Raw genomic sequence first — 115343 nt, 5'->3', positions numbered from 1 at the left:
ATCGCGTTCTCCGAACTCGTCGTGCTGATGCTCCTGTGGGCCGCAGTCGTCCTCCTCGCGCTCATGGCCCGCCCCGTCATCGCTGACGTCGCGACGCGGTTCACGCGCGACACCTCCGCCGCCGAGTCCTGATCGCCCCGCTGCGGGACCGGGTCAGTTGTCGACCCGCGTGACCTCTGCGTGCGGCATCCGCGCCTTCATGACGCGCACCGCCTCGGGGTTGTCGTCGACGAGCACGGCGTCGCGCCCGAGCGCCGACGCGACGGCGCCCGCGGTGCCAGAGCCCGCGAACAGGTCGAGGACGCGATCGCCGGGGCGGCTCGATGCCGCGACTATCCGGCGCAGGATCCCCTCGGGCTTCTGCGTCGGGTAGCCCGTCTTCTCCCGCCCTGTGGTCGGGACGATCGTGTGCCACCAGACGTCGGTGGGCAGCTTGCCACGTGCCGCCTTCTCGGGCGTGACGAGTCCCGGGGCCATGTACGGCTCCCGATCGACGTCGTCGGAGTTGAACACGTACGTCCGCGGGTTCTTGACGTACACGAGAATCGTGTCGTGCTTGGTCGGCCAGCGGCGGCGCGACTTCGCTCCGTAGTCGTACGCCCAGATCAGCTCGTTCAGGAACGAGTCGCGGCCGAACACCGCGTCGAGCATGACCTTGGCGTAATGCGCCTCGCGATAGTCGAGGTGCAGGTACAGCGTGCCGTCGTCGGCGAGCAGCCGCCAGGCCTCCTCGAGACGGGGCATCAGGAAGTCGCCGTAGTCGTCGAAGCGGTCGTCGTAGGTGCGAAGCATTCCGCGCACGCGTTCGTACCGGTGGCCGTGGAAACCGTGACGGACCTCCCCCTGAGCAGGGTCCGCAGCCGGCTCGATGTCGGCATCCGCCTCATCGTCCGCGGCCATCCGCCGTGCGGTGACGACCTGTCGTTCGCGCGCGCGGCCCGTGTTGAAGGGCGGGTCGAGGTAGATCAGCGTGAACGACTCGGCGGGCAGGGCTGCCGCGACCGAGAGGTTGTCGCCCTCGATGATCGTGACCGCGCCGCGCTCGGCGTCCCCGCTCACGAAGCTCTGCGCTCAGGGGACGCTGTGCAGTTAGGGAACACGGTGCAGCCACGCGTCTGTGGCGAACTTCGACTCGACGAGGGCTTCCGCATCGGCGTACTCCTCGGCCGAGATCGTGCCGTCTTCAGCCGAGGTCAGCGAGCGGAACGTGTCGATGAACCGGTCGATGATCTCCGCACGGGAGAGTCCGGTCTGACTGCGGAGCGGGTCGACCCTCTTCGCTGCGGAAGCGGTGCCCTTGTCGCTGAGCTTCTCCCGTCCGATCCGCAGCACCTCGGTCATCGTCTGGCCGTCGATGTCGTACGACAGCGTCGCGTGGTGCAGCACGCCGCCGTTCGCGAGACGCTTCTGCGCGGCGCCGCCGATCTTGCCGCTCGACGACGCGATGTCGTTGAGCGGCTGATACACGGCGTCGATGCCGAGCGAGCGCAGCGCCTGCAGCACCCAGTCGTCGAGGAACGCGTAGGAATCGGCGAAGGTCATCCCTGCCACGAGAGATGCCGGAACGTACAGCGAGTAGGTGATGATCTGCCCGGCGGCCATCAGCATCGCTCCTCCGCCAGAGATGCGTCGCACGACGTCGAAGCCGTGGCTGGCCGCGCCCTCGGGGTCGACCTCGTTGCGGTAGGACTGGAAAGAGCCGATCACGACGGCCGACTGGTCCCATTCCCAGATGCGCAGGGTCGGGCGGCGGCGGCCCTCTCCGACGCGCGAGGTGAGCACCTCGTCGAGCGCGAGGTTCATGCGAGGCGAGACCGCCTTCTCGTGCACGATCTCCCAGTCGAAGTCCCGCCAGCCGGGAGCCGTGACCAAGGCTCGGCGGACCGCGGTGCCGACGGCCTCCGGAGTGAACCCCAGCAGCTGCGCGCCCTCGGGCAGAGCCGAACGGACCGCGGCTGCGATGGCTGTCGCATCCGTCTCCTCGGGGAGCCCGTTCACCGCCGCGTTGATGTCGTCGAGGGCCGTGTCGGGCTCGAGGAAGAAGTCGCCGGCGAGGCGGAAGTCAGCGAGCTTGCCGTCGACCACCTCGAGGTCTACGACGACGAGCTTTCCACCAGGGACCTTGAATTCACCGTGCACGGTTCCAGCTTAAGGCGCGGCCGAGGTCAGCGGCCGAGGATCACCGCCCGCTCCCCCGCCCTGATCGAGGACGTGTAGGTGTTCTCGTCGAGCGGGAGGGGGCAGAGGAACTGGTCCGAGAAGGCGCACGGGGGCAGATAGGCGCGGTTGAAGTCGATCCACGCGCTGCCGTCGTCCGCCGGCTCCTCGACGACGAGGAACCGGAACCGGTAGGTCTCGATGCCGTTGGTCCCGTCGGCGAAGACCGCAGTGAGGTCGCCATGCGCGTTGCGTGTCACGGTGAGAGTCCGCGGGATGCCGTCGAGTTCGAACCTCAGGCGCCCGGCGACCGCGGATTCATGCTGCTGCCCGTCGACGGCCGTGACCGTGATGTGCTCGCCGGGTGTCGACTCGAACACGGCGGGGAGACGCCAGCCCTTCCTCGGCGGATACGCGTCGATCGCGCTGAACCTCTCGCGCTGAGGGCGCCGCGGATTGAACACCCGCAGAGCCACCGCGCCGTTCCGATCGAACACCCGCAACTCGCGGCGCCCGAATCTGATCGTCTCGCCGCCGCGGAGCGTCACGATCGATCCCGCGGTGCCGAGCTCGCTGCCGCGGATTCCGCCGTCGCCCGTGAGCGCCCAGAGCCCGGGCACCCCCTCGACGGCCGCCGGCTCCGTGATGAGCCAGTTCGTCGACTCCAGCGCGGCGGGGCCGTACTCCGCTCCCGCGTAGCTCTCGCGCACCCGGTGCCACTCGCGCCACTCGTCCTCGAAGCTCATCAGCACCTTCCTCTCGCCGCGAATCTATGGCGAGAGGAAGCGCTGCGGTGCGGGTGCCGTCATGGAGGATCACCCGGCGTAATGCCGGGACTCTGGACGAAATGTTTCAGCGTCGGGGAATGCGCGCGTCGAGCCATGCGAGCAGATCGGCGCGCACCTCCGCCTGCTGCAGCTCCTGGAAGATCTCGTGACGTGCATCGGGGTAGACGAGGGTCGTGACATCGGTGAGGCCCGACCGCGTGCGGTACTCGTCGGCGAGCTTGTGCACGCTGCGGGGTCCACCGACCGGGTCGTCCCTGCCGACCATGAGCAGCATCGGGATGTCGCGCCCCAGGTCTTTGCGAGGCCGTCCGTACAGCCGGGCGGCCTCGATCGGTCCGAACAGCTTCAGCAGCGGCACATCGGTCGTCAGCGGATCCTCGTCGAACTCCTTCCACACGGCGGGGTCGCGGCTGAGCCACTCGAGACCCGTGGCGTCCTGACCCTTCCACCGCGCGTTGAGCGGTGCGGCGTTCAGCGAGGTCGGCGTGCGCAGAGCGGAGCCGGAGAGCACCACGGCGTCCCAGGCCTCCGGGTGGTCGTTCACGAGCATCTGCGCGAGGAACGACCCCCACGAGTGTCCGAGCAGCACGAGCGGAAGGTCGGGCTGCTCAGCGCGGATGATGCCGGTGAGCTGCCAGATGGCCTCTTCGGTCGCGCGGATGCCTCCCTTGCCGAGACGACCCAGCTTGGCCGGATCGTTGTGCTGACGAATGCCCGTGCGCCCGTGACCGCGATGATCGTCGGCGTACACGGTGAAACCGCCATCGGTGAGGGCGGCGATCACCGCACCGTAGCGGCCCGCGTGCTCGCCGACTCCGTGCAGCAGCTGCACGACCCCTCGCGCCTCACCCGCTGCCGGGTGCACGTCGTAGACGATGGCGATGCCGTGGGAATCCGTGAACTCTCTGGTCTCCGTCACCCACCCACCATACTCACGGCTCGGGTGTCACGCAGAGAGCGTCGCGACGAGGGCCTGGGCGGTCTCGAGATCGGTGACCTCGTAGCCGCCGACTCCGTCCGCCGCCGACCCCATCCGCACACCGCCGACTTCGCGGACCATGCGCTTGGCCGAGAAGTGCAGGGCGTCGACCCCGGTGTCGGCGAGGAGCCGAGCGGATGCCGCGTCCACTCCGCTGCCGGCCATGATCTCGATCTCGCCGGCTGCCGCCGAGACCATCCGACGGATCATGTCGATTCCGTCGATCGCGGCCGATGCGCCGCCCGATGTGAGGACCCGCCGCAGCCCGAGAGCGCGCGCGACCTCGAGGGCGCCCAGCGGATCGACGGAGACGTCGATCGCCCGGTGCAGGGTGACGGATGCTGCGCCTGCGGCGTCGCGCAGACGCTCCATCGCGTCGGTGTCGAGGGCACCCGCCGCATCCAGGGCGCCGATGACGACGCCGTGCGCTCCGGCGTCGACCGCTCGGCGCACGTCGAGCTCGGACACCGCGATCTCGTCGGCGTCGTAGTGGAATCCGCCGGCACGCGGACGCACCAGCACGTGCACCTCGACGCCCGTCTCCCGTGCGGCGGAGAGACACCACTCGAGCGTCGCGGGCGAGGGCGTGAGGCCTCCGAGCGCCAGGGCTTGAGCGAGCTCGACCCTCGCTGCTCCCACGGCGCCGGCGACGCGCACGCCGGCCTGGTCCTGCACGGCGATCTCCACGGCGACGTTCTGGGGCATCCCACCATTGTCGCGCGTGTGCCCGGCATCCGCTCTTCCCCGCGGGGGAATTGATACTTAGACTGTCTAAGTAATGTCTGCACCTGATGGCCTCCTCCCCCTCACCGCCGCAGACCTGCGCATGGCCACCTTCCGGCTTGCCCGGCGCCTGCGATGCGTCCGCGTCGCCGACGCGATGAGCGATGCGCAGCTCGCGGTCCTGATGACCCTGCGCCTGCAAGGCCGCCGCACCATCACCGCCCTCGCCGAGCGCGAGCGGGTCACGGCGCCGTCGATGACGAGCCTCATCAATGGCCTCGAGGAGCAGGGGCTCGTCACCCGCACCCCCGACGACGAGGACCGCCGGCGCGTGCAGGTCGACGTCACGGATGCCGGCATCGACATCGTCGAGCGGACCATGACGCGACGCGACGAGCTGCTCGTCGACGCGATGCGCGAACTGGAGCTCAGCGCCGACGAGGTGCGGACACTGCGCGACGCCGCCGCCCTGATGCGGAAGCTGGCCGAGCGATGAGCGCGATGTTCCGGTCGTTCGCGAACGTCAACTACCGCATCTGGTTCGCAGGGGCCCTGGTGTCGAACATCGGCGGATGGATGCAGTCGACCGCCCAGGACTGGGTCGTCCTCACAGAGCTGACGAACAACGACGCCGCGGCGATGGGCGCCACGATGGCTCTGCAGTTCGGCCCTCCGCTGGTCCTGGTGAGCCTCACCGGCTGGGCCGCCGACCGGTTCGACCGCCGTCGCATCCTGCTCGTCACACAGAGCCTGCTTCTGCTCCTCGCGGTGGCCGTCGGCGTGCTGCTGCTCATCGACGTGATGACGCTGCCGATGATGTTCTGCTTCGCCGCGGGCTTCGGCGTCGTGAACGCTTTCGACGCCCCGGCCCGCCAAGCCTTCGTCTCCGACGTGGTGTCGACCGGCGACACCTCGAACGCGGTCGCCCTGAACTCCGCGTCCTTCAACATGGCCCGCATGATCGGCCCCGCCGTCGGCGGCCTCCTGATCGTCGCGATCGGGTCGGGCTGGGTGTTCATCGCCAACGCGGCCACCTTCCTGGCGATGCTCGTCGCGCTGCTCGTCATGCGGCGCAGTCAGCTGGCACCGCGCCTGAAGAACCGCAGTCGCGGCGGACTGGCCGCCGGATTCCGTTACGTCTGGGCGCGCAGCGACCTGCGGGTGGTGTTCGTGACGGTGTTCCTCATCGGCGCGTTCGGCATGAACTTCCCGATCTTCGCCTCGACCATGGCTCTCGAGTTCGGCGCCGGCGCCGACGGCTACGGGGTGCTCAGCTCGATCCTCGCGATCGGCTCGCTCACCGGAGCACTGCTCGCCGCTCGCCGTGACCGAGCGCGCGTGCGGGTGGTGGTGCTCGCAGCCGGCGGGTTCGGGGTGTTCGCGTTCGTCTCGGCATCCATGCCCACCTACCCGGCCTATGCCGTGACCCTGATGTTCACTGGCTTCACGATCGTCACTCTGCTCACGACCGCGAACGGCTATGTGCAGACGACCACCGACCCCGCGCTGCGCGGACGCGTGCTCGCGCTGTACATGGCCGTGATCATGGGGTCGACGCCCGTCGGCGCCCCCATCGCCGGATGGGTGGCGGATGCCTTCGGCCCCCGCACCGCGATCATGCTCGGCGGCGCGGCCGGACTCGTCGCCTGCGCGATCGGGGTCATGTGGATGCTCACCAGCGGTCGCCTGCACCGCGACGAGAACCGGCGCTTTTTGATGACGATCGACGAGACGCGACCGATCGACGTCATCGACCCGGTCGAGTTCAGCGACGAGGCCGCGGCCACCACACCGATCCGCACCGCGAAGAAGGACTGAGCCGGGCTGGATCGTCGGAAGGTCGTGTCAGCGGCTCACGGTGTGGGCCACTCGTCGTATGCGTAGGTGCGGGCGAACGCGTCGTCGAGACCGTAGCCGAGCTCGTCGGAGATATCCCAGGAATCGCCCCACCACGAGGGAGAGAGCAGCGACACCCTGAGGCCGTTCTCGTTCGAGAAGATCTCGACGACGTTCCCGTGCGGGTCGACGAGGGCGCCCTTCTCATCCTTCATCCACCCCTGTCCGATGAGCTCGCCCTCGATCGCCTCCACGTCGACGGGCCCCTCTGCCAGGGGTTCGTGATGGAAGCGCAGGTCGAAGCCGTAGCTGTCGACCGCTTCGGTGAAGCTCGTGCGTCTGTCGATGCCGCGCTGCGAGATCCCCCAGCCGTCGTCCGCGATCATCCCGCGCACCAGCGAGAGCTGCCCCTGCGCCTGCTCGTGCCGTTCGAGGGCCCGCTCCGCCTGCACGCTCAGGGCGAGCGCCTGCACCTCTGCGACGGTCTCTCCCGCAGCATCGCGCTGCTGGGCGGTTACCGCCCCGCCGAGCCAGATCATCGCCACGAACAGCACCGGGAGCATCACGGCGGCGATCCATGCGATGAGCGTCCCCCGCTTCGATGCGGCAGGCGGAGACGTCTTCGTACGCAGCACGATCGCCAGGACGAGAACGGCGATCCAGCACATGACGGCGATCCCGGAGCCTCCGAGCATCACCGCCTGCAGGAAGCCGCCCGAGATCGGGGCGGGCGAGAGCCCTTGCATGACGGCGGGGATCGGGCTGCCGTCGGTCGCCCCCGGTGGCGTGATCATCGCCGCGACCCAGGCCCACCACTGCACGAACAGCAATGCGGTGATCGAAGCCGGCGTGGTCGTGATCCCCGACTTGCGAAGGAGGAACCGCGGGAGTGATCCGAGCAGACCGAGCACCGGGACCAGGACCGGCGAGATCACCAGGAGCATCAGCAGGGCCCAGCCGCCGTTGCCCACCGTGATGATGGCGACCAGGGGCAGTCCCCAGTTCATCCAGGGCCAGATGCCCCAGGCGAACGAGTGGATGTCGCTGCGGCCGCTCCCGGGCGACCTCCACACGGGCTCGTTCCTGATCTTCAGCAGCCACGTCTGATCTGTCATGACACCCCCGAGCACACACTACCGTCACGGTTCCGATGGCGATCCGAACGGTGTCAACCCCCTCACCCGAGCGGTGCCGGAGGCGTACCGTCGCCGCATGGACGAGAACATGGAACGCACACCGCACCCCGAGGATCCGGCAGAGGGAGCGCCCGATGTCGACGGCGCGACGCATCGCGGCGATCCCGCAGGCATCCCCGAGCACAATTCGGCTCCAGACGGGTATACCGAACAAGACCGCGCCCGAGACGAATCGACCGGTGGGGCAATCCAGGGCGACAGCTCCGACGGCGGAACCGGCGGGGCCGTCCAGGGCGACGCGAACCCCGAGCGCAGGACCTCGCTCGGAGGTGACGCGACCACAGAGGGCCAGCTCGACGCCGACAACGAGGTCGAGGAGGACAGCCTGAAGACGCTCGACCCCGACGATCCGCCGGCCTGAGCCACTCGTCGAGCGGACGGATGAGCCCTGGACGCGCTTGGACTCAGCGCCCCAGCACGAGCCGCAGCTGCTCCACCGCCCAGTCGAGTTCGGTCGCGCGCACCACGATCGGCGGTGCGATGCGGATCGTCTGGCCGTGCGTGTCCTTCACGAGCACTCCGCGCTCGAGCAGCTTCTCGGCGATCTCGCGTCCGGTTCCGAGCGCCGGATCGATGTCGACGCCGGCCCAGAGGCCCGCGATCCGGACCGCGGTGACGCCATGGCCGATCAGCGCGTCCAGCGAGGCCGCGAGGTGCTCGCCGAGCGCGCGGGCGCGCTCCTGGACCTCGCCCGTCTCGAGCATCTCGACCACGCGCAGGCCCACGGCGGCCGCGAGCGGGTTGCCGCCGAACGTGGAGCCGTGCTCGCCGGGCTGGATGACTCCGAGCACATCGCTGTTCCCGACGACCGCCGACACCGGCAGGATGCCTCCGCCGAGGGCCTTGCCCAGCAGGTAGAGATCGGGCACGACGCCTTCCCGATCGCACGCGAAGGTCTCGCCGACACGGCCGAGACCCGACTGGATCTCGTCCGCGATGAACAGCACGTTCTTCTCGTCGCAGATCTCGCGGATGCGGCGCAGGTAGCCATCCGGCGGGATGATCACGCCGCCCTCGCCCTGGATCGGCTCGATCAGCACGGCGGCGGTGTCATCCGTGATCGCGGCGGCGACGGCATCCGCGTCTCCATAGGCGACCACGTCGAAGCCCGGCGTGTACGGTCCGAATCCGTCGCGCGCCTGCTCGTCGTCGCTGAAGCTCACGATCGTGGTGGTGCGGCCGTGGAAATTACCCGCCGCGACGATGATGCGCGCCTGTCCGTCGGCGATTCCCTTGACCCGGTAGCCCCACGCACGGGCCACCTTGATGCCGGTCTCGACGGCTTCGGCCCCCGTGTTCATCGGCAGGACCATGTCTTTGCCGCACAGCGTCGCCAGCGCGGCGGCGAACGGTTCGAGGCGGTCGCTCATGAAGGCACGGCTGGTCAGCGTGACCCGGCCGAGCTGCTCGGTGAGCGCGGCGACGAGGGCCGGATGCCGGTGGCCGAAGTTCACGGCCGAATATGCGGCGAGCAGATCGAGATACCTCTTGCCTTCGACGTCGGTCACCCACGCGCCCTCACCGCGGGCGATCGTGACGGGCAGCGGGTGGTAGTTGTGCGCGACGTGCGGCTCGACCTGGGTCGCGGCGCCCGTCGACGCGCCCTCCACGGACTCGACCACGACCGGCTCGACCGCGGTCATTTCGCACCACGCAGTTCGAGGGTGCAGCACTTGATCCCGCCGCCGCCGAGCAGCAGCTCGGACAGATCGATGAGGATCGGGTTGTAGCCTCGCTCGCGCAGCTGTGCTTCGAACCCCTTCGCTCGCGGCGAGATGATCACGTTGTATCCGTCGCTCGCCGAGTTCAGCCCGAACACCGAGCCGTCCTCGTCCGAGACGAGGATCGCATCGGGGAAGCGCTCCTCGAGGATCGCGCGGCTGGCGTCGTCGAAGGCGCCGGGCAGGTAGGCGATGTTGGCGCGCTCGGGGCCGCCGTTCTCGGCGCCCTGCACCGGGTCGAGCACCGCGATCGCGGTGTCGAGGTGATAGAAACGCGGGTCGACCAGGTTCAGCGACACGACCTCGCGACCGAACACCTCGCCGACCTCGCGGTGGCTGTCTCCGGTGGAGCGGAATCCGGTGCCGGCGAGGACGATGTCGCCGACGAGCAGGAAGTCGCCCTCGCCCTCGTTGACCTCTTCGGGGATGACCGTGTCGTAGCCCGCTGCGCGGAACCACTCCGCGAACGCCGGGGCCTCGCCCTGACGCTCCACGAAACGGAACTTCGGCACGTAGGCGCGGCCGTCGATGAGGAAGCCACCGTTGGCCGTGTAGACCATGTCGGGGTAGCCGGCGAGCGGCTCGATGAGTTCGACCTCGTGGCCGAGCTCGAGGTACAGGTCGTACAGCTTCTGCCACTGCGCGACGGCCTTCGCGGTGTCGGTCGGTTTGGCCGGCTCCATCCACGGGTTGATGGAGTAGTTCACCGTGAAGAACTCCGGCTTGCACATCAGATAGCGGCGGTGATGCGCGGTGCGGGTGGACGTGACGGCAGCCTCGGGCGTCGACATGGTGCTCCTTGAGAGACAGGTGCGGCGGACGCTGTCCAGGGGCCCGGCGGTCCTTCGACCCGTACGACTAGGCCCTTCGACAAGCTCAGGGACCCAGTAGCGAGGAAGATGCGACTCGGGCACGCCAGCGTCCATTCTGTCACCCGCCCCCTGGACGCCGCCAGAGCGCGCGAGTTCAGCCCACCCGCACGATGAGCTTGCCCGCGACATGGCCCTCCTCGATGCGGGCGAGCGCGGCATCCGCCTCACGGAAGGGGTACTCGTGCTCGATGACGGGCGCGAAGCGCCTCGCGGCGAGCAGTTCGAGCATCTTGGTGATCACCTCCGGTCGGTTCGTCGCGGCGAGCGAGCGGATGCCGGGACCTGCACCGACCGACAGGAGTGCCGCTCTCAGCATCCGCGGGATCGGCCCGAGAACGTGCCCGCCGGCGCCGGTCGCGAGAACGATCGTGCCGTCGTCCGTGACGAGCCGCTGCAGATCACGCAGGCCGATGTCGCCCGCGATGTCGATCACGGCGTCGAAATGCCCCCCGGGGATGGCCGAGAGCGGCTCGCGCCGGTGATCGAGCGTGCGCACGGCGCCGAGCCCTTCGACAAGAGCGCGGTTGCGCTCGGCGCAGCTCGCCCACACCTCGGCGCCGCGCAGAGCGGCGAACTGCACCGCGAACGTTCCCACTCCTCCGGAGGCGCCGATGACGAGCACCCGCTCCGCGCGCGAGCGGAGTCCCACTCGGGCGAGATCGAGCGCTTGCCAGGCCGTGCCGCCGGCGATCGGCAGCGTCGCCGCCTCACCTTCATCGATGCCGGGCGGCAGCGGCTGCACACGTGAAGCGGGAACCGCGACGTATTCGCCGAGCCCGCCCCCGCTCTGCAGCTCGCCGACCACGACATCGCCGACCTCGACTCCGATCACGTTCGGGCCCGCCTGCACGACCTCGCCGACCGCATCCATCCCCCGGATCGGGAACTTCGGACGGGTCATGCCGAACATCGGCCGCACGAGCAGGGGGTCGCCTTGCATGAGCCGCACGTCTCCCGCATTCAGCGCGGTGACGCGCATGCGCAGGAGCACCTCGCCCGTCCGCGGTACCGGGATCGGCACCTGGTCGAGCGCCACGTCCGCGGCGCGGCCGTACGCCTCGTTCCGCCACGCCTTCATCGATTCCGTCATCTCGACACCTCCGGGTACTGGAACAGGTCGTCGATCCCGACCCCGAACGCCCGCGCGATCTGGAAGGCCAGTTCGAGTGTGGGCGAGTACCGCTGCTGTTCGATGGCGATCAGGGTCTGCCTGGTCACCCCGATCGTGCGGGCGAGCTCGGCCTGGGTGAGACCGGCAGCCTCACGGTGGGAGCGGATGCTGTTCGAGACGAGCGTCGGCTTGACCATCACACGAGACCCCGACGATACGCGATCACGCGGGCGACGAGTCCCGTCCACGCATTGCGCTCCTCGTAGACCATGACACACCCCTGTCAAACATTATTGACACGAGAGTACGCCCCGACATCCGTGCATGTAAAGAATTCTTTACACTCAAGTTGACCGGCCACCTCGAGTGGCGGCTCTCGACGGAAAGCGAGCCGAGTTCCGGCAACAGACGCCACCCGAACGCGTGTGCGGGGCGTGTTTCTCAGCGCGGACCAGGCGTCTCGGGCGCCGCACGGTTCGGCAGCGCAGGCCACACGACCAGCAGGAAGGCGGAGATCGGCCCGAGGAACATCGTGAGCAGGAACCAGACCCACCCCGAACGATTCCGGCTTCGCGCGAAACCGGCGGCGAGCAGCGCCACGGTGAGCCACATGGCGGAGACGGTTGTCGAGAGTGCAGCGACGTCAGACATGCGCTCGAGCCTATGTTCGAACGCTCGCCCGCCCCGCGGCGACGCGCTCAGATGACCTCGCTGCTCCAGTCGTCGGGAACGCCGCCGCGGTGCGCGGTGATCGAGATCGACTGCTCCCGCACGAAGCACAGCAGCTCGATGCGGCCCGCGGAGGTGACCTCTCCATCGTGGACCGATATGTCCGCACCCACCCCCAGCGTCTCGATCAACGTCGCACGCAGTCCCGCCACCGCATCCGCACCGCCCACCAGGCGCACGCGACCGGCGCTCGGCTGGCCGGCGAGCTCGCCGTCGCCCTCCGAGGCCCCGAATCGCAGTCCGCGCTGGAGCCATTCCGCGTCGCTCTCGAGATAGACCGTGGCCCGCAGCTCCGCGAGCGCGTGCCGCACTCCGGCCGGAAGGCCCTCGGCGAGCGACAGCACGAACGGCGACCCGGCGCGCACCGCCGCGATCGCGACGCGCAGGAGATCCTGCAGCCGCGCGTCCGCTGCCACCCGCACCTCGACCGGCACCGGCCGATACCGCAGCAGATTGCGCTCGACGCCGAGCTTCGACACGTCGCGCACCTGCCCGAACTCGCGATCCCAGGCCAGAGCGTCCGAGAGCGCAGCCCTTCGCAGCCACTCGAACTCTTCGTAGCCGAGAGACGGCTGCGCCGCTTCGATCAGAGCCGTGATGCGCGAGTCGAGGCCGCGCAGATGCAGGGTGCTCGACAGCGTGGTCGACCGCTGCGCATGCCACGATCCGAACCCGATCAGACGGTTCGGTCCCCCGCTCTTCGCACCCGGGCCTGTCGACGATCGCGCCCAGCCGCCGTCGGGCTGCCGCTGCACCTTCGTGCCGACGGTGCAGCGATTGACGAACAGGCTGCCCGCCTCGACCGCATCGAGCCACGTCGCGAGCTGCTCGGGGTCGCGCGTGTGCAGGCCCGCCGCGATGCCCACGGCGACTTCATCGTGCAGCTCGATGGCCTTCTCGAGCGTGGGCGCATGCATGATGCCGACGACGGGGACGGCATGGTCCTCGGCGAGGAACCGCGAACCAGGGCGCACTCCGATGCGGATGCCGGGACTCCAGAGCCGACCGGACGGATCGGCTGTCTCGAGCCGAGGCTGCACGAGCCACTGCTCATCGTCGTCGAGCTCGGTGAGTGCCCGCTCCGCCGCACCCTGCGGCTTCTCGATCATCGGGCCGACCTGAGTACGCGGGTCGTCCGGCTGGCCGACGCGTAGAGACCTGGTGGCATCGGCCAGCTGCCTCGCGAACCTCTTCGAGCGTCCGGCCGATCCGACGAGGATCACGACCTTCACCGCTCCGCTCGCCTGGCCGGCGCGCGCGAAAGCGCTGCGCACGACGTCCGAGGCCGCCAGGTCGAGATCCGCCGAGGCGGTCACGATCATGGCGCCCGCCCCCTCGGCCTCGGCGAGAACCGGAAGCCCAGGGCGCCAGGTTCGCACGCGATCGACGACTTCTCGCGAACCGTGCAGCACGACAAGATCCACCGCCTCGTGCGCGACCAGATCTTGGTGGAGTCCACCGTCGGCGATGACCAGGGCGTCGCGCGGCACGCCCACCTGCCACAGCGTTTCGGCGACCGCCTCTGCCGAGCGACGTGCGCGCGGATCGGCCGCCAGGACGACGGTCGAGCCCGCGGCGAGAGCGGCGAGCACGCCGTCGGCGGGTTCGGCGAGGGGTGCACGCCACGACGACGCGACGACGACCACGTCTGACGGCACGAAGGCGGCGCCCGAGATGGCATCCAGCTCCCGAGCGGTCGCCGCGTAGTAGCGGGCACAGTCGACGGCTCTGCTCACGTCGGCGTCGGCGTCGGCGAAGAGCAGGCCTGTCTCGGATGCCGCGACCTCGATCAGGGACCCGCGGCCCCCGTCGAGAGCCGCAGCGGCTCTGAGCAGGATCTCTGCCCGCTCGGATGCCGGTCGGGATGCCCATCCGGCGTGCCCGTCGCGCGCACGACCGAGGAGGGCGTCGACGTCCGCTGTCGACTGCGGCGCTGGGGTTGCGTCCGCCGACGCCGCAGTGATCCGCGGGAAGATCCCTTGCGCCCACTCGCGGTTGGCCGGCAGCGCGGGATCGCTGTCAGGGGTGTTCTCGAACCCCGGTGCGCCCCCGGCGCCGGCCTCGATCTCGAGCGCCGAGTACACGGCCGTCTCGAAGAACGACTCGTCGTCGGAGCCTCTGATGATGCCGAGCACAGCCTGGGTCAGCTGCTCTTCGGGCCGTGGCGTCTGCACGACTGGGCGTACGGATTCGTGCACGGGCGCCAGCCGATCCTGCGTGCGGCGGGCGCCGATGCGCAGCGACGGCTCGCTCGAGCGCCGCATAGCAGCGCGCAGGACGTCGGCCGCGGCATCCGATGGCGCTTCCTCGTCGAGCAGGCGGAGGATGCTTCCGATCGCGACGTCGAAATCGGCGGGCGCGACCACAGCCACCCGCCTCATCACGTTCCCGGTCTCGCGCGCGAGCGCCCGGATCCGTCCCGCCTGATATCCGTGCACCATGTCGAACTGCACGGCTGCGGTCACATCGCGATCCTGCGCGAGCAGCCAGGCATAGGCGGCGACACCGAGGTCGTCACCGCTGACACCGATCCGCACCGCCGCCGTGTGCTCGGGGCGCAGTGCCCAGTCCAGACAGCGGAGCCGGTTGGCGTCGGCGTCGAGCGGCGAGTCGTAGGACGCGGGGATCCATCCGTGCAGGGCGGAGTCGGCCCGCTCGAGGGCGAGGTTCGCGCCCTTCGTCAGGCGCACCGTGATCGGCGCCCCTCCGTGTGCGACGCGGTCCTGCGCCCATGCAGTGAGTTCCTGCAGTGCCGGCAGCGCATCGGGGAGCGATGAGGGCAGGGCGATCCCGGCGGCGAGACCGGTCAGCCGCGGGTCCTCCAGAAGACGCGTGAACACCGCGATCGTCAGGTCGAGCTCCCGGTGCTCCTGCACCTCGAGGGTGATCGCCGTGTTCCCGGCGGATGCGGCCTCGTACAGCGGCAGGAGCCGATCGGCGGATTGCGCGACGAGCGCGTCGAACGCCCACTCCGACGCCTGTCCGATCACCGCCGACACCGAGAGCGAGACGTGCTCGACGTCATCGCGGAGGATCAGATCGCGGACGCCCTCGAGCCGCCGCGTCGCCTCGGCGTCGCCGAGAACCTTCGCACCGAGCAGGCTGAGGTTCAGGCTCACGCCGGGGGCCGCGAGCCGCTCGAGCTCGGCTCCGAGTTTCGCCGGACGGCCGTCGGCGACGAGGGGGCGGAGCACCTCTCGCAGCATCCGTCGAGCGATCGGCACGATCGGAGCCGGGAGGATGGGAGCAGCACCGCCACCCCATCGCACAGCTCCGCGCACGTACCACGGCAGCGCGGAGGGCACGACCGGCGCCGAACGCCGCAGCTGGACCGCCGCAGCCGCCAGACTCTCGGGTCGCATCACGCCGTCGGCGATGTCGAGGGCGAACCGCCGGCCGCTCGGATCGTGCAGCAGCTCAGCGAGCCGGGTCTCTTCTGCTTTCGTCTCCGCGCTCGCCGCTTCTGCTGCCCACCGCTCGGCGAGCTGCACCGCCCGCTCGACGAGCGGAGCGAGTGCGGAGGGCGACGGCTCTGACATGGTTTCAGCCTAGGTGCGTCGGACGCCTTTGACCGGGAGCGTCGCACGCGTCGAGTGCACGCTCCCTGGAGCGTCGCGGAGCGCCGCTCTAAGCTGTGAACGTGGGGGAGATCGACGCATCCGACGACGCCGCCGCGCCTGCCGGCGCGGCCGTTCGACGGCGGCTGTCCCGCGGCTGGATCATCACGATCGCAACAACCGCCGTTCTCGGCCTCTGCGTCGGCGTCATCGCGGCGACCGGCGGCTTCCGTTCGGTGGCCGGTACCGGCCCTGCCGCCTATCGCCTCGGTGACGAGATCTCCAGCGCGGAGGCGACCCTGGTCGTCGAACGCGTGGCCGTCATGGACGAGCTGTGGGGATATGGATCCTCGCCTGATGACACGAAGGGCGAGAGGGTGCTCGCCGTGCTGGTCGACGTGACCAACCTCGACGACGAGCCGCGTCTCGCCTCCAGCAGCGGCAGTCTCGCCGACATCCGCCTCCAGCATCGCCCCGACGACCGCCCGACCGTGTCTATCTACGCGGACGACGATTTCAGCGTCGTCACCCTGCAGCCGGACGTGCCTGCACGCGTGCTGCTGACCTGGGTGGTGGAGGAGGACGAGATCGTCGACGGCGACCCCGTGCGGCTCGTGATCCCCGACGCCGAGAAGAACGACAGCACGATCTTCAGCGGGGAGACCCTCTGGAACCCTCTCGACCCAGCCGGTGTCGTCTCCGTCCGTCCGGAAGATCTCGGTCCCGGCAGCGAGGACGGACGACTGTGAAGACCGCCATGACATGGCTGCTCGCGATCGCCCTGCTCGGCGGCGCGTGGGCGGTGACTCTTCTCGCACCTTCGGACGATGCCGGGCGCGACGCCTTCGTCACCGAGGTGGCCCCCGGCGAGCGCGGTGTCGGGCGCAACATCGCCGCCACCGTCACCGACGTGAGGGCGGCGAGCAGCATCACCGCGGAGAGCGGATGGCACGCGGAGGGCGACTGGCTGGTCGTGGATCTGACGGCCGAGGCCACGGCGAGCCAGTCCTCCGGCATCCTCGGCGCCGCCACGCTGCGCATCGGCGACCGCACCTTCAGCGCGACCGAACGCGGCCCCGATGAGATGACCCTCTACCGCACGCAGCTCGTTCCGGGTGTGCCCCAGCACGGGAGCCTGCTGTTCGAGCTGCCCGACACGGCACTGCACGGCATCGGCGTCCTGCGACTGTCGACGGGATACGGAGACCCGTGGGGAGACTCCGTCCTCGAGATCCCGATCGACCTCGACGCTGTGGAGCATGCGGGAGCGGTCACCGTGGACGACAAGGGTTGGGCGAAGCCGTGAGCCGCCGCCGGTGGCCTCGCAACGCGGCAGCTCTCGTCGCGCTCGCCGTGCTCGTTCCCGCCTCGGCCGCCGCGATCGGCTGGCGGGAATGGGTCGGCGCGTACGACACCAGCGGCCAGCACGTGTACGCGGTGCTGCCCGCGGGCGACGAAGACACGGTCGATCTGGATGACACGACCTGGGGCCCGGTGCGCGCGGGAGTGTTCACCGCGGCCGACGGCCTTCCCGTTCCCGATGGAGCCAAGGTGATCGCGGTCAAGATCACGGTCGACAATCACGACCTCGACGAACCGTCGGGATGCGGTTCGCCGGTGCTGGTCGAGCAGAGCAGCGGTCGTCAATGGAGCGAGATGTCGCTCGCTCTCGACCTCCCCTACGACCCCGACTCGCCGACGCTGTGCTCGACCGACACCTCCGCCGATTACGGGGTGTCGGGGCCGTACGAGATGCTCGTGCAGTTCATCGTCCCCGAGGATGCCGAGGGACCGTTCTGGTTCGACGTCGCCCCGTACGACACCGAACCCTCGTTCGCACGGTTCTCGATCGCGCCCTGATCGATCGCACCCTGATCCATCGCTCCCTGATCGCGCGGGACCATCTCGACGAATCCGGCATCCACCGCGACCGAACGGAGGGCCGTGTCGTACGCCCCCGCGATCAGGCTCACCCTGAGCGGCTCGACGAGGAGGACCGTGATGAGGGCGATCACGACAGAGGTCGCCTCCCAGAACACTCCCTCGTGCGGGCCGAGCAGGCGCACCAGGCCGAATCCGATCACCGGTTCGAGAGCTTTCACCACGGCGTACAGCAGCAGATACGAGGCGATCAGCAGGGGGCCCGACCGCCACAGCAGTGCGAGGGTCCGCCCGATCGCCTGCAGCTGCGAGGTCAGCTCTCCGGTCAATCCGGCGACACGCGTGCGGAGCACCTCGGGCACGCGGCCGGTCCGGGCCGCCACGCGCTGGAGCAGTCGGTTCTCGACGCGCAACCTCTCGGCGGCGACGGCCTGACCGTAGATCACGCCCGCGACCACCAGCCAGGCGATCGGTTCGATGATGATGCGTCCCGCGTCGGCGATCACGAGCTCGACACCGCTGACGACCCAGTCGAGAGGGACGAGCTGGTCGGCGATCCACGCCCGAAGATCGGTCAGCCAGGCGGTCGCCGCGCGAGTCTCGATCCATGCGACCGCGCCGTCGAGGACCTGCCCGAACAACAGCAGCGAGAAGAAGACCCACACCACTTCGAGATACAGCGCGAGCAGCGCCAGCATCCGTGGCAGCCGATCTCCCCACCGCTTCCACGCCCATCTGCCCGCGACGGCGAGCACGATGATGAGGATCGTCCAGACGTTGAACGTGAGGTTGAGCACCGCCTCGTTGCTCCCTGGCTCTTCCGGCTGGCCGACCCGCGAGAGGATCTGCGCCGTGCTCACCTCCAGCGCGCGCTGCGCATACTCGATCACATCGCCCTGAAGCTCCCTCTGCGCGGTGTACACGGCGAAGAAGGGAAGCACGCTCGCGAGAAGCGCGGCGACGAAGTCCTGCCGTCGCTCCCTGGCCGTGGCCGGGAGCGGGGCGATGGCCTGAAGACTGCGCAGACCGTCGCGGATCACGAGGAACATGCCGACAAAGCCGATCAGGCGTGCGAGCACGGCGAGCGGCAGGATCAGCAGACCGCCCGTGGCCGTGTAGCCGCCGACGAAGCCGGCCAGCTCGATGAGCAGGTGCCGCACCAGCATCCCGCCGAGCAACCACGCGAGAAGGGCCGGCCAGTGCCTCCACAGCACACGGCCGGTCGACCTCAGGATCTCCCGCACGCCCCCAAACTACTACCGGGCCGGTCAGCTCCAGACGCTGGGCGCACTCTTTCGCACGGGTGGAAGAGTGGACGCCGCGGCCCACTCGTGCACCCACTCGTCGATCTCGGGCACGCCGTCGGGACGCCCGACCGCGGCGAACAGCTCTTCATTGCTGACCGTGCCGCCGGTGCGGCGCAGCATCCGCGCCCTCACGATGGCCCGCGCGTAGATCTCGCCGTCGACGACCGCACGATGCTCCATGAACACGGCCTTGTCGTCGTGTCCGATGAACCTCGACTGCACCTCGAACCGCTGCCACAGCTGCAGCGACTTGCGGAACGTGATGGTCTCGCTCGAGACGACGGCGTACCAGCCGCGCTCCTTCATCGCATCGAACAGACCCGTGCGGATGAGCTGGTCCCATCGGCCGAGGTCGAACAGCGACAGATAGCGGCCGTTGTTCATGTGGCGCAGGATGTCGATGTCGGTGGGCAGGGTGGTCAGCCGGATGGTGCCGACCGCGGCCGGTTCGAGGGTCTTTCCCCGGCGGACGCGGCGTCGAGCGCCGAGGATCACGAGCAGGGTGCGCCAGATCACATTCACGAGCACTGATCGTAGCCTCACGCTCACGAAACGCGAACATCGTTGTGTGCATCCTCCATCCCGGCAGAACGGGTCGTGCACGGCATCCGCTCGATTTCCTCTTCGCGCGAGCCGCGCGTAGAGTCGCGGCATGAGCGCCGAAGCCCACTCTCAGATCACCGTCCGCCCGGTCCGCGACGTGGATGCGGAAGCCCTAGGTCGCGTGCATGCGCAGTGCTGGCACGAGACCTACGATCACCTGATCAGCAAGGCGGCACTCGAGAAGATCTCGCCGCGTCGCATGGCCGAGCTGTGGACGCACTGGGCCTCCCAGGGCGAGGAGTTCAAGATGAGCGCCGCGCTGGTCGACGGCGAGATCGTCGGCTTCGTCGGCTCGGGCCCCGCCCGCGACAAGGACGCCCCCGCGTTCCGCGAGCTCTACTTCATCTACCTGCTCGACGCGTACCACGGTACGGGTATCGGCCAGAAGCTCTTCGACGCCGCCGTCGAGAAGGACGAGCCTCTCTACCTCTGGGTCGCCGAGGACAACCCTCGCGCGCACCGGTTCTACACGCGCAACGGCTTCTCGCTCGACGGCGCCAGCCACACCGAGCCCTTCCTCGGCGAGACGCTGACCGAGGTGCGCTTCACCCGCTGAGCTGTTCCGGCGCGCGCCGCCCTCCGCGGTGCCGAGACCCCCGCCTGTTGCCGAGACCCCCACGTATCGACGTGAATACGTGGGGGTCTCGGCGCTATGTGGGGGTCTCGGTGAGGGACGGTGAACGCGTCAGCGCCCGGAGACCGTGCCGAACACCTTGGCGATCGGGGCGATCACCAGCGGTCGGGCGGCGGCCCAGCCGGCGGCGATGGCCACGAGCGCGGCGATGAACACCCAGAATCCGGTCCAGCTCACGGCGTCGGACGACGCGAACATGTGGTTCAGGTTCGCGAGGAACCCGGTGAGGAACACGAGCGCGACGTGCGCGATGATGAACAGCACGAAGTAGAGCATGACCGGGAAGTGCACCCTGCGCGCCCACTCGATCGGATAGGCCTTCGACAGCTTCTCGGCCTTCTTCGGCCACAGCCCCGACATCCGGAACCCCGTGACGGCGGCGAGAGGCGCGGCGAGGAACACCGTGACGAAGTAGGCGAGCTGCTGAAGGCTGTTGTAGTTGTTCCAGCCGTTCTCGGTCGGCCAGTCGAACGAGATGTACTGCAGCGCCGCCGACAGCGCGTTGGGCAGCACCTCCCAGCTGGTCGGCACGATCCGCACCCAGTGCCCGGTGACGAACAGCAGCACGAGGAAGATCACGCCGTTCGTCAGCCACAGGATGTCGAGAGCCTGGTGGAACCAGATCGTCAGGCTCACCTTGCCCTTGGGGTTGTTCTTCGGAGTCCAGAAGGCGGTCGGCCGTTTCTCCCGCCGGATCGTGAGTCCCGAGCGGATGATCAGCACCATCAGGAACATGTTGAAGAAGTGCTGCCAGCCGATCCACGGCGCGAAACCGGGCTCTACGGCGATCGAGGGCTCGTAGTGGCCGGGGAACGCGGCGAGGAAGTCCTGCAGGGCGCCGAGGCTGAGCAGCGTTCGCGCGAACGCGACGGCCGCCGCGGCCAGCACGCCGAGACCTGCAGCAGCGAAGAGGACGGCGATCGCCTGCGGCCAGGTCGGGCGCGGACGAGCGGATGCCGGCGCCTCGGGGATGTGCCGGGGAGCCCGTCCGTCCCACACCGTGCGCCGGAATGGGATCGGACCGAGTTCGGCCGCGGGGAGGATGGCGGCAGATGCCGGGGGCAGGACTGCCGTGGCCGACGAGGTCGCGACAGCTGCTGTGACCGCGGTGCCTGCGGCCGATGCCGCCGATACGAGCCCCTCGTCGCCCTTGTCTTCGACGGCCGGAGTCGAGATGCGTGTGACGACGCCTGCGGGCGGCCACCGATCTCCCCCGGCCGTTCGCGGCAGGCCGCGGCGGAGCCGAGTGCCCTCTGCGGGTTCCACTTCGATGGCCGACACGCCACTTCGGGGGACCGATTCGCGATTCCGTCCGATATCTGGCGCGTCGTCCCCCGATGTGGCCGGGGCGGAGACAAACGTGGCACGATCCGTCGCCATCGGCGCTTCGCGCTGGACCGCGGCCGGCGCAGCGGCGCCGGCGGTCGGGGCAGTCTCCGCGGGGGGCCAGGGCTCGCCGCCGGGAGTGCGAGGGAGTCCGCGGCGGAGGGTCGTCGAATGCGGGAACGAACCGACCGGGACCGCTTCATCGAGGGCGGCTTGCGACGTTTCGTCTCGCTCCGCTCGCTCAACGACCGGCGAGGAGAAATCCACTCGCTCGGCGACCGGGGACGCATCCGCTCGCTCAACGACCGGGGGCAAGGAATCGACCGGGGAGGGCGCATCCGCTCGCTCGATGACGGCAGGCGCGCCCGTCGTGCCGGTGACATCCTCGCCCGGCACGTCGACGACCGCCTCGGCCGGAGGCCAGGGCTCGCCGCCGGGCACGCGCGGCAGCCCGCGCCTGAGCATCCGCGTGGCCATGCCTACTTCTTCCGCGCCTCGAGTGCGGCGATGATCTGCGGGACGACCGTGAACAGATCGCCGACGATGCCGAAGTCGGCGACGTCGAAGATCGGCGCGTCGGCGTCCTTGTTGATCGCGACGATCGTCTTCGAAGTCTGCATGCCCGCACGGTGCTGGATCGCGCCCGAGATGCCGAGAGCGACGTACAGCTGCGGAGACACCGAGACGCCGGTCTGCCCGACCTGGTGCGACTGCGGGATGTATCCCGCATCGACCGCGGCGCGAGAGGCGCCGACCGCGGCGCCGAGCGCATCGGCGAGCTCCTCGACGAGCACGAACTTCTCCTTCGAGGCCAGCCCGCGTCCACCCGACACGACCGTGGTCGCTCCGCGCAGATCGGGGCGCGACGACGCCTGCTCGACGGCTTCGATGGCGCCGGCGGTCGCTGCGACCGCATCGGATGCCGCGACCACGAGATCTTCGACGGCGGGAGCCGCCACAGCCTCTGCTCGAGCGTCGACGGCTCCCTGCCTGACCGTGATGACCGGGGCTCCGAACGTCGGCGCCGAGTCCGTGAGATAGGCCCCGCCGTAGACGGAGTGGTGCGCGACGATGCCCTCGTCGTCGCGTGAGACGCCGACGGCGTCGACCAGGAGCGCGAGCTTCGCGCGCACGGCGAAGCGGCCGGCGACGTCACGGCCGACGATCGAGTTCGACAGGAGCACGGCGTCCGGCTGCACCCGCTCGAACGCCGACTGCAGCGCGTCGACGATCGGCACCGTGAGCGCGGCGTCGTCGCCCGCAGCGGTCAGCACGACCTGCGCACCTGCGGCCGCCGCGGCATCCGTCGCCGCCGGCGTTCCGCCGACGATGAGCGCGACGGGTGTTCCGATGGTCGATGCGGCGCCGATCAGGCCGGCGGTGCTCGATGCCGCCTCACCGGACGGGGTGACGTCGACGACGACGAGGATCGGGTTCTCGGGATAGCTCATCATCACACCAGCCTGTTCTGCACGAGGTACTCCACCAGCTTGTCTGCGGCGTCGCCCTCATCGACGATCTTCACGCCGGCCGCGCGCGGCGGCTTCTCCGCCACAGCGGTCATGATCGCCCGGGGTGCGAGCGACGGATCGACTGAGACGTCGAGGTCTGCGAGAGAGAGCACCTCGAGCGGCTTCTTCTTCGCCGCCATGATGCCCTTGAAGTTCGGGAACCGCGCGTCCGGCAGGGCCTCTGTGATCGAGATGACTGCGGGCAGGGACGCCGAGACCTCCTGCGAACCGGCATCCGCACCTCGCGTGCCCTTCACGCCGTCGGCGCTGATCTCCACCGTCGTGAGCGCGGTCGCCTGCGCCCATCCCAGGTGCTCGGCGAGCATCGCGGGGAGCACGCCTCCGGAGCCGTCGGTCGACAGGTTGCCCGTGATCACCAGGTCGGGCTCGCCGCGTCGGACGGCCGCTGCCAGCACCTCGGCGGTGAGGGTCAGATCCGCGCCGGCGAGCTGCTCGTCGGCGATGTGGACGGCGGATCCCGCCCCGATCGCGAGAGCCCGGCGCAGGGATGCGGTCGAGCCGGCGGGCGCCATCGAGAGCGCCACGACCTCGGTGCCCTCATTCTTGTCGGCATGGCTCAAGGCCACCTCGAGGGCGCGCTCGGTGATCTCGTCGAGCACCACGTCGCCGGCTGCCCGATCGGCCAGCCCTGTCTCGAGATTCAGCTTGCGATCGCCATAGGTGTCCGGCACCTCTTTGACCAGGACGAAGATCTTCATCGATTGCTCCTCACGACTGCATCGATTCTAGTCCCTTGAAACTCAGTGTCATTCGGAATGCAACTGAGACTCAAGGCATCCGATGCCCTAGCGTAGAACCGTGGTCCAGCCCCGCCCCTTGCCCGTGGATCCGCTCGCCGAGGCGAAGCGGCAATGGGTCGCGCACGGATGGACGGATGCCGCCGACGGCATGACCGTCGTGACCTCGGTGATGCGCGCACAGCAGCTGCTTCTCGCAAGGGTCGACGCCACCCTGAAGCCCTTCGCGCTGAGCTTCGCCCGCTACGAGGTGCTGCGCCTGCTGGCTTTCAGCCGGTCAGGGCGCCTGCCGCTGTCGAGCGTGGTGGCGCGCCTGCAGGTGCATGCGACGACGATCACCAGCACCGCCGAGCGGCTGGTGCGCGACGGTCTCGTGATCCGCGAGCCGCACCCGCACGACGGCCGGGCCGCGCTGCTGTCCCTCACCCCCGCTGGCCGCGAGCTCGTCGATCGAGCCACGACCGCACTCAACGCCGAGGTGTTCGCGGATCCGGGCATCAGCACGGAGGACGCCGCCGAACTCGTCGCGATCGTCGCGCGCATGCGCAAGGCCGCGGGCGACTTCGCGGATCCGCGCCCGCAACCCGAACCGCTCTGATGGCCGAGTTCGTTCTCGAGACCGTGATCGCGGCGGCGCCCGAGGCAGTGTTCGCCGCATCCCTCGACCCGGCCCTTCATGTGCGCTCCATGGCACAGTACGGCGAGACGATGGTCGAGGCGCCGGCCGGCGGCGCCTTCGCCGAAGGATCGACCGTGACCTGGCGCGCGAAGCACTTCGGCATCCCGTTCCGGCTGCGCTCCGTCGTCTTCGACATCCATCCGCCGCACCGGTTCTGCGACCGCCAGCTGTCGGGACCGTTCGGGGCGTTCCTGCACGAGCACGTGTTCGAGGAGCATCCGCGGGGCACGCTGATGCGCGACACGATCACGTTCCGCTCACCCGCGGGCCCCATCGGCCGCCTCGTCGATCGGCTGTTCATGCGCGAGTACATGCGGCGCCTGATCGCCGAGCGCAACGAGACGCTGGCGGCGGAGATCGAGGGGCGTAGCCTGTCGGCATGACCGAACTCCGGCTTCACACCGTTCTCTGGGGATCCGGGCCTGCGGCCGCGATCGTGCTCACCGACGAGCAGGTCGAGTCCTTCGGGGCCGGCAAGGCGTTCCCCGTGTCCGTGACCATCGGCGACCGCACCGCCCGATTGCGTCTCTCCCGCATGGGCGGCAAGAACCTGATCGGCTTCAGCAAGGCGGTGCGCACCGAACTCGGGGTCGAGCCCGACCAGGAGGTCGACGCCGTGATCACGGTCGATACCGGCGAACGCACGGTCGACGTCCCGTCGGCGCTGGCGGAGGCCCTCGACGCCGACCCCGCGCTGCGCGCGGCGTTCGACGCCCTGTCGTACACGAACCGCAAGGAGCACGCGCGAGCGGTCGCCGAGGCCAAGCAGGAGGCGACCCGAGAGCGCCGCCTCGCCAAGATCGTCGAGGCGCTGCGCGGCTGAATCAGCGGTTCTGGAAGTCGGGGGAACGCTTCTCCCGGAACGCGGCCATGCCCTCCTTCTGGTCGGCCGTGTCGAACAGCGCGGCGAACGCCTGCTTCTCGTGGGCCAGACCTTCGGCGAGGGTGGTCTCCATGGCCGCGTCGAGCGCGGCCTTGGCCGCGTACACCGACGGCAGCGACTTCGACGCGATCGTCACGGCCAGCTTCTCGGCCTCGGCGAGGAGATCGGATGCCGGCACGACGCGCGACACGAGGCCTGAGCGCTCCGCCTCCTCGGCGCCCATGAAGCGGCCGGAGAGCACGAGCTCGGCCGCCTTGTAGTAGCCGACTGCGCGGATGAGTCGCTGCGTGCCGCCCATGCCGGGAATGACACCGAGGTTGATCTCGGGCTGCCCGAACTTCGCGGTGTCGGCGGCGAGGATGATGTCGCACATCATCGCCAGCTCGCAGCCGCCGCCGAGCGCGAAGCCCGAGACCGCGGCGATCACCGGGGTGTGCACTGCGGCGAAGTCGCGCCAGATGCCGAAGTGATCGGTCGCGATCATCTCGGCGGCCGACATCGTCTCCATCTCCTTGATGTCGGCTCCGGCTGCGAACGCCTTCTCCGACCCGGTCACGACGATCGCGCCCACACCGTCGTCGGCGTCGAAGGCGACGGCCGCCGCGGTGACCTCTTCGGCCACGCGCCCGTTCAGCGCGTTCAACGCCTCGGGGCGGTTCAGGGTGATCCATCCCACGCGCCCGCGCTGCTCGACCAGGATCGTCTCGTACTCGGTCATCGTGAAGGCCCTCTCCGTTGTGGTCTTCCCAGTATGTCCCGCGCCCTCAGACCAGATCCTCGCGGATGTCGGTGATGATGCCCGAGAAGTCTCGGGTCGCGCCGGGCCCCTCGGCGTACGCCGCGTAGAGCTCCTGCGCGAGTCGCCCCATCCTGGCATCCGTCGAGGTCTGCTCGATCGCCTGCAGCGCGAGGCCGAGGTCCTTCGCCATCAGGGCGCCGGCGAAGCCCGGCTGGTAGTCGCGATTGGCGGGACTGGTCGGCACAGGCCCCGGAACCGGGCAGTTGGTCGTGATCGACCAGCACTGGCCGGATGCCTGCGACACCACATCGAACAGTGCCTGATGCTCGAGACCCAGCCGCTCCCCCAGCACGAAAGCCTCAGCGACCGCGATCTGCGAGACTGCGAGGATCATGTTGTTGCACACCTTGGCGGCCTGACCGAGCCCCGGGCCGCCGCAGTGCACGATGCGCTTTCCCATCGCCTCGAGCAGCGGCAGCGCCGCGGCAAAGTCCTCATCCGTGCCGCCGACCATGAACGCGAGAGTGCCGTTCTCCGCTCCCACCACACCGCCCGAGACGGGCGCGTCGATGTTGCGGTGCCCGGCGGCGACCGCGAGCTCGTGGGCGGTGCGCGCCTCGTCGACGGCGATCGTGGAGGATTCGATGAACAGCGTGCCGGGCTCGGCCGCGGCCAGCAGACCGTCCTGGTATGCGGAGATCACGTGCCTGCCGGCGGGGAACATCGTGATCACGACCTCGGCGCCGGAGACCGCGTCGATTCCGAATTCGGTCACCGGCACGCCCGCTGCCTTGGCCGCCTCCACCGCGGCGTCCATGAGGTCGAATCCACGCACCTCATGCCCCGCGGCGATGAGGTTCTTCGCCATCGGCAGCCCCATGTGACCGAGGCCCAGGAACGCGACCCTGCTCATGATGAGGCCCGCATCGAAGCAGAGCCGGCAGGGCGCAGCATCTCTCGTCCGACGATGAGTCGCATGATCTCGTTCGTCCCTTCCAGGATCTGATGCACGCGCAGATCACGCACGACCCGCTCGATCCCGTAGTCCTGAAGGTACCCGTAGCCGCCGTGCAGCTGAAGGGCCTTGTTGGCCACGTCGAACCCGGCGTCCGTGGCGAAGCGCTTGGCCATCGCGCAGCGCATGGTCGCGTCGGGGGCCTTCTCGTCGACGGCCTGCGCGCCGTCGCGCACCATCAGCCTTGCCGCCTGCAGGTCGGTGCGCATGTCGGCGATCGCGAACATGATCGACTGCTTCTCGGCCAGCGGCTCGCCGAATGCGACGCGCTCGTGCACGTACTGCACTGCACGATCGAGCGCCCACTGCGCTCCGCCGATCGAGCAGGCGGCGATGTTGAGGCGTCCGCCGTTGAGCGCCGACATCGCGATCGCGAAGCCCTTGCCCTCGTCTCCGAGCATGGCGGATGCCGGTACGCGCACGCCGTCGAAGATGACCTGGCGAGTGGGCTGGGCGTGCCAGCCCATCTTCTTCTCGGGAGCGCCGAAGCCGAGGTTCTCCGAGTCGCCCGGCACGAGGAAGGCGCTGATGCCACGCGCACCTGCCTCTCCCGTGCGGGCCATGACGACGTAGACGGCGGCCTCGCCTGCCCCCGAGATGAACTGCTTCATGCCGGTGAGCACGTAGTGGTCGCCGTCGCGAACCGCGCTGGTGGAGATGTTGGCGGCATCCGACCCCGCGCCGGGCTCGGTGAGGCAGTACCCGCCGAACTCCTCCATCGCGGTCAGCTTCGGCAGCCATTCGCCGCGCTGTCTGTCATCGCCGTAGGTGTCGATCATCCAGACGACCATGTTGTGGATCGAGATGTAGGCGGCGACGGCGGTGTCTCCCTTGGCCAGCTCCTCGAAGATGGCGACGGTGTCGGCGCGGCTCAGCCCGCTGCCGCCGAAGTCCTCGCGCACGTAGATGCCGCCGAGGCCGAGCTCGCCCGCTCGGTTCAGCGATTCCCGCGGGAAGAGATGGTTCTCGTCGCGCTCCGCAGCGTAGGGCGCGAGCTCGGTGTCGGCGAAGTCGCGGACGGCCTCGAGGATCGCCTCGCGTTCCTCGGCGGTGGTGGTGACGGTGGTCATTGTCATCGTGGTTCCTTGTGGGCGAGCAGGATCAGTGCATGGTGGGGATGACGAAGCTGGCGCCGTCGCGGATGCCCGACGGCCAGCGGCTGGTCACGGTCTTGGTCTTCGTGTAGAAGCGGAAGGCGTCGGCGCCGTGCTGGTTGAGGTCGCCGAAACCCGATCTCTTCCAGCCCCCGAAGGTGAAGTACGCGATCGGCACCGGGATCGGCACGTTGACGCCGACCATCCCGACCTCGACGCGGGCGGCGAAGTCGCGGGCCGCATCGCCGTCGCGCGTGAAGATCGCGACGCCGTTGCCGTACTCGTGCTCGTTCGCCATCCGCAGCGCCTGCTCGTAGTCGGCGGCGCGAGCGATCACGAGCACCGGGCCGAAGATCTCCTCACGGTAGATCGCCATGTCTGTGGTGACGTGATCGAACAGCGTCGGGCCGAGGTAGAAGCCCTCCTCGTGTCCGGGCACCGTGAAACCACGTCCGTCGGCGAGCAGTGTCGCTCCCTCGTCGATGCCCTGCTGGATGTAACCCTCCACCCGCTCGACAGCGGCGCGGGTGACGAGCGGTCCGTAGTCGACGTCTGCGGCGAGCGACGGCCCGACGCGCAGCCGCGCGACTCGCTCCACCAGCTTGGCGGCGAGAGCATCCGCCGTCTCCTGCCCCACGGGCACCGCGACGGAGATCGCCATGCAGCGCTCCCCCGCCGAGCCGTACCCGGCGCCGATCAGCGCATCTACGGCTTGGTCCAGATCGGCATCCGGCATCACGATCATGTGGTTCTTCGCACCGCCGAAGCACTGGGCGCGCTTTCCGTGGGCCGCCGCGGTGGAGTAGATGTACTCGGCGATCGGCGTGGACCCGACGAAGCCGACGGCGCGGATGCGGTCGTCGGTCAGCAGCGCGTCGACGGCTTCCTTGTCGCCGTGCACGACGTTGAGGACACCCGCGGGCAACCCCGCCTCGAGGAAGAGCTCGGCGAGACGCACCGGCACCGAAGGGTCGCGTTCGCTCGGCTTCAGGACCACCGCGTTGCCCGCGGCGAGCGCCGGGCCGGCCTTCCACAGCGGGATCATGGCCGGGAAGTTGAACGGGGTGATCGCCGCGACCACTCCGAGAGGCTGCCGCATGGAGTACACATCGATGCCGGCGCCCGCGCCGGTGGAGTACTCGCCCTTGAGCAGGTGCGGGGCGCCGGCGGCGAACTCGATGACCTCGAGGCCGCGCTGGATGTCGCCCTTCGCGTCATCGACCGTCTTGCCGTGCTCGCTCGCGAGCATCTCGGCGAGCGTCTGCATCTCGCGCTGGACCAGATCGAGGAAGCGCAGCAGCACACGGGCGCGCTTCTGCGGGTTCGTCGCCGCCCAGCCGACCTGCGCCGCCTCGGCGTTGTCGATCGCTTCGCGGACCTCGCCTGTAGAGGCCAGTGGTACGCGTGCCTGCACGGCGCCGTTGCTGGGGTCGAAGACGTCCGCGAAGCGTCCTTCTTCGGGCGTGAGAAGCGATCCGCCCACGAAATGCGGAATTGTGCGAGTCATTGTGTGACATCCCTTCATGCCGTCGTTGGCACAATGCGATGCTACTCCGAGGGCCGAACATTTACTAGGACGTCCTTGTATACCGGAATGATCATGGAGGCGAACCGCGTCCATCTCGCGCACCCTCTTCCCTTGCACGACAGGAGCACGGTAGACCTTTATCCGTGCGCCTGATCGGCGCACACCCGATCGCATCGTGGCGATGACCTTTCGCACCGATGCGCGCGAAAAGGAGAAACATGTCTCAACGGACGGCTCAAGCACGACGGCGTGCTTTGGCGACGACGACGGCGCTCGCACTGGCGACCACCGGATTCGTGGCCCTCGGCTCCGGCGCGGCCACCGCGGCCCCGCCGAATGCGGATGCCCCTCAGGCTCCGGCAGTGATCGGCGACGACGAGTACTACATGAACTACGTGGCACCGCGGGCGGAAGGCGCATTCGACTCATCCGACGACTCGCTGATCACGAGCGGCAGCGCCAGAGGCCCGTATGGCGGCAGCCCCATCGAACGGGCGAACAAGAACGACGAGAAGTTCGCGCAGGGCAACCCGGTGGCGGCGAGGCAGCTCGCGAAGACCGAGGCTCAATCGATCAAGACCGGCAAGAGCCCCAAGGCGCTGAAGCACTCGAAGACCACGCAGCAGGCGAAGCTGCTCACGATCCTGGTCGAGTTCGACGGCACCGACGACTTCTCCGACCTCTACGTCCCCACCGAGTTCGGCGCCACGACCTGCATGCCGGGCAGTCAGCAGGGTCCGACCCTGCACAACAACATCCCGAACCCCGCAGATGCGGCACAGCCCGACAACAACAGCATGTGGGTGTCGGACTTCTCCTCCGAGCACTACAACAAGATGCTGTTCTCCGAGGACGGCATCACCGAGCGGGTGCGCACCGATCTGACGGGGCCCGACGGACAGCCCGGATTCGACATCTCGGGTTACACGATGAAGAACATGTACGAGGAGATGTCGCGCGGCGCATACTCCCTCACGGGCGAAGCGACGGCGTGGGTCTCTGTGCCGCATTCCGAGGGATACTACGGCGCGACGGTCTGCCATCTGAACGACGAGGGCGTGTACGAGGCCGGCCCGATGCAGGACCAGCAGGGCCACCCTGACAACCCGCTCGGACCCGGCCAGCTGCCGATCGATGCTGTCGCAGCCGTCGCCGCGGCCGACCCGGACTTCCCCTGGGCCGAATACGACATCGAGGACCAGGGCGACCGTGACGGCGACGGCAACGTCAACGAACCCGACGGCGTGATCGACCACGTCGTGCTCGTGCACGCAGGCGAGGACAAGTCGGGCGGCGGCGGCAAGGAGGGCACCTACGCGATCTGGGCGCATTCCTCGGCTGTGGCCGGCGGCGCCACGATCCCCGGCACCGACTTCAAGATCTCGAACTACATCATCCAGCCGGAGGACTCGGGCGTCGGCGTGTTCGCTCACGAGTACGGTCACGACCTCGGTCTGCCCGACCTGTACGACACGTCGAACAACGGCAACTCCGACGTCGACTTCTGGGATCTGATGAGCTCGGGATCGCACTCGGGCCCGATCTTCCAGTCGATGCCGACGCACATGGGCATCTGGGACAAATGGGTGCTCGGCTGGGTGGACCCGCAGGTCGTGAACCCCGGTGACGACCCGACGACGATCAAGGTCGGTCAGTCGTCACGCCCGAAGAAGGGCACGAAGGACGGCATCAAGATCAATCTCCCCGACAAGGAGATCGTGTTCACCACGCCGCACAGCGGCGCGGAGGCGTGGTACTCGGGCGCCGATCAGAGCTGGGCGGATGCACGCCTGACCCGCACGATCGACTCCGTGCCCGCCGACGCGCGTTTCTGGATGTGGAACGACTACGTGATCGAGGAGGACTGGGACTACGGCTTCATCGAGGTCTCGACCGACGGCGGAAGCACCTGGACCGAGCAGAAGGTCTACGACGAGTCCGGGGCGCTGGTGTCCACAGATGACGGCTACAACGACCCGAACGGGCGCATGGCCGACTTCGGCGGCAAGAAGTACGGCCTCACCGGGTCGTCCGGCGGCTGGCGCCACGACTACGTCGATCTGACGGCGTTCGCCGGGCAGAGCATCCAGCTCCGCCTTCGTCAGGCGACGGATGCCGGCTTCGAGGAGCGCGGCTGGTTCTCCGACGACTTCGCGCTGACGAGCGCCGGCGCCGAGGTCTGGACCGACGACGTCGAGTCGGGCGACAACGGCTGGACCGCAACGGATGTCAGCTGGACCGACACGAGTGGCGCCGGCTGGCACCGCGACAGCGGCACGCAGATCAAGGCGCAGTTCTACATGGTCGAGTGGCGCAACTACGACGGATTCGACGAAGGCCTGAAGTACGGATACACCACGGTGTACTCCGCAGAGGGCTGGAAGGTCGAGAAGGTGCCGTACAACGCTCCCGGCGCGCTCGTCTGGTACCGCGACACCGCCTATGGTGATGCGAACGATGTGGTGAACCACGTCGCCGACAACCTGACGAACCTGCCGAGCTACGGAGCCAAGGGCGGTCTGCTGCTCGTCGACAGTCACTTCGATCCGCTGCGCCGCACCGGAGCCGAAGCAGCTCTCGACCCGTCGACGCTGAAGAACGTCTCGACCCGCGCACAGTCGTCGAACGCCGCGTTCGGCCTCGTGCCGACCACGTCGTTCAAGGACTGCCTGGTCGACGCGAACCTCGCCAACGAGGCATGCACGACGTTCGCTCCGCAGGCGCCGGTGAGCACCTTCACGGACGACCAGGGTTGGGTCGCCGGCATCGAGGTGCGGGACGGTCAGCTGCTGAACCGTCTGCGTGACGCCTCGGTCGTCGTGCCCTCGGTGAACGGGGCGCCCTACTCGACGCGAGTGGTGAACCCCGACGGCACCCCGGCGACCGACGCGTACGGTCTCGACCTCGGGTTCACGGTGCTCGGCACCGGCAACCCCGCGGACGCGGGCGTGGGCTACGGCACGGTGGTCACGGTCAAGAAGTCGATGCAGGGCGACACCGCCGCCCTCATCACGGTGACCGCGCCGCGCGCGGGCTGATTCCGAGCAATCGACCGAGAGGCGCCGGCTCTGACATGCGTCAGGGCCGGCGCTTCTGCGCGTGCGATGGATTCACGGTCATGTGATGTCGTCGAGCTGCAGTGCGCGCACGCCCCTGTTGTGCAGCACGAACTGGGCGCGAAGCGGCACATCGAGGGCGGTCGCCGCATCGAGCATCGCACGCGACCACTCCCGGTCCTCGACGCCGACCACGCTGGAGCCGAGACGCTCCCACACGAGCACGACCGCGGCGTTGCCGGTCATCTCGCGCAGCATGCCGATGCGGTGCATCAGCAGCGTCGCCTGATCGACGTCGCCCAGGTCGTCGGTGCGGGTGATCACGGTCGGATCGTCGGGGTAGTCGTCCATCGGCATCAGCGGGTCGCCCAGGCAGCCACGATCGTCGATGAACAGCAGCCACATCTGGCGCCGATTGGCACGGTCGAGCAGCAGCTCGATCAGCGAGCGCAGGTCTTCGCTGCTCTCGAGCGGTCGATCTTTCAGCGGGGTGGTCGTGTCTGTCATGCCCCGATTCTGCGGCATCCGCGGGATCGTGCTCCGCGGAATTCCGCGGGCTGGGGACAAGTTCCCCGCATCCGCCCTCCGGTGCAGGAAGAGTCGACGCGTTTCGTCACTTCGACTCGCTTCGCTCGCTCAGTACGGCGCTCGGTCGTTGAGCGAGCGACGGTCGTTGAGCGAGCGAAGCGAGACGAAACGCAGAGACGAAACGCAGAGAGCTCTCAGTACGCGAGCAGCGGCAGCGGGATCCGCGACCGCGATGCCGTGTACGGCTCAGCGCCCGCGAACGTCGCGGTCACGAGGTGCAGACCCCGCGTCAGCCTCGGCAAGGCGATGGCGACCTTTCCGCGATCGGCGGCGGTGATGTCGACCGTCGCGACGACCTTGCCTCGGTCGAGTACTGTGACCGTACCCGCCGGAGCGCTGTCGTCGTCGGCTGACACCCGAACGGTGACGGTCGTGCTCCTGCCCGCCTTGACGAACACGTCGGACGCCGAGAGCCGCAGAGAGGTTCCGACCGGCTGCGCCTGGTCGTCCACGAGCACGGCCACCGAGCGGGCGGGAACCGAGACCGTGCCGGTCGCGGCATCCCACGTCGTCGTCTTCACGACGGCATCCGCCCCGTCGGCCTGAGCCGGCGTCAGCGCGAACGAGCGGCCGGCGAGTTCCGCCACGGTCTGCGAAGCCTGCGACGGCGAGGCGTTGAACACGACCAGCGCGCCGTCGAGCTCGGGATCGACGTCGGACCCCACGAGATCGTCGATCTGCATCACGATCACGCCCGGCGCGGCATCCGCTCCCCCGTTCGGGAACGTGACCTTCTGCTCGATGAGGTCGGCCGAGCCCAGACGCAGCAGGTCGACCTCGTCGCGCACGCGGAGCAGATCGAGAGCGGATGCCTCGGCCGTCGCCATGTCGGCGGCCGCCGGCTTGAGCGCCGGGTTCTCTAGCAGCGGTGCCATGAGGGGCCACTTCTCCTGGTTGTCGGCCGCGGTGGGCAGGCCCGAGCCGAAGGTCGACTCCTGACCGGTCCAGTCGATGCGGTTGAACCAGTCGCCGGAGTTGTAGCTGTTGCGGTCGAGCGACTTCGAGCGCAGCAGCTCGGTGCCGGCGTGCCAGAACGAGGGCGATTGCGACAGCGTCACGGTCGCGAGCTCGAGCGTGTTCATGCGCACCCGGTCGGCCATCGAGGTGCCGACCGGCAGCTTGAACACCGAGAGGTCGTACAGCGTCTCGTTGTCGTGCGCATCGACGTAGTTGATGACTTCGCCCGGTTCCTCGGCGTAGCCGGCAGCCGAGCCGCGATAGTCGATGTCCTCGCCGGCGGTGACCTGCCCATCGCTGGTGACGAACGTGAAGTCGCGCAGGTTGCCTGCGAGCCCCAGCTTCACGAGATCGGTCTCGTGGCCGAGGTCGGCCAGAGCCTGCTCGGTCGAGCCGTTGATCGGGTCGCCGTTCGGGTCGGTGCCGAGGCCGGTGCCGAATCCCTGCCGGAACGTCGATGTGCCGTCGACAGGGCTGCCCCCGTGCACGGCGTCGCGCAGCCGGTCGTTGAAGGTGCCGATGCCCGTGCCGCCGAGCTGCCCCTGCGTGGCCTGCTCGAACAGCGCGTTGTTCGCGACCTCGCCGAAGTTCCAGCCCTCGCCGTACAGGTAGATCGCCTTGCCGTCGACGCCGTCCTTCTTCACGGTGAGCGCGTCGAGCGCGTCGCGGATCGCCTGCATGTTCGTCGTCGAGTGGTGCCCCATCAGGTCGAATCGGAACCCGTCGACCTTGTAGTCGCGCGCCCAGGTGACGATCGAGTCGACCATGAGCTTCTGCGCCGCGAGGTGCTCGGTGGCCACGTTCTGGCAGCAGGTGGAGGTCTCCACCGCACCCGCCGCGTTCAGACGGTGGTAGTAGCCGGGAACGACCTGATCGAGTACCGAGGTGTCGGCCTCGCCCGACGCTGCGGTGTGGTTGAACACCTGATCGAGCACGACCTGCAGTCCGATCTCGTGCAGCGAGCCGACCATCGAGCGGAACTCGCTGACCCGCGCTCCGCCGTTCGCGTCGACCGCGTACGAGCCCTCCGGCGTGGAGAAATGGTACGGGTCGTAGCCCCAGTTGAAACCGTCCTGATCGGCCACGGCCTGCACGCAGGCCTGCTGCTGATCGGATGCCGGACCGAACGACGCGAGGTCGCAGTCGGGAGTCGCCTGGGCAGCCCGGTCCTCCTCGATCGTGGCGAGATCGAACGACGGGAGCAGATGCACGGTGTTGATGCCGGCGTCCGCCAGCTCGCGCAGGTGATCCGTGCCCGCGCTCTTCTCGGTGAAGGCGAGGTAGGTGCCGCGCTCTTCTGCGGGCACTGTCTCGTCGCCGATCGAGAAGTCGCGGATGTGCAGCTCGTAGATGGCCCGGTCGACCGACTTGTCGACCGAGGGCGACTTCGTCTTCTGCCATGCCTTGGGCTGCCACGCCTTGTCGTCGAGATCGATCGCGACCGAGCGCTCGGAGTTCAGCGTGAGGGCTGCCGAGTACGGATCGGTCACCTGATTGGTCTCGATCGTGCCGGTGCTCGGGGCATAGACGACGACCTCCCAGAGGTACTCGGCGCCCTTGAGGCTCTTCTCGCCCTTGACCGTCCAGGAACCGGATGCCGCATCCCACGTCGCGTCATGACGCTGCGGGTCGCCGGTGGCGCCGGTGGCGCCGGGGTTCCAGGTGAGCAGGGCGGCGCTCTGCGCGGTCGGCGCCCACAGACGGAACGTCGGCTTCTTGCCGCTGAACGTCACGCCCAGGTCGACCCCGTCGAGCGCGGTGGCGTAGAGATCGTCGAGCACTCCGGGGATCTGCACCGCGGTGAAGGCGGTGAGCGCCCCGGCGGCGTCGCGCTGGGCGACGGCCAGCTGGCCGCGCACGAGGGCTGCAGCATCCGAGTCGTCGACCTTGAGGGCGAGGTAGCCCTTCAGCGCCGGGAAGCGGGCGAGCTGCGCCTCGGTCAGTCCGCCGTCGATCACCGTCAGGGTGATCGGGTCGCCGCCGGCGACCTCGCCGTCGGCCACCGTCAGCGAGGCGTCCACCGAGGAGTACAGCTGGTAGGCCGCCTTGTCCGTCGCACCGAGGTTCGCGGGCCAGGCGATCGTCGTGGCGTCGATCCAGTGCGCGCGGGATTCTCCCGTGCCGGGGAGCGGCGGGTCGGTGCTCACGATCTCGAGCACGTGCGTCGCGAGCGTGTAGCGGAACGTCGTGACCTTGCCCTCGGTCGCGCTGAACGAGATGTTCGCTCCCCCGGGGGCGCCGTCGGCGCCGTAGTTCTCGGTCCAGCTGAGTCCGTGTGCGACCTTCAACTCGTACGCTCCGGTCGGCAGCTCGTCGGTGGCGAACTCGTACACGCCGTCCCGATCGCCATCAGCCATGAGCGTGGCGAGGCAGTCGGGAGACCAGTCGGCCGCGCAGCCGAGCTCTGACTGCTCGGATCCAGGCAGGGTCACGATGGGTCCCTCGGCAGTCGACTGCATGATGTTCGTGCGCGGATCGAAGTAGAACGTGATCGGGCCGCCCGCATGGTGGATGGCGATGTTCGAGCCGTCGGGCACGCCGTTCGCCCCGTAGTTGATGGCCCAGCTGCCGTTCACGGCCGCCTTGTACTCGTAGTCGCCGGCGGGGAGGTCGAAGGTTCCGGCCCACACACCGTCGGGGCGGAGCGCCAGCTTCGCCTTCTCGCACGCCGGGTCCCAATCGCCCGCGCAGCCGATCTCGGAGTCGAGGCTGCCGGCCACCGTGACCATGTCGATCGGCGACTCGGGCTCTTCGGGCGCCTCGAGGGTCACCGCGTTGCCGACGGAGGCGTATGTCGATGCTGCGGAGTGGTGGCCGGCGGCATCCGTCGTCACCGCGCGGTACTCGACCAGCGTGCCCTTCTTGAGACCCGCGATGTCGTGGAACACCCGGGGGTCGGTGTCCTCCGCGGTGCCCAGCGCGTGCCATTCGTCGTCGCCTGCGACGCGGTACGCGAAGCTCGTCTGCGTCCACTGGTCGGCGATGCTCGCCTGCACGGCCGACTGGCCGGTGACGCCGGCGCCTGCGGCGGGGACGCTCACGGTGACGGGGGCGGCCTCGGCCGGCGCGGTGACCGTCTTGTCGGCCTTCCAGACGACGGCCGACAGTGCAGGCACCGTGATGCTGGTGGCGGCACCGGCATCCGTCGTCAGAGCCGCGCCGTCGCCGTAGATCACGCTGTAGCCGGCATCCGAGGTCAAGGTCTTCAGGTCGACGGTCTGGGTGCTCGTGGCGTTGTTGACCGCGACCAGGTACTCGACCTTGTCGGAGGCGTCGACCCGCGAGAAGGCGTAGACGCCGGCTCCGGATGCCGAGTAGCGCTCGATCTGCGCACCGTCGACGAGCGCGGGGTTCGCCTCGCGAAGGTCCGAGAGACCGGCGATGTGCTGATACAGCTCGCCGTCGGTGCTGTAGCGGTCGGCGGACCCCGCCAGCTCGCCGGTGATGAGCTTCTGGTTCGCGTACTCGGCGACCTGCGTCGCGAACAGGGTCTGCCGGGCGTCCTTGTCACCGCCGGGACCCGCGAAGCCCTGCTCATCGCCGTAGTACACCACCGGCTGGCCCCGGGTGAGGAACATCAGATCATGCGCGAGCTCATCGCGCTGCACCGCATGGTCGGTGTTCTGCAGGAAGGAGCCGACCCGGCCCATGTCGTGGTTGCCGAGGAAGGTCGGCAGTGCGGTCGCACTCGTGTCGGCGGTCGTGTACCGGTCGTCGCCCGCGAAGAGGCTCTGCAGGCCCTTGGCCGAGTTGCCGGAGGAGTAGCTCACGGCGGACGACTGGAACGTGAAGTCGAGAACGGAGTTCATGTCGGTGTCACGCACGTACGGGGCGAGCTTCACCGGGTCGGCGTCGTATACCTCGCCGAACATGAAGAAGTCGTCGTTGCCCTTCGCGTGGGCGTAGTCGAGCACCTCGGTCGTGAACTGCTCCCAGAACTCGAAGTTCACGTGCTTGACGGTGTCGATCCGGAAGCCGTCGATGCCGAGGTCGACCCACTGATCGTAGACCTGCACGAAGCCGTTCACGACGGTCGGGCTCTCGGTCATGAGGTCGTCCAGGCCGCTGAAGTCGCCGTAGGTCACGGACTCCCCCGACCAGGTCGAGTCTCCACGGTTGTGATAGAGCGTGGGGTCGTTGAGCCAGGCCGGGGTCTTCGCCTCGGGGTCAGTGACGACAGGCGTGTACGGGAAGCTCGTGGCCGCATCGAGCGTCGGGAAATCGCCGGTGCCCGCGTAGTCGGCAGGGTCGAAGGCAGTGCCGTTCGCGTCCTTGTAAGGGCTTGTCGCCTGGTCGATGTAGTCGTACTTCTTCTGCGTGTAGTCGATGACGTCGGCGGTGTGATTGGTGATGATGTCGAAGTAGACCTTGATGCCACGGGCGTGCGCATCGGCGATCAGCGCCTGCAGCTCCTCGTTCGTGCCGAGGTGCGGGTCGATGCGAGTGAAGTCGGTGACCCAGTAGCCGTGATACCCCGCGCTGGCGTCGGCCGCCTCGCCCTGCACCGGCTTGTTCGCGAAGCTCGGTGTCAGCCAGATCGCGCTCGTGCCGAGGCCTTCGATGTAGTCGAGGTTGTCGCGGATGCCGGCGATGTCGCCGCCCTGGTAGAAGCCCTTGTCGGCCGGGTCGAAGCCGGTCGTCAGGCGGTCGCCCTCGAGGCCGCCGGTGTCGTTGGAGGTGTCGCCGTTCGCGAAGCGATCGGTCATCACGAAGTAGAACTGCTCGCCTGCTCCCGCCTGGCGCACGGGCGGCGCGATGAGCGCGTCGTCTTCGCTCGCGTAACCGCCGCGGAGATCCTCCACCGCGACGCCCACACGGTGAACGTTGTCGTCGTACGTGAAGCGCAGCGTCGCGGGGCCGGCGATCGTGAGGGGGATGTTGTCGCCGCCGCCGTCGAGTCCGTAGGCCTCGTCCCAGCTGTCGTTCAGCGCCACTTTGTACTCGTAGGTGCCGGCCGGCACCTCGAAGGCCGCGCTGTAGATGCCGGCGGCGCCGGTCGGAGTGAGCTCGGTCGCGGCGCAATCGGACGCCCAGTCGGCGGCGCAGCCCAGCTCGGACTGCAGGTCACCGACGAGGGCGGCCGTTCGGTCGGCGGCGGATGCCGGAGGTGCCGCCACGACCGCGAGACCTGCGGCGATGAGCGTGCTGACGGCGAGGAGGGCGGTACGGCGTGCGGCGGCTGTCGTCTTCGACACTTCTGCTCCCTGGAGGGTGGGAGGGCACGGCGGCGTGCCCGGATGCTGTGGTGCGAAGCTACCAGCTATCCGTCGAGGACTGCAAGCGCTTCCAGTAGTCTTTCCGGGCAGTCAGGCGAAGCGGAATGCCTGGATGTGCCGCAAACGCAAGCGCTTTCAGTCGCGTGCGAGCACCGCGACGGCGCGCGCGAACTCCTCGCCGCCGGGCAGGGACTCCGGATTCATCAGCCACATGATGCCCAGGCTCTGCACGAGGGCGAAGTCGAGCTTTGCGACCGCCACGACCTCGTCTTCGCCGAGTTCCGGATGCGCGTCGCGCAACTGCTCGGCCACGCCGAGATACCCCTGCTCCACAGCCTCCCCCAGCGCCTTCGCGCCGTCGGCGTCGCGCAGGACGCGGACCGTGTTCTCCAGGCTCGCGAGCAGCGCCTCGCGATTGCGCTCGAAGACTTCCGGCATGCGATCCCACAACCGCGCGAAACCGTCGAGCAGCGGCAGCGCGGCCGTCTCGCCGACGATGGCCTCCATGCCGTCGCCGATGCCGTCGCCGACTGACTCCAGCAGGGCGGCGGTCACGAGCTCATCCTTCGAACCGAAGTGATAGCCGATCGCGGCGAGGCTGACCCCCGCTTCGGCGGCGATGTCGCGGGCTGTCACCTTGGCGACGCCCCGTTCGAGGATCGCGCGGCGAGCCCCCGCGAGCAGGTCTTCACGATTTCCCATGGCATGAGCCTAACCGATTTCAGACAAATGTATTAGACATGCGTACCAAACCGTGTTAGACAGATGTTTGAGACATATGTCTAACTTCTCGATCAAGGAGAATCCGATGAACGCCACCGCTCCCACCACCCACATCCTCGTCTCCGGTGCCGGCATCGCCGGACTCGCCCTGGCTCTGCAATTGGTGCGCGCCGGCATCCGCACCACCGTCGTCGAACGCGCCGACGGCCCGCGACCCGGCGGCCAGGCCGTCGATCTGCGCGGCGCCAGCCGGGAGGTCGCCGAACGCATGGGCCTTCTGGAGAAGATCGAGCCCTACCGCGTCGACGAGAAGGGGCTCGCCTACGTCGACGCCCGCGGCCGCGTGTTCGGGCGCATGTCAATGGAAGTCTTCGACGGCAAGGGCGCCGTGGCGGAGATCGAGATCGCCCGCGGAGATCTCAGCGAGGTGCTGCGCCGCGAGCTCGCGGCTGGCCCCTCCGGCCTGCTCGACCTGCGCTACGGCGACCGGATCACCTCGGTGATGCAGGATGCGAGCGGGGTCGACGTCGCGTTCGCGAGCGCGGCCACCGCCCGCTACGACATCGTCGTCGCCACCGACGGCGTGCACTCCTCTACGCGGCGGCTCGTCTTCGGCCCAGAGGAGTCGTTCCGCACCTATCTCGGCGGATATGCCGCCTTCTTCACCCTGCCCACGCCGGCCGACGTCGAGGAGGGCTGGTTCTCGATGCGGTTCACGCCCGGGGCCACCTTCGGCATCCGTCCCGATCTCGACCCGAGGACGTCGAAGGCGATGCTGACGCTGCGCGTCGATCGGGACCCGTCGCTGCGCGGCGACCTCGACGCGCAGAAGTCGTTGATCAGGCGGATGCTGGCGGGGGCCGGCTGGCACGCCGAGACGATCCTCGCGGCCATGGAGACCGCCGACGATTTCTACTTCGACGAGCTCATGCGCCTCGAGGTGCCGAACCCCGTGCGAGGGCGGGTGGCGCTGCTGGGTGATGCCGCATCGAGCGGCTCGCCGATGTCGGGCATGGGCACCGCCACCGCGCTGATCGGCGCCTACCTCCTCGCGGCGAGGATCGCCGACGGCGGCCGTGACGCCCTGCCCGATGCGCTCGCCCGGTACGCCGAGCAGATCAGTCCGTTCGCCGCACAGGGAATGACGCTGATGGGAGGAGGCGTCGAGCGGATGGTGCCGGCCAGCAGGCTGCAGGCGGCGATCATGCGGGCGGCCATGGGCGTGATGCTGTCGCGTCCGTTCCGCCCGATCGTGCGCCGGATGTTCGCCGCCTCGCAGCAGGATCTCCCGCTGCCGGAGTGAACGGCGAGTTCTTTCCCCGTTCACCGTCCGGACACGTTCGCCGACTACAACTGCTTCTGCGCGGACGAAGGCTTGGACCGGATCGGGTAGTCACGGCATCCGCGCTCTGCGGCCCTTCTTCACGGGCCCGCATACAAGACCCCCGCCGAATCGGGTCGGCGGGGGTCTTCTCCTGCCCCGTCGCGCAGCGCCAGCGCCAGCGCCAGCGCCAGCGCCGGCGCCGGACATTCGCGCTTGGGAAGGAAGGATCGCGGCGCAGCATCCGTCTGAAGTGCGGTTCGCCTTCCGAGGAGAGACCGGGGAGAGACGGAGGAGGGGCGGATGCTCCGCTACAGGCGCTCCAGGATCAGGGCGTTCGCCATGCCGCCGCCCTCGCACATCGTCTGCAGGCCGTAGCGGCCGCCGGTCGCCTCCAGATGACTCAGCAGCGTTCCGAGCAGGCGCGTGCCGGAGGAGCCGAGCGCATGACCGAGGGCGATCGCGCCGCCGCGCGGATTGAGCCGATCGGGATCCGCGTCGAGCTCTGCCGCCCAGGCGAGCGGCACCGAGGCGAAGGCCTCGTTCACCTCGTAGGCGTCGATGTCGTCGATCGAGAGCCCTGCACGCTCGAGCACCCGCCGCGTGGCCGGGATAGGCCCGGTGAGCATCATCAGCGGATCGTCGCCGACCACGTCGAAGGCGCGGAAGCGGGCGCGTGGCGTCAGCCCGAGCTGTTCCGCGCGCTCCGCACTCATGAGCAGAGCGGCTGATGCGCCGTCGGTGAGGGGCGACGAGTTGCCCGGGGTGATGCTCCAGTCGAGGTCGGGGAATCGCGCGGCGAGGGCGTCGGTGCGGAAGGACGCTGGCAGCCCCGCAAGCTTCTCGACGGTGGTGCCGTCGCGCACGGTCTCGTCGGTCGCGGCATCCGGCGCCTCGGGAACCGCGATCACGGTGCGGTCGAAGAAGCCGTCCTGCCACGCGCGGACGGCTCGCGCATGCGATTCGGCGGCGAAGGCATCGAGGTCGTCGCGTCCCAGTCCCCACTTCTGCGCGATGAGCTCGGCGCTCACGCCCTGGTTCACGAGCCCTTCCGGGTAGCGGTCGCGCAGACGCTGCGACATCGGCGATCCTCCTGTCGCCGACGATCCGAGTGGCACCCGGCTCATCGACTCGACTCCCCCGACGAGCACGACGTCGTTGTGCCCTGCCGCGATGCCGGCCGCCGCGAAGTGCACGGCCTGCTGGCTCGAGCCGCACTGCCGATCGATCGTCGTCGCGGGCACCGACTCGTCGAATCCGGCTGCCAGCACGGCCTGACGCGCGATGTTCATCGACTGGTCGCCGACCTGGCTCACGCAGCCGAGCATGACGTCGTCGACCTGCGCGGATTCCAGGCCGTTGCGCTCGAGGACCGCCGCGAGCACTCCAGCGGCGAGATCCACCGGGTGAACGTCCGACAGCGCGCCTCCCGGCTTGCCTCGGCCCACCGGGGTGCGGACGACATCGATCAGGACGGCTTCGCTGCGCGTGCTCATACGTCCATTCTCGCCCCGGTTGCTCGGCTCCGCGCCGCGGCATCCGAATTAGAATCGACCGTGCGCCGCAACCCTGGCGCCGACCGTCTCGACGCGCCCGCGACCCGGGCCGCCCGTTCACCGAGGACCCACCATGTCCAGCGAACCCATCACCGTGTCCATCCGCCGCGAGGTCGACCCCGAGCGAATCGCCGAGGCGACCGCCTGGGTGCAGACCGGCGTGAACCTCGCGCACCGCTATCCCGGCTTCCTCGGCTCGGGCTGGGTGCGCGACGGCGAGGACTCGAACGTCTGGCACATGCTCTACCGCTTCGCAGACGAGAAGACGCTGCTCGCGTGGGAGCAATCAGGCGAGCGCGAGTGGTGGCGGGCGACGGGCGACGGCTTCGTGCGCAGCGAGCGGGCGCGGCGCCGCTCGGGCATCGAGGGCTGGTTCGACGAGCCCACCACCGACACCATCACGATCCCACGCGGCGACGGCACCACGACGACCATGTCGGTCGTGCGCACCCCGCCGCGCTGGAAGCAGGCGATCTCGATCTGGCTCGGCTTCTTCCCCCTCAACGTGGCCTTCACCTATGCGACCAGTCCGATCCCCGGCTGGAGCGAGCTGCCGATCTGGCTGAGGGTTCTCGGGACGACCGTCGTGCTCACCCCGATCATGACCTACTGGGTGCTGCCGTGGGTGACCCGTTTGCTGCGAAACTGGCTGGCCCGCTGAGCCGCCCGCGGGTCAGAACTTCGCGACGGCGGCGCGCAGCGCGGTGTCGATCACGTCGATCCCCGTGACCGGCGGACCGGGCCGCCGCACCAGATACAGCGTGTTGATCGGCGGATCATCGGTCGGATGCAGCACGACGAGGCGCCCGTCGGCGAGCTCATCGGCGATCAGATAGGTCGGCAGCACGGTGACGCCCGCTCCTGCGACGGCCGCCGCGGCCACGGCGCGCAGATCGGCGATCACGAGGTCGGGCTCGCGTTCGAGACGCTCACCGAACACGTGGCGCCAGTATCGGCGCAGGATCGGCAGGTCACGCGCGTAGGCGAGCAACGGATGCTCGAGGCGCGGGCGCTCGGCCGGGTCGATGCCGAGCGAGGGCGCGGCCACGAGCGCGAACTCCTCGTCGCACAGCGCGGATGCCGGCAGCGTCCTGCCGCGGGGACGAACGGCCGAGATCACGAGATCGAGGCTGCCGACACGCAGCTGCTCGAGCAGGTCGTCGGCGAGACCGGGTACGACGGTGAGCCGCAGCCCTGCGGCGATCGCCGGGCCCAGAGCCGGCATCGCGACGCGCTCGAGGAACTCAGCGGCCCCGCCGAGCCTCACCGGGGAGGCCGGGGCCGCCGCGCCGGCGACGAGGGCCAGCTGGTCCATGGGACCGGCGAGCCGCGCCGCGAGATCGTCGGCCCGCGGCGTGGGGCGGATGCCGCGCGCGTGGCGTTCGAACAGCGGCTCGCCCATGTGCCGCTCCAGCGTCTGCAGTTGAGCGGTCACCGAGGACTGTGCCAGCCCGAGCATCCGCGCCGCCGCCGAGACCGAACCCGAGCGATGGGCCGCGAGAAAGGTGCGCCACAGCGAGACATCGCGCAGCCCATCGATATTCCGATCGCTCATATCGGCAATCTATCGGAATCGCGAACCGTCGGCGCCCGTTCTCCCTGAGACACCCTCACCGAACTGGAGCTCCGAAATGTCTCACGTCCTCTTCGTCGTCACCGCCGCCCGCACCTGGACGCTCTCCGACGGCACCGCACACCCCACCGGCTACTGGGCCGAGGAGCTGCTCACCCCTTACGAGCAGCTCACCACCGCCGGTCACGAGGTGTCGTTCGCGACGCCCGGCGGCATCGCCCCGGTCGCCGACGCCGGAAGCCTGCGCGACGGCGACGCCGAGGCGATCGCCGCGATCGATGAGCTCGCCTCCCCGCTCGTGCTCGCCGACGTCGACCCGGCGGCCTACGACGCGGTGTACTACCCGGGCGGACACGGCCCGATGCAGGATCTCGCGACGGATGCCGACTCGGCCGCCCTGATCGCCGCCACGATCGGCGGCGGCCGTCTGCTCGCCGCCGTCTGCCACGGCCTCGCCGCGCTGCTTCCTGCGCGCGATGCCTCCGGGCAGCCGATCGTCGCCGGGCGCACGATCACCGGCTTCTCGGACGAGGAGGAGCGCATCGGCGGCCTCGCCGACCGCGCGCCGTTCCTGCTCGAGTCCTCGCTGCGCGAGCTCGGAGCCGAGGTCGAGGTGGCGGAGCCGTGGAGCGACCACACCGTGGTCGACGGCCGGCTCATCACGGGACAGAACCCGCAGTCGTCGGCATCCGCTGCCGCCGCGCTGGTCGCCGCTCTCAGCTGAGCGCTCCCGCACCTCCGCCCGCCGGAACCGACGCTCGCGTTCCGGTCGCGATTCGTGTCGCCCGCTCCGAGCGCAGGCGGCACGAGTCGCGACCGGAATGGCCTCAGCCGCAGGTCGCTGCGGGGTACCCGACCGTCAGCGTCTGTTCACGGGCCGTGACCGTCACCTCTCCCGCGGAGATGTCCGCCGAGCGTGTCGCGGCGGTCGCCGAGCGGCTGGCGTCGGCGACGATCGACGAGATCGTCTTCGTGCCGTAGGCGGTCGCGATGTCGGCATCCGTCGCCTCCTCCCCCGAGTTCTGCACGGTCGTGACGAGCTGCACCTTGCCTGCCACGCACCGCGTGGTGATCGCTGCCGACACCTCGAGCGTGGTCTCGCCCACCGCCAGCACCGGGATCTTCAGATATGAGCCCGGGGTCGCGAAGATGAGGCGCACGGCCGATGCGAGCACCGGCTCGAACACGACCGATGTGGGCTTTCCGTTCGCGCTCGGCACGACGTTCTGCGCGCCGGTCGCGTGCCAGGCGCCCTTCTCGTCCCGGTACTCGACGCTGATGCCCGCGATCACGCCCTCGATGTTGGTGAATCCGATGCGGTCGACCACGTGCGCCTGAGCGGGCTGCACCGTGAAGGTCGCCGACGGCCGCACCGTCGACGCCCAGGTAGACCACGCGGTCGCCGCACTGCCGTCGCAGGCGTTCGCGGCTGGCAGGGACGCGTACTCGGTCTGGTGGAAGGTCGCAGACACGGTGGTTCCGGCGGCCGAGCAGATGTCCTGGCTGCTGTCGGCGCCCCAGATCTGCACTTCCGAGATCGACTGCCAGGTGCTCGTCGCCGTGGTCAGCTGCACGCGGATGCCGTTCGTCTGCGGAAGGGTCGACAGATCGAGGGTCGCCACGGGAGCGGATGCTGCGGCATCCTGCGCCAGGTCGACCGACACATCGGCCGACACCCAGTCGCCTGCGGCATCGAGGTATTCGGCTGCGACCGTCGAGGGCCAGGTCGCGCCGGCTCCGTCCTTGTAGGTGTGCACCACGACCTGATCGACATCCTGCGCGAACGGCCACGAGAACGAGAGCCAGCTCGACTTCGGGTACGCGCCGCCGGCCACCCAGTCGTCCCAGCCTTTGCCCTTGACGCTGCCGTCGACCAGCGTGCCGCTGAGCTCCGGACGGCTCGACACCGCGACCGCCGACCGCGCAGCGAGGTTCACGATGCCTTCGGTGGCCACCTCGATCGTGCGTGTGAACGCGCGACCTGCACCGAACCGGTCGTCACCCGACAGGGTTCCGGTGATCGTCTGGGCGCCGCGCTCGGCGAACGACGTCGCACTCCAGGTCACCGGCGTCGCCGCGGTCACACCGCCCGCGGCCACAGGCACGGTGGCCGGCAGCGCATCTGCGAAGTCCTCCCCCGGTGCAACGGTCTTCGGCAGCCCGTCGTCGACGACGCTCCAGATCTCCTCGCCTGCGCCCTTGTCGTCCCAGTAGGAGGCGTCCCATCCGCTCGCCCACCGCGTCGGATCCTCGACGGCCGGGTTGCGCATCTCGGCGCGGCCGTTCTCGCCGATCGTGATCGGGAGCCACACGTACGTGGAGTCGGCGGCGCCCGCATTCCAGCGGTCGCCCATGTAGACGAAGCGGCCGCCGCCGAGATCGAGCACGTTGGTCGACTGCGAGCCGAACGTGGTGCGGCGGGTGTCGCCGACCGACAGCAGTCCGTCGCCGCCCTCGGGGATCGAGCTGTACGAGACGTTCTCGTTCGCATCGCCGCCCTCCACTCCGCGGATCCAGGATCCGAGGATGCTGTCGGCGGTGTAGTAGGTCTGCGGATTCGGGCCCCAGCCGGTGGCTCCGGACGCGACGGCGTAGTACCTGCCGCCGTGCTGGAACAGTGCGGGCGCCTCGAGCATGCCGCACTCCTTGACGATCTGGAAGTCCTCGCCGCGCACGGGCGCATCAGCGGAGCCGTCGGCGAACAGGTAGGGGTAGCGTCCGTCTTCCGAGAACTGGTGCGCGTTCGCCATATCGGTCGACGTGGTGTGCGTGACGTTGGTGTACGAGTCGTCGAGCTCGGCGACGTACAGCGAGCGGTTCTCCTCCGAGGAGTACACGATGTACGCGGTGCCGTCGTCATCCTGGAAGACGGTCAGGTCCCGGGCCTGACCGGGAACGGCAGCGGATGTGCAGGCCTTGTAGTCGGTGCGGTTCGGCATCCGGTACACCCCGGTGAGCCGGAACGGACCCGTCGGGCTGTCGGACACGGCGACCCCGGCCATGGACCGCGCGTACATGCTGCCGCCCGGCGTCGTCTGCCCGTCTGAGTGCCACCACAGCACCCATTTGCCGGTGCTCTCGTTGTAGAGCGCTTTCGGGCGCTCGAAGATCGTCGTGAGGTCGGCGGCGTCGTTCGTGTCGAGATGGTAGGCCAGCTCGGCGATGCGGTCGGCCCGTGGCTGGCCGTCGTCGTCGACGGTGTCGTAGAGCGCGTCGAAGTAGTCGGATTCCAGCTCGGATGCGGCGGAGACCGACCTCATCACGACGCCCTGGTCCTGCCAGTTGAGGGTGTCATAGGACTTGTAGGCGTGCACTCCGGGGCTGCCGTAGTAGCCGTTGCTGCGGTCTTCGCCGTACCAGTAGTACACCGTGCGCCCGTCTTCGGACCCGGTGACCACGCCGCCGCCGTCGACGCCGAGTTCCTGCGCCGACACGATCGCCCCGCCGTGCGCCTGGATGTGCGAACCGTTGTCGTCGAACCAGAAGGGGGCGAAATAGCCTGCCGCGGTCGCACCGGGATCCTGAATAGCGGGATACGCCGTGTACGTCGTCGGGTCGCCTGCAGGGACCTCGGCCTGCGCGGACGCCGCGGCCACCATGCTCAGTGCGACCGTGAGACAGGTCGCCGCGGCGACCGTCCTGATTCTCTTCATGCCACTCCCTCGTGATCGGAGCGTCGTCGCCCCGCATGTTGACGTCAACTGAGTTGACGTCAACACACATACAACCAGAAGGTTCGAGAGGCACGCAAGGAGACGACCCGTTCCCGAGGGAACAGGTCATCTCAGATCAGAGCGCCCGGATCCGCCAGTCGGCCGAGTGCTCGGCGCCGGGCTCGAGCACCACGAGATCGGTGCCGGAGTTGAAGGCGTCGGGCGGGCACGTCATCGGCTCGACCGCGAGGCCGATGCGATGGATGTCGTCGAAGCCGGGGTTGTCAGCCGTGTGGATCTGCACCCACGGGCAGCGCTCATCCCAGGTCATCGCGACACCGGTGCCGGCATCCGTCACCAGGCGCACCTCGGCGATGCCGTCGGTGCGCGAGAGTCCGGTGAAGGCGTGATCGATGAACACGTCGCCGATCGGCCGCGACGTCTGGAAGTCCCATTCCGGATGCTCGGAGACCGGCTCCACGGCGACGGGGCTCAGCCGGTCAGGCGTGACGGTGAGCACCGCGGATGCCGGGAGCAGCAGAGTCCACTCGTCGACCGGAGGGCTTTGGGTCCCTGAGCCTGTCGAGGGGCCGGCCACGAGATACGGGTGCGGGCCCGTGCCCCAGGGGGCGGCATCCGTCCCGAGATTGCGAGCGGTGACCGTCTGCTGCAGGCCGTTCTCGTCGAGCCGATACTCGGTCTCGACCTCGACCCGGAACGGGTAGCCCGTCTGCGGCTCGATGACGGCGACCAGCACGACACGGTCGTCTTCGATCACGCGGTCGGCGTACTCGGCCCACGACAGCAGCCCGTGCAGCGCCTGACCGCGCGCCGGCTCGGTGAGGGCGAGCTGATGCTCGACGCCGTCGAACTCGTAGCGTCCGTCGACGATGCGGTTGGGCCAGGGCGCGAGCGTGGTGCCCCGATAGCCCGGGCGCACCTCGTCGGCCGCGAAGGGCACGACCAGGTCGCGGCCCTCGTGGGTCAGCGAGCGCAGTGAAGCGCCGACGCTCGCGATGACCGCCTCGTAGCCGTGCGCCGCGATCCGCAGCTGACGGCCGGAACGGGGCGTCATCAGAGCCCCTGGGCCAGGCGGTAGTACGCCTGGTTCCAGCGGACCTGCTTCTGGAACTCGATGAGCGTCGTCTCCTCGTCGATCACGAGCAGCTCGACCTCGGCCATCTCGGCGAAGTCGCGGAACGCCTCGATGCCGAGGGCCGTCGACATCACGGTGTGGTGCGCGGCGCCCGCCGTCAGCCAGGCCGCGGCAGAGGTGTTGAAGTCGGGAGCCGGCTTCCAGACGGCACGGCCGACCGGGAGCTTCGGCAGCGAGGCGCGCGGCTCGACGTTCTCGACGACGTTCGCGGTGAGACGGAAGCGGTCGCGCATGTCGCTGAGCGCGACGACCACGGCGGGACCCGAGTCGGCCGTGAAGACCAGGCGCACCGGGTCGTCCTTGCCGCCGATGCCGAGCGGGTGGATCTCGAGCGTGGGCTTCGCGGTCGTGAGCGAGGGCGAGACCTCGAGCATGTGCGCGCCGAGGATGAGCTCGTCACCAGGGGTCATGTCGTAGGTGTAGTCCTCCATGAGGCTCGCGCCACCGGGGAGCCCTGCGCCCATGACGTTCGCGATGCGCACGAGGATCGCGGTCTTCCAGTCGCCTTCGGCGCCGAAGCCGTAGCCCTCGGCCATCAGGCGCTGCACAGCGAGCCCCGGCAGCTGCTTGAGGGACCCGAGGTCCTCGAACGAGGTGGTGAAGGCGCCGAAGCCGCCCTCCTCGAGGAACGAGCGCAGGCCGATCTCGATCGCGGCGCCGTCGCGCAGCGACTGGTGCCGCTCGCCGCCCTTGCGGAGCTCGGGCACGACCTCGTACAGCTCTTCGTATTCGGCGACGAGCGCGTCGACGTCCGACTCGGATGCGGCGGCGACGGCATCCGCCAGCTCGTTCACGCCCCACGTGTTCACCTGCACGCCGAAGCGCAGCTCGGCCTCGGTCTTGTCGCCCTCGGTGACGGCGACGAAGCGCATGTTGTCGCCGAAGCGGGCGAGCTTCAGATCACGGCTCGCGGCGAGACCGGCCGCGGCGCGCTGCCAGATGCCGATCTCGCGCTGCACGCGCGGGTCGGATGCGTGGCCGACGATCGTCTTGCGCGGCACCCCGAGGCGCGTCTGGATGTAGCCGAACTCGCGGTCGCCGTGTGCGGCCTGGTTGAGGTTCATGAAGTCGAAGTCGATGTCGGCCCAGGGCAGCTCGACGTTGGCCTGCGTGTGCAGGTGGGCGAGCGGCTTCTGCAGCGCATCGAGACCCGCGATCCACATCTTCGCGGGGCTGAAGGTGTGCATCCAGGCGACGAGTCCGATGACGTTCTCTGCCGCGTTCGCCTCGAGCGCCGTGCGCTTGATGGCGGCGGAGTCGGTGAGAACCGGCTTCCAGACGATCTTCACCGGCACGTCGCCCGCCTCGTCGAGCAGGCGGGCGATCTCCTGCGACTGCTCGGCGACCTGCGCGAGCGTCTCGGGGCCGTACAGGTGCTGGCTGCCGGTGAGGAACCAGACCTCGTACTGGTCGAGGGAGGTGGTGAGCTTCGGCATGGTGCGTCCTTAGAGTGCGGTGGTGGCGGCGGCCTCGATGGCGAGGCCGGCGCGGTAACGGTCGAGGTAGGCGGTGAATCCGGTCACGTCGGCCGGGTCGGGGTCGACGACGGAGACGGATGCCGTGGCGAACACGGTCTCGTCGAGATATGCGGCCAGGGGCTCTGCACGACCGAGGTAGGAGGCGAGCACGGCGATGCCCCACGCGCCGCCTTCGGAGGCGAGCTCTCCCACCGCGACGGGTGCGCCGAGTGCTCCCGCGAGGAACCGCTGGGCGACGCCGGCCGTGCGGAACATCCCGCCGTGCGCGAACATCCGGTCGAGTCCGACGCCTTCGGCGGTGAGCACCTGCATGCCCAGCGCGAGGGTTCCGAACACGCCGTACAGCTGGGCGCGCATGAAGTTCGCGAGCGTGAAGGCGCTGTCGGGCGTGCGCACGAACAGCGGGCGGCCTTCGTCGAGCCCGGCGATGGGCTCGCCTGCGAGGTGGTTGTAGGCGATCAGGCCACCGGCATCCGCTTCTCCCGCGAGCGCCTCGCGGAAGAGAGCGTCGAAGGCGGCGTCGTCGCTCACCGGGTTCCCCGCCGCGGCGGCGAATCGGGTGAACAGCCCCGCCCAGGCCGCGAGCTCTGACGCGCCGTTGTTGCAGTGCACCATGGCGACCGCGTCGCCGGCGGGCGTGGTCACGAGGTCGAGTTCGTGGTGCACCTCGCCGAGCGGACGCTCGAGGACCACCATCGCGAAGATGCTGGTGCCGGCCGAGACGTTGCCGGTGCGGGGTGCGACCGAGTTCGTCGCGACCATGCCCGTGCCGGCGTCGCCCTCGGGCGGGCACAGCGAGATGCCCGCGGGCGTCGCCCCGGTGGGGTCGAGCAGCAGGGCGCCCTCGGCGGTCAGCGATCCGGCCGCCGCACCTGCGGGCAGCACGGCGGGGAACAGGGCGGTGAGCGGCGCGGGGAGGCGATCGGCGGCGAGCGCGTCGTACGCCTGCAGCATCCGCTCGTCGTATCCGCCGGTCGTCGAGTCGATCGGGAACATCCCCGAGGCGTCGCCCACGCCGAGAATCCGCTCTCCCGTGAGCTTCCAGTGCACGTAGCCGGCGAGGGTGGTCACGAAGTCGAGCTGCGGCACGTGGGCCTCGGCGTCGACGACGGCCTGGTGCAGGTGCGCGATCGACCAGCGCAGGGGGATGTTCACACCGAACAGCTCGGTGAGCTCGGCGGATGCTGCGCCCGTGTTGGTGTTGCGCCAGGTGCGGAACGGCACGAGAAGCTCGCCTTCGGCGTCGAACGCGAGGTAGCCGTGCATCATCGCGGAGATGCCGATCGCGCCGAAGGTCGCAGGCCTCACGCCGTAGCGATCGTGGGCGTCGGCGACGAGATCGGCGACCGCCGACTGCAGGCCCGCCCACACCTCGTCGAGTCCGTAGGTCCACAGGCCCTCTTCGAGCCTGTTCTCCCACGAGAACGAGCCGGTGGCGAGCACCTCGGTGGCGTCGGAGCCGATCAGGCAGGCCTTGATGCGGGTCGAGCCGAATTCGATGCCGAGGCTCGTGCGGCCGGCGACGATGTCTTCGCGGCCGCTCATCGGCGGGCGTCCGCGTTCTGGCCGTACACGTTCTGATACCGGTTGAAGAGGCTGTCGATCGCCTCCTGCGGGATCGGGATGAGCGGCCCCGCCTCGCGGGCGAGGTGCACGGTGCGTGCGACGTCCTCGACCATGACGGCGGCCTTCACCGCGTCTTTCGCGTCCACGCCGATCGTGAACGGTCCGTGGTTCTGCATGAGCACCGCACGGCTGCGGTGCCCACGCAGGGTCTCGACGATCCCGCGGCCGATCGAGTCGTCGCCGATGATGGCGAAGGGGCCGACCGGAATCGGTCCGCCGAACTCGTCCGCCATGGCGGTGATCACGCAGGGGATCTCCTCGCCGCGCGCAGCCCAGGCCACCGCGTAGTCGGAGTGGGTGTGCACAACGCCGCCGACCTCTGGCATGTTGCGGTACACGTAGGCGTGCGCCGCCGTGTCGCTCGACGGGCTGCGTTCGCTGCCGGCGGTGCCGGGGACGACGTTGCCATCGAGATCGCACAGGATCATGTTCGAGGCGTCGAGGTCGTCGTAGCTCACACCGGAAGGCTTGATCACGAACAGTTCAGCGCCGGGGACACGGCCGGAGACATTGCCGCCGGTCCAGACGATGAGGTTGTAGCGCACCAGTTCGCCGTGCAGGCGGGCGACGTCCTCCCGGACGGTCTGGATGGCTGCTTCGACCTCGGGGGTGAAGGCGGGGGCTTCGCTGCTCACGGGTACCTCTTCGGTGCTGTCGACGGCCACTGTGACCGGTCACAGAAGTGTGACACGGGGCGGGGCAAGGCGTCAAGGTCGACACGTCGCCGGCCTCGGCGACGCCGGTCACGCACGCGGCGGCGCGACGGATTCGCGCTCGACCAGTACGGGGGCGACCGGGGCGAGGTCGGATGCCGCGGAATCCGACTCGCCCACCAGCGCGGCGACAGCCCTGCGGGCCAGCTCGTCGAAGTCCTGACGCACCGTCGTCAGCTTCGGCCAGTAGTACGCGGCGTCCGGGATGTCGTCGAAGCCGACGACGCTGATGTCAGCGGGCACCGAGAGGCCGGCCTCGTGCAGCCCGCTCAGCAGCCCGAGCGCCATCTGGTCGTTCGCGGCGAACACCGCCGTGACGCCGGACTCGCGCACGGCCGCGGCGGCGGCGTACCCGGAGCCCGCCGACCAGTCCCCCACGATCACGGGTCCACCCCGCAGTCCGCGAGAGGCGAGCTCTGCGGCGCATCCGTCCGCACGCGACTCGGCCTCGAGCCAGTCGGCGGGCCCCGCGAGGTGCGCGATCCGCGTGTGGCCGGCGTCGGCCAGCGCGGCGACCGCGAGCCGGGCGCCTGCGGCCTGGTCGACCGAGAGACCGCGCGATCCGCGGCCGGCCGAGTGCAGGGTGACCACGGGGACGTTCACGTGCAGGGCGTCGAGAGCGGCCAGGGTGCGCGCATGCGGCGCGACGACGACGATGCCCTCGACGCCCTGGGTGATCAGGTGGTCGACGGCCGCGACCACCGCGGCGGCGTCTCCGGCATCCGCGAAGGCCGCACTGACCCAGTAGCCCGCCTCGCGGGCGGATGCCTCGATCGCGGCGATGCTGCGGGAGGGGCCGTACTGCAGGGCGTCGGAGGCGAGGATGCCGATGGTCCGCGAGCGACGCGTGCCCAGGGCGCGAGCCGCGTTGTTCATGCGGTAGCCGAGCTCGGCCATCGCGGCCAGCACGCGCTCCTTGGTGTCGGCCGCGACCTCGGGATGGTCGTTCAGCACCCGCGACACGGTCTGCCGCGAGACGCCGGCCAGCGCCGCGACATCGCGCACGCCGGCCGTGCGGCCGGGGGCGCTGCTGGACTCACTCACGCGGATGAGTGTACGGCGTCGGGCGCCCCGGCTCTCGCCGTCGTGCCAGGCTGGTGGTATGCGCATCGCTCTCACCGGTTCATCGGGCAAGCTCGGCCGCGTCGTCGCACGCGAGCTGCGGTCTCACGGATACGAGGTCATCGGGATGGACCTCGACGGTCCCCGCGGCGCGGGATTCGTACAGGTGGACCTGACCGACTACGGTCAGGTCGTCGACGCCTTCACCGGTGTCGGCGATCGTCACGACGGCATCGACGCGGTGGTGCATCTCGGTGCGATCCCCGCACCCGGCATCCGCAGCGACGTGGCGACCTTCCACAACAACATGCCCGCGACGTTCAACGTGTTCTGGGCGGCGGTGCGCCTCGGCATCCGCCGCATCGTCTACGCGTCCAGCGAGACGGTGCTCGGCCTTCCGTTCGACGTGCCTCCGCCCTACATCCCCGTCGACGAGGAATACCCCGCGCGCCCCGAGTCGGTGTACTCGCTCGTGAAAACGCTGGAGGAGCAGCTCGCCACCGAGCTCGTGCGCTGGCATCCCGAACTGTCGATCACCGCTCTGCGCTTTTCGAACGTGATGGACCCCGAGGACTACGCCGCCTTCCCCTCCTTCGATCACGACGCCCTCCAGCGCAAGTGGAACCTGTGGGGATACATCGATGCGCGCGACGGAGCGCAGGCGATCCAGCGCGCGCTCGAGGTCGCGGAGCCAGGGTTCGACCGGTTCATCATCGCCGCGGCGGACACCGTGATGTCGCGCCCGAACGCCGAGCTGATCGCCGAAGTGTTCCCCGGCGTACCGGTCACCCGTGACATCGGCCCGAACGAGACGCTCCTGTCGATCGACAGGGCGCGGCGCGTGCTCGGCTTCGAGCCGCAGCATTCCTGGCGCGACGAGGTCTGAGCCGGCCCGGCGCCTGACGATCGGATCGCGCACAGGGGTGACGCCGCTCTCGGCGGACCCGTGTCAGGAGGGCTCGAGAGCCAGTGCACCACGTGCGATGAGCGCTGTCCGATAGGCGTCGATCTTGCCGCCGATCACGGCTCGGCTTGCCATCAGCGCCTGGATCTGCTCGTCGAGGGCGGCGGCGTGCGCCTCCATCAGTGCGATGCGTTCGGGCTCGTTCCCCTCGCCGGCGCGCACCAGGGCCGAGTAATTCGCCATCTCGGCGACAGGCATGCCCGACTCGCGAAGCCGGGCGATCAGGGTGAGCCAGCCGACCGTCTCGGGACCATAGGCGCGGCGCCCGCCGCTGGTCCGCGGTACATCGCGCGGGAAGAGTCCGCGGGACTCGTACCAGCGGAGGGTGTGAACGCTGAGACCGGTGATGTCGGCGAGTTCGCCGATGCTGTAGACCTGATCGGCGTCGGGAGGTGTGTGGGTGATGCGTGCTCCTTGACTTCGAGTCGACTCTAGGTCATATGGTGACGAACATGACTACGAAGATCGACATGCTCGCCCGCCAACAGCCGATGACGTCGCATTTCGGCTACCGATCGACCGCCGCAGAGGCCATCGCCGGCATCGAGCTCCAGGGGAAGACCGCGATCGTGACCGGCGGATACTCCGGGCTCGGCCTCGAGACGGTCAAGGCCCTGGCGGATGCCGGTGTACACGTCATCGTTCCAGCCCGTCGCCCAGACGCGGCCAGCGCCGCCCTCTCCGATGTGTCGGGCGTGCGTGTGAGCGCGATGGACCTCGGCGACCTCGACTCGGTCGCGGCGTTCACCGAACGGGTGCGCGCCGATGCGACACCCATCGACCTCATGATCAACGTCGCCGGCATCATGGCATCACCTTTCCAGCTCACCCCGCAGGGATGGGAGTCGCAGTTCGGCACGAACCATCTCGGGCACTTCGCGCTCGTCGGCGGCGTGGCCGACCTGCTGACGAGCGGTGCGCGCGTGATCGCGTACTCCTCGGGGGCGCATTTTCGATCCCCTGTGCTGTTCGACGATGTCAACTTCGCCGGGACCGCCTACGACCCGTGGGGGGCATACGGTCAGTCGAAGACGGCTGACGCGCTCTTCGCCGTCGGCCTGGATGCTCGGGCTGCGGGCCGAGGCATCCACGCCTACTCGGTGCACCCCGGCGGAATCCTCACCGACCTGCAGCGCCACATGCCGCGAGAGGAGCTGATCGAGCGCCGGTGGATGGATGCCGACGGCACGCCCAACCCCCGGTTCAAGACACCCGCGCAGGGCGCCTCGACCGGCCTGTGGGCCGCGACCGCACCCGAACTCGTGGACCGGGGCGGCGTGTATTGCGAGGACTGTTCCATCAAGGGCGTCGTTCCGGCCGACTTCACCGACATGACCGCCGGCGGAGTCAAGGAATGGGCGATCGATCCCGAGGCCGCCGATCGCCTGTGGGCGCTCTCGGTCGAGGCGACCGGCGTCGACCCCTTCCGCGCCTGACCGTCGAGCGACCGGGGATCGGCTGACGAGCGGGAGAGGGCGTCTGCACGCAGGACGCCCTCTCCCGCTCGGTGGCGCGTCGGCTAGTCCCGCTTGCGGGTGACGGCGCGCTGCAGGAGCACGAACACGAGCAGGATGCCGCCCGTGATGATGGTCGTCATCTCCGGAGGGATGCCGCCGTCGCGCGTGATCAGGACGGTCATGAGTCCGAGCACGAGGGCGCCGACGACCGAGCCGAGCACGTACCCGTACGCCCCCGTGAGCACTGTTCCGCCGATCACCGCGGCGGCGATCGCGTCGAGCTCCCAGCCGATGCCGGTGATGTTCTGCGCCGTGCCGAGGCGCGAGGTGTACAGCACGGCCGCGAGTCCGGCGAGCGACCCGCTGATCACGTACACGAGGACCTTCGTGCGGTGCACGGGAAGGCCCATCAGCAGAGCCGAGTTCTCCGATCCGCCGATCGCGTAGACGGTGCGACCCGTGCGCGTGCGGTGCAGGACGAAGAACGCGGCGAGCACGACGACGATCGCGATGATCACGGCCGGGGTGATGACGAGGTCGTTCACCTTGGGTCCGTCGACGATCTTGATCTTGTCGGAGAGCGCACGGATAGGCGATTCGCTGGGCAGCTGCTCCGGCTTGGTGCTCAGAAGCGAGGCGAGACCGCGGCCGAGGAACATCATGGCCAGGGTCGCGATGAAGGGCTGCACGTTGAAGTACCTGATCAGCACGCCCGACACGAGGCCGAACAGCGCTCCGATCGCGATCATCGTGACGATCACCGCGAGCGGATTCCACCCGGAGTTCGACAGCATGACGCCGGCGACCGAGGAGACCGCGATGACAGAGCCGACCGACAGGTCGATGCCACCCGTGATGATGACGAAGGTGAGGGCGACCGCCAGCACGATCACGTGCGCGTTGTTGATCAGCAGGTTCGACAGGGTGCTCGCCTGCACGATACGGCCGTAGGCGACCTCTCCGTAGACGATCATGCCGACGAAGATGACGACCGAGGCGATGGTGGGCACCACCGACGGGTTCGACGTGATGAGGCGGCGCACGCGGTCTGCGAGACCCTCCTCCTTGCCCTGCACTGGTGCCGCTGCGATGGCGCTCATGCCGCAGCCTCCTCTTTCACGATCTCGACTCGGGGTGCGGGCGCCACGGTCTTCTTGCGGCGCTGGAACCAGCTGCGCACCCGGTCGGACTGCAGCAGGCAGATGGCGACGATCACGATCGCCTTGAAGGCAGGGGTCGCCGAGGAGGAGACCCCGAGATACAGCACGGTCTTGTCGAGGGTCGCGATCAGCAGAGCGCCCACGAAGGCGCCGCTGAGGGAGAACTTGCCGCCGGCGAGCGAAGCGCCGCCGATCACGACCGCGAGGATCGCGTCGAGCTCGAGCTGGTAGCCGGTGCGGGAGATGTCGACCGTCATGACGCTGCCGACCGACATGACTCCGGCGATGCCGGCGAGGATGCCGCTGAGGACGTACGCGGTCAGCAGCAGCCCCTTGGGCTTGATGCCGGCCATCCGGCTCGCCTTCGGGTTGATGCCGATGGCCTCGATCATGAGGCCCAGCGCGCTGCGGCGCACGACCCAGGCCACCAGGACGACGATGAGCACCGCGAGGATGAACACGACGGGGATGCCGATCACGAAGCCGTTCGCGATCCACCGGAACGGGTCGCTCGAGGCCGCCGTGTTCTGGCCGCCCGTGATCACCTTCGCGACGCCGCGACCCGCGAGCATCAGCACGAGAGTCGCGATGAAGGGCTGAAGGCCCACATAGGCGACGAGGACGCCGTTGACGGCGCCCAGGATGCCGGTGATGAGCAGCGACAGTCCGACCGCGGCGAGCGCGACGCCGATCGAGGTCGAATCGCCGGCGGCGGCGAGGAACTCCATCGAGACGGCGCCGGAGACGGCCATGAGAGAACCGACCGAGAGGTCGATGCCGCCGGTCGCGATCACGAGAGACATGCCGATCGCGATCATCATGACGGGCGCGGCCTGACGCAGGATGTCGATCAGGTTGCCGACCAGGTTGCCGTTGTTCGGGTTGATCGAGATCGCGAGATAGGTCGGGTCCTTGATCACGTTGAGCGCGAGCAGCGCGACGATCGCGACGATGCCCCAGAAGAACGGCTTGTGGATCAGATCGCGCCACAGGGACGCGCGGGTGGGGGCGCTCATCGGATCTCCTCCTCGAGAGTCTCGGACGCGGGTTCCGCATCGTTCACGACGTTCGCTGCGAGCTCCTCTTCGAGAGTCTCGGCCGCCGCCTCGACGCCGTGGGCGGCGATCACGTCGACGATCTCCTGCGCGGTCACGTCGGGGCCGTTCTGGATCTCGCCGATCTTGCTGTGGTCCTTGAGCACGACGATGCGCTCGGAGAGGCGGACCACCTCCTCCAGCTCGGACGAGACGAACACGACCGCGACACCCGTGTCGGCGAGCTCGGCCACCGCCTCCTGGATCTCGGCCTTCGCGCCCACGTCGATGCCGCGGGTCGGCTCGTCGAGGATGAGAAGCTCGGGCTCGGTGGCGAGCCAACGTCCGAGCAGCACCTTCTGCTGGTTGCCGCCGGACAGGTTCTTGATCATCCGCTCGGGGTCCGCGGGGCGGACGTTGAGCTCGGCGATGTACTTGTCGACGATCGCGTCCTGCTCCTTGCGCGGCATCGGCCGCGCCCAGCCGCGCTTCGCCTGCACGGCGAGGATGATGTTCTCGCGGATCGTCAGGTCGCCGATGATCCCCTCGTCGCGCCGGTTCTCGGTCGAGAACGCGATGCGCTGCGAGAGTGCGGCGGAAGGAGACGTGAGGTCGACCTTGCGACCCTTGACCGTGATCTGGCCGGATTCCGAGCGGTCGGCGCCGTAGAGCAGGCGCGCGAGTTCGGTGCGACCGGAGCCGAGCAGACCCGCGAAGCCGACGACCTCGCCGGGACGGATGTCGAGATCGGTGGCGTTCACAGCCCCGGTGCGGGAGATGCCGGATGCCGACAGGAAAGATTCTTCATCGGCGTCGCGCGGCGTGGTGCGGCGGTTGCCGCCCAGCGACTTCAGCGCGTCGAGGTCCTTGCCGATCATCTTCGAGATGAGGGCGTGCCGGTCGAGTTCGCGGGTGAGGTACTCGCCCACGTACTGTCCGTTGCGCAGCACCGTGAGCCGGTCGCTGATCGCGTAGATCTGGTCGAGGAAGTGCGAGACGAAGAGGATCGCGACGCCCTGGTCCCGAAGCGTGCGTATGACGGCGAAGAGGCCCTCGACCTCGGCGGCGTCCAGGCTCGAGGTCGGCTCATCGAGGATGAGCACCTTCGCCTTGATCGCCATGGCGCGGCTGATGGCGACGAGCTGCTGCATCGCGATCGAGAGCGTCGAGAGCGGCTTGCGGGTGTCGAGGTAGTCGAGCCCCAGTCGGGCGAGGGCGTCGGTGGCGGCCTTGTGGGTGGCCCTCCAGTTCACGCCGAACGGACCGCGGATCTCGTGCCCGAGCATCACGTTCTCGCCGATCGTGAGGTTGGGCGCGAGGTTCACCTCCTGGTACACGGTGGAGATCCCGGCGGCCTGCGCGTCGCCCGTGCCGGCGAAGCTGCGCTCCTGACCCGCCACGACGATCGAGCCGGAGTCGATCCGGTAGACGCCGGTGAGCGCCTTGATCAGGGTCGACTTGCCGGCGCCGTTCTCGCCCATGAGCGCGTGCACCTCGCCCTGGAAGAGGCGGAAGTCGACACCGTCGAGCGCCTTCACTCCGGGGAACTCGATGGTGATCCCGCGCATCTCGACGATGGGCAGTTCTTCGTTCATCGCTGTCTCTCAGTCTGTTCCGGCCCTGGAAGCGGCGCGCGGTGCGCACCGCCTCCAGGTCACGGGGTCTTGCTCAGTACTTGCGGTCCGCGAGGACGGCCTTGGCCGCCTCAGCCGAGTCGAACGCCTCGCTCGGCACGACGATGTACGACTCAACCTTGTCGCCGTCGAGAGCCTTCTTGACGACGTCGAGAGCGGTCTCGCCGAACAGCGGGTTGTACTCGTGCACGTAGCTGAGCTGACCGTCGGCGAGCGCCTGCATGGCGTTCTTGGTGCCGTCGATCGTGGCGATCTTCACGTCGGTGCCGATCACGAGGCCGGCTTCCTCAGCCGCCTGCGCTGCGCCGAGGCCCATCTCGTCGTTCTGGGCGAAGACGAACTGGATGTTGTTGTTGTTGGCCTTGAGCATGGTCTCGAAGACGCTCTTGCCCTCTTCAGCGGACCAGTTGGCGGTCTGCGCGTCGAGCTTCACGAGCGACGAGTCGCCGAGACCGGCTTCGAAGCCCTCGTTGCGCTCGTTGACGACGCCGACGCCGGCCGGGCCCTCGAGGACGACGTAGTTGCCGCCGTCGGGGAACTCTGCCGCAGCCCAGGTGCCGACCTCCTTGGCGACCTCGACGTTGTCGGGCGCGATGCGGGTGACGTACAGGCTCGTGTCGTCGGGCTCGATGCCGCGGTCGAGCAGGATGACCGGGATCTCGGCCTCCTGAGCGAGCTTCAGCGAGTCCTCCCAGCCGCTGGCCTCGGTGGCCGACAGCAGGATGACGTCGACGCCCTCGTCGACGAACGACGTGAACGCGTCGATCTGCGACTTCTGGTCGAGGTTGGTGGCGGGAGCGTACTTGAGCTCGAAGCCGGCATCCTCGGTGAACGTGTCCTGGATGTTCTGCTCGTTGGCTTCGCGCCATGCTCCCTCAGGGCCGACGGCCACGAAGCCGACGGTCGTGAGATCGCCCGAGTCTCCGCTGCCACCGTCGCCACCGGCGTCGCCGCCGCCGCTCGAGCACGCCGCCAGGCCGAATGCGAGCGCGCCGACAGCGGCGAGCCCCAGAACGGTACGAGTGCGCTTCATTGCAGACATTGATCTCCTCCTCGAGATTCCGGGTCGATCCCCGGGTTGGACCTGACCCGGTCCGGTGTGTGATTACAGAACGACGTGGGTGCGTCGTCTGGTTGATGTTACCGGGAACAATTTCTGGAACACAAGCATCTTCGGAAAACTCGCGCGCTTCGTGACCAATTCGTTGTTACCGGACACACCTCAGACGTCGGAAGGGCCCAGTTCCGCGGCGATCATCTCCACGATGCTGTCGACCGTGACGCCCGGTCCGTTGCTGAGCTCGCCGATCTTGTCGCGGTCCTTGAGCACCACGATCCGGTCGCTGAGGCGCACGACCTCCTCGAGCTCGGCGGAGATGAACACCACACCCACGCCGTCGCCCGCCAGCTGGCTCACCCGCCGCTGGATGTCGAGCTTCGCCGCGATGTCGATGCCGCGCGTCGGCTCGTCGAGGATCAGCACGTGCGGTCTGACCGCGAGCGCGCGCGCCAGCAGCAGCTTCTGCTGTGTGCCGCCGGAGAGGAGCTTCGCGGGCCGGGCGAGATCGGCAGGATCGAGATGCAGCGTCTCGATGTAGGTCTCGGCCAGCGCGGCGGTCTCGGCGGGCGACAGCGGTCTGGTCCATCCGCGCAGAGCCTGCAGCGACAGCACGATGTTCTCGCGGGCCGTGAGATCGCCGATGATCCCGTCCGCGCGACGGTTCTCCGCCGACATGGCGATCCGGCTGCGCAGAGCGGCTGACGGACTCCGCAGCTGCACGTGGTCCCCGTCCACGACGATCTCTCCGCTGTCGGCGCGCAGCGACCCGCTCAGGAGCGAGGCCAGCTCGGTGCGCCCCGACCCGCGGAGACCCGCGAGTCCGACGATCTCACCGCGGTGCACGTCGATGTCGATCGGGTCGAGCTCTCCCCTGCGTCCGACCGCCGTGGCGCGCAGCGCCGGCTCGCCGTCGGCCGCGTAGTGATGTGCCTTGCGTTCGGATCCCAGAGCCCGCAGCGCCTCGAGATCCTTGCCGAGCATCTGCGAGATCAGATCTGCCCGCTCCAGCTCGCGCGTCGGGGTCTCGGCGATCCTCCGGCCGCCGCGGAGCACCGTCATCCGGTCGCTGATCGCGAAGGCCTGCTCGAGGAAGTGCGAGACGAACAGGATCGCCACCCCGCGGTCGCGAAGCCCTCTGATCACGCGCATCAGCACGTCGACATCGGCCTGGTCGAGGCTCGAGGTCGGCTCGTCGAGCACGAGGATGCGCGGGTCGTCCACGACCGAGCGGGCGAGCGCGACGAGCTGCTTCTGCGCCGGCGACAGCATCGTCATCGGCGTCTTCGGGTCCATGTCGTCGAGCCCGAGGCGTGCGAGGGCGTCTGCGGCATCCGCTCTCGTGCGACGCCAGTCGATGCCGAAGCGCCCTCGCCGCTCGCGGCCGAGCATGACGTTCTCGGCGACGCTGAGAGTCGGGCCGAGCTGCGTCTCCTGGAACACCGTGGCGATGCCCGCCGCTCTGGCGTCGGCGACGCCGGAGAACCGGCGCTCCTCCCCCGCGACGATCACGCTGCCCGCCACCGGGGTGCAGGTGCCGGTGAGCACGCCGATCAGCGTCGACTTGCCCGCGCCGTTCTCGCCCATCAGGGCGTGCACTTCACCGGGGAAGAGCCGGAAGTCGACGTCGTCGAGTGCGACGACGTCGGGGAATTCCACGCGGATGCCGGTGAGTTCGACGATCGGGACGACCATCAGCGCACCTCCCGCGGCACGGCATCGAACGTTCGGGCGACCCGTCCGACCGAGAACCGGATGAGCACGACCATCAGCGCACCCCCCGCGGCGCCGCGCTGGATCCGCGGGCGACGAGTTCGGTGGGGATGCGGGTCAGCTGCGGCAGCTCGCGCTCTTCGAGCGCGGCGCGCAGCATCTCGACGACCGCGCCGCCGAGGGCTGTGAAGTCCTGCCGGACGGTGGTCAGCGGCGGAAGGAAGTGGCGGGCGAGCGGCACGTCGTCGAATCCGACCACGCTGAGATCCTTCGGAACCTCGAAGCCCTTGTCGTGGAGGCCGTGGATGAGGCCGATCGCCATGTCGTCGTTCGCGACGAACACGGCAGTGTAGTCGGGCAGCCGATTCAGCCCCTTCGCGAAGTCGTAGGCGAAGTCGGCGGTCCAGTCGCCCACGACGATGGGGCGTTCGCGGATGCCCCACGACTTGGCCCTGGCGTGGAAGGCGCGCTCGCGCGCGCGGGCGTCGAGCCAGTCGAGAGGGCCCGCGATGTGGAGGATGTCACGATGCCCCAGCGCCACCAGGTGATCGACGACGAGCCCCGTCCCGGCCTGCTGGTCGATCGAGACGGTAAGGAAGGTGGGGTCGGCATCGGCCTTCACGACGAGCATCGGCACGTTCAGCGAGATGCGGCGCAGCGCCGCCACGGACGACGAGCGCGGGGCGATCACGCACAGCGCGTCGACGCCCTGTGCCGTGAGGTTGTCGACCGCGTCCTGCGGCGAGAGCGTGTCGCCCTCGTGCAGGGCCACCGCCGTGACCGAATAGCCCGAGGTGCGCGCGGCCATCTCGACCGCACGGAGGATGCTGGTCGGCCCGAACGACACCGCGCTCTCGATGATCACGCCGATGCGCCGGGTGCGCTGGGTCGCGAGCGCCCTGGCGACCATGTTCGGCCGGTAGTCGAGCTCCTCGATGGCCTCGAGCACCCGCCGACGCGTGTCGGGTTTGATGTTGGGGTGATCGTTCAGCACCCGAGAGACGGTCATGTGCGAGACGCCGGCGAGGTCCGCCACGTGGCGGATGCCGGGTTTGTCCGAACCGAGGCTGGCCATGCGCACCTCCGTCGGTCTCGCCTGGAGAGATGTTACCGAGAACAGGCAGGGCGGTGCAATCCGATGGGCGGATGCCGCCCCCACGGGGTGCGCGTCGTGGTCGTCTTCTCACGCGATGGCGACCACAACGCGCACCCGGTGCTCAGCTGATCACCGGCACGCCCCCGCGAGGTACGCGAACTGCAGGTTCTCCGTGATGCGGGTGCCGCCGGCATCCGCTCCCAGCTCCACCTGCGCGGCACCGGCCGGGAAGGCCGTGAGCCTGGTGGCCTGGGCGATCGAGGAGCGGGCGTCCGGCCGCACATCCGACAGCGTCTTGCTGCCGTAGGGCGTGGTCACCGTGATGTCTGTCGCGACATCTCCCGTGTTCGTCACGGTCAGCACCAGCTGCGCCTTGCCGGCGACGCAGCGCACCGAGGTCGACACCGCAGCATCGAGATCGGGCACAGCCGCGGCCGTGAAGGCGAGCGTGTAGGTGCGCACGGCCCCCGACGGTGCGGTGACCACGATGCGCGCCTGGCCGGCGGCATCCGCCTGTGCGACCTCGACGGTCGCGTCGCGGTCGACGCCGACGGCACGCACCGTCGGATACTCCGCACCCTGCCACGGCACCTCGTACGCGGTGACGTCGGAGGAGAACCCGGCGAGCGGCGCGCCGTCGAGGGTGATCGCGGCGAGGGCGTCGACGGTCGAGGGGCTGGGCGCGGCGGCGTACAGCTCGACCTCCGACACGATCATGTGCGTCGCGGCGCGAGCGGTCATGACCACGCGTACGGCATCCGCCTGCACGCCGTTCATCGGCACCTCGACGATCGGCGCAGTGCCGTCCGCCGGCACCGGCACGTCCACCGTGCCGAGCGAGGTCCACGCCCCCGATCCGATGCGGTGCTCGACCGACAGCGATTGCGGCCAGCTGTTCGACGAGCCGTCCTTGTAGAAGAAGAGCTTCGCGCTCTGCATGGTCGATCCGTGCGCGAGCGTGTAGGTCAGCGTGTCCTGCGTGTTCTTCGTGCCGGACCTCCAGTTCGACCAGCCCTTGTCGGTGGTGAGACCGTTCTTGGTGCGATCGACGCCGTAGCTCGAGCTCTCGGTGAAGGTGGCGGACGCCGTGCTCTGCGGCGCGATGTTCGCCGCCGACGGCGCGGTCACGACGACCGACAGCTTCGCGACGAGGTCCGCGCCACCAGGGGCCTTCGCGGTTCCGGCGACCGTGACGACTCCGGTGTCCGCGAACGAGGCGTCGGAGACGCCCGACCAGTCCCACACGACCGGCACGTCGACCCGCTGGTCGGTCGCGCCGACGATCGCCGGAACCGTGGCGGGCGCCGCGGCCTTCACCGTCGATGCCGGAGCCCCGGCGTACGTGGTGAGCGACACCGGATCCGTGAGCGAGACGGACCCGACCTCGACGACGGCGGTCGCCTCGAAGGCGACCCCGAACAGGTCGGTGCCGGAGCCTGCGATCGTCTGGGTCCCAGCGACGTTCCAGTCGGCTCCCGCGGTGTTCCAGGTGACGGGCGCCGTGCGCTCCACGCCTCCGCGATACACGAGCGTGGCGTTCGCCGGCAGGGCAGGGGCCGTGCCTGTGGCGGTGCCGACGGCGACCTGCTCGACCGACACCAGGCCCGTGTCGGCGAGCGTCCACAGCTGGTTCGCACCGTCGTTCGACGTCCACAGGCCCACCCCTGCTCCATCGGCCGAGCTCTGCCCGTTCACGTCGAGCACGCGCTCGTTCGAGACGCTGAGGATCGAGAACCTCGTGCCGTCGGTGGTCGACGAGATCCACTGCAGGGCCGGATCGCTCGCCGCCTGCTCGAGCGTCGCAGTCGCCATCGTGACTGCACCCCCGGACTCGGCGAGGTAGCGGCCGTCTCCCGACTGCAGCGCGAAGCGGTGACGATCCGTGCCTTCGCCCGCGAGGGTGCGCACGGTCCAGGTCTGGGCGGTAGCGGCATCCGTCGTCGTCGCCGAGGTGCGGATGACGGCGGCCGAGCCCGACGCGGCGAGCGCCTTGCCGCTCTGCACGCCGAACAGCTGGTAGCTGTGCCCGTCGCGCAGCGCGGTCGCCTCATCCGACACACCGGAGACGCCGGAGACCACGAGCGTGACGACCGACTTGCCAGGCACCGTGAGGGTGGCCGAGCGGGTCGCCGCGTTCACCGGCACCGGAGCGCCCTCGACCAGAGCATTGGAGGTCGGGTCGGCCTCGGTGGACTGCGTGGTGACGATCGGGGTGACCGTCGCCCCTGGGGAGATCGTGCCGAAGCGCGACAGATCGATCGTCAGCTCGCGAGCCGAGGCCTCGGTGTTGACGTGCACGAGGGTCGCGCCGTCGCCGGCGGCCGACACGGCAGCAGTGGTCTGGGCATTGCCCGAGGGGATCAGCGCATCGCCCGGGTGGATGTAGTGCGTGAAGTTGCGCACCGTGTTGTATTTCGCGTTCGTCTTGACCTGGCAGCTCGGGTCGGCATCGCCGTCGGCGATGCGCCGCTCGGAGTCGCCCTCGGCGTTGCAGTCGAAGTCCACCAGGACCGATCCCCAGTTCAGGTCCTCGACCTTCTCCATGTTGTAGGCGTCTTCGACGGGCTGCCAGAACACCCAGGCGCTCGGCTCGAGCTCGCGCAGGTCGTCGACGATGCGGCCCGCCATGCCCAGACCGTTCTCGATGTTCGTGAGGTTGTGCCCTGTGCCGTCCCAGTCGCCTTCGACTTCGCTCATCCAGAGCGGCTTGTCAGCGCTCTTGGCGATGTCGCGCACGACGAGGCGTCCTGAGGTGCCGTAGGTGTGCACGTTCAGCTGGTCGACCTCGGCCTTCGACGAATCGCTCCAGGCGTTCCAGTTCGTGGCGAAGATCGACGGGTTGGTCTCGTCCATCGCGGAGATCGGCACGTCGGTCGTGGTGCCGGGTTCGGCGAGGCGAGCGGCCAGCGCCTGGATCATCTGATCCTGTGCCGCCGGGCCGACGTGCGCGCCCTCCTGACGGCTGGCTGAGGTCGGCCAGCCGTCGCCGCCGAGGGTCGTCGACCAGTAGTTCGTGTTCGGCTCGTTGAACGGATCGAGGCTGTCGAACTGGATGCCGTGCTCTTGCTCGATGTGCTCGACGACCGTGACGAGGTAGTCGGCGAAGGCGTCCATGTCGGCGGCGGACAGCTGCTCGGTGCTGCCGTTGCCGATGCCGCCCGAGACGTAGCCGCTCTGGGTGAGGAAGTACGGCGGGGAGTTGCTGAACGCCTCCCAGTGCGTGATCTTGCCCTTCAGCGCATCGATCCACCAGCGCTGGGTCGCGTCGGCGTCGAAGTCGTAGCTCGCCGGGTCGTCTCCGTCCCAGGCCGCGCGGTACGCCGCACGGTCGGCGTAGGTGGAGCTCGCGAGATCGGGGTTCCACCAGCCGTCCACCGCGCCGCCTGGGCGCAGGTAGTCGGGAACGTCGGTGGCGTTGCCGCCGCCGATGTTGTAGCGCGCGATGTTGAGGTTCAGCCCGTCTTCTCCGAAGACCTTGTCGAGCAGATCCTGACGCACATCGTCGGGATAGCCGCCGGTCGCGTTGGCGAACCAGACCAGGCTCGTGCCCCACCCTTCGAAGGGGTCGGATGCGTATCCGGGGTTGGGGGTGATCGTGACCGGGATCGCGGCGGCGGATGCCGCGGGCGCTCCGGCCACCAGCAGGCCGGCGCCGATGGCGCAGATGCCGAGCGCTGCGATGGACTTCTTCGACTTCATCGTCTGTTCCTCAAAATGTGTTGACGTCAACAGTGAGCGGTAACAGAAGCCTAGAGAAGCCGCGGTCCCCCGTCAACAGCGTCTCCCGCCGCGGCCGCCCCTCGTCGAGTTCACGTGCACTCGTCGAGCGCACGACGTATCGACGCGTCGAAACCGTGCACTCGGCGACAAGCCGTCCACTCGGCGAGGCTCCGGGGCCGGGGCGCCTCGCGGCTCAGGCGCGCGGGGCGGCCGTCGAAGCGCGGACCCGCAGCTCGGGCTGGATCAGCTCGCGGGCCTCGGTCTCGGCGCCCTCGATCGCCGCGAGCAGCTCGCCGATCACGACCCTGCCCAGCAGCGTGAAGTCCTGGCGGACGGTCGTGAGCGGAGGCAGGTAATGCCGGGCGTCGGGCGCATCGTCGAAGCCCACGACACTGACGTCATCGGGAACGCGGATGCCGCGCTCAGCGAACCCGTGCATGAGCCCGAGAGCCATCTGGTCGTTCGCGACGAACACGGCGGTCGCGTCGCCGAGGTCGAGCGTCTGGCCGAACACGTAGCCGGAGTCGGACGACCAGTCGCCGATCACGGGGGGCACGACGGGCAGGCCGGCATCTTCGAGGGCTGCACGCCAGGCCTCGGTGCGGGCTTTCGCGTCGAACCAGTCGGGGGGTCCTGCGACATGCAGGATCTTGCGGTGGCCGAGGTCGATGAGGTGCCGTACGGCGGCGGTCGCGCCGGCCCGCTGATCGACGGATGCCGTGTGCATCTGCTCGTCCGGCTCTTCCTTGACGACGAGCGTCGGCAGCCCGATCGCCTGCTGGCGGAGCAGATCGAGCGACGAGGCGCGCGGCGCGATCACGCACAGCGCGTCGACCCCCTGCGTGAGGAGTTCCAAGACCCCCGCGTCGACGCGGCGGTCCTTCCCCTCCCCCGCCGAGAAGCTGCTGAGGGCGTAGCCGTTCTCGCGAGCGGCGACCTCGATCGCCCTGAGCACGCTGTTCGGACCGAAGAATCCGGGGTTGTCCACGATGGCGCCGATGCGCATGGTGCGATTGGTGGCGAGAGCACGGGCGATCGAGCTGCGCGTGTAGCTCATCTCGTCGATGGCCTTCATCACCTTGTCCCGGGTGGAGGCGCGGATGTTGGGATGCCCGTTGAGCACGCGCGACACCGTCATGTGCGAGACGCCGGCGCGATCCGCGACGTCGTAGATGCTGGGTTTGCGGGGTCCGCCCACGGGGGCGGCGGAGTCGGTGGTCATGAAAGCCCCCTCCGCGCTACGACCGTGAACGGTACAACGATAGTGCGCTCGGGACTTCTCGTCTGGATGCCGGCCGCGAACCGTGTCCGCGGCCGGCATCCCTTCGGCTCAGCCGCAGGTGCGGGCGTCGTAGAACGTGCTCCCCGAGTACGAGGCGTCGCTGGCTGTGCCGTCGACGGCGACGGATGCCGCGGCGATGGCCGCCTGCCTGGTCGTCACGGTCTGCGTCACCGTCTTGCCCGGCTGCACCGCCTTGACGGTCTTGTCGCCGAACGGCGTCGTGATGACGACATCGGACGCCCGGGTGTCCGCGTTCGTGACCGAGACGGCGAGAGCGACCTTGCCTGCCACGCAGCGCGTCGTGACGGCCGAGCTCAGCCTCAGGTCGGGGTCTGTGCCGACGCCGGCGAAGTGGAACATCACGCGCTGGTACTCTTCCGCGGTGATCGGGACGATGCCGCCGTGGCGCTTCTTGATCGCGCCGAGGTTGATGTCGGTCGCCTTGCTCCACACCGAGCTCGAGGTCGAGTCGATGTCGGTCGTGCGGAAGGGAACGTAGCCGCGGCCCGTCGCGTACTGGTCGGCGAGCAGCCCGTAGAGCTGCTGCGCGCCGGCGCGGTCGTCGTCGTTGTACTGGAAGAACTCCGGACCTTCGAGGCAGGCTCCGGTGTAGTTCGTACCGGCGGCGCACGTGCCGCTGCCCGCCAGGATCGACTGCAGCGTGCCGACGAGAACCCACTGCTGGTCGGTGCCGGTGGCGGCTGGCAGGGCGGACGCGGTGGTCGCAGCGAGGTTCTTCGACTTCTCGATCGTGATCTCGCCGTCGCCCGATGCGCGGTAGTACCAGTCGCCCACCTTGATCACGGTGGTGTCGATGATGGAGTGCTCGCGGTCGATCCACTTCACCGGGGTCGAGAAGGTCTGGAAGTCGCGCGTGGTCGACAGGTAGACGTCGACGCTGTCGCCGAACGCGGTGTTCCCGTCGGCGCGGGTGGCCCAGTACACGTAGTACTGACCCGTCACGTCGTCCCAGATCGCCTCGGGCGCCCAGGCCATGCCCGCGTTCGGGATCTCGCTCGCGACGTCGGCGAGCCGCGGCTCGCTCCAGTTCACGAGATCGGTGGATTCCCAGATCACGAGCTCGGTCGAGCCGTCTTCCGTGGCGTGCGCGTTGCCCCAGCCCCCGCGGTAGTAGATGCTCAGATCGGTTGCGATCAGGAAGAACCGGTCGCCCTCCGGCGAGCGCACGAGGAACGGGTCGCGCACGCCGCCTTCGCCCTCGCCCGCGTTCCGGGCTGTGGAGAGCACGGGAGATCCCGCAGGACGGGTGTCGATGAAGGTCTTGGCATCGCGGCTGGTGGCGAAGTAGATCTGCTCGTCGGTCGCCGATCCCTCGGTGCCCGTGAAGTGCGTGAAGAGGTAGTCGGTCGTCGCAGGCATGTCGTAGGCCTGACGCACGACGAGGGGGATCTCGCGCGCGGCCGTTCCGCCGTCGATCGTCGCGGTGACCGTGAGCGTCACCTTGGCGTCTCCGCCCTCAGGACGGCTGACGATTCCGGGAGCGGTCTGCGCCGTGCCGGTCACGTCGACGATCGCCGGGTCGGAGCTCTGCCAGGTCAGGGTGGAGCCGTATCGGGCGCCGGATGCCGGCAGCGCGATGTTCGAGCGGACGTCGTCGGCATCGGAGATGCTGATCGCGTCGAGGTCGCGTTGCGCTTTGTCGGCCGCGGCGGGGTCCTTGAGCACCGTGACGGAGAAGCTGCGCGGAGTGCTCTGCACGCCTCGCACGGTCGACACGGCGATGAGGGTGACGACCGTGTCGGATGCCGGTTGGGTGACGGTGCCGTCGGAGTCGACGATCCCGGGCTGCGAGGAGGCCCACGTGACTCCGCCCGCGGTGGGCAGCGTGAGGTCGGTCTCCACCGCATCGAGGCTCTGCGTGTTCGCAGCGGCGAGGTCGAGCGCGGCGACCGTCTCGGTCGCCGCGGCTGCGGCGTCGGTCGCGGCGATGTCCGCCAGAGTCGCTGCCGGGAGCGCCTCCTCGTACACGCGGAACGTCGAGACCTTGCCCTGGTACAGGCTGTCGGCCGCGTAGGCGCTCTTGCCGATGTAGTTCATCGTGTGCGTGAGCAGGTCGGTGAGATTCACGGTCGAGTCGGTCTTCACCGCCACCTGGGCGCCGTTGATGAACAGGCGAAGCGTCGACGTGGTGCCGCCGGCGTTCTTCTCGATGGTCGCGGCGACCGACTGCCACTGCCCCTCGACGAGCCTGGTCGCCGAGGTGACGCTCTGCTCTCCCGACCAGTTCGTCTTGGTGATCGCGACACGGGGTGCGACGGGTTGGATGAAGAACTGACCCTGGCCGCTCGTCGAGCTGCTCGAGCCGCCGATGTTCCACAGGAACTTCGCGCCGGTGAGGGCCTGCGGCGAGGTCTCGATCACGACCGTCGCCGCACTGCGGCCTGCGAGCAGATCGTTCGGCATCTGCACGTAGTTGGCACCGGTGAACTGCATGTACCCGGCCTTCCACGCGTCACCGCCGAGCACCGTGGCGTCGTTCCCGTGCGCGCTCGCGTCGTGCACGAGCGTGCCGCTGGTCTCCGAGAAGTCGTACAGCGCCAGCAGCGACGACGGCTCCGCTGCGTCTGCGGCCTGGGGCGTGAATGCCGCCAGCCCCGCAACCAGTACTGCTCCTGTGACTGCGGCGACCGATCTGCGGCCCCGTGCTCTTCCGCGCATGCGACTCTCCTGTCGTTCCTGGTGGTGGGTGATGGTGGCGCGAGTCACTGGCATGACCGCGCACTGTAGGTCTGTTCGACGGCGGTGCCGCCGACGGTGACGGTCACGGTTCCTGCGGAGACCGACGCGCTGCGAGTGCTGAACGTCGCCGAGGTGCTGCGCTCGTCGGCCAGCGCCATGATCGTCTTGGTTCCGAAGGCGCTGGAGACGACGGCATCCATCGCCTCCCCCGTCTCGTTCGCGACGGTCGCGACGACCGCGGCCCTGCCCGCCACGCACCGGGTCTGCACCGACAACCGCACGTCGATTCCGGCATCGGGTATCGCCAGAGCCGCCGTGGTGAGCGGGTGGGTGCGAGCGGGAGCGGTGCTGTCGTTGTTCCGCACGCCGGTCGCGGATTCGCCGATGCCGCGTGCCGAGATCTCATGCCCGGCATCCGCTGCGGTCACGACGTAGTGCGCGGCGTCGGCGCCGACGATCGGCTCTCCATCGCGCAGCCACGACCACGAGCTCGCGGTCCACCCGTCGCCGAACGCCGCCGTCAGGGTCGAACCGACCGCGGCCGCGCCCTCGACCGAGACCGTCGGCGTGGTCTCCGGCAGGACTCCCTCGTAGGTGACCGGAATGCGCTGGATGAGTGGCACTGCGCCCGCAGCGATCTCTGCCGCCGAAGGCTGCGTGTAGGTGAGCCGGGAGATGCGGGTCTCGCGTTTGTTGCCGGTGGCGATCTGCTTTCCGTTGGTCAAATCGACCAGCCGCGGGCGCATCTCGTCGGTGAGGAACGCGTGGTACGCGACGTACCAGTCGTCGGTGCCGGGGATCTGCAGCACCGAATGATGCGCGGTGCCGAGGATGCCCTTGGCGACGTCCTTGTTCAGGATCTCGCCGCGATACGTCCACGGGCCCGCCATGCTCGTCGCGGTGGCGTAGGCGACCCGGTAGTCCGGCGAGTTCGTGTCGTCGACCGAGTAGGTGTAGTAGTAGGTCCACCGTCCGAGGTACTCGCGGGCGGTGATGTACGAACCCTCCCGATAGCCGGTGATGGGCTGCTGCACGCGGGTCGCCGGGTCGAAGCTTCGCATGTCGGCGTTCAGCGCGGCGTAGTTGATGCCGCTCTGACCCCAGGCGATGTACCACGTTCCGGTCTGCGGATCGCGGAAGGTCGCCGGATCGATGCTGTCGGCGACGACGCTGTCCGTGAGCTCGAACCCGCCGTCCGGCCGGTCTGACACGGCGACGTTCGTCTGCCCGTCGCCGGAGAAGTAGAGGTAGTACTTCCCGTCGCGCTTCGCCATGGCCGGCGCCCAGGCCTTCTTGGTGCGATTCGGCAGGATGCCGCTGTCGGGCGTGCCGTCGAGATTCTGATCCTGCAGGTTCACGACGACGCCCTTGTCGGTCCAGTTCACCAGGTCGGTCGACTCGAACGCGTGGATGGTCCAGCCGCCCCACTCCGAGTAGCCGTCGGTAGTCGGATAGATGTAGTACTTCCCGCCATCGGCGAAGATCTCCGGGTCGGCGAAGAACTTCATGCCCGTCGCCCCGGTCGCGTCGGTCTGGCCGGGGATGCGGATCGGCGTCACGAGCGTGTGCACGCGCACCTCATAGGGGACCGTGGTGCCGTCAGCCTTCGTCAGTGTGAGCCGCACCGGCTCGCTGTAGTCGGACATCTCGGATGCCGGGCTGCCGTCTGCCGCTGTCAGCGTCTCGCCGGTGTGCGTGAGGAAGTCGAATCGCACGTCAGCGGCATCGCTGAGCTCACCCGTGGCGCCGCCGCCGGATGCCCAATGGTCGAGCGTGATGTCGAGGATGCTCGTTCCGCCGTCGGCGCTCACCCGCTGAGTGAGGATCTGCTCGGTGTCCACCGCCTCCGCCACGCCGGAGCCGAGGAGGTCGGCCCGATCGAGCGCCCGGTCCCAGACGGTGATGTCGTCGAACGCCCCGTTGAAGTAGGGATCCGCTGCGTACAGCGAACGGCCGAGATACGCCTGAAGGTTCGTGCCGAGCTCGCTGATGCTGGTCTTCACGTCGGAGTTCGTCGCGACGGGCCGGCCGTTGTAGTAGACGACGATCTCGGTCGGCGACACCGTGAGTGTGACGTTGCCCCAGATGCCCTGGACCGAGCTGTCGAGGGATGCCGTCGCTCCGGACTCCTGCTGCCATGACGCCTTCGTGATCCCCGCGTAGAGATCCTGATAGCGAGTGCGCAGGAACAGGTACCGGTCTGAATCCTGACCGACCGCGAAGGTGAAGAAGTTCCCCGTCGACGAGCGGTTCTTGTAGTTCATCGAGATCGTGAACTCGTCTCGCCCGTCGAACAGGCCGACGGGGAAGGCTGCGTGCTGCGTGCCGCCGCGGGTCGACAGCGCCTTGCCGCCGATGGGCTTGTCGCCGTAAGCCTCGATCGCGGCTCCCCCTGAGAGGGTCAGGTCGTTGCCGTGCCCCGAGGTGTCGCGGGCTGTGCCGTCTTCGAAGTCGTAGGAGGCGATGACCTGGGGGTCGCCGCCGGCGGCCGCGGCCGGCGTCGCGAGACACAGACCGGCGGCGGCGATCGCGGCGACGAGCAGCGCGGAGGCCGTCCTCGTGATGCGGGCAGACAGAAGCATCGCACTCTCCTTCGAGTGGTGGCGGTATGCGGTTCCGGTGGACGAGACCCGGGTCGGTCAGTGACGGCGCCGGGTTCGCCGGACGACGATCGCCGCGCCGACGACGATCAGGACGACGGCGACGACGATGAGCAACATGGGGACGTCGACGCCCGTGGTGGCGAGGCCGTCGACCGGAACGTGGGTAGGGAGCTGCGTGATGTCGACGTGGATCTGCACGCCTCCTACGCCGTCGGCTGCGGCATCCGCATCGGAGTTCAGCGTGAAAGGGGCGATCATCCGGTCACTCTCTCTCGGCGGGATTCGTCGAGGGCTTCTTCGCGACCGCGCTCCACGGCCTTCGAGATCAGTTCGTCCACGCGACGGCGCGAACGGATGCGGTTCCACAGCAGCGCCAGCACGAGCAGAGCGACCCCGGCGAGGAGCAGCAGTTGCGGCCAGGGCATCGCCCACACGCTGAGCGACGTGGTCGCCGCCTCGACGGAGAGCTGCTCGCCGTCGAGCGATGCGGCTGTGGGGGCGACCGTGAGATCGCCTGCGAGGAGGAACAGCGGCCACACGTCCGCGACCTGCACGGTGAACGACCTGCTCTCGCCGGGGAGCAGCACCTGCGGGCGCTCACCCTCGGCGGGGAACGAGATCTCCTGGCCTGCGATGGCCAGGGTGCCCGCGGCATCCATCCGGGCGTTGCCGGTGTTCTGCACGTCGAAGGTGACGGTCAGCCCGCCCGCCTCGAACGGATTGGGGTTGAGTCGATAGTCGCCGCGCACGTTCTGCACGGCGAAGGCCGGTGCGAGCTCGCCCGCGACGCGCGTGAGCACCTTGATGCCCACGCGACTCTCGACGCCGACGCCGGTGGCGCCGGAGTCGTCCTTCTTGATCGAGAGGACGGATGCCGCCACACCGGCCGCGTGGTCACCTGGCTCGGCGTTCTCGGGAACCGTGATCGTGAAGGCGACGACCGCCGACCCGCCCGCCGCGATCTCGATCTCTTCGGGGATCGTGATCCAGCTGCCGGAGTCGGTCGATTCCTTGTCCGACGGCAGCATGTCGAAACGCCCCGCCTCGGTGTAGAAGCCGTCCGCCGCCGAGAGCGAGAAGACGACGTCTCCCGCCCCGAGGTTTCGGACGATGATGTGCTCTTCGACGCTCTCGCCCGGATCCAGCTCGTGCTGAATCGAGACGCGACCGTCTTCGCCCGTTCCGTCCGCCGGTGACACCGACCACGAGACCGCATCGCTCGGGGCGTCGTCGGCGTGGGCGGCCGACGACAGGCCGAGCACGCCGAGCACGGCCGCGAGAGCGGCTGCGCACAGCGCGAGCGGTGCAGAGCGGGGGAAGGTCATGATGTCACCGGCAGACGAAGGGGGATCAGAACGTGTCTTCGAAGAGCGACAGCGTCAGGGTCGACGTGTACGAACCGGGCGCGACGGTCACCGGGGTCTTGAGCACGAGGTTCGCGTTCGCGGTCCACTGGCCCGAGGTCGCCTGCGCCTCGGAGGAGTCGAGCGCGAGGGCGAGCAGCTCCTGGCCGACCAGGCCGACGCCGTTCGCGCCGCCGTCGATAGAGGTGCCGACCGTGTCGCCCGCGCTGACCTCGCCGTCGTTGGCCGTGACGACGTTCGGAGCCCAGCCGAGGTGGTCCGGGGTGATGCTCGGCTGTCCTGCCGCGCCGACGAAGTCGCCCGCCTGGCCGGTGACGTACCAGAACACACCGGCCGGTACATCCTCGCGGGTGTCGGTGACCGTGACGTTCGGCAGCGCGCCGGTGAACTGACGGTATGAAGCGGTGGTTCCGCTCTCGGTCAGGGTGGTCTCGGTGCCGCCGACGGTGAGGCTCAGCGACCCGGTCGCGGTGGAGGCGATGTCGACCTTGACGTCGACGTCACCGGAGCCGTTCTCGCTCGGGTCTGCGAAGGCGGCGACGCCCACACCGGCGAGCATCAGCCCGCCGAGGATTCCGACGGCGCAGCGCGCGGCCATACCTTTTTTGATCATTGTGTTTCTCCAGTTCCTCGGCCGGCGGGTACCGCACCGAATCGACGATCAGCCTGGCGGCTGTCGGGTTCGCTTTTCAGGCATCGGGCAGGAACTGCGTGGGCGCCCTTGCCCGGCGCACTCCCCCAGTGGAGTGCATCCATTCCCCAGATTGTTAGCGGGAACAATTCCACTTTATGGCTCCGTGATCCGCGCGTCAAGAGCGGATCAGCGGCATGTCGTCGCCGCGTACGGAGCAGTCACCTGCACTGTCGCCGTCCGCCCTCCGAGCACGGCCTGCGCCGTGATCGATACCTCGCCGGCCACCACGGATGACTGCCTGGTCGCCTGCGACTTCGACACGGTCTTGCCGGCGCCGACGCTGAGTTGCGACGTGCCGAATGCGGTTGTCACGGTCGCAGTGGCCGCAGCATCCGATCCGTTGTGCACGCTCGTGACGAGAGTCGCCTTGCCCGCCACGCAGCGCACGGCGACCGTGGCCGACACGTCGAGCTCCGACTCACGGACGATCGTGAGCGTGTAGACCTCGTTCGTGGAGTGGTCCTGCGCATAGGACGTGAGCGTGACGACCGTGGGGGCTTCACCGGGCTTCACCGCGACCGTGCGGGGTGCGACGTCGTCGACGAGCACACCGTCGACGTACACGAGCCCGCTCGGAACCGCCGGGTCGGCGTCGATCGACACGGTCGTCGCGTCGGCCGGCACCGTGACGGTGTACTCGGCGACCCCGCTCGTCAGCGCCGGCTCCAGGGCGCCGCCGGCGACCTGGAGCTTCGACAGTGCCGCATCCGTTCCATAGCGGTCGGTGAGAGAGGTGTACACGCCGAACACACCGCCGACGAAGCTGGAGCCGTTGCCCTGGAATCGCACGGTCACGACCGGGATCTTCTGCCCTTCGGCATCGAGCACGTATTGCCCGTTCTGATCGCGCTTGTAGCTGTCCTTCGCCGCGATGCCGTCGAGCACGGTCTGCGGGATGCGGTCGTACTGGATGTACCAGCTCGTCGCACCGTTCGCGTTCGTCACCTGCTCGTGCTTGAGCAGCACGTCGTTCAGGTACACGTCGAAGGTGCGTCCGTTGTCGCCGCCGTAGTACCGCACGCCCAGGTGGTTCGCAGGCGCGGACGGGTCGACGATCATGTCGTACTGGAAGTACGCGTCGGTCGCCCGTTGTCCGTCGCGGTAGCCCTGTCCGTTGAACACCCCGACCGCGGACTTGTTGTACCGGTAGTTCTTGTCGGCCTCGCTGTTGTTGTTGTCGAACGACGTCAGGGAGTCGATCGTCGTCTCGTCGATGCGCAGCTGCTGCTTCTGAGTGAGGATCAGCGCCTGCGCCTCCGGCGAATCCGGCTGCACGAGGGTCATGTACGTGGCGTACCGCGCTCCATAGAGGCTGTAGTACGGCTCGAAGGTCAGCGCCGCGGATGCCGAGTCGACGCCCTGCAGCGCGAAGCGCATGGTCGTACGACCGTCGGCGTTCGGTCCGTCGGCCAGGCGGACGACCTTGTTCGCAGCATCCGCCTTCCAGGCCGCGGGGTCTGCGACCACGACGTTCGAGTTCAGCGACTTGTCGGCCGTGCTCATCTGCACGAGCACACCGGCCGTGTAGCTGGCGCCGACGTTGGTGCGGCTGAGCTCGGTGGCCAGCAGCACGGGGCCGTAAGTGAGGGCCACCCAGTTCGGGTTCTCGGTGCCGTCGCTGACCGAGACCTTCGCCGGCAGCGTGTAGACGAGCTCGTCGCCGGAGGCGACCTCGACGGTCAGATACCCGCCCGAAGCCGCGGCCAGATCGACGGCTTCGCCGTTGCGGGTCAGGCTCGGCGACACGGCCCACGACGGCACGCGCAGCTTCAGCACGGCGCCGTCTGCGACCGCTCCCCCGTCGACGGAATCGATCGAGATGCGCACGACCGGATCGGCCGGCACGTTCGCGCTCTGCGTGATCTGCAGATTGTGCGCCTCGTCGCGGTACACCGAGCTGTAGAACTGGTTCACCCACACCCCGTCGGGGCCGGTGAAGTACATCGAGTCGCCGATCTTCGTGAAGCTCTCGATGCCGGTGCCGTGGTCGCACCAGAACTGGTCGAGCGGCGTGCCGAACACCTTGGCGTAGCCCGCGGTCTGCGGCTGGAAGTACGTCACCATGCCGGTCTCGGGGTTCTGCGAGGCGAGGATCGTGTTGATGAAGGTCGACTCGTAGTAGTCGGCGTACTTCACCTGATGATCGACCGCGAACAGCGCGTGCGTGAGCTTGAGCATGTTGTACTCGTTGCAGCCCTCGGCCGTGGAGTTCTCGCCGTAGCCGCTGGTCACGCCGTTCGTCGCGAAAGCGTAGAGGGTGTCCGCGCCGTGGAAGTGCTCGGACTGGCTGTTGGCGCCGTTCGCGTAGGTGTGGTCGTCGACGACCATCTGCCAGAAGCGCTGCGCCGCGGTGAGATACATCGGCAGGGCGGTCTTCTCGGCGTCGCTGAGCGTGGCGTACAGCACAGGGTCGTCCATGAAGACCGTGTACCGCTTGAGCGCGCCGATCAGCTTCGGGATCGTGGTGTTCGCGTGCAGACCGTTCAGCACGTCCTGCCCGTTCGCGAGCCGCTGGAAGAGGGCCACCTCGTCGAAGTACTCGGCAGCGCGCTTGTGGTCGGGGCTGCGGGTGATCGCGTACAGCTCGTACAGCGCCTCGTTCATGCCGCCGTACTCGGTGCGCAGGATCGTGGAGGGGTCGGCGAGTGAGGCGGCGTAGTTCTTCACCCAGGTGCCGAAGCCGGAGGCGACGGTCAGCGCGTCGGCGGCGACGCCTGCGGGGGCGTACTGATGGGCGTCGAGCAGGCCGGCGAGCACCTTGTGCAGGTTGTAGAACGGCACGAGCAGTCCGTCGGCGCCGCTGGGCAGAGCGCTGATCGGGAACGGAGCGATGTAGCCGGCGCTGGCGGGGTGCGCACTCGCCCACGCCTCCTGGCAGCGCTTCAGTCCTTCGACCGCCGAGGTGAGCTTCGCGAGAAGCTGCGCCTTGATGCCGGCATCCGTCGTCGTGGCGTACGCCTGCGACAGCGCGGAGATGTAGTGGCCGAAGAAGTGTCCGGTGAACCGCGTGCCGCTCGAGCGCTCCCACCCTCCGTAGCCCGAGTCGGTGGTCGGCGTCAGCCCCGCCTGCGTGTACCAGGAGTAGAGGAACTTCTCCGGGTCGAGACTGAGCAGGTAGTCGATCGTCTTGCCGTTGGCATTGTCGAGATACGCGTCGGTGACCTCGAGGTTCTCGAGCCCGGCGTCACCGAGGAACTGCGACGCGGACTCGCCCTCTGGTGCGACCGTGACGGTGAAGTCACGGGTCACGACGGTGCTGCCGCCGTAGCGGGCGGATGCCGTCAGCGTCACGGTCCTCGCGGAGTCGGCGGGTCGCGTGACGCGGGCGACGGCTCCGTCGACGGCGATCACGCCGCTGTTCGACGACGCCCAGCTGATCGCGCTGCCCGATCCCCCCTCGGTCGCGAGCGCGAAGTCGGCCGCCGCGGCGCCGGGAACCGTGAGCGCGGTCAGGTCGGTCTGCGCGACGGCGGACGGGTCGAAGGTGGCGTCGCCGCGCTGCGTGAGCGTCACGACGTCCTCGATCGTGGCGACTGCGTTGAACAGCGCGTAGTCATCGAGAAGTCCTTTCAGGTGCGATCCGTTGTACTGCGGACCGTTGTAGCCCAGGGTCTTCACCGAGGCGCCCTCTGACCCCAGGACGCCGGAGGCCGTGGCGCTCACGGCGTTCTTCACGGTGCTGAGCTGCCGCACGCCGTTGCGATAGAACTGCACCTGCTTGGTGGCGTGGTCGTAGGTCGCCACGACGTGCGTCCAGGTGCCGGCGGGGAAGAATGACGAGCGCGTGCCCGCGACCGCGACCTTGTAGGGCTGGCCAGACGAGGGGCCGATCGACAGCGCGAGCGGGGTGCCGGCGTCCTCACTCGTGAGATACCAGCCGTCGGAGTTGTATGCGGTCTTGCTCCAGGCGAACACCTGCTCGCCCGTCATCGCCGCGCTCGGGTTGTACCAGAACGACACGGTGAGATCGGCCGGCTGCAGTCGCGCATCGGTGCCGAGGCGCAGCGCGGTCGAGCCGTCGAAGGAGAACGCCTGGCCGTGGATGCCGGCGGCGTACGCGGCCGTGCCTTTCTGCACGGTCACGGCGGCGGCGAGGGCGCTCGTGTCGGTGAGCGCGCCGTCGAAGCCGAGCTCGAGCACCTTGCCCGACTCGATGCTGAGCGCCGTCGCGGCCGAGGCGGCAGGAGCGATGCTGAGGGCGGCGGAGCCCCCGACCAGGGCGGCCACGGTCAGCACGGCGGCAGCGCGTACGTCTCTTCGGATGGACATGATCTCTCGTCTCTCGCTCAGCCGGCGCAGGTGCGCGCGGCGTAGTCGGCGGTCACGGTGGTCGTGGCGCCCTGCACGGTCGCCGAGACCGAGACCTGGCCCGCCGGGATCGACCCCAGGCGCGTGGTCGTGGTGCGGCTGATCTTCTTGCCGGGGGCGATCGAGCCGGCATCCTGCGTTCCGTACGCCGTGGTGACGGATGCGGTGACCGCCTGGCCGCCCTTGTTCACGACCTCTGTCACGATGATGACCTTGCCTGCCACGCAGCGCGTGCCGGCAGTCGCCGTCACGCTCAGCGCGGGCGCCGTCACGGTGACCTGAGCGGTGACGGTGACCGCGGTGCTGCTCGCGAGCGTGCGGTCGGGCGCGTTCCACGCGGTCGAGCCGCCGGCGCCGGTCCAGGTGTTGAGGTTGGCGCCGATCGTCTGCACCGTGCCCGTCACCGGGTAGGTGCCCGCAGTCGCGAGGTCGACGGATGCCGTGTTCCACGTGACCGGCCGCGTGGCCGTGCCACGGGCGTAGGCGAGCACGACATCGGCGTTCTGGGGCAGAGCCGCAGCGAGCTGGTCCGAGCTGCTGCCGGCGGCGATCTCCACGGCGCCGAGGTCGTTCGTCACGGCTGCGGCAGCATCCGCCGCACGCACCCGGTCGTAGTCGGCCTTCGTCAGCGAGATCACGCCGCCGTGCTTGGTGCTGGGCGTCATGAAGAACGTCGGCGAGTTCAGCTGGCTCCATCCGGCATCGAGGTCGGTGGTGACCATCGGACGGTATCCGGTGCTCGGGATCACGTCGACGTACAGATACCACTTCTCGTCGCTGTGGCTCTTGAAGACCGCCGGGCCCTCGACGCCGCCTGCGTTGCCGCCGGCCCAGGCGGCGCCGATCTTCGTCTGCAGCGTGGTCCATGCGGTGCCGCTCTCCCACCAGCGTGCGGCTGTGGTCGACTCCATGTAGATGCCGTCGCCCGTGCCGTTGTCCTTCGTGATGCGGTACGTCGTGCCGCCGTCCTGGATCATGGTGGTGTCGATCGTGTTGGCGCCGGTGTTCACGAAGTCGCCGCCGTACGAGTACGTGGCCTGCGTGAAGTCGGTGGTCGCACCCCACACGACGCGGTTGTACGAGCTGTCGCTGTGATCGGCGGTCTGGAAGACGTTCGCCGAGAAGTACATGACGAAGGCGCCGCGCCCGTCGGGGTAGTAGTCGTCGACCCACAGTGCTTCGGGCGCCCAGGCCATGCCGAGCTCGGCGACCTTCGCTCCTGCGCTGTTCAAGGCGGTGTCGAAGCTGCGCGGAGCGCTCCAGGTCACGAGGTCGTCCGATTCCCAGACGATGAGCCTGGTGCTGGCGCTCTTGGTCCAGTAGCACCAGCTCGTGCAGGATCCGGAGCCGTTGTCGCCGCCGAAGACGCGGAGGTCGGTGGCGATGATGTAGTAGGTGCCGGTCTCGGGATTGCGGGTCAGGAACGGATCGCGGACGCCGGTGGTGCCCAGGTGCGAGGCGAGGATCGGCTTTCCGCCGTTCAGCGGATCCCACTGCTCGGGGTCGTCGCCGCGCGAGATGTCGAGGTAGATCTTCTCGGCGTAGCCCTCGGAATCCTCGATGAAGTGCACCATCAGGTAGCCGTAGTCGTCGGTCTGCGCCGGGGCGGGTTCGATGGTCACTGGCACCTCTCGGGAGACGGTCACGCCGCGGACGGTCGCCGTCGCGGTGAGCGTGGTCTGGATCGCGGCAGAGCCCGCGGCGGGCTGGCGGACCGATGCGGTGCGGCCGTCGGCCGCCACCGTGATGTCGGGGTTCTGCGACGACCAGCTGAGTGCGGCGGTGCTCGAGGCCGGCAGCGTCGTGGTCGCGTCGTCGAGCGTGAGGGCGTTGAGCGCGTCGACGGCCGACTGGGCGTACTGCTGGAAGCCGCTGGAGTGCAGGGCTGCGTCAGCTGTGGAGACGTCGGCGACCTCGGCGGCTGTGAGGGCGCGGTCGTACACCCGGAAGGCCGACACCTCGCCCTGGAAGAACGGGTCGGGGTAGGGCGAGCGCCCGATCGCGTTGACGGTCTGGGCGGTGAGGGATGCCGGGGTGAGCCTGGTCGCGGTCGACCCGAGCAGCTGCCCGTCCACGTAGAACGAGATCGTGCCGGCGTTCCCGTCGATCACGCTGGTCACGCTGTACCAGCGGTCGGCGGTGAGTGCAGCAGTACCGCGGGCGTTCTTCTCGCCGCCGTTGCCGCTCGTGGTGATCGCCGTGCGGGGGACGTCTTTGAGCGAGGCGAACCAGTAGGACGAGGTGCTGTCGCTGCCGATGTTCCAGAGGAAGTGCCAGGTCGACAGCATCGAGGCGTCGAACTTCGTCTCCACAGTGATGGTGGCCGAGTTCTCTCCGGCGAGGATGCCGTCGGGCAGTCGCACCCAGTCGGCCGTCGTGCTGGTCTTTGCTCCGCCGATGAAGGCGAGCGAGCTGCCGGTCCAGTGGGCGTCGGTGCCGTTGACGACCGTCGCCGCACCCACGCCCGATCCTGCCGTGTTCGCCACCGAGGCGCCGCTGGTCTGCGAGAACAGGTACTCGGCGACGAGCCCGCTGCGGGGAGCTGCGGCATCGGCGGCCGCGGCCGGAGCGACCGGTGAGACGGTGAGGGCGGATGCCGCCACCGATACGAGAGCGAGGGCGGCAACGGCGCGGAATCGGGACAGCACGGCGTGAGACTTCATCATTGAGAGCTCCAGGAGAGTGCGGTTTGTTACCGGTAACCAGGAAACCTAGCACACGGAGCGAATCCAGCGCCAGACCGAAAGCGGACCCGACTCGGTTTTCGACTCACCCCTGTCTTTCCGCGCATGTGTCCGCTAACATTCCGTTGAGCCCACCCGAGGGCGACCCGAACCGCCGCCTGCTGCAGCGCGCCGTCAACGACGACAAAGGAGTTACCGCTATGAGCGCACCCACCCGACCACCCCGCAGGCGGAGGCTCACAGCCGCCGGTATCATCGGCGCCCTGGCAGCATCCGTCTGCGCCTTCTCCCCCGCACCGGCGTTCGCCGCTGACGTGCCGTCGCCGACAGCGCACTACGACATGTCGCACGCCGGCACGACCCTGCTCGATGTATCGGGCAACGGCCGCAACGCCACCCTGACAGGCTTCACCGATGCGTCCTTCGTCGACGCGGGTGACGATGCCGTGCTGCGGTTCAAGAACGACGGCTATGCCGCCCTCCCGCAGGGGCTCGTCACGGGTGCCGACAACGACTTCACCGTCGAGTACACGGTCGCGACGCAGACCGCGGCGAACCAGTTCGGCTGGGTGCTCGGCAACGGCGTCGGCGCCTGGAACACCACCGCGCTCGGCAACCACGTGTTCGTGAATCCGCGCTCCGGTGAGAGCGCGTACAGCAACCAGGTGCTCTCCGGCATCCGCGTCAAGACCGGAACCAGCAACGGCGAGGTCCGCCTCCCGGCCGGCGGCGGGCTGAACCCGGGCTTCACCACGCTGACCATGGTCGGCAGCGGCAACGCCCTCACGCTCTACCGCGACGGTCAGATCATCTCGACCGTCACCCACACCTACAACCTGAGCTCGATCGTCCCGGCATCCGGCGCTCTCGGCTACCTCGGCCGTTCGCTGTACGCAGGTGATGCGCTGTTCACGGGCGACGTCACCGACGTGCGCTTCTGGGACAGCTCGTTGACCGCCGAGCAGGTCTCGGCGAGCATGCCGACGGCCGCCCAGAAGTCGGCCACGACTCAGGCGCTGCTGCGCGGCGATCTGCTGCCGATCGTCAAGGGCGCGAACGTGTCTCTCGACTCGGTGCGCAGCAACCTCACCTTCCCGGCGTCGTCGAACGGCGTCGCGCTGACCTGGTCGTCGTCCGACACCACGGTCGTCTCGAACACGGGCGTCGTCTCTCGCGCGGTCACCACCGACACCACCGTGACCATCACCGCCACCCCGGCGTCTGACGCACCGATCTCGTTCACCGTGACGGTGGCCGCGGCATCCGCGTCGGCCGATCTCGATGCGATCAGCCTCTCGTCCCGCACCACTGAGAACCTGCCCCTCATCACGAAGGGCTCGGTCGACGGCTCGGCCATCACATGGACCTCGTCGGACGACGCCCTCGTCACACCGACAGAGGCAGGCTACGTCGCCCCGACCGTGGGCACAGCAGATCCCTACCGCGGCGGCGGCATCGTCGAGCGGCCCGCATACGGCAGCGGCGACCGCACGGCGACTCTCACGGCTCACGCGAGCCTGAACGGCACGACACTGTCACGCGCTTTCACCGTGACGGTGGCAGAGCACGCCCGCACGGCGCCCGACGCCGGCTACGCGAGCGCGTACTTCAAGTCCGACAGCGACGAGAAGATCTACCAGGCCGCCACCAGCGGCAACGACTTCTTCACCTTCTCGCCGGTGAACGGCGGCAACGCCGTCATCACGTCGACCGCCGACACGAAGGGCCTGCGCGATCCGTACATCCTGCGCTCGCACGACGGAGACAAGTACTACATGGTCGCCACCGACCTGTGCATCGGTTGCGGCACCGGGTGGGGGCCTGCCCAGTCGGCAGGCAGCCTCAAGATCGAGGTGTGGGAGTCGACCGACATGGTCAACTGGACCCGCACGAACGGCGAGAACACCGGCATCACGATCAACCAGCCCGAGGCGGGCATGACCTGGGCGCCCGAGGCCTACTGGGACGACGCGCTGCAGTCGTACGTGGTGTTCTTCGCCTCGCGAAAGTACTCCGACGCCTCGCACACGAACAGCGACAACCTCTACGCGCGCATGTTCGCCGTGACGACTCGCGACTTCAAGACCTTCACGTACCCGCCCACCACCTGGCAGGACACCGGATACGCGCGCATCGACTCCACGGTCACGAAGATCGGCGACTACTACTACCGGTTCACGAAGAACGAGGAGTCCGGCGCCGCAGGTCCTCTCGAGGCCGGCAAGGACATCTTCCTGGAGCGCTCGAAGGTGCTCACCGCTCCGACGACCTCGTCGAGCTGGAGCGCCGATCCCAGCCAGACCTGGCAGCTCACCGACACCCACATGACCAGCCTCGAAACCGGCCAGGCGGGTGAAGGACCCGAGATCATCAAACTCAATGCGGGCGACCCGAACAACACCGCAGGAGACGGCTATGTCTTCCTCGTCGACAACTACGGCGCGGGCGGCTACCGCGCCTTCGTGACCACGGGCGACGAGATCGCCTCGAGTTCACAGGCGAACCGGCTCTCGCAGCGCTCCAGCTGGAACGTCCGCCCCGCCGGCGGACTCCCGGCGAGCCCGCGGCACGGCGCCTTCGTCAGCGTTCCGCAGACGGTTCTCACGGCCATGAAGAACTGGACCTCGATCGCGGCCGTGGCCTCCACCACGACGCTCGAGGTCACCGGCCGCGACGCCACCGCATCCGTCACGGCCGCCGATGGCGGCGACGTGGCCGGCACCGTGACCTTCACGGGTGGCGCATGGACCTCGACCGTCGCGCTCGTCGACGGAAAGGCCACGGCGAGCATCCCGGCGGGCGTCACCAGCGTCACCGCGACCTATGACGGATACCGCGACAACCTGGTCACGACGTCGGCCTCGTCCGCGGCTCCCGTCGAGGCCCTCACCGTGAACACGGTGGCCGCCGTGCGGTGCGTGGCCGGCAAGGGGCAGGTGCTCGTCACTCTCTCGAACACCTCGACGGTCGCAGCGACCGTCACCGTGACGACCCCGTACGGCTCGAAGCAGGTCGCGCTGGCGGCCGGCGCGACCACCACGGCGGCGTTCGCCACCCGACTGGCATCGGTCCCGGCCGGTACCGCCACTGTCACCGCGACCGGAGCGACGGGTCAGTCCTACGCAGGCACCGCCGCCATCCCCGCAGGTCTCTGCGGCTGATCGGAGAAGAAGAACATGACAAGTCTGCTCGCACAGAGCGCCCGGAAGACGGCGGCGATCGTCGCCGCGGCCGCCACCATCGTCGCGATCGGAGCGGTGAGCTCGCACACCGCCTCGGTCGCCGCCGAGGGCCCCGCTCCGCTCATCCACTACTCGTTCGACTCCGCCGCGGGGGCCACGGTCAGCGACCTCTCCGGCAACGGCTACGACGGGGTCATCAAGCAGTCCGGCGCGAGCGTGGCGAATGGCCAGCTCACGCTCCCCGGCGGAGCCAGGGCGACCGCCGGCTACCTCGAGATCCCGACGGCCGGGCTCGTCGGCAAGCAACAGGTCACGGTCTCGACGTGGCTGTCCGGCCGGTCCGGCGCCGCGAACACCGCCGCCGCGTTCATCGGAGCCCCGGTGGCTTCTGGAGCGAGCTACTCCAGCGCCTACTGGCTGCTGAACCCGACGAATCCCAGCGGCTACGTGAAGTCGGCGCTCACCAACGCGGTCAGCGCCACCGCCCCGTGGGGCACCGAGGTCGGCGCGGGTGCGACCAACGCGGCGACATCCGGCATCAAGACGCCCACCGGCCTGTCGCTGTACACGACAGTCATCGACGGCGCCGCGGGCACCATGACGACCTACGTGAACGGAGCGCAGATCTCGTCGGTGTCGATCAGCCGCAACGTCTCGTCCTTCGGCTCGAACCTCCTGTCCTATCTCGGCCGCTCGACGTACAACGACGCGAACTGGGCGGGAGACGTCGACGACTACGCGGTGTACGCCAGCGCCCTCAGCTCGGCCGATGTGCAGTCGCTCTACACCGGCCAGGCCCTCGACCGGGCTGTCGCGGGCGTGACGGTTCCGGGCTCTGCGACCGCCACGTTCACCCTGCCGACCAGCAGCAGCGGCGTCGCGGTGTCGTGGGCCTCCGACAGTCCAGCCATCCAGATCTCCGGAGGAACGGCCGCGGTCACGCGGCCCGCACCGGGATCGGCGGATGCCGTCGCCACCCTCACCGCGACCTTCACGGTCGGCGGCGCCGTGACCACGCGCACGTACTCCGTGACCGTGCCCGCCGAGCTCTCCGACCAGGCCAAGGCGGATGCCGACCTCGCGTCCGTGTCGATCGCGGGAGCGGATGACGTGCGCACCGCTCTCTCGGTCGCGACGTCCGGAGCGAACGGTTCGACTCTGAACTGGTCGGTCGTGTCCGGCGCGGCAGTGGCTCAGATCGCCGAGGGCGTGAAGGCCGGTTATGCGACCGTGGCGATCACTCGTCCGGCAGGAGCCGATGCCGCCGCGGTCCTCGAGGTCACGGCGACGAGCGGCGCCGCGACGGCCACGAAGCAGATCGCTCTGACCGTGACGCAGGCGCCCACCGCATCCGACGAGAAGGAGGCCTACGTCTGGGCGTTCTTCACGGGCGAGGGGGCCGGCGCGGAGCGTGTCAGCCTCGCGGCCTCGAAGGGCAACGACGCACTGCGCTGGAACACGCTGAACGACGGCGAGCCGATCTTCACGTCCACGCAGGGAACGACGGGTCTGCGCGACCCGTTCATCATCCGCTCGCACGAGGGCGACAAGTTCTACATGCTCGCCACCGACCTCAAGGTCGACGGCCTCGCTGGCGGCTTCACGACGGCGCAGATCTCCGGGTCGCGCGCCATCGAGGTCTGGGAGTCCACCGACCTCGTGAACTGGTCGTCGCAGCGGCACGTCGAGGTCTCGTCGGCCTATGCGGGCAACACCTGGGCGCCTGAGGCGTACTGGGACGACGAGCTCGGCCGCTACGTGGTGTTCTGGGCGTCGAACCTGTACCCGACGACCGACGTCGCCTCGCGCACCGGTGTCACCTACAACCGCATGGTCTACGTGACGACCGACGACTTCGTGACCTTCTCGGAGCCGCAGATCTGGTCGGACGTGAAGCGCGGCACCGGCCTCGGGCTGATCGATTCGACTGTCGCCGAGCAGGACGGCATCTACTACCGTTTCACGAAGGACGAGGGCTCGATGACGATCCGCGAGGAGAAGTCGACCGACCTGCTCGCGACGATCTCGGGCGCCCTCCCCGGTACGACCGGCTCGGCGGACGAGTGGACGCTCGTGCAGGAGAAGATCGCAACCGGCCTGCCCAACGGCGAGCCGGGCGGCACCTACTCCAGCGGCGAGGGACCGAGCATCTTCCCCTCGAACCCTGGAGATGCGAACGGCTTCGACTGGTACCTGTTCATCGATCAGCCCTCGTATCACGGCGGCCCGAACCACTACATCCCGTTCGGTTCGACCGACATCACGAACGGCGCCTCCTGGCAGCCGCTCGGCTCCATCCTTCGGGCCAATCTGCCGCAGAACAGCGACGGCGGCAAGCCGCGGCACGGAACCGTGATCCCGGTCACGCGCGCTGAATACCAGACCGTGCTCGAGGGCTTCGCCCCAGAGATCGCCGTCACCGAGGTCGCGCCGATCACGGCATCCACCCGTGCCGGCACCGCCCCCGCACTGCCGAAGGCCACGCTCACGACCGCGAGCGGCGCGACCTCCACGGTCGACGTCGCGTGGGAGGGCGTCGATCCTGCCGACTACGCGACGGCGGGTACCTTCACGGTGCGCGGCATCGCGCAGGATGATTCGCGGATGCCGGTCACCGCGACCGTGACCGTGACTCCGGGTGTCGGCCTCGACCTGTCGACGCGCTGCGTAGCGGGCAAGGTCGTCGTCACCGCCACGGCTGTCAACGCGGCGACCACCGCCGCTCGGGTCACGATCGGCTCGGCCTTCGGCGAGAAGATCGTCGACTTGGCAGGCGGCAAGAGCACGACCGTCACGTTCAGCACCCGGGCCGCATCCGTCGCCTCGGGTTCGGCGCAGGCATCCGTCGACGGGGCGGTCGTCGCGACCGGCAGCTACGGAGCGCGCACATGCTGAACCCGGTGCGCAAGGTGCTGCACACCGCTCTGATCGCAGCACTCGCGATCGGCGGGCTGACCGCCGCCGACAGCCTGCAGGCTCCGGCCGCGCAGGCTGTCGGCGAGGACACCTTCACGAATCCGCTCGCGCCCGACACGGCCGATCCGACGATCGAGTTCCACGACGGCAACTACTACATGGTGTCGACCACGTGGGACAACAAGGTCGTGATGCGCAAGGCGCCGACGCTCGCGGCTCTCGGCACCACCAAGCCGGTGACGGTGTACTCCGACACGAATGCGGGCCGCAACGGCAACATGTGGGCGCCGGAGCTCAAGCGCCTGAACGGGCCGAACGGGTGGCGCTGGTACCTCATGTACACGATGGGCGTCGCCGGTGATTACGGCACCCAGCATCTGCAGGTGATCGAGAGCGCGGCCGACGACCCGATGGGTCCGTACACGTACAAGGGCCGCCCGCTGCCGATCGACGACTGGAACATCGACGGCTCGTACCTCGAGCTGAACGGCGAGCTGTTCATGGTGTGGTCGGAGTTCGCCCCCGATGGGCTGCAGAGCAACTACATCGCCCGCATGTCGAACCCGTGGACGGCCACCGGGCCGCTGAACATCCTGTCGCAGCCGGTCGAGTCGTGGGAGACCATCGGTCAGCCGGTGAACGAGGGGCCGATCGCGCTGCAGCACGACGGCCGCACGTGGGTCACGTATTCGGCGAGCTTCTGCGGCACCGCCGACTATCAGCTGGGCACGCTCGAGTACACGGGCGGAGACCCGGTGCTGTCCGCGTCGTGGCAGAAGAGCGACGGCCCCGTGTTCTCGCAGGCGAACGGCGTGTACGGCTCGGGTCACAACGACTTCTTCACCTCGCCCGACGGCACCCAGACGTGGAACCTGTACCACGCCAACGCGCGGCCGGACGGCGGGTGCAGCCGCGAGCGTTCGGCGCGGGCGCAGATCGTGACGTGGGATGCCGCGGGCGAGCCCGACTTCGGCATCCCGCAGGCGACGAGCACGGCGATCTCGGTGCCGAGCGGCGAGAACGCGCCGTTGACAGCGCAGGTCGAAGGTGCGCGCTGGAACCTCGTCAGCCGCAGCACAGGGCAGTGCGCCACGGTGTCGACCGACGAGGACGGCGCCGCGATGGTCGCCGGTGATTGCTCTTCGGCACGGTCGCGATTCGTGCTCGACACCACGGGCGACGGTTATCTGCGCATCGTGAACGCCGTGAGCGGCAAGGCTCTGGGGCCGTCGTCGTGCACCACCGCTGCGGGGGCTGCGCTCGAGCAGACGCCGTGGCGCACCAAGGGCTGCCAGCAGTGGTCGGTCGCGCAGACGACGGGCGGCTGGTCGACCCTCACGAACCGCACGAGCGGCAAGCTGCTCGCGGCGGGGACTTCTCTGACGCAGTCCGCGGCCGACGGCTCTGCGGCGCAGGACTGGGCGCTGCGTCCCGCCGGCGCCGTGGTCGTGACGTCGATGGTCTCGGGCAAGGCGCTCGAGGTGCCAGGATGCTCGACGGCCGACGGTGCGATCCTGCAGCAGCGCGAGTACACCGCGACCGCCTGCCAGAGCGTGACGTTCACGGCTGCCGCCAACGGAGAGTCCGAGATGCACCTCGGTGCGGCGCCCGACAAGTGCCTGGCCGTGAGCGGCGGATCGTCGGCCGACTCGGTCGCCGTGACGCAGGGGGCGTGCGGCATCGCCGGCAGCTCCTGGCGTCTGCTCGTGTCGGGTGACGGGGTCGTCGAGTTCCGCAACGGCACGAGCGGCAAGGCTCTCGACCTGTCGTTCTGCGCGGCTGCCGACGGCACCCGCGTGCACCAGTACAGCGTTCTGAACAACGACTGCCAGCGGTTCCGCTTCTCGTCCGTAGCCGTCGACCCTGCGGCGGCGCCGGAGATCGCGGCCTTCGCGACCTCGCGCTGCGTGGCCGGCAAGGCGGTCGTCGTGGCTTCGGTGCGGAATGCGGATGCCGCGACCGTCGCCGTCTCGACGACGGCGGGTTCGTACGGATCGAAGTCTCTGACCGTGGCCGCCGGTGATTCCGCTTCTGCGTCGTTCAGCACCCGGACCGCCGCGCTCGCTGCGGGTTCGGTGCAGGTCACGGTGCCAGGGGCGACGTTCTCAGCGGGGTATCCGGCGAAGACGTGCTGAGCATGTGACAGCGATCGAGTCGCGCAGATGGCCCTGTTTCGAGGTGGAACAGGGCCATCCGCGTGATTCGAGTCCGCATGGTGTCAGTGGATGCTGCCACCATGCGGGGATGGATATCAGACGCTTGCAGGACGAGATCGAGGCCGTGTCAGCGCTCTATGCCGAGCGGTTCGGGATCGAACGCACCGACGACTGGCTGATGCTCAAACTCGGCGAAGAGGTCGGCGAGCTCACCCAGGCGTACCTCTCGCAATCGGGGCGGTCGCGTGATCGGGGTCGCGCAGAGGTCGAGCGCGAACAGGACTTCCGGTCCGAGCTCGCCGATGTCCTCGCCCAGGTGCTGCTGATCGCGCAGAGGTTCGATGTCGACCTCGTCGATGAAGTCGATCGCAAGTGGCTCGCGTGGCGGCGGGACTAGTGCGAGAGCGCTCCGATGGTCCTCCGTTTTTCAGAAGGGTGGCGGTTGGTCGTCTGTCGCCTGTGTGCCGACGATCGGCGGTGGAGGCGTGTCGAGATAGACCTTGCCTGTGGGGCTGGTCCAGGAGAAGGTGCCGCTGTCGACCTGTTCGACGACCCACGGAGTCTGATGCTTCAGCACATGGTGGCGTCGGCACAGGGCGCCGAGATTCTGCTCCTCGGTCGGCCCGCCTGTCGCCGCATCGGTCGTGTGGTCGATGTCGCAGTCCCGCGCGAGGTAGCCGCATCCGGGAAACCGGCACCGCTGATCGCGAGCTCGCAACCACCTCTTGAGTTCGGCAGAGGGCCGGTATCGGTCGACCGCGAGCACGGCGCCGGTGATCGGATGGGTGAGCACGCGGTCCCAACCGGGAGCCTCCGCCGCGAGGCGGCGGGCGGTGACCGCGTCGATCGGAGCGCTGCCGTCTAGTTCGGCGCACGGCCCGTCGATGCCCAGCAGAGCCGTCACCGGGATCGTGACCGACACCGCACCGGTGACGCCGGCGAGCAGTCCGTCCGGGTCGTGTCCGGCCGGCGCGCCGGTGAGCAGCAGGTCGAGCGCGAGGTCGGCGCGGATCTCGTCGAGGAAGCGATCGTCGGCGGCCTCGAGCCGTGCGGTCGTGTCGGAGAGGATGCCGAGGCCCAGCGCGGTGATCCGGTCCGACGCCCCGTGGATCAACGCTGCGGGGCCGAGCAGACCGAACTCCGCCATGCCGTCGGCCCGATCCTTCACCCAGATCCTGCGCGCTCTGCGGGCGTCGCGGTGCCGAACGTCGAGGCTTCGAGGCCGACGGCGTTCGGCGGCCCGGCGCGCGGCTCGCCCGACGCGAGACGGAGACATGCCCGGAGCCTGCACGAGGCCGATCATCTCGTCGGCGTAGGCATCGCGCTCGGACTCGTCATCGAGGTGGGCGCCCGCGTCGACGATCGACCTCGCCTGACCGGCAGTGATCGCGCCCACGCCCTGCGCGCGCCACACCGACGGGAACTGCGTCACCTTGGCATCTGCATCCGTCATCCGATGCTGGAGGGAACGGTCGCTGGACTGCGGGGCGACCGCGAACTCGGCGGCGACGGCTCGCGCCGCGAGATCCATTGCATCGCCCGCAAACGAATCGGGAAGGCCGGGATCGGCGGCAGCCGCAGCATCCGCCCCGATATCGAACGACAGCCGGGAGCCGACCGCCAGCAGCCCCTCTTTCACGGCGAGCAGCTGGTTGATCGTCCGGTCGACATCGACGAGCATCCCGGTGACCGCGCTCAGCGCACCCACCTGCTCCTCGCTCATCTCGACCAGAACCGTCATACCCTCATCATGCTCGGGGCCACCGACATTTCCGGGCCAGATCAGAGGCGGAAACGCACTCTAAGATCACCGGATGATGACGAACCGGAAACCGCACCCGCCTCGTCTCGCGAAGACCCGCGTTGAGCGATCGAAGCGAGTCGACGCGTCGCTCAACGAGCAGGCAGGAACCACGCGTTTCGTCTCGCTGCGCTCGCTCAACGACCAGGGGCGGGGCTCCCTCGACGACCGGGGCGGGCTCGCCCCGCTAACGTCGAGATCATGACCGTGCACGCCGACGAGACGCCCATCGATGAGGACACCGCCCGGCAGCTCATCCACGAGCAGTTCCCGGACTGGAGGCACGAGCCCGTGCGCGCGCTCGACGGCGACGGCACCGTGAACACGATCTTCCGCATCGGCGATCACTTCGCGGCCCGCTTCCCCCGCATGGCGACCACGATCGAGTCGCTCCGTGCCGAGGCCACTGCGATGCGCGAGTTCGCGGACCTCTCCCCCATCGCCGCGCCCACGCCGGTAGCCGTGGGCGACCCGAGCGAGGGATTCCCGATGCCGTGGTCAATCCAGACCTGGCTCCCAGGGCGCGTCGCCACATCCGACGCGGTCGCACACTCGACCGGCTTCGCACGCGACCTCGCCGACCTGTTGCGCGCGCTCCGCTCCGCCGACACCCGCAGCCGGCGTTTCTCCGGGAACGGCCGAGGAGGGGACCTGCAGGACTCGGACGAGTGGATGCAGACCTGTTTCCGCGAGAGCGAGGGCCTGCTCCCCGTCGACGAGCTGCGTCGGCTCTGGAGCGGATTTCGGATGCTGCCGCGTACCGCCCCCGACGGCATGACGCACGGCGACCTGACCCCGGCGAATCTGCTCCTCGAGGGCGACCGGCTGCACGGCGTGCTCGACACCGGCGGCTTCGCCGCCGCCGATCCCGCGCTCGACCTCGTGTCGGTCTGGCACCTGCTCGAGGCCGACGCCCGCGCAGAGCTCAGGCAGGAACTGCAGATCGACGACCTCGAGTGGCGACGCGGAGCAGCCTGGGCGTTCCAGCAGTCGATGGGACTCGTCTGGTACTACCGCGAGACGCTGCCTTCGATGAGCGCGCTGGGCCGCAGCACCCTCGACCGCATCCTCACGGCGGAGGGCTGAGCGAGCGAAGCGACGTTTCGTCTCGCTTCGCTCGCTCAACGACCAGGGTGGTGAGTCCCGTTCGTTGAGCGAGGAGCGCAGCGTCGAGCGTCGTACTGAGCGACCGGGGTCGGGGCTATCCGCACGTCTTCGCGGCGAACGCCGCGTCAGCGGCGTCCGTCACCGACACGATCCCGGCGGGGATCGACGCGAGGCGCGTCGAGAACGACACCGACTTCGACGCGCCCGCATCCACCACCACGCCGGACTTCGTGCCGTAGGGCGAGGCGACATCGACCGTCGCGTCCTCGGCACGCGGGTTGGTCACCGTGACGGCGAGCACCACCTTGCCCGCCACGCACCGCGAGACGACAGCCGCGGTCAGCGGCGCCGGCAGCGCCTCTCCCGTGGCCGCCACCCACGACAGCATCGGCGACTGCGCGTTCGTCGCGGTGAGCGAGAGCGTCACCGCCCCCTCGGCGGCCAGCTCGATGTCGTAACTGAGCACCCGCGAGGGGTTCGCGGCATCCAGCGTGACCGTACCGACGGGGTGCGTCTGCCCGTCGTAGGTCAGCGAGACGTTCGCGCTGCGGGAATTGCTCGCCCACCACGAGTACGAGCCGGCCGCGATCGTGTGCTTTCCGGCGGGCAGCGTTATCGTGTAGCCGACCGAGGCGCCCACCTGATCACTCGTGTACATGCCCGTCGTCGTGGTCTTCGAGTACGGCCCGGCGACGGCGCCCTTGTAGTTGACGACGCTCGCGCCCGCCGCGTTCTTGCCCCAGTGTCCCCAAGCGCCGCCCGCGGCCAGCTTCTGGTCGGCCGCCGCGTTGATCAGCTGATCGCCGAGCAGCCGCTGCACGGCCAGATAGGCGGGCGAGTCGTAGCCGAGAGAACCGGATGCCGTGCCGTTGACGTCGGCGAAGAACACGGTCCCCGCGGGCACGACCTCGACCCTCGCAGCCGTGGTCGCAGAGCCGTACGAGCCGGTCACCGCCACGGTCGCCCACGCCGTCGAGAAGTCGGCGCCGTCGAGATTCCAGGTGATCGGCACCTCGTGCGTGCTGCCGTCGGCCATGGCCGCCGACAGCGTGGCCGGCAACGCGGGATCCTCGCCCACGGTGGTCGCGAGAGACGGCTGCGGCAGAGAGGAGATCTGCGAGGCGAGAGGGAACGACGCCGTACGCAGCCGCGTCACGAGCTGCTGCGCTCCCTCGCCGTCGAGGCGGTACCCGGCTGGATCGTCGGCCGCGGCTTGCGCGTCGGCGAGCGCCCGCTGGAACAGCGCCCAATCGGCATCGGTGTAGTCCTCGGTGCGGGTGATGCCGGATGCCGCGGCCACGGCATCCGCGATCGCCGCCGTCTCTGCGACGCCGGCGGCCGCCGTGCTCGCGACGGCCACTGCGTCGAGTGCCAGGGTTCCTGAGACGACCTCGAAGCGCACTGTGTGTTCGCCCCACGGGAGCCCGCGCAGCGAGTACGCGGCCTGGAAGGACCCGGCCGCCTGCGTCGCGGCGTTTCGCACGAGCTTCTGCCCGTCTACCGTGACATCGAGACGCGCCGAGCCGTCACCCGGCGCAAGCAGATCCGCTCCTGATCCGGTGAACGTGTAGCTGACGCCGGAGCCCGCCCCGGTGTTGCGCGACAGCGAGCGCTGATACTCGAACATGCCGCCGCCGTTCGCGTGCGTCCACCCGCCGTCGTAGACGAGCTTCGTCTGCGGCGCGGCCGAGAGGTCCGTCATCTCGAGCCCGTCGAGGTACTCGCCGTAGTACGGCAGCCAGCCGTCGACCGAAGCGATGCGCAGGTTGTCGAACTGGGTGTTGTAGAAGCCGCTCGCGAGATCGACATAGCCCGACAGGTACGGGTTCGCATCGGTCCAGTCGAACACCTGCGTGCCGTCGATCGATCCGGTGATGCGCCCGCCCGTCGCGGTGATCGAGAGGGTGTGCCATGCCGAGGCCGACCAGGTTCCGGTAACGGTCCCGGCCGCGATCTGCGCTCCGTTCCGCTGGAACACCCAGGTTCCGGCCGAGTTCAGACGCAGGGCGTAGGGAGTTCCGGCCAGCGTGTGCGAGTTGCCGCCACCGCTTGAACGGGCGCCGATCGCCGCGTAATTGTCGGACGCCGCAGCGCGCTCGAAGCGCACGTCGACCGAGGCCGTGTAGTTCGTCCAGCGCCGGTCACCGACCGCCGTGATCGGATCGCCGTTGTTCCACGCCCCGCCGACGCCCGTGGTGGCGCGGTCGATCTGCTGGCGGAGGACGTAGCCGCTGTCGGCCGTCTTGTACGCCTCGAAAGCGCCGTTGCGGTCCCAGGTGTACAGCGGCGTCGCACCGCCGTCGCCGCCGCGGGAGGCGATGAACGGCTCGGTCTCCGAGGTCGGCTCGCCGTTCTCGTCGAACACCGCGACCGTGCGATCCGAGTAGTCGAAGTCGTCAGCCCAGAGGGCACCGGCGTTCGCACCCTCATCGAGCACGGTGCGCTCTCCCTCGACGGGCAGCGGCGAGGTCCAGCCGTCGTCGCCGGTGACGTCGAGAGTCGTCACGGTGGCGATCGAGAACGGCTTGACCGTGACGGTGTAGACACCGGCATCCGCCTGCACGTCCCCGACGTGCTGCTTGTAGTTCGCGTTGAACGCCTCGCCGGCATCCGCCGCCCTGGTCTCCCAGACCGCGAGCTGCTGCGCGGCACCGAAGGAGAAGTTCGACGGGGTGATGCGGTAGCTGATGGTCTTCTCGGAGTCGTTCACGAACACGGTCGAGAACTCCGAGCGATCCGGAGCCGCGAGCGTCATGTAGTTCTGCAGGCCGTTGCGCCCGTTCACCGGGTTCGTGCCTGTAGCCGTCGTGGCGCTGGCGGAGGGCACGGCACGCCAGATGCCCGCCGTGTTGTCGTTGTTCTCCCACCCGGTCTCGGCGAAGCTCGTGAAGTGCTGCAGCACCGCGAGGGCTCCGTCGTAGTGGATCCAGCCGGACCACGGGTCGCTCGCGCCGACGAGCGACTTGAACGAGTACTGGCCGCCCTCATAGAACGAGGCGATCGCCGGCTGGTAGATGAAGTTCGTGCGGTTCGAGTTCACGAAGCCCTTGACGATCGTGTTCGCCATCTCGAGCGCGCTGCCCGTTCCGCCGAAGCCGGTGCCCGCCGTCGTGGGGTCGGCGGTGTTGTTGTTCGGACGGAAAGAGGAGTTGCTGAAGGTCGCCTGCGCCTCGCTGTTCCACACCTCGATGTCGTACTCCTGAGCGAGCTTCTTGAAGCTGCCGGCGCTGTCGTCGTCGGTGTTGTAGTGGAAGCCCGCGACCTGCACGGCATCGCGGAGCGCGGCATCCGCCACCATCTCGTCGCCGAAGGAGCCCGTGCCGACCTCGTCTGAGATCACGGTCTTGATGCGGTGGAAGAGCTCGGCCTCGCCGTCGCGGAAACCCGCCAGCGACGCATCGGGGCTGACGTAGCCGGCGGAGTCGGTGCGGACCCGGTTCGAGAAGTCCTTGGTCCAGGCGAGGTCGGCGGCGTGCTCGTTGACGCCGGGGTTCACCGAGTCGACCATGTAGCCGTACTCGCGGTACGCGGCGAGGATCGTGTTCTTGTACCAGAGGTAGATCTTGTCGTTCGTGTTCGCCCAGGCGGGGGCGTTCCAGCGCAGGATGCTGACCTTGAGGTCGGGGTTGATCCTGAAGGCGTCGGCGGCGAGCTGGAAGCCCGGGTGGCGGGTGACGTTCGCCTCCTCATCGGCGGTGCGCATGGTCGCGACATCCGAGCCGGTCGAGTTGTTGCGATCGTCGCCCATCTCGATCTTGACCTGGTTCATGAGCGGGTGATCGCCGCCGAACAGCACGTGCAGCAGTTCGGCGTACTTCTCGGGCTGCTGCGCCTTGTAGTCCATGAGCAGTGCGCTCGTGCTGTTGGCCGAGAGCGTGCCGAACCCCTTGAAGGTGAGACCGTTGACGTTGTCGGAGGCGATCTTCGTCGCATCGATCGCGACGTCGTAGGTGGCGTCGCTCTGCACGGCGGACACGGCGGTTCCTCCGGCCGCGGCGGATGCCGGAAGCGGAGCCGCAGCGATGACGCACGTGACCGCGACCAGCGCGGAGAGCGCGGCCGTACGGGCTTTCAGACGGAACATCGTTTCCCTTCCCGGTGCCCTTCCGCGACAGTGCGGTTACGGTCGACCATGACCGTACGGACACAACGGGAACAGATTACGATCGTTTAGCTGTTAGCGCTACCAAGATTGCAGTATCGACCAGAAACGATCATCGACCGCGAGGCCCCGGGACCGGGGCCGGGCCGGGGCTGAGACCCCGATCCGGGCGCGAGACCCACGGGGGCTCCGTGGGTCTCACGCCCGGATCAGGAGGTCAGCCGCAGCTCCTGGCGAGATACGCAGTGGCGCCGGAGTAGGCGAGGTCACCGGCGGCGCCTGTCACCTGCACCTCCCCCGCGGCGAGCGCCGACGAGCGCGTCGCGAACGACGACGACGAGGTCGCCCCTGCCGCGAGCGCGACCTTCTTCTCGCCGAACGGCGTCTCGATCGTCGCCTCTGCAGCCACGGCATCCGCATTGCGCACCGACACCACCAGCTGAACCTTGCCCGCCACGCAGCGCGAACCCGTCGACACGACGAGGTCGAGCGTCTCTGCGGGTGCGGCCGCGAACGCCCAGTTGTCGACCTCGACGAGGTCGGCATCCGCAGCCGCGCCGTCGGGCGCGGCGAAGACGAAGAACACATCGTGCTCCCCCGTCGCTCCCGTCACGTCCGCCTGCACGGTCGTCCACGCGCCCACCGTGCCGTCGACCGGGATCTCGGCGACCACCTGGCCGTCGACATCGTCGAGACGGACCTGGATGCTGCCGCCTTCGACCAACGGCTTCACCCGCGCCGACACGGTCGCAGCTCCCGCGCCGAAGTCGACGCCGGAGACCCCGGCGAAGTCGCCGTCGTCGACGCTCGAGAGCACCATGTTGCCGCTGCCGTTGTGCTCGGGGAACTCGACCGACGGAGCATCCGTCTTCGCCGTGCTGACCCCGAGCTGCCAGGCGAGCGTCTCGGCTTCGAAGGTGCGGTACGGGTCGAAGCTCTCGACCTGCGCGACACCTGCGCGGGTGCCGACGATCGGCTTGATCGTGCCGTCCGCGTTGAACTCGAGCTTGTCGATGTGCACCGAGCGGTAGCCCTGCGTGGCCCCCGGCGTGCCGAGCGCCGCTGCCCACGCCGCACCGCGCGTCTGCGCGTGGTAGGTGAAGTACGTCTCGCCCTTGTAGGTGAACATGTCGGAATGGTTGTTGCCGCCGTTGCCCGCTCCGAAGAATGTGGCCTGGTTCTGGAACGCGACTCCGGCATATGCCGACGCCGACAGATCCATCGGGTCATCGGTCATCATGTACGCGATCCCGCCACGCGACGGATACTGACCCGGCACCTCGTTCACCTGGAAGTTCGACGAGTACGAGTAGTAGTACTTGTCGCCGTGCTTGAACATGCTCGACGCCTCGAACATGCCGGGGCCGTCGATCTCCACGGGGTCGCCGTCGAGTGTGACCATGTCGTCCTTCAGCTTGACCACGCGGGTCGACTTCGGATTCTGAGGCCCCTGCACGTTCGGCGCGGTGCCGATCTGCGAGTTGCCGCCGAAGTAGAGGTAGCCCTGGCCGTCGTCGTCGATGAACACCTCGGGGTCGAACAGCCACATACCCGCGGGGAAGCCGCCGCCGGCGATGTACTCGGGCGAGACGGTGTCGGGGATGATCTTCTTGCCCAGAGGATCGGTCCACGGTCCGAGCGGAGACCCGCCGACGACGACGGCGGTGCCGCTGCCGTTGTCGCAGAAGTAGAGGTAGACCTTGCCGTCCTTCTCGATCGCGGCCGGCGCCCAGGAGTTGCGCGACCAGGGCGCGGCTCCGCCTTCGCGCGAGACCGGGACCGTCCCATGATCGACCCAGTTGACCATGTCGCTGGTCGACATCACATTCAGCCGGGTGATCGCCCCATAGCCGTTGGACTGCGTCGGCAGACCGTTGGCGTCCTTGCTGTTCGTCTCGTACTGCTGCGTGTCGTCGGTGGAGTAGATGTAGAGCCGACCGTTGTAGATGAGGTGGTGCGGGTCGGCGCCGAACTTGTGGCCGACCAGCGGGTTGTGGTCCCCGACGGGCTTGGTCTGCACCTTCTCGAGGCTCGTGAACGCCGGCTGCTCCGGTGCGTCCGCGATCTTCACGAGCGACAGCTCATCGACCGCGAAGTCCTGCAGCGCGTTCGAGCCCCACGGCGTCTCGATGAAGAACCAGCCGGCGGCGGCGTGCTTGGCCTCGGCTGTGAACTCCTGGGAGAACGTGCCCCACTCTCCCTGCGTGAAGGTGTGACCGTAGTCGGCGCACCCGTTGAAGTTCGTGGGGCAGAGCGTGAAGTTGAACTGCTGCGTCGCCGCGCCGGTGCTGTATTTCAGCTTCCCGGTCATGCGGTACGTCGCGCCGACCTCGATCTTGCCGGAGACGTTCGCGAACGGGCCGGACTGCGTGTTCTGACGTGCGGCCACCTGCAGCGAGTGTGCTCCGCTCGCCGCGTCGTCGCTCAGCGAGAGCGTGCCGCCCCGGGTGCTCGTCCATCCGGCCGAGTCGGACACGAAGCGGCCGTCTGGCAGGAGGTTCCCCGGCACGGCCGGGGGCTCCGCCACGGCTGCAGTGCGGATGCTCCCGACCGGGTCGGCATACGCGGCACTGGCGCCGGCTGCGGTGACCGACGACGCGATGAGCGCCGCGACTCCGAGCAGGGCTGCGGTACGGGATGCCGGTCGCCCCCGATGCCGGGGGACGCGTGTGTGTGGCGATGTCATGTGCTCACTCCTTGTTTCATGGGTCGCCGAGGGCGCGCTCGAGCAGCGGTATCGACGGATGCCGCTGAGCATGCCGCCTTCGGGCGACGTGATGTGTTTCGTGTGCGACCTGAGACGCGGCCGGCGGTGGATCACCGCGGTCCTGTCGTCGGTCTCCTTGTGGGTCTGGGTGCGCGACCTGGCGTCGTTCGGCGTGCACGCGGGCACGCCGGACACCGCTGTCGAGCGCGAGAACCGCTCGGGTCGATCAGCCCCGGTTCAGATCAGGGACGACCTGGCCCAGCGTTCCCGGGAATCACCGTTCCCGGGGTATGGATATCGTTTTCGTAAACCGCATAGTGCACTCTCCTCCTTGAGGTACGAGGGAATCGGTGCGCGCGATGCGACCACTGAGATCGTGATCGCGAGCTGCCGTCGCGCGCCTACCGCCTGCCTGATGTTACCGGGAACAATTCGGCGGATGCAAGAGGGACGACGAAGAAGGGCCCGCGCGAGCAGCGCGGACCCTTCTTCCGTCCAGCGGCTCAGCTGCAGCTTCTGGCGAGGTACGGCGCGGGTGCCGAGTACGAGAGGTCTTCTGCGGCGCCTGTCACCTGCGCCTCCCCCGCGACGAGCGTCGATGAGCGCGTCGCGAACGAGGACGAACTCGTCCGGCCCGACGCGACCTCGACCGTCTTGGTGCCGAACGGCGTCGTGACCGTGACCTCGGCTGGCACGGTGTCCGCGTTCCGTACCGACACGACCAGCTGCACCGTGCCCGCCACGCACCGCGACGTCGTGCTCACCCGAAGATCCAGGGGCTCGGCCCCCGCCGCGGGCAGCAACACCGTCGCGTAGGCCTCGACGTTGCCCGCGGCATCCTGCGTCTGCACGTGCACGTACCTCGGCTCCTCCGCGAGCTGTACCGAGAACGGCGCCTCATAGGTCGCGAACATGTTGTTGGTCTCACCCGTGGGCGAGGAGTCGGGCCCGTCCGACCAGATCGTGCGGGTGACGCCCGATCCGGGTTCGGCGTCGGACGGCGTGAGCGTGACGAGTGCGAAGGCCGCGTCGACCGCCGCGACGTCGATCGCCGTGGTCGGAGCGACCGTGTCGACCTTGATGCTCTCGGAGACCTCGCCCACCGCCGCGTCGCCGTCGGTCGCCCGGGCGCTCACGGTGACCAGTCCCTGCCCGTCGACCGGGAACGGCGCGCTGTAGGGATTCCAGGTCTGACCGTCGAGGCTGTACTCGACCATGGAGATCGGAGCGCCGGCGGCCTCGGCCGTCACGGTGACGATGGGCGCCGAGGTGTACCAGCCCGAGCCCTGAGGCGCCGAGTCGAGGTCGATCGAGACAAGGGGGCCCGCCTGGGCGGCCGGTTCGACGACGAACACCGAGGCGACCGCTCCCGCCGGATAGCCGTCGACCGCGCCTGCGACATCGAAGAAGGAGTCGGGCGACGCGTATGCCGACGGATCGATCTCGTCCCAGACGACGGCGACAGTGCTGCTCGCGGTTCCGTCGTCGTAGTGCGCCCGAACCGTGCGGGGCAGCACGGGAGCCGCACCCGGAGTCGTGATCGTCGCGGCGTAGTCGATGCCGTCGATCGTCGACGACAGCGCATCGGCGACGAACACCGTTGCAGATATCGGCTGATCCGAGAACCCCTCCACGGTCCCGGAGACCTCGAACGAGCCTTCCTCGGCGTATGACGTCGGGGCGACCGTCGCCCAGTCCACGTTCTCGTAGGCGAGCGGCCCGTTCTCGCCGATCACCCACATCTCGGTCGGCAGCTCGGGAGCCGTGCCGGTGAGAGTGCGCACCGCGACGGCCTCAGCGTCGATGAATGCCCCGGGGTCGGTCGGCTCTGGGTCGACGACCGACGCGTCGACGCCGATGACCTCCCACTCGATCACGCTCGTGGCCTTCTTCTCGCCGTCCACCACCGCGCGATCGAGCACGAGCCTCACGGCCGTCGTCGTCACCGCGTCGAAGTCGGCCTGCACCGCGGGCAGGGAGGAGACGGGGGCCGCCTCGTCGAGCACGGGCAGCTCGTAGGCGAGCGAGGCGCCGGTGACCGGCATCCACTCCCCTGTCCCGCCCCGATACTCGATCTGCCAGGCCGAGGGGATCATGACTCCCGAGTCTCCCGTGAGATGGTTCTGCCACAGGTACAACCGCGACGAGCTCACCGTCACGGGCTTCTCCCACGTGTACGAAGCCCAGTCCTGCGAAGGCCCCGCGGGATCGCCCCAGGTTCCCCACATCTGCGTGTAGTCGTCGGTGGCCGCCGTTCGTGCGTTGTTGAGGGCCGCAGCGGAGTTCCACCCGGTGACGTACCCGACCTCGACGGTCGGCGCGTTGTCTCTCGCGGCCGCCGCGACGTTGCTCGGCTCCTCGGCTCCGATGGCCGGCGCAGCGGAACCCGCGAACGCCATGGTCGCAATGAGCGCGACGAGCAGCCCCGCCGTGCGCTTCCATGCCCGCATCTCAGCGCCCTCCGTCGATCGGGGCCTGTGCGGCTGTGAGCAGGATCTTCTGCCGGTTCCGCGGGCTGAGCAGACCGTCGGCGAGGTAGGAGCCGCTCACCTCGGACACCGCCGCGAGGAAGTCGGTGCGGGTCGCGAACGGCGCCCGCTCCCAGATCTCGTCGAGCAGGGTGCGTCCCGATCTCTTGGGCGTGACGACGCCGGAGTCCTTCCCAGCGAAGGCGACCGACGGCTCGGTGCGCTGCACGTACATGTGGTACGCCACGTCCTTTCCGTTGTAGGCCGGCTCGAAGGTCAAAGACCCGATCGTGAACACGTTGTCGTCGGTCTTCGAGACGCCCCTGGTCACGGCTCCGGAGAGATCGAGCCGGTCGGCCAGGGCCACCTTGAGATAGCTCGTGGCACCGCTCGTCGCGGCCAGCACGACAGGGCCGTACATGAGCGCCTGGATGTCGGGGCGGTCGATCGCGCCCTCGGTGCGCAGGGCGAGGGGGATGCGGATGCCGACCTCGTCGCCCGGGGCCCAGATGCGCTCGAGCGCTGCATAGGTTCCGGGCTCGACGTCGACTCCTGCAGGCTGTCCGTTGATCGTCATCTCGACTCCCGACGCCCATGCGGGTATGCGCAGATGCATCGTGAGCGGCCCGTTCGGTGCGCTCACGATCTTCAGCGTCGACGTCTCGCCCTGCGGGTAGGTCGAGATCTGCTCGAGGACGAGTCCCTTCTCCTGCCAGGTGAGAGTCGACGCGATGTACAGGTTGACGTAGAGCTGCGTCTGATCGGCCGAGCGGAAGTAGATGCCCTCCTGGTACTTCACGTGGCTCTCCAGGCCCGTTCCACCGCAGCAGGTGCCGATGTTGCCGTTGCCGTACTCCTTGCGTGCGCCCGGGTTCACGGGGAACATGTACAGGTTCTCTGGGCCGGAGGTCGACTCGCGGTCGCGGCGTCCGCCGAGGATGTGATTCAGCACCGTCCGCTCGAAGTAGTCCATGTATGCCGGGTTCTGCTCGGTGAAGAACAGGTCGCTCGCGACCTTCAGCATGTTGTAGGCCGCACAGGACTCGGCGTTGCGCGGACCGATGTCGCCGGCCACGGTGTTCGCGGGCCCCCACAGCTCGCCCTCGCCCGTGCCGCCGTGGGCGTAGGAGCGTCCGGGGACGACGAGCTCGTAGAAGCCTCGCGCCGCGTCGAGGAGGTGCTGGTCGCCGGTCTCGGCGGCGAGCTTGATGTAGCCGGGGAACTGCGGGATGTGCTGGTTCGCGTGCTTGCCGTTGAGCGTGTCGGTGCCCGTCGCGCAGGCGTCGACCAGGATCTGCAGGGTGAACAGCTTCGCCGCGTCGAGGAACTCGGCCTTGGCGGGGTCGCTCGAGCGCCAGTACAGCTCGACCAGGCTCTCGTTCATGCCGCCGTACTCGCCTGCGATGTACGAGCCCCACATCCGGGCGAGTTGGGCGGGGGTGCACGCGGACAGCCGGCTGTGCACCCAGTGGCCGATGCCCTCCGCGAGAGCGAGTGCCTTCTCGTTCCCCGCCAGCGCGTGCGCGTCGAGGAGCCCGGCGAGGATCTTGTGCAGCGTGTAATACGGAGCCCAGATCTCGCCATAGGGCGCGTACTCCTCCAGGGCCGAGAACTGCCACTCGCCGTACGCCGAAAGGAATCCGGGGTGCGAGTAGCGGGGAGCATCCTGGTGGGTCTGGGCGGCGAGCGCGTCCCGGACCTCCGCGAGTCCGTCGACCATCGCGTCGACCTTGTTCAGCAGCGCCACTTCACCTGTCGAGGCGTAGGCCATGGAGATGCCGCTGAGGAAGTGCCCGGCGTAGTGTCCGCGCAGAAGTCCGCCGGCACCCGCGGCGTTCTGACCCCGGACGTACTCGCGGGGACCCCAGCGCTGAGCCTCGGGGTTCGGGCCGTACTCCTCCCAGCCGCCGGGCGGCGTCGCGTCGCCCGTGGGCAGCCCCGCATTGCGGCGGAACACCGCGAGGATCTTGTCGACCGCATAGGCCCGGTACATGACCAGGTGCTGATCGAACGCGCGGCGGAACACGCTCTGCCCGAGCGCCACCGCCGCAAGCGGGAACGGCGTGACCGTCCAGGACGCGGGGTACACCGCGGTGCCGGCGGCGAGAACCCGCGCGTTCGAGACCGCGGCGCCGGGGAACCGGAAGGCGGATGCCGGGACGCCGGCCGCGGGTGGCGCCGCTGCCGCAGGGGTCGCGCTCGAGAGGGAGACCGCGGCGAGCATGCCTGCCAGCGTCGCGCCTCCTCCCGCGAGCATCTGCCGTCGGGACAGGGCTCGGTCACCGGAGTACGTCATCGTGGGTTCCTTTCGGGGCGGGTTGCCGGTCACCGGCAGGTGCGGGCGGGGAAGGGCGCGGAAAGCGGCAGGGTGACGGCTGCGCCGTCGATCGTGCCGGAGACCGTCGCGGTCACGACGCCCGCCGGGAGGACCGCGAGACGCGTCGAGACGCTCGCGCTGGTCGACGCACCCGGCTGCACCGACGCCGACCTGCGGCCATAGGGGGTCGCGATGTCGAACACGAGCGGCACGGCATCCGCGTTCTTCGCCGTCATCACGAGCACGGCTGCGCCCGCGACGCAGCGCGAGGTCACCGCGACCGAGGCATCGATCGCGGGCGGCGCCTCGGCCGCCCAGGCCTGGAACTCGAGGATCCCGCTCGATCCGCCGGCGCTGTCCTGTCCCCACGCCTGCATGAGGGCACGGAGTCTCGTCGTCGCGACCGGGGCGAAGGCGACCTCGTTGACCGTGTCGGATGAGCGGCCGTACGCTCCGGCCATCGACACATCGGCCCACGCACCGGCCGCTTCGTCGAAGTACTGCAGCCTCCACTCGCGCGGAGGGATCATGCCGCCTCCTGCCTCGTCCGGCTGATCACGGAAGAAGAGCACTCCTGCCCGATCGATCGTGACCTCGCGATCCCAGGTCAGCTGCACCCACTGCTCGCCGACGTTCGGCCAGGTGCCCCAGGACGCTCCGCTGAGCGACTCGTCGTTCACCGCGGTGACGCTGTTCCATCCCGAGGTGTACGAGGCGGTCGGTGTCGCGATCGGTGCGATGTTCCCGGTGAGCGGCGCATCGGGCGACAGCGGGACGGCCGTGCTCGACAGCGTCGAGACGTTGCCGGCCAGGTCACGTGCACGCAGATGGACCACGTGCCGGGCGCCGTCGAGGGCGACGGGCGCGAGGTACGGCTGCCACCCCGAGGGTGCGTCGATCGCATACTCGATCGCCGCGACGCCTGATCCGCTGTCCGAGGCGCTCGCGGTGACCGTCCGCCCCTCGGGAGAGAAGGTTCCGGCGACCTGCGGCGCCGCGGTGTCGATGCGCACCTCGGTGCTTGCGATCGCCGAGACGTTGCCCGCGGCATCCATCGCCCTCGCCGTCACCGCTGTCAGCCCGTCCTCGGCCACGACCGTGTCGACCTGGTGCGCGTTCTCGGTGGTCGTCCACTCCGCCGAACCGGTGGCGACGTCGATGCGCATGCGCACGTCGCGATCATCGGATGCCGTCGCACGGATCGTCACGGGGGTGACGAACCAGCCCGATCCGCCCTGCGTGCCGAGCGCCTCGATCGAGAGCTCCGGTGCCGTCATGTCGGGTGTGCCCGGCGGCACCGGCTCCCGCACGGTGACCGTGGCGTCGACCCGGCCCGCGGCGTACCCCTCGACCGTGCCGGCGACGGAGAGCTCACCGGCGGCGGCCAGATCGGCGTCGTCGATCGCGTCCCAGTGCACCGGCACGAGGATCTTCTCGTCGGCGAAGTTCACCGCGACCGCGTCGGGCAGCGCGGGCTGCACGCCGACCGTGGTCGTCGTGCTCACCGGGTCGACCGAGTCGGGCTGAGCGGCGTGCACCTCCCATTCCTCGACGGCCAGACCGGAGTACTGGGGAGGCGTCGCGGAATTCGGCGAGGCGTTCAGCACGGCACGCAGCCGCGAGGTCGTCACGGCGTCGAACGTCACCTCGTGCATCTGCGTCGTGGTCGTCGGGTAGCCGCTCGGGTTCGACACGTCCTTCCAGAGCCCGCCGTCCCAGTACTGCAGCACCCACGACGCCGGGTCTGCGACGCCGTCGCCCGTGCCGGGTGCGGCGTCGCGCCAGAAGTCGATGCTCGCGCTGTCGATGCGCACCGGACGCTCCCAGTCGTACTGGATCCACTGCTGCGCGGGACGCACCGAGGACCAGCTGCCCCACATGTCCGGCGGCAGCGGATTGGGCCGCACGATCTCGTCGTTGAGCGCGTCGATCCAGTACTGCGTGGGGATCGGCTCGTTCGATGCGGATGCCGTCGCCCACGGGGCGACGTTGGAACGCGGTGCGAGATCGATGTCGTGCGCGGGTGTGGTGACGACCGGCATGATCCGCGCGGGGGTCTGCGTGTCGTCCCACTCGAGCACGTCGATCGCGACCGAACGCCGGAAGTGGTTTCCGCCGGCCGCATCGGCCGTGTGATACGCGATGTACCACGTGTCGTCGAACTCGGCGATGGCCGGGTGGCTGGTGGTCGACGAGACGGGGGCGAGGATGCGGCCCTGATACGTCCAGGGGCCGAGCGGACTCGACGCCGTCGAGTAGGCGATGCAGGCGTGGTACACCGCAGGGGTGCAGTTGCTGTCAGGGCCGGCGTTGTTGGCCGCGTACGCCAGGTAGTACGTGCCGTTGCGCGTGAACAGCCACGCGGCTTCGAAGAAGCCGTCGACGCCCGAGGTGATCGTCATCGGGGATCCGATGAGGGTCTTCATGTCGTCATCCAGCTGCGTCGCCATCAGGCGGCTGAAACTTCCCCAGTACATCCACACCGTGCCGTCGTCGTCGACGAGCACGGTCGGGTCGATGTTGTGGGCGTCGTTGCCGAGGATGCTCTGCGAGACGATGGGGCCGCCGACGTGGTCGGTCCACGGCCCGAGAGGGCTGTCGGACACGGCGACGCCGATGCCGAACTTGTCGGGTGAACTGCTCTCGGCCTCGTTCACCGGCACGTACCAGTAGAACCGCCCGTCCCCGCCCTTCACGACCTGACCTGCATAGGCGCGGCCGGGCGTAGCCCACTCGAACACCTCTTCCGGCCGCATCACGGACGGGTGATGCTCCCACTCCCCTGAATCGGGGTCGGTTGTCGAGAACGCCTGCCACTCGTTCATGATGAAGTCGTTCGTGGTGGGACCCGCCTCGTCACGGCCCGCGTGGATGTACAGCGTTCCGTCGTCGACGAGCAGCGTCGGGTCGGCCGAGTACACCGTGCCGTCGCCGATGATCGGGTTGACCGTCGCGGCGGCCGCCGAGGAGAGCGGCAGGAGGGCGGCGACGAGCAGCACGGCCGTGCCTGCCGCCGTGACGGCGACGTTACGCCAGGGTCTGCGGATCATGAGAGGAACTCCTTCGGACGCAGGCGAGCGGCTCTGCGTCGCGCGCGGATGATGAGCGCGACGGCGCCCAGGATGACGATCGCGACGATGACCGTGATCGCAGGGATGACCGGGAAGCCGGGATCGGCCACGGCTTGTTTAGGCTCGCCCGCGGGAGCGACGGAGGAGCCGACGCTGGCGCCGGAGGTCAACTCGCGATCGCCGTTCACCGCCACGAGCTGGGCGACGCCGAGGTTGGTGTCGAGCGGCAGCGAGACGGTCGCCGTCCCTGTCCCGTCGGTCCCGACCGTGAGCACACCCAGCGCGGTGGCGGTGCTCTGTTCGCGGATCTCCCACGTCGACCCCGGCTCGGCCTCGATGACCGTCACGGGGATCGGCTCACCGACCGCGATGGCGCGGACGCCGATGTGGAATGAAGCCCCTTGCCCGTCCCCTCCGTCGGCGGCCGCGGATGCGGCGACCGCCGACGAGAGGAGGAGCGACAGCACGACCACGGCAGCCGCTCTGATCGCCGCCGAGATCATCGTGTGCATGTGCTCGCGACATAGGCGACCGTGCGCTGCTCGCTCACGGCGACTCCGTCGATCTCTCCGGTGACGGTGGCGCCGACCGTGCCGGCGGGCATCTCGGCGAGGCGCGTCGTGAAGCTGTGGCTCTGGGTCTTCCCCGCCGCCAGGCTCTTGATGCTCTTCGCCCCGTACGGCGTGCCGATCGCCACGTCGACGGGCTGCCCGCTGTCGTTGCGGACCGAGGTCACGAGCACGGTCTTGCCTGCGACGCAGCGCATCGTCGTCGTGATCTCGACGTCGAGCCTCGGAGCTGCTGCACCCTGCTCGAGCACCCGCCACTCCTTGATCCCGAGGCTTCCAGAGCCCTCGACCGTGCCCTGCGCCTGCAGGACCAGCCGGAGCGCGTCGGTCGTGACCGGCGCGAAGCCTACCGTGTTGTACGTGTCGACATCCGTGCCGTAAGGCGCAGTTGCGGCGACATCGATCCATTGACCGGCAGCATCGCGGTACTGCGCCTTCCAGCTCTTCGGCACCGCGATGCCCGCGCCGTTCCCGTCGAGGTTGTGCACGAAGTACGCCGCGGTCTCGTCGAGCGTCACCGGCTGGGCCCAGTCGTACTGCACCCACTGCTCGGTCACCTGCGGCCAGGCTCCCCACACGTTGACGTTGTCACCGGGGTCGACATCTCCGGATGCCGTCGGCTGCACGTCGTCGTTCAGACCGTCGACGCTGTTCCACCCGGCGGTGAAGGACGCGGTCGGAGTCGCGATCAGGGCGACGTTGCGACGATGATCCGCCGTGCCGTCCGGCAGCACGACGTCGACGATCTCGCTCGTGCTGCCGGCCTTGTCGGTGGCCCGCAGTTGCACGGTCTGCTCGGTCACCTCGGCGAGGACCGTCTTGACGTACGGCGCCCAGGCGCCGTCGCCGACGCGGTACTCGATCGTCGCAACGCCGGATCCGGCATCCGTCGCCGAGGCCTTGACTGTGCGAGCGATCGGATCGGCCTCCGCCGTCACTTCGGGCGCTGTCGCGTCGATCGCGAACTCCGTCTCGGCGAGTGCCGAGACGTTGCTCGCCGCATCGGTCGCCCTGGCGCGCACGGTGTGCGTCCCGTCGGCCGCGACCTCGACCGGAGCCGTGTAGGCCGCCCAGACGCCGCCGTCGATCGAGATCTCGATCGCCGGCGCCGTGTCGCGGTTGTCAGTCGCCGTGGCGGTGACCGTGACCGCCCCGGTGTGCCAGCCACTTTCGGGCGCTGCGGGTGCGATGCTCACTGCTGCGGTGGGGGGCGTCGTGTCGTCGCCTCCGCCGCCTCCGTCGCCCACCGTCACCGTGGCCAGAGCCGCCGTGCTGCCGGCGATCGAGGTCTGCACGTGCCCGTCGAGCGTGAACACGCCGTCGGAGGCGTAGCTCGCGGGATCGACCGCATCCCACGTCACAGACAGGTCCTCGCGGGACCCGTCGTTATACAGCACACCCAGGGTCGCCGGAAGCTGAGGGGCGACTCCCGCCTTGGTCTTCACCGCGACCTCGTCGACGGCGTTGATCTGACCGGGGGCGGTGGCGCGCACCCAGACCGCGGCCTGCGCCGGCACGGCGGAACCAGCGACGATGCCCGTGACCGTGAACCCGCCTTCGGCGGCCACCTGGTCGGCCGTGATCGGACCCCACGCGACCGTCGCCGCCGAGCGGCTTCCGTCGGCGTAGATCGCGTCGACCTCCTCGGGCAACTCGGGCATCGTGCCGACCGCGGTGCGGACGTCGATGGGCTCGATCGCGGTCGGCGCCTCGGCGAACACCTGCCACTCGCTCACGCCGACGGCGGCGTAGGGGCTCGCGCCCGCCGCGCTCAGCACGAGTCGCAGTCGCGTCGTGGTCACGGCGTCGAAGGTCGTGAGGTTCGATTCGGTGCGAGCGATGCCGTACGCATCGGCGCCGGTGACGTCGGCCCACGCCGCGCCGGTCCAGTACTGCGCCTTCCACGCCTTCGGCACGTTCACCCCGTCGCTCGAGGCGGGGTTCGTCTGGTCGGCCCAGAACGACACCTCGGTGCTGTCGATGCGCACCGGCTGCGACCAGGCGTACTGCAGCCAGCGGGTCGCCGGGTGGTTGCCCGACCACGTTCCCCACAGGTCGCTCTGCGCGCCCCCCGAGAACAGCACCTTTCCGTCATTCACGGCGTTTACGCTGTTCCAGCCGGCGGTGTACTCCGCGGTCGGTGTGGCCGACGAGGCGACGTTGGCGCCCTGCGCGGCCACGGAACCCGCGACCGGCAGATCGACGCTCGACGAGAGCTCACCGTCGGATGCCGTCAGCCGCAGCACGTAGTCGCCCTCAGCCGTGAAGCGGACGGTGGTCGACGGCGACGCCGCGGAGTCGAACAGCGCAAGCGCTCCCTCGGGCGCCGACACGACGCTCCACTGCGAGGCGATGGCTCCGGCCGGAAGACCGTCGTCCTTGACCGTTCCGACCAGATCGATCTGTCCCGGCGTCGCGACTCCCGACTTGGTCCACGCCTGCACCGCGGGGGCGAGGTTGGTGCCCGCGGGAGCGGCGACACCGGTGTCGAACACCTGCACCTCCTTGATGGCGGTCTTGAATCCGGCTGCGTGGTTCACGGTGATGCGCACGGCGTCTCCCGTGACGGCGGGGAACTGGATGCGGTTGAGGTTCGCGCGCGGCATGGCCGGAGTGCGGGCCTGGCCGGGAACAGGATGCCATTGGCCGCCCGAGCGGTACTCGAGCGTGTACAGCGACGGCTCCGAGTAGCCGGCGACCGTCGCCGAGGACGAGCTGCGATAGAAGTACACGCGGGCGTCGTCGAAGGTCTGCGTCGATCCGAGTTCGACCGTGAGGGAGTCCTGGGCGTTCGGCGATCCGGCCGACCCCCAGAAGGGCTCGTTGATCGTGGTGCCGTCCACGGCTCCCGCTGGCGCCCGCCCTGCGGCCGAGAACGTCGCGGTGGCTGTCCTGCCGGCCGCAAGGTTCGAGCTGCCCGTGCTCGCGTCCGCGATGTCGGCGCCCGCTTTGGCGAACAGATCGACGACCCTGGCGTCATCCGCGAAGCGGACGTCCTGCGGGGCGTCGACAGACGAGGTCTGCGCCGTCACGACGTTCACGCCGTCGGCCGCCTCGACCGTGCCGGTTGCGGGGTCGTAGACGACCTTGCCGAGCGCGTCCACCGTGAATGCGAGCGTACCGTCGAGGAACACCGAGTACCCCTCGGGTACGGTCTCGCCGTAGGGGCGCTTGCCGTCGCCGGGCTCATCCCAAGTCACCGTGAGGTCGCGATCGCGGTAGCGGATGTTGTTCGCGGTGAAGTGGTCCCAGTCGATGACGATCGGATCGAGCTCGATCTTCGCATCGTCGCGGGGCCGCAGGCCCATCGCGTCTTCGATCATCGTGAAGTTGGTCGCGCCCAGGATCGTGTGGTGGATCCAGGAGCGGTATCCGATGTTCTGCGGGTCGGCCGAGCCGTCGGCCCAGAACTCGTTCTGATCGGGCAGGCGGTTGTCCCCGCCGTTCTGGTAATGCGCCCACGCGTTCCAGTACAGGAGCTTCTTGTACCACTCGGCGTCGATCGCGTCTGTCTGGTAGTCGCGCAGGACGGACGACAGCATCCGGAAGGTGACAGTGGAGTTGATCACGGAGAAGTTGTTGCTGCCCGCCTCTCCTGCCGCCGCAGCCGCGGCCTTGTCGACCTGGTTCGCCGTGTAGAACGGGAAGATCGGGTATTCCTTGTCGTCGGCCCACAGGCGCAGCGCTTCGACGTAGTCGTCGTCGTAGTCGGCATCGCCCGGCTTCGGCACCAGGCCGACTGCGAACGGGTAGTAGTTGTTGATCTCCTTCCACGGCACGTGCTCGCCCGTGTCCGCCATCGCATGCTCGATGAGCTTGCGCTCGGGGTTCCAGAGCACGTCCATGACCTGCTCCTTGATGTGCTGGGCGAACGCGTCCATCTCGTCGGCCTTGGCGGTGTCGCCCGCCACCCGGTAGGCGGATGCCGCAGCGAGCGCGTTGGAGTAGAGGTAGGCGTTCTCGGCACGATCCTGGTTGCCGGGCTTCCAGTGGAACGACACGGCGTCTGCGTCGTTGCCGGTCATCGCGCCCCAGTCGTACTCGATCAGGCCGTTGCCGTTGGTGTCGTACGCCGAGACGAGCCCTTTGACGTCGTTCTCGGCGTAGGTGGCGAGGTTCTCGGCGATGGCCGTCGGGCCGCCGTGCAGCTGGTACGAGCGCCACGCCGCCTCGGAGATGTACTCGGTGTAGCTGTTCGACCAGTTCGCGGGATCGCCGGGGTTGTCGACCATCTTCGAGCTCTTCGACGTCTCACCGGCGGAGACCCATGGGCCGTAGGAGTAGATCGGATCGCGGAAGTACTTGAGGTCGTCGATGAACATGCCCGCGGTCAGCACGATCGAGTTGTTGTATCCGAGCACGCCCTCCATCGAGGTGGGGAACTGGTAGTCGTTGCCCGGTATGTTCGCGTCGAGGAAGTTGAAGCGCATCAGCCACCAGCGGTAGAACAACGTCTTGTCGATGTTGTCCTCCGGAGTGTCCAGGTACGGCACGTTGTCGGCCCACCACCGGTTGTAGGCCGTGACGTGCGTCCTGTACGCGTCCTGCGGAGTCGCCGCACGGTAGGCGTCGTACTCGGCGCGGGAGTTCTCGATCTCGTCCGTGACCAGGCCGAGCTGCACCTTCGTCGTCACGGAACCGCCGGCCGGCACGGCGATCGTGCGCGTCAGCGAGCCCGCGTCCGCCGTGAAGCCGTCTCCCGAGAGACGCGGGTGGATCGTGGTGAGGTTGTTGAGGGCGGCCACGGTGCCGGTGAGCTCGTCGCCGTCGGACGTCGTCGCGTACGGCGAGGCCGCCCGGAGCGTGACGGATGCCGCGCCGGCCGCTGTGACCTCGAGCTCGGTGACGAGCACGTTCGCGTCTGTGATGAACTTCGTCTGCACGACCTCGATGCCCTGCGCCGCGTTGCGGTGGACGCTGCGCCAGTAGCTCGGCGTCTGCTCGCGCTTGGTCGTGTCCTCCGTGAGGGTCAGCGCGGTGCCGTCCACCTCGACGACGACCGTGTAGGCGTCGCGTCCGTCGATCGCCTCCCAGTAGGCGATCTGGCCGCCGAAGCCGAGTTTCGCCGGCTCGTGCGTCTTCATGAATGCGGCACGTCCCCGGGTGAACAGCCACTGGTTCTCGTCGCCGAAGCTGCCGGCGGTGCCGGTGCGCTGCAGCATCCGATCGATC

The 115343-nt window shown here is 68.9% G+C and carries 77 protein-coding genes (2 of these 77 running past the window's edge); 21 read left to right on the top strand and 56 right to left on the bottom strand.

What is annotated here, in order from left to right:
• Positions 1–132, top strand: the end of a protein-coding gene (locus ACI3KT_RS00645) for a DUF624 domain-containing protein (RefSeq protein ID WP_404901826.1). The gene continues 579 nt to the left of window position 1, outside the view; only the last 132 of its 711 coding nucleotides appear in the window; its start codon lies beyond the left edge, outside the window; it ends in the stop codon at positions 130–132.
• A 21-nt stretch (positions 133–153) separates the two neighbouring features.
• Here the strand turns inward: ACI3KT_RS00645 and ACI3KT_RS00640 are convergent, their stop codons facing one another.
• From ACI3KT_RS00640 to ACI3KT_RS00620, 5 genes are all read right to left on the bottom strand, one after another.
• The gene (locus ACI3KT_RS00640) at positions 154–1059 is read right to left on the bottom strand and encodes a site-specific DNA-methyltransferase (protein ID WP_292907684.1); all 906 of its coding nucleotides are present in this window, start codon (positions 1057–1059) and stop codon (positions 154–156) included.
• A 30-nt stretch (positions 1060–1089) separates the two neighbouring features.
• Complete coding sequence (locus ACI3KT_RS00635) at positions 1090–2139, bottom strand: biotin/lipoate A/B protein ligase family protein (protein WP_292907685.1); 1050 nt, start codon at positions 2137–2139, stop codon at positions 1090–1092.
• A 26-nt stretch (positions 2140–2165) separates the two neighbouring features.
• Positions 2166–2903: a DUF1684 domain-containing protein gene (locus ACI3KT_RS00630; protein ID WP_404901824.1), complete on the bottom strand. Its 738-nt coding sequence runs from the start codon at positions 2901–2903 to the stop codon at positions 2166–2168.
• A 106-nt stretch (positions 2904–3009) separates the two neighbouring features.
• On the bottom strand, positions 3010–3864 hold the full coding sequence (locus ACI3KT_RS00625; RefSeq protein WP_307299062.1) for an alpha/beta fold hydrolase: 855 nt from the start codon (positions 3862–3864) through the stop codon (positions 3010–3012).
• A 27-nt stretch (positions 3865–3891) separates the two neighbouring features.
• Complete coding sequence (locus tag ACI3KT_RS00620; RefSeq protein WP_404901822.1) at positions 3892–4629, bottom strand: copper homeostasis protein CutC; 738 nt, start codon at positions 4627–4629, stop codon at positions 3892–3894.
• A 73-nt stretch (positions 4630–4702) separates the two neighbouring features.
• Between ACI3KT_RS00620 and ACI3KT_RS00615 the strand changes: the two genes are divergently transcribed.
• Together ACI3KT_RS00615 and ACI3KT_RS00610 are read left to right on the top strand one after the other, a co-directional pair.
• Entirely contained in the window at positions 4703–5143 is a 441-nt protein-coding gene (locus ACI3KT_RS00615) for a MarR family winged helix-turn-helix transcriptional regulator (protein ID WP_404901819.1), read from the top strand.
• On the top strand, positions 5140–6465 hold the full coding sequence (locus tag ACI3KT_RS00610) for an MFS transporter (RefSeq protein WP_404901817.1): 1326 nt from the start codon (positions 5140–5142) through the stop codon (positions 6463–6465). The genes ACI3KT_RS00615 and ACI3KT_RS00610 overlap by 4 nt, the downstream gene beginning before the upstream one ends.
• 35 nt (positions 6466–6500) lie before the next feature.
• Here ACI3KT_RS00610 and ACI3KT_RS00605 read toward each other — a convergent pair whose 3' ends face one another.
• The gene (locus ACI3KT_RS00605) at positions 6501–7598 is read right to left on the bottom strand and encodes a hypothetical protein (RefSeq protein WP_404901815.1); all 1098 of its coding nucleotides are present in this window, start codon (positions 7596–7598) and stop codon (positions 6501–6503) included.
• 97 nt (positions 7599–7695) lie between these two features.
• On the opposite strand from ACI3KT_RS00605, the gene ACI3KT_RS00600 reads away from it, so the two are divergent.
• Positions 7696–8040, top strand: coding sequence for a hypothetical protein (locus ACI3KT_RS00600; RefSeq protein ID WP_404901813.1), 345 nt, complete (start codon positions 7696–7698; stop codon positions 8038–8040).
• Positions 8041–8083: 43 nt separating this feature from the next.
• Here ACI3KT_RS00600 and rocD read toward each other — a convergent pair whose 3' ends face one another.
• From rocD to ACI3KT_RS00570, 6 genes are all read right to left on the bottom strand, one after another.
• On the bottom strand, positions 8084–9322 hold the full coding sequence (gene rocD, locus ACI3KT_RS00595; protein ID WP_404901810.1) for an ornithine--oxo-acid transaminase: 1239 nt from the start codon (positions 9320–9322) through the stop codon (positions 8084–8086).
• Positions 9319–10191, bottom strand: a complete 873-nt coding sequence (gene ddaH / locus ACI3KT_RS00590; protein WP_292907701.1) for a dimethylargininase — start codon at positions 10189–10191, stop codon at positions 9319–9321. The genes rocD and ddaH overlap by 4 nt, the downstream gene beginning before the upstream one ends.
• Positions 10192–10366: 175 nt before the next feature.
• Positions 10367–11362, bottom strand: a complete 996-nt coding sequence (locus ACI3KT_RS00585; RefSeq protein WP_404901809.1) for an NAD(P)-dependent alcohol dehydrogenase — start codon at positions 11360–11362, stop codon at positions 10367–10369.
• Positions 11359–11580 carry a helix-turn-helix transcriptional regulator gene (locus ACI3KT_RS00580; protein ID WP_292907705.1) on the bottom strand — a complete coding sequence of 74 codons (222 nt, stop codon included), beginning with the start codon at positions 11578–11580 and terminating at the stop codon, positions 11359–11361. Before ACI3KT_RS00580 ends, ACI3KT_RS00585 begins: the two co-directional genes overlap by 4 nt.
• 244 nt (positions 11581–11824) lie before the next feature.
• The gene (locus ACI3KT_RS00575) at positions 11825–12034 is read right to left on the bottom strand and encodes a hypothetical protein (protein ID WP_404901806.1); all 210 of its coding nucleotides are present in this window, start codon (positions 12032–12034) and stop codon (positions 11825–11827) included.
• A 47-nt stretch (positions 12035–12081) separates the two neighbouring features.
• Positions 12082–15651: a proline dehydrogenase family protein gene (locus tag ACI3KT_RS00570; protein ID WP_404901803.1), complete on the bottom strand. Its 3570-nt coding sequence runs from the start codon at positions 15649–15651 to the stop codon at positions 12082–12084.
• Positions 15652–15752: 101 nt separating this feature from the next.
• Between ACI3KT_RS00570 and ACI3KT_RS00565 the strand changes: the two genes are divergently transcribed.
• Both ACI3KT_RS00565 and ACI3KT_RS00560 read left to right on the top strand, forming a co-directional pair.
• Entirely contained in the window at positions 15753–16418 is a 666-nt protein-coding gene (locus ACI3KT_RS00565) for a hypothetical protein (RefSeq protein ID WP_292907711.1), read from the top strand.
• Between the two features lie 8 nt (positions 16419–16426).
• On the top strand, positions 16427–16975 hold the full coding sequence (locus tag ACI3KT_RS00560; RefSeq protein ID WP_404901800.1) for a hypothetical protein: 549 nt from the start codon (positions 16427–16429) through the stop codon (positions 16973–16975).
• A gap of 421 nt (positions 16976–17396) precedes the next feature.
• Here the strand turns inward: ACI3KT_RS00560 and ACI3KT_RS00555 are convergent, their stop codons facing one another.
• Entirely contained in the window at positions 17397–18794 is a 1398-nt protein-coding gene (locus ACI3KT_RS00555; RefSeq protein WP_404901797.1) for a hypothetical protein, read from the bottom strand.
• A 24-nt stretch (positions 18795–18818) separates the two neighbouring features.
• On the bottom strand, positions 18819–19379 hold the full coding sequence (locus tag ACI3KT_RS00550) for an acyl-CoA thioesterase (RefSeq protein WP_292907794.1): 561 nt from the start codon (positions 19377–19379) through the stop codon (positions 18819–18821).
• Between the two features lie 130 nt (positions 19380–19509).
• Here ACI3KT_RS00550 and ACI3KT_RS00545 point away from each other — a divergent pair, with 130 nt between their 5' ends.
• Positions 19510–20016, top strand: a complete 507-nt coding sequence (locus ACI3KT_RS00545) for a GNAT family N-acetyltransferase (protein WP_292907717.1) — start codon at positions 19510–19512, stop codon at positions 20014–20016.
• Positions 20017–20145: 129 nt separating this feature from the next.
• Here the strand turns inward: ACI3KT_RS00545 and ACI3KT_RS00540 are convergent, their stop codons facing one another.
• The 3 genes from ACI3KT_RS00540 to ACI3KT_RS00530 form a co-directional block, all read right to left on the bottom strand.
• Positions 20146–21375 carry a cytochrome b/b6 domain-containing protein gene (locus ACI3KT_RS00540; RefSeq protein WP_404901794.1) on the bottom strand — a complete coding sequence of 410 codons (1230 nt, stop codon included), beginning with the start codon at positions 21373–21375 and terminating at the stop codon, positions 20146–20148.
• A gap of 524 nt (positions 21376–21899) precedes the next feature.
• Positions 21900–22871, bottom strand: a complete 972-nt coding sequence (locus ACI3KT_RS00535) for an electron transfer flavoprotein subunit alpha/FixB family protein (RefSeq protein WP_404902306.1) — start codon at positions 22869–22871, stop codon at positions 21900–21902.
• A 2-nt stretch (positions 22872–22873) separates the two neighbouring features.
• Complete coding sequence (locus ACI3KT_RS00530; protein WP_404901792.1) at positions 22874–23650, bottom strand: electron transfer flavoprotein subunit beta/FixA family protein; 777 nt, start codon at positions 23648–23650, stop codon at positions 22874–22876.
• A 100-nt stretch (positions 23651–23750) separates the two neighbouring features.
• Here ACI3KT_RS00530 and ACI3KT_RS00525 point away from each other — a divergent pair, with 100 nt between their 5' ends.
• Genes ACI3KT_RS00525 through ACI3KT_RS00515 form a run of 3 tightly spaced genes read left to right on the top strand, consistent with a single transcriptional unit; the run spans position 23751 to position 25191 of the window.
• Complete coding sequence (locus ACI3KT_RS00525; RefSeq protein ID WP_292907723.1) at positions 23751–24287, top strand: MarR family winged helix-turn-helix transcriptional regulator; 537 nt, start codon at positions 23751–23753, stop codon at positions 24285–24287.
• A complete protein-coding gene (locus ACI3KT_RS00520; RefSeq protein WP_404901789.1) occupies positions 24287–24751 on the top strand; it encodes an SRPBCC family protein in 465 nt (154 codons plus the stop codon). Before ACI3KT_RS00525 ends, ACI3KT_RS00520 begins: the two co-directional genes overlap by 1 nt.
• Entirely contained in the window at positions 24748–25191 is a 444-nt protein-coding gene (locus tag ACI3KT_RS00515; RefSeq protein ID WP_404901786.1) for a YdeI/OmpD-associated family protein, read from the top strand. The genes ACI3KT_RS00520 and ACI3KT_RS00515 overlap by 4 nt, the downstream gene beginning before the upstream one ends.
• Position 25192: 1 nt before the next feature.
• Here the strand turns inward: ACI3KT_RS00515 and ACI3KT_RS00510 are convergent, their stop codons facing one another.
• From ACI3KT_RS00510 to ACI3KT_RS00495, 4 genes are read right to left on the bottom strand one after another with little or no spacing between them, the layout of a single operon-like run.
• Positions 25193–25969, bottom strand: coding sequence for an enoyl-CoA hydratase-related protein (locus ACI3KT_RS00510; protein WP_307299120.1), 777 nt, complete (start codon positions 25967–25969; stop codon positions 25193–25195).
• A 46-nt stretch (positions 25970–26015) separates the two neighbouring features.
• Positions 26016–26903, bottom strand: a complete 888-nt coding sequence (gene mmsB, locus ACI3KT_RS00505) for a 3-hydroxyisobutyrate dehydrogenase (protein ID WP_292907731.1) — start codon at positions 26901–26903, stop codon at positions 26016–26018.
• Positions 26900–28081, bottom strand: a complete 1182-nt coding sequence (locus tag ACI3KT_RS00500) for an acyl-CoA dehydrogenase family protein (protein WP_404901783.1) — start codon at positions 28079–28081, stop codon at positions 26900–26902. Before ACI3KT_RS00500 ends, mmsB begins: the two co-directional genes overlap by 4 nt.
• Positions 28082–28106: 25 nt before the next feature.
• A complete protein-coding gene (locus ACI3KT_RS00495) occupies positions 28107–29606 on the bottom strand; it encodes a CoA-acylating methylmalonate-semialdehyde dehydrogenase (protein WP_404901781.1) in 1500 nt (499 codons plus the stop codon).
• Between the two features lie 239 nt (positions 29607–29845).
• Here ACI3KT_RS00495 and ACI3KT_RS00490 point away from each other — a divergent pair, with 239 nt between their 5' ends.
• On the top strand, positions 29846–32665 hold the full coding sequence (locus ACI3KT_RS00490; protein ID WP_292907737.1) for an immune inhibitor A domain-containing protein: 2820 nt from the start codon (positions 29846–29848) through the stop codon (positions 32663–32665).
• Positions 32666–32743: 78 nt separating this feature from the next.
• Here the strand turns inward: ACI3KT_RS00490 and ACI3KT_RS00485 are convergent, their stop codons facing one another.
• From ACI3KT_RS00485 to ACI3KT_RS00475, 3 genes are all read right to left on the bottom strand, one after another.
• A complete protein-coding gene (locus tag ACI3KT_RS00485; RefSeq protein WP_292907739.1) occupies positions 32744–33190 on the bottom strand; it encodes a hypothetical protein in 447 nt (148 codons plus the stop codon).
• 215 nt (positions 33191–33405) lie between these two features.
• Positions 33406–39423 carry a pullulanase-type alpha-1,6-glucosidase gene (gene pulA, locus ACI3KT_RS00480; RefSeq protein ID WP_404901778.1) on the bottom strand — a complete coding sequence of 2006 codons (6018 nt, stop codon included), beginning with the start codon at positions 39421–39423 and terminating at the stop codon, positions 33406–33408.
• Positions 39424–39579: 156 nt separating this feature from the next.
• Positions 39580–40146, bottom strand: a complete 567-nt coding sequence (locus tag ACI3KT_RS00475; protein ID WP_404901775.1) for a TetR/AcrR family transcriptional regulator — start codon at positions 40144–40146, stop codon at positions 39580–39582.
• Between the two features lie 106 nt (positions 40147–40252).
• Between ACI3KT_RS00475 and ACI3KT_RS00470 the strand changes: the two genes are divergently transcribed.
• On the top strand, positions 40253–41470 hold the full coding sequence (locus ACI3KT_RS00470; protein ID WP_404901773.1) for an FAD-dependent monooxygenase: 1218 nt from the start codon (positions 40253–40255) through the stop codon (positions 41468–41470).
• A 329-nt stretch (positions 41471–41799) separates the two neighbouring features.
• On the opposite strand, the gene ACI3KT_RS00465 is transcribed toward ACI3KT_RS00470, so the two are convergent.
• On the bottom strand, positions 41800–42984 hold the full coding sequence (locus tag ACI3KT_RS00465) for a thiolase family protein (RefSeq protein WP_404901770.1): 1185 nt from the start codon (positions 42982–42984) through the stop codon (positions 41800–41802).
• A 133-nt stretch (positions 42985–43117) separates the two neighbouring features.
• Here ACI3KT_RS00465 and ACI3KT_RS00460 point away from each other — a divergent pair, with 133 nt between their 5' ends.
• The gene (locus ACI3KT_RS00460) at positions 43118–43705 is read left to right on the top strand and encodes an antibiotic biosynthesis monooxygenase (protein ID WP_404901767.1); all 588 of its coding nucleotides are present in this window, start codon (positions 43118–43120) and stop codon (positions 43703–43705) included.
• A gap of 12 nt (positions 43706–43717) precedes the next feature.
• Here ACI3KT_RS00460 and ACI3KT_RS00455 read toward each other — a convergent pair whose 3' ends face one another.
• Positions 43718–44599 (bottom strand): LysR family transcriptional regulator, encoded by an 882-nt coding sequence (locus ACI3KT_RS00455; RefSeq protein WP_404901764.1) that lies wholly within the window; start codon positions 44597–44599, stop codon positions 43718–43720.
• Positions 44600–44675: 76 nt separating this feature from the next.
• On the opposite strand from ACI3KT_RS00455, the gene ACI3KT_RS00450 reads away from it, so the two are divergent.
• The gene (locus ACI3KT_RS00450; RefSeq protein WP_404901762.1) at positions 44676–45341 is read left to right on the top strand and encodes a type 1 glutamine amidotransferase domain-containing protein; all 666 of its coding nucleotides are present in this window, start codon (positions 44676–44678) and stop codon (positions 45339–45341) included.
• 103 nt (positions 45342–45444) lie between these two features.
• On the opposite strand, the gene ACI3KT_RS00445 is transcribed toward ACI3KT_RS00450, so the two are convergent.
• The 6 genes from ACI3KT_RS00445 to ACI3KT_RS00420 form a co-directional block, all read right to left on the bottom strand.
• Positions 45445–48270 carry a glycoside hydrolase family 43 protein gene (locus tag ACI3KT_RS00445; RefSeq protein WP_404901759.1) on the bottom strand — a complete coding sequence of 942 codons (2826 nt, stop codon included), beginning with the start codon at positions 48268–48270 and terminating at the stop codon, positions 45445–45447.
• A gap of 136 nt (positions 48271–48406) precedes the next feature.
• Positions 48407–49345: an aldose 1-epimerase family protein gene (locus ACI3KT_RS00440; RefSeq protein WP_404901756.1), complete on the bottom strand. Its 939-nt coding sequence runs from the start codon at positions 49343–49345 to the stop codon at positions 48407–48409.
• Positions 49345–50862 (bottom strand): L-arabinose isomerase, encoded by a 1518-nt coding sequence (gene araA, locus ACI3KT_RS00435; RefSeq protein ID WP_307299148.1) that lies wholly within the window; start codon positions 50860–50862, stop codon positions 49345–49347. Before araA ends, ACI3KT_RS00440 begins: the two co-directional genes overlap by 1 nt.
• A 9-nt stretch (positions 50863–50871) precedes the next feature.
• Positions 50872–52449: a xylulokinase gene (locus ACI3KT_RS00430; RefSeq protein WP_404901754.1), complete on the bottom strand. Its 1578-nt coding sequence runs from the start codon at positions 52447–52449 to the stop codon at positions 50872–50874.
• Positions 52446–53165 (bottom strand): L-ribulose-5-phosphate 4-epimerase, encoded by a 720-nt coding sequence (locus tag ACI3KT_RS00425; protein WP_292907764.1) that lies wholly within the window; start codon positions 53163–53165, stop codon positions 52446–52448. The genes ACI3KT_RS00430 and ACI3KT_RS00425 overlap by 4 nt, the downstream gene beginning before the upstream one ends.
• A 108-nt stretch (positions 53166–53273) precedes the next feature.
• Positions 53274–54287 carry a LacI family DNA-binding transcriptional regulator gene (locus ACI3KT_RS00420; protein WP_292907766.1) on the bottom strand — a complete coding sequence of 338 codons (1014 nt, stop codon included), beginning with the start codon at positions 54285–54287 and terminating at the stop codon, positions 53274–53276.
• A gap of 58 nt (positions 54288–54345) precedes the next feature.
• On the opposite strand from ACI3KT_RS00420, the gene ACI3KT_RS00415 reads away from it, so the two are divergent.
• Positions 54346–55191 (top strand): NAD-dependent epimerase/dehydratase family protein, encoded by an 846-nt coding sequence (locus ACI3KT_RS00415; protein WP_404901751.1) that lies wholly within the window; start codon positions 54346–54348, stop codon positions 55189–55191.
• Between the two features lie 63 nt (positions 55192–55254).
• Here the strand turns inward: ACI3KT_RS00415 and ACI3KT_RS00410 are convergent, their stop codons facing one another.
• Complete coding sequence (locus ACI3KT_RS00410; protein ID WP_404902304.1) at positions 55255–55635, bottom strand: MerR family transcriptional regulator; 381 nt, start codon at positions 55633–55635, stop codon at positions 55255–55257.
• An 86-nt stretch (positions 55636–55721) separates the two neighbouring features.
• On the opposite strand from ACI3KT_RS00410, the gene ACI3KT_RS00405 reads away from it, so the two are divergent.
• The gene (locus tag ACI3KT_RS00405) at positions 55722–56705 is read left to right on the top strand and encodes an oxidoreductase (protein WP_404901748.1); all 984 of its coding nucleotides are present in this window, start codon (positions 55722–55724) and stop codon (positions 56703–56705) included.
• Between the two features lie 83 nt (positions 56706–56788).
• Here the strand turns inward: ACI3KT_RS00405 and ACI3KT_RS00400 are convergent, their stop codons facing one another.
• The 15 genes from ACI3KT_RS00400 to ACI3KT_RS00330 form a co-directional block, all read right to left on the bottom strand.
• Positions 56789–57826 (bottom strand): ABC transporter permease, encoded by a 1038-nt coding sequence (locus tag ACI3KT_RS00400; RefSeq protein WP_404901746.1) that lies wholly within the window; start codon positions 57824–57826, stop codon positions 56789–56791.
• Positions 57823–58902 carry an ABC transporter permease gene (locus tag ACI3KT_RS00395; protein WP_292907776.1) on the bottom strand — a complete coding sequence of 360 codons (1080 nt, stop codon included), beginning with the start codon at positions 58900–58902 and terminating at the stop codon, positions 57823–57825. Before ACI3KT_RS00395 ends, ACI3KT_RS00400 begins: the two co-directional genes overlap by 4 nt.
• On the bottom strand, positions 58899–60515 hold the full coding sequence (locus tag ACI3KT_RS00390; RefSeq protein WP_404901744.1) for a sugar ABC transporter ATP-binding protein: 1617 nt from the start codon (positions 60513–60515) through the stop codon (positions 58899–58901). The genes ACI3KT_RS00395 and ACI3KT_RS00390 overlap by 4 nt, the downstream gene beginning before the upstream one ends.
• 73 nt (positions 60516–60588) lie before the next feature.
• Positions 60589–61596 carry a substrate-binding domain-containing protein gene (locus tag ACI3KT_RS00385; RefSeq protein WP_292907780.1) on the bottom strand — a complete coding sequence of 336 codons (1008 nt, stop codon included), beginning with the start codon at positions 61594–61596 and terminating at the stop codon, positions 60589–60591.
• A 180-nt stretch (positions 61597–61776) separates the two neighbouring features.
• Positions 61777–63306: a sugar ABC transporter ATP-binding protein gene (locus ACI3KT_RS00380; RefSeq protein WP_404901741.1), complete on the bottom strand. Its 1530-nt coding sequence runs from the start codon at positions 63304–63306 to the stop codon at positions 61777–61779.
• 73 nt (positions 63307–63379) lie between these two features.
• Positions 63380–64399, bottom strand: coding sequence for a LacI family DNA-binding transcriptional regulator (locus ACI3KT_RS00375; protein ID WP_292907784.1), 1020 nt, complete (start codon positions 64397–64399; stop codon positions 63380–63382).
• A 150-nt stretch (positions 64400–64549) separates the two neighbouring features.
• Positions 64550–68119 (bottom strand): glycoside hydrolase, encoded by a 3570-nt coding sequence (locus ACI3KT_RS00370; protein ID WP_404901738.1) that lies wholly within the window; start codon positions 68117–68119, stop codon positions 64550–64552.
• Positions 68120–68333: 214 nt separating this feature from the next.
• The gene (locus tag ACI3KT_RS00365; protein ID WP_292907788.1) at positions 68334–69362 is read right to left on the bottom strand and encodes a LacI family DNA-binding transcriptional regulator; all 1029 of its coding nucleotides are present in this window, start codon (positions 69360–69362) and stop codon (positions 68334–68336) included.
• 108 nt (positions 69363–69470) lie between these two features.
• The gene (locus tag ACI3KT_RS00360) at positions 69471–72101 is read right to left on the bottom strand and encodes an immunoglobulin-like domain-containing protein (protein ID WP_404901736.1); all 2631 of its coding nucleotides are present in this window, start codon (positions 72099–72101) and stop codon (positions 69471–69473) included.
• Positions 72102–72145: 44 nt separating this feature from the next.
• Positions 72146–74704, bottom strand: a complete 2559-nt coding sequence (locus tag ACI3KT_RS00355; RefSeq protein ID WP_404901734.1) for a family 43 glycosylhydrolase — start codon at positions 74702–74704, stop codon at positions 72146–72148.
• 57 nt (positions 74705–74761) lie between these two features.
• The gene (locus ACI3KT_RS00350; RefSeq protein ID WP_404901731.1) at positions 74762–74983 is read right to left on the bottom strand and encodes a hypothetical protein; all 222 of its coding nucleotides are present in this window, start codon (positions 74981–74983) and stop codon (positions 74762–74764) included.
• The gene (locus ACI3KT_RS00345) at positions 74980–76050 is read right to left on the bottom strand and encodes a hypothetical protein (protein ID WP_404901729.1); all 1071 of its coding nucleotides are present in this window, start codon (positions 76048–76050) and stop codon (positions 74980–74982) included. The genes ACI3KT_RS00350 and ACI3KT_RS00345 overlap by 4 nt, the downstream gene beginning before the upstream one ends.
• A 25-nt stretch (positions 76051–76075) precedes the next feature.
• A complete protein-coding gene (locus tag ACI3KT_RS00340; RefSeq protein WP_292907079.1) occupies positions 76076–76702 on the bottom strand; it encodes a hypothetical protein in 627 nt (208 codons plus the stop codon).
• Between the two features lie 207 nt (positions 76703–76909).
• Complete coding sequence (locus tag ACI3KT_RS00335) at positions 76910–81052, bottom strand: beta-L-arabinofuranosidase domain-containing protein (RefSeq protein WP_404901727.1); 4143 nt, start codon at positions 81050–81052, stop codon at positions 76910–76912.
• A 17-nt stretch (positions 81053–81069) separates the two neighbouring features.
• Positions 81070–83757, bottom strand: a complete 2688-nt coding sequence (locus ACI3KT_RS00330) for a LamG-like jellyroll fold domain-containing protein (RefSeq protein ID WP_404901725.1) — start codon at positions 83755–83757, stop codon at positions 81070–81072.
• A gap of 218 nt (positions 83758–83975) precedes the next feature.
• Between ACI3KT_RS00330 and ACI3KT_RS00325 the strand changes: the two genes are divergently transcribed.
• The 4 genes from ACI3KT_RS00325 (at position 83976) to ACI3KT_RS00310 (ending at position 92426) form a co-directional block, all read left to right on the top strand.
• On the top strand, positions 83976–86936 hold the full coding sequence (locus ACI3KT_RS00325; protein ID WP_404901722.1) for an immunoglobulin-like domain-containing protein: 2961 nt from the start codon (positions 83976–83978) through the stop codon (positions 86934–86936).
• Positions 86937–86951: 15 nt separating this feature from the next.
• Positions 86952–89852, top strand: coding sequence for an immunoglobulin-like domain-containing protein (locus tag ACI3KT_RS00320; protein WP_404901720.1), 2901 nt, complete (start codon positions 86952–86954; stop codon positions 89850–89852).
• Positions 89846–92008 (top strand): RICIN domain-containing protein, encoded by a 2163-nt coding sequence (locus ACI3KT_RS00315; RefSeq protein ID WP_404901718.1) that lies wholly within the window; start codon positions 89846–89848, stop codon positions 92006–92008. Before ACI3KT_RS00320 ends, ACI3KT_RS00315 begins: the two co-directional genes overlap by 7 nt.
• A gap of 109 nt (positions 92009–92117) precedes the next feature.
• Positions 92118–92426 (top strand): MazG nucleotide pyrophosphohydrolase domain-containing protein, encoded by a 309-nt coding sequence (locus ACI3KT_RS00310; protein ID WP_292907068.1) that lies wholly within the window; start codon positions 92118–92120, stop codon positions 92424–92426.
• A gap of 30 nt (positions 92427–92456) precedes the next feature.
• Here the strand turns inward: ACI3KT_RS00310 and ACI3KT_RS00305 are convergent, their stop codons facing one another.
• The gene (locus ACI3KT_RS00305) at positions 92457–93770 is read right to left on the bottom strand and encodes an HNH endonuclease signature motif containing protein (protein WP_404901715.1); all 1314 of its coding nucleotides are present in this window, start codon (positions 93768–93770) and stop codon (positions 92457–92459) included.
• 261 nt (positions 93771–94031) lie between these two features.
• On the opposite strand from ACI3KT_RS00305, the gene ACI3KT_RS00300 reads away from it, so the two are divergent.
• On the top strand, positions 94032–94916 hold the full coding sequence (locus tag ACI3KT_RS00300; protein WP_404901713.1) for an aminoglycoside phosphotransferase family protein: 885 nt from the start codon (positions 94032–94034) through the stop codon (positions 94914–94916).
• A 115-nt stretch (positions 94917–95031) separates the two neighbouring features.
• Here ACI3KT_RS00300 and ACI3KT_RS00295 read toward each other — a convergent pair whose 3' ends face one another.
• The 7 genes from ACI3KT_RS00295 to ACI3KT_RS00265 all read right to left on the bottom strand — a co-directional run.
• A complete protein-coding gene (locus ACI3KT_RS00295; protein ID WP_404901710.1) occupies positions 95032–99021 on the bottom strand; it encodes an Ig-like domain-containing protein in 3990 nt (1329 codons plus the stop codon).
• 235 nt (positions 99022–99256) lie between these two features.
• On the bottom strand, positions 99257–101725 hold the full coding sequence (locus ACI3KT_RS00290; RefSeq protein WP_404901708.1) for a glycoside hydrolase family 43 protein: 2469 nt from the start codon (positions 101723–101725) through the stop codon (positions 99257–99259).
• A 524-nt stretch (positions 101726–102249) separates the two neighbouring features.
• On the bottom strand, positions 102250–104196 hold the full coding sequence (locus tag ACI3KT_RS00285) for an Ig-like domain-containing protein (protein WP_404901706.1): 1947 nt from the start codon (positions 104194–104196) through the stop codon (positions 102250–102252).
• 1 nt (position 104197) lies between these two features.
• Positions 104198–106510: a glycoside hydrolase family 127 protein gene (locus tag ACI3KT_RS00280; RefSeq protein ID WP_404901704.1), complete on the bottom strand. Its 2313-nt coding sequence runs from the start codon at positions 106508–106510 to the stop codon at positions 104198–104200.
• A 29-nt stretch (positions 106511–106539) separates the two neighbouring features.
• Positions 106540–109581, bottom strand: coding sequence for a family 43 glycosylhydrolase (locus tag ACI3KT_RS00275; protein ID WP_404901702.1), 3042 nt, complete (start codon positions 109579–109581; stop codon positions 106540–106542).
• Positions 109578–110114 carry a hypothetical protein gene (locus tag ACI3KT_RS00270; RefSeq protein ID WP_404901699.1) on the bottom strand — a complete coding sequence of 179 codons (537 nt, stop codon included), beginning with the start codon at positions 110112–110114 and terminating at the stop codon, positions 109578–109580. Before ACI3KT_RS00270 ends, ACI3KT_RS00275 begins: the two co-directional genes overlap by 4 nt.
• Positions 110102–115343 carry the 3' portion of an OmpL47-type beta-barrel domain-containing protein gene (locus tag ACI3KT_RS00265; RefSeq protein ID WP_404901696.1) on the bottom strand. 254 nt of this gene lie beyond the right edge of the window, so the window shows 5242 of its 5496 coding nt (coding positions 255–5496); its start codon lies beyond the right edge, outside the window; it ends in the stop codon at positions 110102–110104. The genes ACI3KT_RS00270 and ACI3KT_RS00265 overlap by 13 nt, the downstream gene beginning before the upstream one ends.

Origin of the sequence: Microbacterium sp. ZW T6_19, from assembly GCF_044987465.1 — a bacterium.
In the GTDB taxonomy this organism is placed as follows: Bacteria; Actinomycetota; Actinomycetes; order Actinomycetales; family Microbacteriaceae; genus Microbacterium; species Microbacterium natoriense_A.
Note: the sequence above shows the minus strand (reverse complement) of the source record. Positions and strands in the feature narration are given on the sequence as shown.

Excerpts from the sequence above, each read along its gene's own strand:
- ACI3KT_RS00610 (WP_404901817.1), top strand. The coding sequence starts at position 5,140 with ATGAGCGCGATGTTCCGGTCGTTCGCGAACGTCAACTACCGCATCTGG.
- ACI3KT_RS00415 (WP_404901751.1), top strand. The coding sequence starts at position 54,346 with ATGCGCATCGCTCTCACCGGTTCATCGGGCAAGCTCGGCCGCGTCGTC.
- ACI3KT_RS00440 (WP_404901756.1), bottom strand. The coding sequence starts at position 49,345 with ATGACGCCCCGTTCCGGCCGTCAGCTGCGGATCGCGGCGCACGGCTAC.
- ACI3KT_RS00395 (WP_292907776.1), bottom strand. The coding sequence starts at position 58,902 with ATGAGCGCCCCCACCCGCGCGTCCCTGTGGCGCGATCTGATCCACAAG.
- ACI3KT_RS00430 (WP_404901754.1), bottom strand. The coding sequence starts at position 52,449 with ATGAGCGGCCGCGAAGACATCGTCGCCGGCCGCACGAGCCTCGGCATC.
- ACI3KT_RS00585 (WP_404901809.1), bottom strand. The coding sequence starts at position 11,362 with ATGACGGAATCGATGAAGGCGTGGCGGAACGAGGCGTACGGCCGCGCC.
- ACI3KT_RS00515 (WP_404901786.1), top strand. The coding sequence starts at position 24,748 with ATGACCGAACTCCGGCTTCACACCGTTCTCTGGGGATCCGGGCCTGCG.
- ACI3KT_RS00570 (WP_404901803.1), bottom strand. The coding sequence starts at position 15,651 with ATGTCAGAGCCGTCGCCCTCCGCACTCGCTCCGCTCGTCGAGCGGGCG.
- ACI3KT_RS00390 (WP_404901744.1), bottom strand. The coding sequence starts at position 60,515 with ATGAACGAAGAACTGCCCATCGTCGAGATGCGCGGGATCACCATCGAG.
- ACI3KT_RS00455 (WP_404901764.1), bottom strand. The coding sequence starts at position 44,599 with ATGAGCGATCGGAATATCGATGGGCTGCGCGATGTCTCGCTGTGGCGC.
- ACI3KT_RS00535 (WP_404902306.1), bottom strand. The coding sequence starts at position 22,871 with ATGAGCTATCCCGAGAACCCGATCCTCGTCGTCGTCGACGTCACCCCG.
- ACI3KT_RS00355 (WP_404901734.1), bottom strand. The coding sequence starts at position 74,704 with ATGCTTCTGTCTGCCCGCATCACGAGGACGGCCTCCGCGCTGCTCGTC.
- ACI3KT_RS00275 (WP_404901702.1), bottom strand. The coding sequence starts at position 109,581 with ATGATCCGCAGACCCTGGCGTAACGTCGCCGTCACGGCGGCAGGCACG.
- ACI3KT_RS00280 (WP_404901704.1), bottom strand. The coding sequence starts at position 106,510 with ATGACGTACTCCGGTGACCGAGCCCTGTCCCGACGGCAGATGCTCGCG.
- ACI3KT_RS00460 (WP_404901767.1), top strand. The coding sequence starts at position 43,118 with ATGTCCAGCGAACCCATCACCGTGTCCATCCGCCGCGAGGTCGACCCC.
- araA (WP_307299148.1), bottom strand. The coding sequence starts at position 50,862 with ATGCCGAAGCTCACCACCTCCCTCGACCAGTACGAGGTCTGGTTCCTC.
- ACI3KT_RS00315 (WP_404901718.1), top strand. The coding sequence starts at position 89,846 with ATGCTGAACCCGGTGCGCAAGGTGCTGCACACCGCTCTGATCGCAGCA.
- ACI3KT_RS00335 (WP_404901727.1), bottom strand. The coding sequence starts at position 81,052 with ATGTCCATCCGAAGAGACGTACGCGCTGCCGCCGTGCTGACCGTGGCC.
- ACI3KT_RS00470 (WP_404901773.1), top strand. The coding sequence starts at position 40,253 with ATGAACGCCACCGCTCCCACCACCCACATCCTCGTCTCCGGTGCCGGC.
- ACI3KT_RS00360 (WP_404901736.1), bottom strand. The coding sequence starts at position 72,101 with ATGCGCGGAAGAGCACGGGGCCGCAGATCGGTCGCCGCAGTCACAGGA.
- ACI3KT_RS00340 (WP_292907079.1), bottom strand. The coding sequence starts at position 76,702 with ATGATCAAAAAAGGTATGGCCGCGCGCTGCGCCGTCGGAATCCTCGGC.
- ACI3KT_RS00575 (WP_404901806.1), bottom strand. The coding sequence starts at position 12,034 with ATGTCTGACGTCGCTGCACTCTCGACAACCGTCTCCGCCATGTGGCTC.
- ACI3KT_RS00350 (WP_404901731.1), bottom strand. The coding sequence starts at position 74,983 with ATGATCGCCCCTTTCACGCTGAACTCCGATGCGGATGCCGCAGCCGAC.
- ACI3KT_RS00285 (WP_404901706.1), bottom strand. The coding sequence starts at position 104,196 with ATGCGGGCATGGAAGCGCACGGCGGGGCTGCTCGTCGCGCTCATTGCG.
- mmsB (WP_292907731.1), bottom strand. The coding sequence starts at position 26,903 with ATGAGCAGGGTCGCGTTCCTGGGCCTCGGTCACATGGGGCTGCCGATG.
- ACI3KT_RS00365 (WP_292907788.1), bottom strand. The coding sequence starts at position 69,362 with ATGACCACCGACTCCGCCGCCCCCGTGGGCGGACCCCGCAAACCCAGC.
- ACI3KT_RS00320 (WP_404901720.1), top strand. The coding sequence starts at position 86,952 with ATGACAAGTCTGCTCGCACAGAGCGCCCGGAAGACGGCGGCGATCGTC.
- ACI3KT_RS00485 (WP_292907739.1), bottom strand. The coding sequence starts at position 33,190 with ATGACAGACACGACCACCCCGCTGAAAGATCGACCGCTCGAGAGCAGC.
- rocD (WP_404901810.1), bottom strand. The coding sequence starts at position 9,322 with ATGACCGCGGTCGAGCCGGTCGTGGTCGAGTCCGTGGAGGGCGCGTCG.
- ACI3KT_RS00580 (WP_292907705.1), bottom strand. The coding sequence starts at position 11,580 with ATGGTCAAGCCGACGCTCGTCTCGAACAGCATCCGCTCCCACCGTGAG.
- ACI3KT_RS00495 (WP_404901781.1), bottom strand. The coding sequence starts at position 29,606 with ATGACTCGCACAATTCCGCATTTCGTGGGCGGATCGCTTCTCACGCCC.
- ACI3KT_RS00490 (WP_292907737.1), top strand. The coding sequence starts at position 29,846 with ATGTCTCAACGGACGGCTCAAGCACGACGGCGTGCTTTGGCGACGACG.
- ACI3KT_RS00400 (WP_404901746.1), bottom strand. The coding sequence starts at position 57,826 with ATGAGCGCCATCGCAGCGGCACCAGTGCAGGGCAAGGAGGAGGGTCTC.
- ACI3KT_RS00450 (WP_404901762.1), top strand. The coding sequence starts at position 44,676 with ATGTCTCACGTCCTCTTCGTCGTCACCGCCGCCCGCACCTGGACGCTC.
- ACI3KT_RS00370 (WP_404901738.1), bottom strand. The coding sequence starts at position 68,119 with ATGAAGTCGAAGAAGTCCATCGCAGCGCTCGGCATCTGCGCCATCGGC.
- ACI3KT_RS00605 (WP_404901815.1), bottom strand. The coding sequence starts at position 7,598 with ATGACAGATCAGACGTGGCTGCTGAAGATCAGGAACGAGCCCGTGTGG.
- ACI3KT_RS00310 (WP_292907068.1), top strand. The coding sequence starts at position 92,118 with ATGGATATCAGACGCTTGCAGGACGAGATCGAGGCCGTGTCAGCGCTC.
- ACI3KT_RS00325 (WP_404901722.1), top strand. The coding sequence starts at position 83,976 with ATGAGCGCACCCACCCGACCACCCCGCAGGCGGAGGCTCACAGCCGCC.
- ACI3KT_RS00510 (WP_307299120.1), bottom strand. The coding sequence starts at position 25,969 with ATGACCGAGTACGAGACGATCCTGGTCGAGCAGCGCGGGCGCGTGGGA.
- ACI3KT_RS00270 (WP_404901699.1), bottom strand. The coding sequence starts at position 110,114 with ATGCACACGATGATCTCGGCGGCGATCAGAGCGGCTGCCGTGGTCGTG.
- ACI3KT_RS00630 (WP_404901824.1), bottom strand. The coding sequence starts at position 2,903 with ATGAGCTTCGAGGACGAGTGGCGCGAGTGGCACCGGGTGCGCGAGAGC.
- ACI3KT_RS00475 (WP_404901775.1), bottom strand. The coding sequence starts at position 40,146 with ATGGGAAATCGTGAAGACCTGCTCGCGGGGGCTCGCCGCGCGATCCTC.
- ACI3KT_RS00405 (WP_404901748.1), top strand. The coding sequence starts at position 55,722 with ATGACTACGAAGATCGACATGCTCGCCCGCCAACAGCCGATGACGTCG.
- ACI3KT_RS00305 (WP_404901715.1), bottom strand. The coding sequence starts at position 93,770 with ATGACGGTTCTGGTCGAGATGAGCGAGGAGCAGGTGGGTGCGCTGAGC.
- ACI3KT_RS00530 (WP_404901792.1), bottom strand. The coding sequence starts at position 23,650 with ATGAAGATCTTCGTCCTGGTCAAAGAGGTGCCGGACACCTATGGCGAT.
- ACI3KT_RS00300 (WP_404901713.1), top strand. The coding sequence starts at position 94,032 with ATGACCGTGCACGCCGACGAGACGCCCATCGATGAGGACACCGCCCGG.
- ACI3KT_RS00445 (WP_404901759.1), bottom strand. The coding sequence starts at position 48,270 with ATGAAGAGAATCAGGACGGTCGCCGCGGCGACCTGTCTCACGGTCGCA.
- ACI3KT_RS00345 (WP_404901729.1), bottom strand. The coding sequence starts at position 76,050 with ATGACCTTCCCCCGCTCTGCACCGCTCGCGCTGTGCGCAGCCGCTCTC.
- ACI3KT_RS00545 (WP_292907717.1), top strand. The coding sequence starts at position 19,510 with ATGAGCGCCGAAGCCCACTCTCAGATCACCGTCCGCCCGGTCCGCGAC.
- ACI3KT_RS00385 (WP_292907780.1), bottom strand. The coding sequence starts at position 61,596 with ATGTCTGCAATGAAGCGCACTCGTACCGTTCTGGGGCTCGCCGCTGTC.
- ACI3KT_RS00295 (WP_404901710.1), bottom strand. The coding sequence starts at position 99,021 with ATGTTCCGTCTGAAAGCCCGTACGGCCGCGCTCTCCGCGCTGGTCGCG.
- ACI3KT_RS00465 (WP_404901770.1), bottom strand. The coding sequence starts at position 42,984 with ATGAGCACGCGCAGCGAAGCCGTCCTGATCGATGTCGTCCGCACCCCG.
- ACI3KT_RS00615 (WP_404901819.1), top strand. The coding sequence starts at position 4,703 with ATGTCTGCACCTGATGGCCTCCTCCCCCTCACCGCCGCAGACCTGCGC.
- ACI3KT_RS00520 (WP_404901789.1), top strand. The coding sequence starts at position 24,287 with ATGGCCGAGTTCGTTCTCGAGACCGTGATCGCGGCGGCGCCCGAGGCA.
- ACI3KT_RS00330 (WP_404901725.1), bottom strand. The coding sequence starts at position 83,757 with ATGATGAAGTCTCACGCCGTGCTGTCCCGATTCCGCGCCGTTGCCGCC.
- ACI3KT_RS00620 (WP_404901822.1), bottom strand. The coding sequence starts at position 4,629 with ATGCCCCAGAACGTCGCCGTGGAGATCGCCGTGCAGGACCAGGCCGGC.
- ACI3KT_RS00500 (WP_404901783.1), bottom strand. The coding sequence starts at position 28,081 with ATGACAATGACCACCGTCACCACCACCGCCGAGGAACGCGAGGCGATC.
- ACI3KT_RS00375 (WP_292907784.1), bottom strand. The coding sequence starts at position 64,399 with ATGGCCAGCCTCGGTTCGGACAAACCCGGCATCCGCCACGTGGCGGAC.
- ddaH (WP_292907701.1), bottom strand. The coding sequence starts at position 10,191 with ATGTCGACGCCCGAGGCTGCCGTCACGTCCACCCGCACCGCGCATCAC.
- ACI3KT_RS00560 (WP_404901800.1), top strand. The coding sequence starts at position 16,427 with ATGACATGGCTGCTCGCGATCGCCCTGCTCGGCGGCGCGTGGGCGGTG.
- ACI3KT_RS00290 (WP_404901708.1), bottom strand. The coding sequence starts at position 101,725 with ATGACATCGCCACACACACGCGTCCCCCGGCATCGGGGGCGACCGGCA.
- ACI3KT_RS00380 (WP_404901741.1), bottom strand. The coding sequence starts at position 63,306 with ATGGTCGTCCCGATCGTCGAACTCACCGGCATCCGCGTGGAATTCCCC.
- ACI3KT_RS00600 (WP_404901813.1), top strand. The coding sequence starts at position 7,696 with ATGGACGAGAACATGGAACGCACACCGCACCCCGAGGATCCGGCAGAG.